General features: G+C 38.6%; 90 protein-coding genes, 1 pseudogene and 1 other annotated feature (1 of these 92 running past the window's edge). Of the genes and pseudogenes, 17 read left to right on the top strand and 74 right to left on the bottom strand.

Annotation, left to right across the window (positions count from 1 at the left end; genetic code table 11):
• From ACAN52_RS17530 to ACAN52_RS17500, 7 genes and pseudogenes are all read right to left on the bottom strand, one after another.
• On the bottom strand, positions 1–127 hold the 5' portion of the coding sequence (locus ACAN52_RS17530) for a CBO0543 family protein (protein WP_378956247.1). It extends 512 nt beyond the left edge of the window; only the first 127 of its 639 coding nucleotides appear in the window; it begins with the start codon at positions 125–127; the stop codon falls past the left edge of the window.
• A gap of 653 nt (positions 128–780) precedes the next feature.
• Positions 781–1,593, bottom strand: coding sequence for a nitroreductase family protein (locus tag ACAN52_RS17525; RefSeq protein ID WP_378956245.1), 813 nt, complete (start codon positions 1,591–1,593; stop codon positions 781–783).
• A 141-nt stretch (positions 1,594–1,734) separates the two neighbouring features.
• Complete coding sequence (locus ACAN52_RS17520) at positions 1,735–2,079, bottom strand: winged helix-turn-helix transcriptional regulator (protein ID WP_378956244.1); 345 nt, start codon at positions 2,077–2,079, stop codon at positions 1,735–1,737.
• A 99-nt stretch (positions 2,080–2,178) separates the two neighbouring features.
• Positions 2,179–2,373, bottom strand: coding sequence for a 4-oxalocrotonate tautomerase DmpI (gene dmpI, locus ACAN52_RS17515; protein WP_378956243.1), 195 nt, complete (start codon positions 2,371–2,373; stop codon positions 2,179–2,181).
• Positions 2,374–3,296: 923 nt separating this feature from the next.
• Positions 3,297–4,250 carry an alpha-hydroxy acid oxidase gene (locus ACAN52_RS17510; RefSeq protein ID WP_378956242.1) on the bottom strand — a complete coding sequence of 318 codons (954 nt, stop codon included), beginning with the start codon at positions 4,248–4,250 and terminating at the stop codon, positions 3,297–3,299.
• A gap of 212 nt (positions 4,251–4,462) precedes the next feature.
• Positions 4,463–4,867 (bottom strand): annotated as a pseudogene (locus ACAN52_RS17505) (transposase); the annotation flags it as partial.
• Between the two features lie 214 nt (positions 4,868–5,081).
• Positions 5,082–5,831, bottom strand: a complete 750-nt coding sequence (locus ACAN52_RS17500; RefSeq protein ID WP_378956241.1) for an SDR family NAD(P)-dependent oxidoreductase — start codon at positions 5,829–5,831, stop codon at positions 5,082–5,084.
• Between the two features lie 146 nt (positions 5,832–5,977).
• On the opposite strand from ACAN52_RS17500, the gene ACAN52_RS17495 reads away from it, so the two are divergent.
• Positions 5,978–6,355, top strand: a complete 378-nt coding sequence (locus tag ACAN52_RS17495; RefSeq protein ID WP_378956240.1) for a winged helix-turn-helix transcriptional regulator — start codon at positions 5,978–5,980, stop codon at positions 6,353–6,355.
• Between the two features lie 210 nt (positions 6,356–6,565).
• Positions 6,566–6,748 carry a hypothetical protein gene (locus ACAN52_RS17490; RefSeq protein ID WP_378956239.1) on the top strand — a complete coding sequence of 61 codons (183 nt, stop codon included), beginning with the start codon at positions 6,566–6,568 and terminating at the stop codon, positions 6,746–6,748.
• A gap of 118 nt (positions 6,749–6,866) precedes the next feature.
• On the opposite strand, the gene ACAN52_RS17485 is transcribed toward ACAN52_RS17490, so the two are convergent.
• The 8 genes from ACAN52_RS17485 to ACAN52_RS17450 all read right to left on the bottom strand — a co-directional run bounded on the left by ACAN52_RS17485 (position 6,867) and on the right by ACAN52_RS17450 (position 19,524).
• Positions 6,867–7,706, bottom strand: coding sequence for a site-2 protease family protein (locus tag ACAN52_RS17485; protein WP_378956238.1), 840 nt, complete (start codon positions 7,704–7,706; stop codon positions 6,867–6,869).
• Between the two features lie 142 nt (positions 7,707–7,848).
• On the bottom strand, positions 7,849–10,110 hold the full coding sequence (locus ACAN52_RS17480; protein ID WP_378956237.1) for a HelD family protein: 2,262 nt from the start codon (positions 10,108–10,110) through the stop codon (positions 7,849–7,851).
• Between the two features lie 282 nt (positions 10,111–10,392).
• Entirely contained in the window at positions 10,393–13,530 is a 3,138-nt protein-coding gene (locus ACAN52_RS17475) for an EAL domain-containing protein (protein ID WP_378956236.1), read from the bottom strand.
• Positions 13,531–13,617: 87 nt separating this feature from the next.
• Positions 13,618–14,052: a secondary thiamine-phosphate synthase enzyme YjbQ gene (locus tag ACAN52_RS17470; RefSeq protein ID WP_378956234.1), complete on the bottom strand. Its 435-nt coding sequence runs from the start codon at positions 14,050–14,052 to the stop codon at positions 13,618–13,620.
• Between the two features lie 40 nt (positions 14,053–14,092).
• Positions 14,093–15,301 carry a multidrug efflux MFS transporter gene (locus tag ACAN52_RS17465; RefSeq protein ID WP_378956233.1) on the bottom strand — a complete coding sequence of 403 codons (1,209 nt, stop codon included), beginning with the start codon at positions 15,299–15,301 and terminating at the stop codon, positions 14,093–14,095.
• 7 nt (positions 15,302–15,308) lie between these two features.
• Positions 15,309–16,652: a TldD/PmbA family protein gene (locus ACAN52_RS17460; RefSeq protein WP_378956232.1), complete on the bottom strand. Its 1,344-nt coding sequence runs from the start codon at positions 16,650–16,652 to the stop codon at positions 15,309–15,311.
• 2 nt (positions 16,653–16,654) lie between these two features.
• Positions 16,655–18,043 (bottom strand): TldD/PmbA family protein, encoded by a 1,389-nt coding sequence (locus tag ACAN52_RS17455; RefSeq protein ID WP_378956231.1) that lies wholly within the window; start codon positions 18,041–18,043, stop codon positions 16,655–16,657.
• Positions 18,044–18,267: 224 nt separating this feature from the next.
• Positions 18,268–19,524, bottom strand: a complete 1,257-nt coding sequence (locus tag ACAN52_RS17450; RefSeq protein WP_378956230.1) for an amino acid permease — start codon at positions 19,522–19,524, stop codon at positions 18,268–18,270.
• Positions 19,525–19,658: 134 nt separating this feature from the next.
• Here ACAN52_RS17450 and ACAN52_RS17445 point away from each other — a divergent pair, with 134 nt between their 5' ends.
• Positions 19,659–20,546 carry a LysR family transcriptional regulator gene (locus ACAN52_RS17445; protein ID WP_378956229.1) on the top strand — a complete coding sequence of 296 codons (888 nt, stop codon included), beginning with the start codon at positions 19,659–19,661 and terminating at the stop codon, positions 20,544–20,546.
• Between the two features lie 162 nt (positions 20,547–20,708).
• On the opposite strand, the gene ACAN52_RS17440 is transcribed toward ACAN52_RS17445, so the two are convergent.
• Complete coding sequence (locus tag ACAN52_RS17440; protein ID WP_378956227.1) at positions 20,709–22,157, bottom strand: MFS transporter; 1,449 nt, start codon at positions 22,155–22,157, stop codon at positions 20,709–20,711.
• Positions 22,158–22,175: 18 nt separating this feature from the next.
• Positions 22,176–22,928, bottom strand: coding sequence for an MBL fold metallo-hydrolase (locus ACAN52_RS17435; RefSeq protein WP_378956226.1), 753 nt, complete (start codon positions 22,926–22,928; stop codon positions 22,176–22,178).
• Positions 22,929–23,047: 119 nt separating this feature from the next.
• On the opposite strand from ACAN52_RS17435, the gene ACAN52_RS17430 reads away from it, so the two are divergent.
• Together ACAN52_RS17430 and ACAN52_RS17425 are read left to right on the top strand one after the other, a co-directional pair.
• A complete protein-coding gene (locus ACAN52_RS17430) occupies positions 23,048–23,461 on the top strand; it encodes an Lrp/AsnC family transcriptional regulator (protein WP_378956224.1) in 414 nt (137 codons plus the stop codon).
• 195 nt (positions 23,462–23,656) lie between these two features.
• Entirely contained in the window at positions 23,657–24,364 is a 708-nt protein-coding gene (locus tag ACAN52_RS17425) for an N-acetylmuramoyl-L-alanine amidase (RefSeq protein WP_378956223.1), read from the top strand.
• 117 nt (positions 24,365–24,481) lie between these two features.
• On the opposite strand, the gene ACAN52_RS17420 is transcribed toward ACAN52_RS17425, so the two are convergent.
• Together ACAN52_RS17420 and ACAN52_RS17415 are read right to left on the bottom strand one after the other, a co-directional pair.
• Positions 24,482–25,156, bottom strand: a complete 675-nt coding sequence (locus tag ACAN52_RS17420) for a flagellar brake protein (protein ID WP_378956222.1) — start codon at positions 25,154–25,156, stop codon at positions 24,482–24,484.
• A 123-nt stretch (positions 25,157–25,279) separates the two neighbouring features.
• A complete protein-coding gene (locus ACAN52_RS17415; RefSeq protein WP_378956221.1) occupies positions 25,280–26,389 on the bottom strand; it encodes a phosphotriesterase in 1,110 nt (369 codons plus the stop codon).
• A 149-nt stretch (positions 26,390–26,538) separates the two neighbouring features.
• Between ACAN52_RS17415 and ACAN52_RS17410 the strand changes: the two genes are divergently transcribed.
• Positions 26,539–28,281, top strand: a complete 1,743-nt coding sequence (locus ACAN52_RS17410) for a diguanylate cyclase domain-containing protein (RefSeq protein ID WP_378956220.1) — start codon at positions 26,539–26,541, stop codon at positions 28,279–28,281.
• A 112-nt stretch (positions 28,282–28,393) separates the two neighbouring features.
• Here ACAN52_RS17410 and ACAN52_RS17405 read toward each other — a convergent pair whose 3' ends face one another.
• From ACAN52_RS17405 to ACAN52_RS17315, 19 genes are all read right to left on the bottom strand, one after another.
• Positions 28,394–29,527 carry an amidohydrolase gene (locus tag ACAN52_RS17405; RefSeq protein WP_378956219.1) on the bottom strand — a complete coding sequence of 378 codons (1,134 nt, stop codon included), beginning with the start codon at positions 29,525–29,527 and terminating at the stop codon, positions 28,394–28,396.
• Between the two features lie 45 nt (positions 29,528–29,572).
• Entirely contained in the window at positions 29,573–30,526 is a 954-nt protein-coding gene (locus ACAN52_RS17400) for an LD-carboxypeptidase (RefSeq protein ID WP_378956218.1), read from the bottom strand.
• Positions 30,527–30,585: 59 nt separating this feature from the next.
• Positions 30,586–32,187 (bottom strand): peptide ABC transporter substrate-binding protein, encoded by a 1,602-nt coding sequence (locus tag ACAN52_RS17395; protein WP_378956217.1) that lies wholly within the window; start codon positions 32,185–32,187, stop codon positions 30,586–30,588.
• Positions 32,177–32,977 (bottom strand): serine hydrolase, encoded by an 801-nt coding sequence (locus ACAN52_RS17390; protein WP_378956216.1) that lies wholly within the window; start codon positions 32,975–32,977, stop codon positions 32,177–32,179. Before ACAN52_RS17390 ends, ACAN52_RS17395 begins: the two co-directional genes overlap by 11 nt.
• Positions 32,978–33,010: 33 nt before the next feature.
• Positions 33,011–33,991 (bottom strand): ABC transporter ATP-binding protein, encoded by a 981-nt coding sequence (locus ACAN52_RS17385; protein ID WP_378956257.1) that lies wholly within the window; start codon positions 33,989–33,991, stop codon positions 33,011–33,013.
• Complete coding sequence (locus ACAN52_RS17380) at positions 33,991–34,995, bottom strand: ABC transporter ATP-binding protein (RefSeq protein WP_378956215.1); 1,005 nt, start codon at positions 34,993–34,995, stop codon at positions 33,991–33,993. Before ACAN52_RS17380 ends, ACAN52_RS17385 begins: the two co-directional genes overlap by 1 nt.
• 9 nt (positions 34,996–35,004) lie before the next feature.
• Positions 35,005–35,916, bottom strand: coding sequence for an ABC transporter permease (locus tag ACAN52_RS17375; RefSeq protein WP_378956214.1), 912 nt, complete (start codon positions 35,914–35,916; stop codon positions 35,005–35,007).
• A 3-nt stretch (positions 35,917–35,919) separates the two neighbouring features.
• Positions 35,920–36,852 carry an ABC transporter permease gene (locus tag ACAN52_RS17370; RefSeq protein WP_378956213.1) on the bottom strand — a complete coding sequence of 311 codons (933 nt, stop codon included), beginning with the start codon at positions 36,850–36,852 and terminating at the stop codon, positions 35,920–35,922.
• Positions 36,853–37,073: 221 nt separating this feature from the next.
• On the bottom strand, positions 37,074–38,330 hold the full coding sequence (locus ACAN52_RS17365; protein WP_378956212.1) for an HD domain-containing phosphohydrolase: 1,257 nt from the start codon (positions 38,328–38,330) through the stop codon (positions 37,074–37,076).
• A 214-nt stretch (positions 38,331–38,544) separates the two neighbouring features.
• Positions 38,545–39,879 (bottom strand): class II D-tagatose-bisphosphate aldolase, non-catalytic subunit, encoded by a 1,335-nt coding sequence (locus tag ACAN52_RS17360; protein WP_378956211.1) that lies wholly within the window; start codon positions 39,877–39,879, stop codon positions 38,545–38,547.
• A 118-nt stretch (positions 39,880–39,997) separates the two neighbouring features.
• On the bottom strand, positions 39,998–40,963 hold the full coding sequence (locus tag ACAN52_RS17355) for an ABC transporter permease (RefSeq protein WP_378956210.1): 966 nt from the start codon (positions 40,961–40,963) through the stop codon (positions 39,998–40,000).
• Between the two features lie 16 nt (positions 40,964–40,979).
• Positions 40,980–42,488 carry a sugar ABC transporter ATP-binding protein gene (locus ACAN52_RS17350; protein WP_378956209.1) on the bottom strand — a complete coding sequence of 503 codons (1,509 nt, stop codon included), beginning with the start codon at positions 42,486–42,488 and terminating at the stop codon, positions 40,980–40,982.
• An 89-nt stretch (positions 42,489–42,577) separates the two neighbouring features.
• The gene (locus tag ACAN52_RS17345; RefSeq protein ID WP_378956207.1) at positions 42,578–43,528 is read right to left on the bottom strand and encodes a substrate-binding domain-containing protein; all 951 of its coding nucleotides are present in this window, start codon (positions 43,526–43,528) and stop codon (positions 42,578–42,580) included.
• A gap of 128 nt (positions 43,529–43,656) precedes the next feature.
• Entirely contained in the window at positions 43,657–44,598 is a 942-nt protein-coding gene (locus ACAN52_RS17340) for a sugar kinase (RefSeq protein WP_378956206.1), read from the bottom strand.
• A 51-nt stretch (positions 44,599–44,649) separates the two neighbouring features.
• Positions 44,650–45,507 carry a ketose-bisphosphate aldolase gene (locus tag ACAN52_RS17335; RefSeq protein WP_378956205.1) on the bottom strand — a complete coding sequence of 286 codons (858 nt, stop codon included), beginning with the start codon at positions 45,505–45,507 and terminating at the stop codon, positions 44,650–44,652.
• Between the two features lie 20 nt (positions 45,508–45,527).
• Positions 45,528–46,907, bottom strand: coding sequence for a PTS fructose transporter subunit IIC (locus tag ACAN52_RS17330; RefSeq protein ID WP_378956204.1), 1,380 nt, complete (start codon positions 46,905–46,907; stop codon positions 45,528–45,530).
• Position 46,908: 1 nt separating this feature from the next.
• Positions 46,909–47,826 carry a 1-phosphofructokinase gene (pfkB, locus tag ACAN52_RS17325; protein WP_378956203.1) on the bottom strand — a complete coding sequence of 306 codons (918 nt, stop codon included), beginning with the start codon at positions 47,824–47,826 and terminating at the stop codon, positions 46,909–46,911.
• A gap of 170 nt (positions 47,827–47,996) precedes the next feature.
• Positions 47,997–48,734 (bottom strand): MurR/RpiR family transcriptional regulator, encoded by a 738-nt coding sequence (locus ACAN52_RS17320; protein WP_378956202.1) that lies wholly within the window; start codon positions 48,732–48,734, stop codon positions 47,997–47,999.
• Between the two features lie 300 nt (positions 48,735–49,034).
• Positions 49,035–50,513: a YdiU family protein gene (locus tag ACAN52_RS17315; protein ID WP_378956201.1), complete on the bottom strand. Its 1,479-nt coding sequence runs from the start codon at positions 50,511–50,513 to the stop codon at positions 49,035–49,037.
• A gap of 292 nt (positions 50,514–50,805) precedes the next feature.
• On the opposite strand from ACAN52_RS17315, the gene ACAN52_RS17310 reads away from it, so the two are divergent.
• From ACAN52_RS17310 to ACAN52_RS17295, 4 genes are all read left to right on the top strand, one after another.
• On the top strand, positions 50,806–53,787 hold the full coding sequence (locus ACAN52_RS17310) for an ATP-binding protein (protein WP_378956200.1): 2,982 nt from the start codon (positions 50,806–50,808) through the stop codon (positions 53,785–53,787).
• Positions 53,780–54,541, top strand: a complete 762-nt coding sequence (locus ACAN52_RS17305) for a LytR/AlgR family response regulator transcription factor (protein ID WP_378956199.1) — start codon at positions 53,780–53,782, stop codon at positions 54,539–54,541. The genes ACAN52_RS17310 and ACAN52_RS17305 overlap by 8 nt, the downstream gene beginning before the upstream one ends.
• Positions 54,542–54,801: 260 nt before the next feature.
• On the top strand, positions 54,802–56,025 hold the full coding sequence (locus ACAN52_RS17300) for an amidohydrolase family protein (RefSeq protein ID WP_378956198.1): 1,224 nt from the start codon (positions 54,802–54,804) through the stop codon (positions 56,023–56,025).
• A 57-nt stretch (positions 56,026–56,082) separates the two neighbouring features.
• Positions 56,083–57,363: an MFS transporter gene (locus ACAN52_RS17295; RefSeq protein ID WP_378956197.1), complete on the top strand. Its 1,281-nt coding sequence runs from the start codon at positions 56,083–56,085 to the stop codon at positions 57,361–57,363.
• A gap of 102 nt (positions 57,364–57,465) precedes the next feature.
• Here ACAN52_RS17295 and ACAN52_RS17290 read toward each other — a convergent pair whose 3' ends face one another.
• From ACAN52_RS17290 to ACAN52_RS17250, 9 genes are all read right to left on the bottom strand, one after another.
• The gene (locus ACAN52_RS17290; RefSeq protein WP_378956196.1) at positions 57,466–57,969 is read right to left on the bottom strand and encodes a DUF456 domain-containing protein; all 504 of its coding nucleotides are present in this window, start codon (positions 57,967–57,969) and stop codon (positions 57,466–57,468) included.
• A gap of 54 nt (positions 57,970–58,023) precedes the next feature.
• Positions 58,024–58,392, bottom strand: coding sequence for a response regulator (locus ACAN52_RS17285; RefSeq protein WP_378956195.1), 369 nt, complete (start codon positions 58,390–58,392; stop codon positions 58,024–58,026).
• Positions 58,393–58,398: 6 nt separating this feature from the next.
• A complete protein-coding gene (locus ACAN52_RS17280) occupies positions 58,399–60,069 on the bottom strand; it encodes a diguanylate cyclase (RefSeq protein ID WP_378956194.1) in 1,671 nt (556 codons plus the stop codon).
• Between the two features lie 27 nt (positions 60,070–60,096).
• A complete protein-coding gene (locus ACAN52_RS17275; protein ID WP_378956193.1) occupies positions 60,097–62,322 on the bottom strand; it encodes a response regulator in 2,226 nt (741 codons plus the stop codon).
• Positions 62,323–62,352: 30 nt separating this feature from the next.
• Complete coding sequence (locus ACAN52_RS17270; protein WP_378956192.1) at positions 62,353–63,888, bottom strand: CheR family methyltransferase; 1,536 nt, start codon at positions 63,886–63,888, stop codon at positions 62,353–62,355.
• Positions 63,885–64,919: a chemotaxis-specific protein-glutamate methyltransferase CheB gene (gene cheB / locus ACAN52_RS17265; RefSeq protein WP_378956190.1), complete on the bottom strand. Its 1,035-nt coding sequence runs from the start codon at positions 64,917–64,919 to the stop codon at positions 63,885–63,887. Before cheB ends, ACAN52_RS17270 begins: the two co-directional genes overlap by 4 nt.
• A 58-nt stretch (positions 64,920–64,977) precedes the next feature.
• Positions 64,978–66,924 carry a methyl-accepting chemotaxis protein gene (locus ACAN52_RS17260; RefSeq protein ID WP_378956189.1) on the bottom strand — a complete coding sequence of 649 codons (1,947 nt, stop codon included), beginning with the start codon at positions 66,922–66,924 and terminating at the stop codon, positions 64,978–64,980.
• A gap of 73 nt (positions 66,925–66,997) precedes the next feature.
• The gene (locus ACAN52_RS17255) at positions 66,998–67,381 is read right to left on the bottom strand and encodes a hypothetical protein (protein WP_378956188.1); all 384 of its coding nucleotides are present in this window, start codon (positions 67,379–67,381) and stop codon (positions 66,998–67,000) included.
• Between the two features lie 14 nt (positions 67,382–67,395).
• Positions 67,396–67,908, bottom strand: a complete 513-nt coding sequence (locus tag ACAN52_RS17250) for a chemotaxis protein CheW (RefSeq protein ID WP_378956256.1) — start codon at positions 67,906–67,908, stop codon at positions 67,396–67,398.
• Between the two features lie 348 nt (positions 67,909–68,256).
• Positions 68,257–68,493: a binding site (T-box leader), on the top strand.
• A gap of 76 nt (positions 68,494–68,569) precedes the next feature.
• Here ACAN52_RS17250 and ACAN52_RS17245 point away from each other — a divergent pair.
• A complete protein-coding gene (locus tag ACAN52_RS17245) occupies positions 68,570–69,721 on the top strand; it encodes a hypothetical protein (RefSeq protein ID WP_378956187.1) in 1,152 nt (383 codons plus the stop codon).
• 75 nt (positions 69,722–69,796) lie between these two features.
• Here the strand turns inward: ACAN52_RS17245 and ACAN52_RS17240 are convergent, their stop codons facing one another.
• The 4 genes from ACAN52_RS17240 to ACAN52_RS17225 form a co-directional block, all read right to left on the bottom strand.
• Positions 69,797–72,868 carry an ATP-binding protein gene (locus ACAN52_RS17240; protein ID WP_378956186.1) on the bottom strand — a complete coding sequence of 1,024 codons (3,072 nt, stop codon included), beginning with the start codon at positions 72,866–72,868 and terminating at the stop codon, positions 69,797–69,799.
• Positions 72,869–73,190: 322 nt separating this feature from the next.
• A complete protein-coding gene (locus ACAN52_RS17235) occupies positions 73,191–73,541 on the bottom strand; it encodes a hypothetical protein (protein ID WP_378956185.1) in 351 nt (116 codons plus the stop codon).
• Positions 73,542–73,617: 76 nt separating this feature from the next.
• Entirely contained in the window at positions 73,618–74,433 is an 816-nt protein-coding gene (locus ACAN52_RS17230) for a nitroreductase family protein (RefSeq protein ID WP_378956184.1), read from the bottom strand.
• A gap of 329 nt (positions 74,434–74,762) precedes the next feature.
• Complete coding sequence (locus tag ACAN52_RS17225) at positions 74,763–75,581, bottom strand: helix-turn-helix domain-containing protein (protein ID WP_378956183.1); 819 nt, start codon at positions 75,579–75,581, stop codon at positions 74,763–74,765.
• Positions 75,582–75,770: 189 nt separating this feature from the next.
• Between ACAN52_RS17225 and ACAN52_RS17220 the strand changes: the two genes are divergently transcribed.
• On the top strand, positions 75,771–76,985 hold the full coding sequence (locus ACAN52_RS17220) for an MFS transporter (RefSeq protein ID WP_378956182.1): 1,215 nt from the start codon (positions 75,771–75,773) through the stop codon (positions 76,983–76,985).
• Positions 76,986–77,127: 142 nt separating this feature from the next.
• Positions 77,128–77,922 (top strand): nitroreductase family protein, encoded by a 795-nt coding sequence (locus ACAN52_RS17215; protein WP_378956180.1) that lies wholly within the window; start codon positions 77,128–77,130, stop codon positions 77,920–77,922.
• Positions 77,923–77,953: 31 nt separating this feature from the next.
• Here the strand turns inward: ACAN52_RS17215 and ACAN52_RS17210 are convergent, their stop codons facing one another.
• The 5 genes from ACAN52_RS17210 to ACAN52_RS17190 all read right to left on the bottom strand — a co-directional run bounded on the left by ACAN52_RS17210 (position 77,954) and on the right by ACAN52_RS17190 (position 83,476).
• Positions 77,954–79,378 (bottom strand): MFS transporter, encoded by a 1,425-nt coding sequence (locus ACAN52_RS17210; protein WP_378956179.1) that lies wholly within the window; start codon positions 79,376–79,378, stop codon positions 77,954–77,956.
• Between the two features lie 293 nt (positions 79,379–79,671).
• A complete protein-coding gene (locus ACAN52_RS17205) occupies positions 79,672–80,082 on the bottom strand; it encodes a cupin domain-containing protein (protein WP_378956178.1) in 411 nt (136 codons plus the stop codon).
• Between the two features lie 30 nt (positions 80,083–80,112).
• Positions 80,113–80,940, bottom strand: coding sequence for a phosphoenolpyruvate hydrolase family protein (locus ACAN52_RS17200; protein ID WP_378956177.1), 828 nt, complete (start codon positions 80,938–80,940; stop codon positions 80,113–80,115).
• Between the two features lie 2 nt (positions 80,941–80,942).
• Positions 80,943–82,169 (bottom strand): Tm-1-like ATP-binding domain-containing protein, encoded by a 1,227-nt coding sequence (locus ACAN52_RS17195; protein WP_378956176.1) that lies wholly within the window; start codon positions 82,167–82,169, stop codon positions 80,943–80,945.
• A 95-nt stretch (positions 82,170–82,264) separates the two neighbouring features.
• The gene (locus tag ACAN52_RS17190; protein WP_378956175.1) at positions 82,265–83,476 is read right to left on the bottom strand and encodes a phosphoenolpyruvate hydrolase family protein; all 1,212 of its coding nucleotides are present in this window, start codon (positions 83,474–83,476) and stop codon (positions 82,265–82,267) included.
• 443 nt (positions 83,477–83,919) lie between these two features.
• On the opposite strand from ACAN52_RS17190, the gene ACAN52_RS17185 reads away from it, so the two are divergent.
• Positions 83,920–85,803 carry a PAS domain-containing protein gene (locus tag ACAN52_RS17185; protein WP_378956174.1) on the top strand — a complete coding sequence of 628 codons (1,884 nt, stop codon included), beginning with the start codon at positions 83,920–83,922 and terminating at the stop codon, positions 85,801–85,803.
• Positions 85,804–85,940: 137 nt separating this feature from the next.
• Here the strand turns inward: ACAN52_RS17185 and ACAN52_RS17180 are convergent, their stop codons facing one another.
• The 12 genes from ACAN52_RS17180 to ACAN52_RS17125 form a co-directional block, all read right to left on the bottom strand.
• On the bottom strand, positions 85,941–89,030 hold the full coding sequence (locus ACAN52_RS17180; protein ID WP_378956173.1) for an efflux RND transporter permease subunit: 3,090 nt from the start codon (positions 89,028–89,030) through the stop codon (positions 85,941–85,943).
• Between the two features lie 11 nt (positions 89,031–89,041).
• Positions 89,042–90,139 (bottom strand): efflux RND transporter periplasmic adaptor subunit, encoded by a 1,098-nt coding sequence (locus ACAN52_RS17175; RefSeq protein WP_378956172.1) that lies wholly within the window; start codon positions 90,137–90,139, stop codon positions 89,042–89,044.
• 99 nt (positions 90,140–90,238) lie between these two features.
• Positions 90,239–90,835, bottom strand: coding sequence for a TetR/AcrR family transcriptional regulator (locus ACAN52_RS17170; RefSeq protein WP_378956171.1), 597 nt, complete (start codon positions 90,833–90,835; stop codon positions 90,239–90,241).
• Positions 90,836–91,035: 200 nt separating this feature from the next.
• Positions 91,036–92,694 carry a dihydroxy-acid dehydratase gene (gene ilvD, locus ACAN52_RS17165; RefSeq protein ID WP_378956170.1) on the bottom strand — a complete coding sequence of 553 codons (1,659 nt, stop codon included), beginning with the start codon at positions 92,692–92,694 and terminating at the stop codon, positions 91,036–91,038.
• A 155-nt stretch (positions 92,695–92,849) separates the two neighbouring features.
• A complete protein-coding gene (locus ACAN52_RS17160) occupies positions 92,850–93,500 on the bottom strand; it encodes a bifunctional 2-keto-4-hydroxyglutarate aldolase/2-keto-3-deoxy-6-phosphogluconate aldolase (RefSeq protein WP_378956169.1) in 651 nt (216 codons plus the stop codon).
• Positions 93,501–93,545: 45 nt separating this feature from the next.
• Complete coding sequence (locus ACAN52_RS17155; protein ID WP_378956168.1) at positions 93,546–94,496, bottom strand: phosphoglycerate dehydrogenase; 951 nt, start codon at positions 94,494–94,496, stop codon at positions 93,546–93,548.
• Between the two features lie 14 nt (positions 94,497–94,510).
• Entirely contained in the window at positions 94,511–96,046 is a 1,536-nt protein-coding gene (locus ACAN52_RS17150) for a gluconokinase (protein WP_378956167.1), read from the bottom strand.
• 81 nt (positions 96,047–96,127) lie between these two features.
• Positions 96,128–96,940 (bottom strand): Cof-type HAD-IIB family hydrolase, encoded by an 813-nt coding sequence (locus tag ACAN52_RS17145; RefSeq protein WP_378956166.1) that lies wholly within the window; start codon positions 96,938–96,940, stop codon positions 96,128–96,130.
• A gap of 174 nt (positions 96,941–97,114) precedes the next feature.
• Positions 97,115–98,146 carry a 2-hydroxyacid dehydrogenase gene (locus tag ACAN52_RS17140; protein WP_378956164.1) on the bottom strand — a complete coding sequence of 344 codons (1,032 nt, stop codon included), beginning with the start codon at positions 98,144–98,146 and terminating at the stop codon, positions 97,115–97,117.
• Positions 98,147–98,149: 3 nt separating this feature from the next.
• Positions 98,150–99,664: an L-fuculokinase gene (locus ACAN52_RS17135; protein WP_378956163.1), complete on the bottom strand. Its 1,515-nt coding sequence runs from the start codon at positions 99,662–99,664 to the stop codon at positions 98,150–98,152.
• Positions 99,665–99,700: 36 nt separating this feature from the next.
• A complete protein-coding gene (locus ACAN52_RS17130) occupies positions 99,701–100,795 on the bottom strand; it encodes a zinc-dependent dehydrogenase (RefSeq protein WP_378956162.1) in 1,095 nt (364 codons plus the stop codon).
• A gap of 148 nt (positions 100,796–100,943) precedes the next feature.
• Positions 100,944–102,275, bottom strand: coding sequence for a GntP family permease (locus tag ACAN52_RS17125; protein WP_378956161.1), 1,332 nt, complete (start codon positions 102,273–102,275; stop codon positions 100,944–100,946).
• Between the two features lie 595 nt (positions 102,276–102,870).
• Between ACAN52_RS17125 and ACAN52_RS17120 the strand changes: the two genes are divergently transcribed.
• Positions 102,871–103,734, top strand: coding sequence for a MurR/RpiR family transcriptional regulator (locus ACAN52_RS17120; RefSeq protein WP_378956160.1), 864 nt, complete (start codon positions 102,871–102,873; stop codon positions 103,732–103,734).
• Positions 103,735–104,163: 429 nt separating this feature from the next.
• Here ACAN52_RS17120 and ACAN52_RS17115 read toward each other — a convergent pair whose 3' ends face one another.
• Together ACAN52_RS17115 and ACAN52_RS17110 are read right to left on the bottom strand one after the other, a co-directional pair.
• Positions 104,164–105,261 (bottom strand): iron-containing alcohol dehydrogenase family protein, encoded by a 1,098-nt coding sequence (locus ACAN52_RS17115; protein ID WP_378956159.1) that lies wholly within the window; start codon positions 105,259–105,261, stop codon positions 104,164–104,166.
• Positions 105,262–105,831: 570 nt separating this feature from the next.
• Positions 105,832–106,176 carry a winged helix-turn-helix transcriptional regulator gene (locus ACAN52_RS17110; protein ID WP_378956158.1) on the bottom strand — a complete coding sequence of 115 codons (345 nt, stop codon included), beginning with the start codon at positions 106,174–106,176 and terminating at the stop codon, positions 105,832–105,834.
• Between the two features lie 232 nt (positions 106,177–106,408).
• On the opposite strand from ACAN52_RS17110, the gene ACAN52_RS17105 reads away from it, so the two are divergent.
• Complete coding sequence (locus tag ACAN52_RS17105) at positions 106,409–107,290, top strand: MBL fold metallo-hydrolase (RefSeq protein ID WP_378956157.1); 882 nt, start codon at positions 106,409–106,411, stop codon at positions 107,288–107,290.
• Between the two features lie 147 nt (positions 107,291–107,437).
• Complete coding sequence (locus tag ACAN52_RS17100) at positions 107,438–107,863, top strand: hypothetical protein (RefSeq protein WP_378956258.1); 426 nt, start codon at positions 107,438–107,440, stop codon at positions 107,861–107,863.
• Between the two features lie 4 nt (positions 107,864–107,867).
• Here the strand turns inward: ACAN52_RS17100 and ACAN52_RS17095 are convergent, their stop codons facing one another.
• The 4 genes from ACAN52_RS17095 to ACAN52_RS17080 all read right to left on the bottom strand — a co-directional run bounded on the left by ACAN52_RS17095 (position 107,868) and on the right by ACAN52_RS17080 (position 114,636).
• Entirely contained in the window at positions 107,868–108,428 is a 561-nt protein-coding gene (locus tag ACAN52_RS17095; protein WP_378956156.1) for a flavodoxin family protein, read from the bottom strand.
• A gap of 28 nt (positions 108,429–108,456) precedes the next feature.
• Positions 108,457–109,446: an NADH:flavin oxidoreductase gene (locus ACAN52_RS17090; protein ID WP_378956155.1), complete on the bottom strand. Its 990-nt coding sequence runs from the start codon at positions 109,444–109,446 to the stop codon at positions 108,457–108,459.
• A 276-nt stretch (positions 109,447–109,722) separates the two neighbouring features.
• Entirely contained in the window at positions 109,723–111,435 is a 1,713-nt protein-coding gene (locus tag ACAN52_RS17085; RefSeq protein ID WP_378956154.1) for a methyl-accepting chemotaxis protein, read from the bottom strand.
• Positions 111,436–111,654: 219 nt separating this feature from the next.
• Complete coding sequence (locus ACAN52_RS17080; protein WP_378956153.1) at positions 111,655–114,636, bottom strand: ATP-binding protein; 2,982 nt, start codon at positions 114,634–114,636, stop codon at positions 111,655–111,657.
• Positions 114,637–115,343: the final 707 nt, after the last annotated feature.

Below are 115,343 nucleotides of genomic sequence, written 5' to 3'. Positions count from 1 at the left end.
ATAAAACCAATAAGAAGATGAGTGACCCCCACCAGCGACTTGAAAAAAGTTCTTCCGTAATATAGCGGTTCCATGTTATATTCCAAATTTGCAGTTGCAGTTGATGAAACAGTTCATTGCTACTCATAATGCACCTCCAGAAATAATATGAGCGACCCAACTCAATGACAAGAATGGGACATCTCATATACGATAGTATATGTAATTCGTTAACAAAAAAATCCTAGTCCCCCTGCATTCAAAGCGATTAATATAGAACTTCTTTAGTTTTTTTATCAAGAGTGAATGCTCAACTTAGAAGCGCGGGGACGTTCTTTGTACTTCTTCCTCACTCACGCCTTAAAATATTACTTTGATTAATTCCTATTACCCTGCAATCTACCATTTTATTACTCCATCTATCCCTTTATTGTTTTTTCAACGTTTTAAATAGAAAGCAAAATGAGCGTTCCTTTGCTTTGTATGGGCTCGTTTAATCACAAATAAATTTAATTATAACTACCCAAAACCAAGTTCATTATTAAAAATAAAAGACCACTTCTCATCCGCAAGAATGCAGATAAATAGCGGTCTCTATCACTTCAATTTTTTGTAAAAAATCGAATTTAGATGGTGGAGGCGATCTGTGACCTTGCAAATCCACCCTTTTAGCAAACGTGACTGAGTCACTGAACCGTCACTTGACTCATTTCTAAATATTTGGTTTAAAAAAGTCGCTACTAACGTTTAACAAGTTTAGTAGCGACTTTGCTCTTCCTGCCATCTATAAGAATTAGTCGGTTAACGCCAAGTTACTTTCAACGGAGACCTATCTACCAATCGTTTATAACTGTATTTAGGATAACCAACCATAATCCCGCCGGTGACTATTAACTCTTCCGGAATGTCCAATACTTTAAGCAACGGCTGATAGTCAGATCTGGCACACGCCTCGACAAGGCCTGCCCAACACGTTCCTAATGCAAGACTTGGTGCAAACAATTCGGCATACGCAAGAGAAAAATGGGTGTTATCACGCCCACGCGTAAAACTTTTCTCGGCCAGTGCCAGGATAAAGCACGGTGTATTCCGCAAAATAACATCTTGCCCGGTTTTATGATAGTGTTCCACCAAACCGGCAAAATGAGCTGCCGATGGTTCCCGTAGGGCGATTGCTTTATCCATCCAGGCTACCGTGGCTTGGGTAATAGCCTGTAGCGTATCTTTATTATCTATAACCAAGTACTGCACACCTTGTGTATTATTTCCGGTAGGTGCTAACCTGGCAATATCCAGCAGCTTTAGAATTTTGCTTTTTGGAACGGCCTCTTCTTTATACAACCGAATAGAGCGTCTGCCCCGAAGAAAGCTTTCCGCCGTCTCAGCGTTCAACACCGGAGTCTTATCTAACAAAACTTGACTGGTAAGCGGCGCGTGAGCATGATCCAATGCCGCTTGGGGACAGATAGCAACACAGTGACCGCAGGTGATACAGGCAACCCCGGCATCAACCGGAATCCCTTCCTCAGTTATTCTTATATAATTCTTCGGGCAAACCTCGGCACAAATTCCGCAGCCAATACATTTTTTCCGATCCACAGTAAGCAAACTCATTCTAATCCTTCCTTTCCACTTTTTCAATTTCAAACTAATCGTACTACAAAAATATTTTTTCGGTTATTCTTTTTTATTTGCTGAGAACAACGGATTTTCTAGGCTCCATGTCACATGTAAGCTAGATACACTATTTCCTTATTACACGTGTTTTGTAAAGTTGAAGACCTCTTTTGACCAGACCCATGACCACTCCCCAAATGGGCGCAACAACTCCATCAGTTCTTCTCCCCGTTGGGTCAATTGGTAACCATCATTAGTGCGCTCTATAATGTCGACTTCTCTCAGCTCCTTGATACGGGTGTTTAATATTGAAGGGGAGATTGACTCGCACCGTTCCTGAAGTTCTCTGAAGGTAGAAGAGCCAGTCTGTAAATTCCAAATGATACCTAGTGCCCAATTCCTACCTAAAAGATCAAAAAGAGCCATAATTGGGACTCCCGATTGGGATCCTCGAACGGGTTTACCTGGACATGGAATTGACATATTAACTCCTCCTTGAAGTATCTCTCAATATAAATTATAAATTCTATGAAATACCCCTCGTCCGTAAAAGAAGAACGAGGGGGCTTAGGTATATTTATCTTACTTGTTAGCTAATTTTTCAATCAACGTCTGTCCGCCGATACCAATACTATCAGGCTCATACTCCTCAATAAAGACAGTGAAAGCGCTTGCTGGAGAATTGGTAACCTCAACTGCTGCAGCAGTTAATTTCTCAATTAATTCCTTTTTCTTTTCTGCCTGAGTTTTTTTCATTTTTATCGTAATTACTGGCATAACCGCACCTCCTTCCAATATGTATATTTCAGCATGCTGCTACTGATATTATAGCATGCTACTTTTTTTGTAGCAATATTTTTTTGTATTTTAAGGGATAATGACGTAAAATGCAGCATGCAACAAAAAAAGAGAGGGAATTAACAAACGGTATTGACACCGATTTAACCGCCCTCAAAAAGTAGCGTAATCACAGTAAGTAGAAATCCCTCTAGTCGTTTCGTTAATTAATTCTAGTCTCCTTTTATTTACATTACTACGTTATTATCTATTTGATTCATTACTTCAACAACTTCCGGTTTTAGCTGGTGAAGCCACCCGAAACCTTTTAAAACCACACAATGCAAAAAAGCCACGAAATTCGTGGCTTCATAAGTATTCGGAATTTAGATGGTGGAGGCGAGCCGTACCGAATCGTATGTACAACCTCTATTGAATCATACCGCCATAAAGTCTAATGGTCTTGGCTAACCCTGCCTAATAATTGATTAATCCTTTATTGTGAAGACGATTCGCTACCTCAAAAAACTAACTTTCTAATATGAATGATTAGAGAACAGGTAGACTTGCGTCTCTCGGTGAACCATTACTACTACATTGATCGTGCTATCGATTGCCGAACCCCTTGCTTTACTAATCACGTTTATGAATGTCAAAAACATCTGCCATCTAAATGATGGTCTAAAACGTAAACAAGCACTATTTGAACAAAACAAAATATAGTCCACTAACACCTTTAACTCTATAAAGCCGTCACCAAATTAAAACTAGAATCCTGAAATATACATTAGGATTCTAGTTTTTTAGACAATTGTTGAGTTCTATAGACTGCTAAGCTCCTTGGTCGCTCCTTCTCGTGTTATTTTAATATCAATATATGGCATTATCCATCCCTCCGTCTTTTATATCATCCAAACTGTTTTCTAATACCAAATAAGCTTAGAATCAATCTGTTGTAAATTTAAACTCCCTGTTAAGTTCATAACTCTTCGTAGCTCTTCATTCGTACCTGTGATTATTTTTTCTGCACCTTCAGCCGCTCCAACTGCCAGTCCTGCCATTGCTGTTCTGCCGATCAATACACCACTAGCCCCTAGAGCTAATGCCTTAAAAACATCTGTTCCTCTGCTTATCCCACTATCAACGAAAATAGGGATTTTCCCATCAATCACTTTAGCAATGCTTGGTAATATTTTTAGCGGCGGTACTGCATAGTCTAAGGTTGATCCTCCATGGTGAGATACTACAATGGCCGCTGCCCCAACTTCCAGAGCTTTTCTTGCATCCTGTTCACTTAGAACACCTTTCAAGACAAAAGGTAGCTTTGTGGTTTGTACAAAGCTCTTAATTTCAGCAAGAGTTTTAGGTCCCATCAAATCGGAACGTAATACACTATCCCCTATTTTGCCACCAAAGAAAAAGATAATATCCATACCCACTGCAAATGCACCATACTTTTCAGCTTCTGCAATTTTGTCCAATATCAATTCATTATCTTTATAGGGCTTAATTATTTTTATTGTTTTAGCTCCCGTTTCAATAATCGCCTTAAGTTCTTCCCCTTGTCCTATACCTACCCACATAACAGCTCCGGCTTTCTTAGCTCCTTTAGCTAATTCCACCATGGGATTAGGGCAAATTGCCCCTAAACTCGATAAAGGAGCCGTCATCACAGGTGTATCAAATTTTTGCCCGAAAAGTGTCATTTCTGTAGATGCTAATACCGCATCGATCATCCTTGTTTCAATGGTTAGGGAATCTAAATAATCCCGAGTTATCTTGAGTACACTACCAGTTTCGACTCCTGTGCTTAGAAAATTACTTAAACCTAACTCTCTTAATTTTTCATTGCCCTCTGTTAATAATTTACCGATCATAAAAATTCCCCCTCATATGTATTTCCGCCACATGTAGGTTTCAAGTGAAACCTACATGGCTCATTCTCATTGAAATTATCTTAAAAATTGCGTAGGACATGACAGAAAACGGATAGTCGTCTTCAGTATATTCTTTATTATAAAGTGGGCTAATACAAGGGATAGAATCTATTTCACCACGGATAAGTTGGCCTTTACATGAGTGGCATCACTTTTATTATGCCTTTTTCGACACATTGGCGTACGACTTCCGTAATGATATCGTCAACGCTAGTATCTTTAAGTCGTTGTGTTCTAAATTTAGCAAGTAAACTAGCATCAGGCAAGTCTTCATCTGGATTTATACCAACAAACCACATATATGCAAAATTTAATGAGGTTTGCTCTATTACCTTTATATCGGATAAATTATATAAATATTGCAATATGAGAAGCTTTGCCATCATTTCAGGTTCCTTTGCTGGGCGTCCAAAATGCTTACTGTAAGAACCCTCAAGCATCTTGTTTATAAAACTAAAATCTACTACTTGATTGATGCTTTTAAGTATATGGTCGTCAGGGATTTTATCATATAGAATCGAATATAAACTCAATTGTTTCGATTTTGATTTAAGCATGCTAAATCCCCACTTTCTTGGTATAAACAATACCCTCATTATGTCAAATATGGAGTATTTTGCTATGCTTTGACTTTTTCAGCGGTCTCAACCTGTCCCCTCGTCCCTTTTGCAGTTCATCCTCAACGGGTTCTATCTTCAGTAAGTATTTCGGACTTGCCTTAACGGCATCTAACGCTGCCAGCTTCTTGCTGCAGCAGAAGCTGGACGTTCACTAAAGCTGAGAAAGACCGCCATCTACGAAGAGATCCATTCCGGTGCAAAAGCTGCTTTCATCTGAAGCAAGAAAATAGGCGGCGGCGGCAATTTCATCAGCTCGACCTAGTCTTCCAAGCGGTGTGATATTGGCCATCATAACGCGAGCTGCATCTGCTTCCTCTTTAGATTTAAATTGGCCGTCGATGATAGGCGTTTCAGTAGTACCTGGGCTTAAAGTATTGACACGGATCTGACGTGTTTTAAGCTCTGCCGCCCATGCTCGCGCAAACGATCTAACGGCTGCCTTGCTGCCGATATAAACACTTGATCCAGGTAATCCTCTTATACTGAGGCAAGTACCAAGTAAGACAATTGATGAACCGTCCGCTAAGAGTGGTAACGATTTCTGAACCGTAAAAAAGGTTCCCCGTGTATTAATATCAAAAATCCTGTTGTAACTTTCAGCCGTCACATCTTGCAAAAATCTATTCTCAACGATCCCTGCGTTAGCGACTAGCACATCTAGTCTTCCAGCTTTTTGCGCAATCACTTTAAAAAGTGAATCGAGATCAGCAAGATTGCTCACATCGCCTTGCACGCAAGTTATGTTTTCACCCAGTATTTGCTTAGCTTTTTCTAGCTCGGCAATTCGGCGTCCAGTGATAAAAACTTTCGCTCCTTCATCTACAAATCTTTTCGCGATGGCAAAACCGATTCCGGAGCTGCCTCCGGTGACTAGTGCGATTTTTCCTTTAAAATTACTCATAACTGATGATTCTCCTCCATTGCAATTTCTCTTTTGTTTCTTGATTGACTTTATGGTATTATTATATTGTAAAATCAGTTTAATACAAGTACGCAGATTATAATGATAAGGTATGAAAAACAATACCATGTTAAAGGAGACTATGTATGAGCAAGAAGGTTATGGATGAAACATATGCCGTAGGAAATCTACTTTGCCCGATTCGCCATTCTATAGATATTATCGGCGGTAAGTGGAAGCTGCCAATAATCTGTGTGCTCACTAGCGGACTGCCGACAAGGTACAGCACTATCAAGCGCAGACTGACGGGTATCACAAATATGATGCTGGCGCAGTCACTAAAAGAATTGGAATCATATGGTATTGTTCATCGCCAGCAGTACAATGAAGTTCCACCCAGAGTTGAATATACGTTAACTGACAAGGGTAAAAGCATTATTCCACCTTTGATGAAATTGGGCGAATGGGGAGGAAGTCATATGCAAGAGGATAAATTCTGTGTTACCTGCAAATCAATGAAATAGGAGTCTGCTCACTGGCCAGAAGCTTAACCCTTGATATTACGGATTTAAACCGATAAGCATCTGATGCTGGTACTTCACCGCACAAAAAATTGCAGAAGCTGCGGTCAGTGCATCTAATTTGTTTCCATCAGCTGAACAACCTAATTAAAGATGAATAAAATAAATCACAACTTACGCACAAAGCTATGATTGTCACATGGAAATACTTTGATGGCACAAAAAACAACCATTTGTCCTTCATTAGACAAATGGTTGTTTGCTACATTCCTATTATCAAAAAAACAGGCTAAACATGGTGGAGGCGAGAAATTCATTCAATACAATAAAAAAGCCTTGCTCTTCGCCCATAAAGGCAGAAGAATCAAGGCTTTCACTATTTTCAAGTTTTTGTAAAAAAATCCAGATTTACATGGTGGAGGCGAGGATCACCGAACTCCTGTCCGAGAAAGTTAATATCACTTGTCATCGTTATGCCCCAATCCTCCTAACTATCCTAGCACCAATAATTTCCTCATCCCCTATTCAACATCTCATGCAAGGTATAAGTATAATAAGCTGACAGGGCAAATAGTGTAAAATAGGAAACACCCATTTTAAACCTAAATCCAAGATCTGTATCATAATAAGGATTATCGCGGTCTTTCCATACTTCCCAGGCTTTTTTAGTTGCGAGTATGCAAATTAAAATGCCAATAGGATTGAAGTAGTACAGGGAAAAGAAGATCATGACAGGGATACCGATGATCCAAAGTTTTAGCGATATAGCTGTTACGATTCGTCCTCCATCCAATGGGTGGGCTGGAATCAGATTAAATACGGTCAGTAAAAAACCAAAATAAGCTAAAGCAAGGAGTAATCCAGAACCAAGCAGTTCTCCAAAGATAAGGCAAAGGAAGGCACCGAAGGCACCGAACACTGGGCCAGCAATACCAACGATAGATTCGGTCTTGGCATCCTTTGGTTCTTGTTTCATCTGGATGATTGCGCCGATGAAAGGAATAAACATAGGGAGACTTGTGTCGATCCCTAGGCGCCGCGAAGCAGTCAAATGCCCCATTTCATGAATAAATAACAAGAGTACAATCCCTACTGCATATTTCCAGCCATACATATAGGTATATACGATAATCATGAGCAGCATTGACAAACCTGTAGTAAGGAATTTGCCAAATTTAAGGAAGATAAAAATCCCTTTAAAGATTGCCCAGACTTTTCCTGCTTTTAAAAGAAGGAAGAGTCCACCAAAACTAGTGAGCCAGGCCCATTTACTTTTCTTTTTTTCAGGAGGTTCTGGTTCCAATATCGATTCTTTTTTTATTAAATCAAAATCATGATCTTTATGCTCATCCATGATGCAGTAAACTCCTTCCACTATATAAGTTGATTTAAACATTATATATGATAATCGTCAAGAATGGGATATCCTATACCCCATTCTTGACAGAACGGCACTATCCATAAATTTTCTTTAATGCATTATAGATAGCAGCTACTTAGCAATCACAACTCGGTACGATCTGGTATAATTCCTCTCCCATCTCTTTTAAGAAAGGTGAAGGATTTCCATAGTAAAAAAGACTCAGATGATGTAAGGTTCGTGTGCAAATAGTATAAAGGATATGACGTTCTTCCTCATGACGGTAGTTGATGGCATCTGCATTGATCACTAGCACAGCATCAAATTCTAGACCTTTGGCTAGGTAGGAAGGAATAACAACGATACCTTGATGGAAGGCGTCATCTTCATCAATGACAAGATTTAGATCAATATGGGATTTGAGATCAGAAAATATTTTCGTAGATTGATAAGTATTCTTACAAATGATTGCAATTGAGCGCCAACCTTCAGCTAGAATTTCATGGATACGATGAACAAGGGTTGGGATCATATCTTGCATCTTTTCAAGGTGAGTGACGGACGGTAATGCTCCTGAACGGTTGATCGATTGTACTTCTGAGCGACAAGAGAGGATTGCTTGACAAAAAGCCTGAATTTCTTTTGTCGAGCGATAACTCCGTGTCAGACGAAAAGCAACAGATTTTTCCGTACCGATTACTTCACTCATATCTTGGAAACTTGCTGTCTTCAAGCATGGGTGTACGGCTTGAGCAGGGTCTCCCACGACTGTCCATGTGGAATTAGGGAAAAGTATGACAAGTATTTTAAACTGAAGTTTTGTATAATCTTGGGCTTCATCAATAATCAAATGCTTAATATCCCGATTGACGGGGAAACCTTGTAACACTCCTTGAAAATAGATAAAGTTAGGAATATCTTCATATGGCAGGATGCCGTTATTTAAGAAAGTCAGAGTTTGTTTCTGCAGATTTCTCCATTCTTTTGGAAAAACCGTCTTGCAGGCTGAACGTTCAAAGAGCCAGTTCCCTCTAAATAAACGTCGATACTCTGCTAAGGGACTTATTCTTGTCAGTTTATCAATTTTTTCATTGAAAGCACTAAACATTTCTCGCGCAGCTATTCGGGCCAGTGCTTTAATCGTATTTTCATCGACTTCTTCAGCACGTGCAATGATCTCGGCTTCTTTTTCTTTACGCGCAGCATGAAAAAAAGGACGCATTCTAATTTCGATTAAGGTTTTTATTTTTTCTAGGCGAATGGTTACGGGCATACTAGAAAAATTATCTAAGTAATATTGTCGCCATTCTTCTTTACTAAAGATCGTTTGGCCATTAAATGTAATCTCTGGATAATCGTCAATGAGTCGTGTTTGCATCCAATCTAAATGCTCTTGCATAATCTGTTCAAATTGTCCTGATGATTTAAAACGGATATTGTCTGCACGCAGGGCTTGTTCTTGGCCATTCTTATTAGATAGTACGGTTTCTAGGTGAAAGGTTCGTGTTTCAAGTTTTATTGGTAATTGAGTTATGGACTCTGAGACACAGTCATGAAAGGTCTTCTGTAATACATTTTCCTCTCCCATCTCTGGTAGAACATTGGAAATATAATCACTAAATAAATGATTAGGTGACAGAATGAGAACATTCTTTTCATTCAAGATCTCCCGATCCCGATAGAGTAGGAAAGCAATACGGTGCAGGGCTACGGATGTTTTACCACTACCCGCTGGTCCTTCTACAAACAGTGCTCGGTGGTTTGTATCACGAATAATTTGATTTTGCTCTCGTTGAATACTATTGACGATGGTGTGCATTTTATCATCGACACTTTTGCCCAGTATTTCTTGCAAAACTTCATCATCAATTTTAAGATCCGCATTAAACATATAGTGCATGGACCCATTGGCAATTTTGTATTGACGTTTTAAGGTGATTTTGCCGCTGATGGTTCCCACTGAACACTGATAAGAGGCTGCTCCTAGGCCACAATCATAAAACATGCTGGATATAGGGGCTCGCCAATCATAGATGATGAATTCTCCCGTTTCCTCATCCATTAATGTGGCAATACCAATGTATATTTGTTCTTCTGGATAAGTTAAACCACCTTCTTCTTCGATAAAGTCAATTCGTCCGAAATAAGGTGAGTGTAGCATTTTTCTTAGTTTGAGAGGAGTGCTGTGAGTCATACTTGAAAGTGCCCGTTGACGGTTGGCAGTTTCGACGAGTTGTGCTTCATCGCTGCCGCAATTATCCCAATAATTGAGTAAGGTATCCTTTAGTTCAGACTGTTTGACGACACAATCTTGTTCACTGAGGGCAAGTTGTTTTTTTATTTGCTCAAGGGTTACTTCTAACCTTGTGATTTCTGTTTGTCTTTCTTGGTCCTTCATTTTGGCCTCCATTGATCGAAAAATTTAATAGAATAAAAATTACATTGATTTGATAGACCTAGAAAGGTCATAATTAGGATTGTATCACAATACTGTTACTATAGCTATTGTGCTCAAAATCTGAAATTTTTTATGAAAAAAATCACAAGTATCTGAATAAGGATTTATTTGCATAAAAAAGACTTGATTTAGGGACTTAGCTTCTCTACGCTCCCCTTTTAAAAGCTGGGAGCCATAGAGAGACTAAGTCCCTTAGATAAAGGGGATAGTCTAACCCTATTTTTATTTTTTAGTTTTAAAGGCTATCGCCTCGTCAGCAGGTAAGGGGCGACTGAAAATATATCCTTGAATCCGATCACAGTTCAGTGTTTTTAGTAGATTGAATTGCTCTACGGTTTCCACGCCTTCAGCCACAATATGTAAGTCTAAATTATGCCCCATCTGAATAATCGATCCCACCAACTGTAATTGGGTCTGATCGACGCATATGTGATCAATAAAGCTCTTATCAATTTTCAAAATTTTCACAGGTAAGTTTTTTAAATAGGTTAAAGAGGAATAACCCGTTCCAAAATCATCTAAAGCCAACCTTATGCCAAAGTCACGTAGTTGTTCCAAATAGGAAAGGCTTTCATCAACTCTTTCAATTAAAATACTTTCCGTAACTTCCAGCTCCAGTTGTTCAGGTGAAATTCCTGCTGTGGCAATACTAGTATAAACATGCTCGACAAAGTCAGTCGCTAATAATTGTTTTGTGGAGATGTTTACTGCTACCTTTACATTCCCACGCCCCAGATCCTCTAGGCGACGGGCAAATCGGCAAGCTTCTTCGAGCACCCATTTTCCAATTGGTTGGATGAGGCCGCTATGCTCAGCTAAAGGTATAAACTGTAAAGGTGAAATATTGCCATACTCTGCGCTCTGCCAGCGCAATAAAGCTTCAAAACCCACGATTTCAAGACCGTGTACATCTAGCTGAGGTTGGTAATGGAGGTATAATTCTTTACGTTCTAAAGCCCGTCTTAGCCCGTTGGTCCATACCATCTTGTGATAAGCTTCCTCCATTAGCGATGGTTCATAAAATTTCCAGCGATTGCGCCCGGCCTCTTTAGCTGCATACATGGCACTATCCGCTTTTTTCAAAATATCTTCTACATTGTCGGCATCACTAGGGTAAAGTGCGACACCAATACTAGCAGACATATGAAAAGATTGTCCCATGACTTCATAGTCCTGACTTAGGGCTTCAAGAATATTATCGGCGACTTCGGCAGCATGTTTTCGATTTTTATCCCCTGAGACAATTACAATGAATTCATCGCCTCCCTGTCTTGCTACAAAGGCATTTTCACCAACAGCAGCAACGATATGCTGACCGGCAGAAATAATAACACGATCACCGCTGAAATGCCCAAAATTATCATTAATTGTCTTGAGATCATCAAGATCAATAAATAAAACAATCCCTTTGCCTTTACCAGCCCGCGCTTTAGTTAATTCTTTTTCCAACTCCAAATTAAGATTAGCCCTATTGGGTAGTCCGGTAAGTGCATCGTGAAAAGCCCTTTCTCTAATTTGTTCTTGGATATGCAATCTCTCGATCGCTACAGCGGCAAGATCACCAAATTGGCGCATAATCTCTACATCGTCTGTATTAACATAATGTATTTGTTCTTGCCAGCTAGCTACTAAAACTCCCTGCACCTGCCCACCATACTTTAAGGGTATCATAATGATACTCGTCATAGGATCAATAATCGGTTCCTGCATTCGTTGTGGAAATGTCTGATAGTTTTCGACATACAACATCTCACCTGTTTCATAGACTTGTTTTTGCATTCCACCTTCATTGGATGTAAAGTGCTGTATACGTTGTTCATGGAGTCCTGCTCCTTGTTGAATAGTAAACCCCTTGTCTGTAGATTCATACAAACTGATATAGCCATCTGGGGCTTTTACTAATTTTAAAGCACTATTTAAAATTGAATTCAAGAGTCCAGGCATATTGTCGACAGGACCTGTTAAAAGGCTTGTCGAGGCTCTGTATTGCTTTTCTCTGAGTAATAGCTGCTCTTGAGTTTGCTGACGATATGTTATTTCCTCCTGTAACTGTTGATTCATAGTACTTAAAGTTTCATTGATCGCCTGTATCTCTTCATTCATCGCAGTAAGTTCTTCATTGGACGTATAGAGTTCCTGAGTTCTCTCTTCTACCTTATATTCAAGTTTTTCATTAACCTGCCTTAAAGCGACTTCTGCTTTCTTACGCTCAGAGGCTTCTTCTTCTAAAGCTTTATTTTTTTCTGTCATTTCTCCCATCATCGTGAGTAAGTTTGCCGTCATCTGATTAAAATTTCGAGTCAAACTCCCAATCTCATCACTAGACTGAGGCACAAGAGAACTTGCAACCAAATTACCTTCACTAATCTCCCAGGCATAAGCCGCAAGGTCTTGTAATGGCTGAGTCAATCTTTGAGCGGCGAACCAAATGACAAGTCCTACCACACTGATAATAAGGAGCGTAATCATAGTTAACCATTTAGCCATCCGTGTCGCCGGGGCAAAAAACTCTTCTTCAGGTATAACCGTTGCCACCGACCAGCCAGCAAAAGGAACTGAAGAATAAAAAGCAATTTTTTTCTGTCCGTTATAGATATAACTTTTAATCCCAGATCCACCTGACATCATCAATAAACCTAATTCCGCTGTGGAGGAGTCAGGAAGATCGTTGATTTTTTTTTGCATGATATAACTTGGGTCAGGATGATAAACAAAGGTCCCATCTTGTGATAAAAGAATACCATAACCGTTTTGACCCGCCTTAAGACTTTGTGCAATTTTTTGCACATAGTCCAGGGAAATTCCTGCTCCAATCAGTCCTTGTGGAATGCCATTATCATCGATAATCGGCGCAACTGCAAAAATCGTGGGTGCTCCCGAAGTCCGAGACATTAGAGGTGGCGTCAGCTGTGTTCTTCCATCTGACATAATCGATTTAAAATAATCACGATTGCTAATATTCCCTTCAAAAAGCGAATAACCGTTAAGATTTTCTTGAACTGTATGATAGATTCCCTCACGATTGGCAGCATAAATATCACGAAAAATATCAGGATATTTTTGATGCAATGCCTTATTGCGACTCAGATTTAATTGATCAATTTGGTCAAAACCACTATTAATGGTCTTTGCTGCTGGTGTAGACGCAATGGTCTCCGGTTCCATGACGAGCGTTCTGCACCAAGTATCAATACCTTCCGCGGCTTTGTCTGTTGTTGCCAACATACTAGTGGTCAACTCTTGGCGAATGACCTGCTCAATATACCAATGAGCACCAAATCCCAAAGTTAGCAGCCCCACCACCAGTATCGGCATGACCCATAATAGCAATTTATTACGATAAGAGTAATTTTTAAACATGTTGTACCCATCCCCTCAAAATCACCAGGTTAAACTACAGTTATTAGATATCATTTGTAACTTTACCATGAGGATCTATGTGGAGAATTAGATTATATTAACACATATTTTGCGTCGGCGTGGGCCATCAAATTCACAGAAAAAAATGCCCTGCCAAACTCCTAGATATAAACTTTTGTTCAATATAGGGACGCTAACAGATGACCCGATCATAGAAGCTTTTACATGAGCGCGAGAATTTCCTTCACCATGTTTGTAAGTCAGTTTTGGCACCATACAATCCAGTGCTGCTAACATATCCTCTATCACATCGGGATCAGCATTTTCATTGATTGTGACTCCTGCTGTCGTATGGGGTATAAAGATATGACATAGACTGCTCTCTTCTTGACTTTGTCCCAATATTTCTACTACCTGATCTGTGATATTGATGAAACCCTCACAAGGAGTGTTGATGGTAAATTCTTTTATCATAGTTGCTAAAACCTCACCATTAGTTATTTTGTTTTGCTCTTTTATCATTTAATATCCACAAAGTTAAAAAAATGGCTTTATATAAAAATTATCCGTTCTTTAATTGACCGCCAGTTAAATTTTCTTTAAATATGGTGTAATAAACCCAAATTGCATTGATCAATAGTAATGCTCCTGTAAAAAGAAAGACAGACTGGATGCCCAAAGTACCTGCCATTTGTCCACCTAATATCGAGCCGAAAAACATACCTAAAAATTGGGCTGATTGATTATAACCAAAAGCTTGACCTGTAATAGAATCACAGGTACTTCGTTTGACTAGACTATTAATGGAAGGCAATAAGCCTGCCGTTGCCAATCCTAGCATAAAACGAAGTATTCCTAGTTGCAGGGGATTTTCAACAAAAGCTTGAGGGACGAAAAGTAGCCCTGCAACAATCAATGCTGCCAATAATACTTTTTGTGGTCCAATTCGATCGGATATTTTTCCTAGTTTAGGAGCAGCCATAATACTGGCAAAGCCTGAAGCAGCAAAAACTGCACCTGAAATTAGGGCAATATGAGTGTTATCTGATGATAAGTGAGTAATATAAACTGTTATAATAGGCTGTATTGACATAAGGGCTAGTTGCATAACGAGAGTTGTAATGAATAAACAAACGGATACTTTAGGATTGGGAAGGCATTTCCATACTTCACGAAAGCTAAGGCTAGTTTGTTTTCGTGAAGTTTTTTCTTCTTTAACAAACAGAAAAGAGACGATGAATGCAATGAAACACATCGCTCCAATTGCCATAAAATTCTCCCGAAATCCAATGACTTCGGCTAAATATCCTCCGAATAAAGGACCGAGTAAGGTTCCTCCAACTTGGCCGCTAAACAGTACACCAAGTGCCCAACCTGCTTCTCCTGTTGGTGATTCAGAGGCCACTAAGGTTACTACTGCTGATTGAAAGCCTGACATAGCGCCCTGCAGTATACGTAGAGCTGTCAATTGATACACATTGTTTACAAAACCCATGCAAGTCATAATGATTGATAACCACAAACTCGCACGTAAGATCATGGACTTTCGTCCATATTTATCGGCAAATTTACCCCAAATTGGCGAAAAAATAGCAAGACTGATAAAATTACTGCCAAACACGATACCTGACCATTTGGCAATGGACGCTGTATCATGAATGCCAAGATGATCAATATAAAGGGGCAATATGGGAGCCATTTGGCTCATTCCTACGGATACAATGAATACCCCAAACCAACAGGCGTAAAGATTTTTTTTCCAAATTTCCATCGTACCTCTAATTTCCTGCGATCGTCAATGATCTCACTTTAATTGATGGCGATGACACAGTGCTTTTAATTTGCAAATCATTTGCAATGTCTTCAATCTGATATAAGAGTTCATATAAATTACCTGATACCGTTATTTGATTAATAGGACGCCCCTGTTTGCCATTTTCAATGAGAAAACCAATGGCAGACAAGGAAAAATCTCCTGAAACAGTATTAATACCGGCATTGGTACCCTGTAATTCTACAATTAAAATGCCCTGATCTGTTTTTTCAATCAGGTCAGCCAAGGAGATTTGACCTGGCTTTAGATAAACGTTATGCGGTCCTACAGAAACCACTCCACTATATCCGCTTTTAGCAGCATGTCCCGTAGACTCAGCACCCGCTTTTTTGGCGGTTTTTCGATTATGCATAAAGTTAAGCAAAGTTCCGTCTTTAATCAATGCAAGTTTCTTTGTTGGATAACCTTCTGCATCAAAGGCTGCCCCACCAGGAGTATCTTCTTGCCAAGGATCATCGATCAATGTAATATGATCCCCAGCTATTTTTTCACCTAACTTTCCTTGTAAGCGTGAAAAGCCTTTTTCTACGACTTCGCCTGAAAAAATAGAAATAAAGGAATTGATAAGCTCCGTGGCAGTATCATACCGAAAGATAATTGGATAATTTCCCGTTGCGATGGAATCAGCACCTAATTTTGCAACAGCTTCCTGCGCAGCGGTTTCAGCAACTTTTTTGACATTAAGATCAGCGAAATTTTTCAAGGTAAAATCATATTCCCCACCTGTGGTCGTTTGTTTTCCATCACTTGCCATGAGATAAATTCCTGCCGATAGATTAGTGTATGTTGACTGACAATGTAGTCCTTTGGTATTGGCAATGATGGTTTCACCTTCAGATTTTGCAACGCTGGATTGAATTACTTTTTTTACAAGAGCATTGGCGGCAAGGGCTGTATTTTCCATTTCAAAAGCCGCTGCAATGAGGTCTTTTGGTGGAAATTTAGCAATGGATTCTGAGTATCGAGTAAGACTTTCATAATGATCAGCACCTGAGAATAATTCTTCCTGATCATCTAGCTCAATGACCTTAGCATTTTCCATTGCTTCCGTCACCAAGAGATCAATAGACTCTTCATCAAATTTTTCTGTAAAGGAATAACCCATTTTATTATGGTAAAGACCTCGAAAAGAGATACCGCCTTGTTCCGTAATGACATAATTTTTGACTTCCTGATCAACCACCTTGACTGAGGTAGACTTAGTGGAAGAATAAAATATCTCCATTTCGCTAAAGTCACGTTCTTTTCCTTTTGCAAATAATTTTTTTTGAAATTCTTGTATATCCAATTTTATTCCTCCTTTCTTCCGCCGACTGTAAGATCGGCGACTCTTAGCATGGGTTGACCGACGGTCACAGGAACGGTACCACTCATTGATCCACACATACCAATTTCATGTTTTAGATTATTTCCAACCATATCGATTTTCTTTAAGGTATCCATGCCATTGCCAATCAAAGTAGCCCCTTTAATTGCTTCGGCGATTTTTCCGTTACGAATGACATAACCTTCTCGTACATTAAAATTATAATCACCTGTCGCTGTATTCACTGAGCCACCACCCATATATTTAGCATAAATGCCAAATTCCGTGCTGGCGATGATCTCTTCTGGAGTGGACTTTCCTGCATCAATATAGGTATTATTCATTCGAGAGGTAGGAGCATAACGGTAAGATTCCCGGCGGCTGGAGCCTGTAGGAGCCATTCCCATTTTGCGGCCACCCAGTTTATCGATCAGATAACCTTTGAGTATTCCATTTTCAATTAAGAGGTTTCGCTGAGTCGGCATTCCCTCATCATCAATATTCAAAGAACCCCAGCTATTGGTCATTGTCCCATCATCATAGGCTGTGACAAGGGGCGATGCTACTTGTTGTTCTAACTGATCTGAAAATACAGAGGTTTTATAGGCAACACTTGTTGCTTCTAGACCATGACCGCACGCTTCATGAAAGAGAACTCCACCAAATCCATTATCAATGACAACAGGAAACTTGCCGGATGGAGCAAACTTAGCATCGAGTATGGTTTTGGCACTGCGAGCTGCTTCACGAGCATAGGTTTCAATATTGAGTTCATTCATGTATTCCAATCCGCCAAAATAACCCGGTCCGACAAAGCCCGTTTCTTTTTCGTTAGCCCTTGTTGCCATAGCACTAATTGCCATGCGGTTTCGACTGCGAATATCTTCAACGTAAACGCCCTCACTATTGGCGATTAATACATTTTGGACAGAGTCAGCAAAAACAAGATTGGTCTGAGTAATGACTGGATCATATCCTATGGCCGCTTCATGAGCTCTACGCATCCAATTGATTTTTTGTTTTTTGCTGATGCTGCTTGGCATGATTTTGATTTCATGGGCATTTTTTATGATACTTTTGCGTAAATCCATAATGATGTCTTCTTTTTGCCCTATGATTGCTTGTGCCGCACTGCGTGCAACTTTGATCAGATTATCTTCAGTCACGTCATTCGTATAGGCATAGATGGAAAAATGACCTTTGAAAATACGAATGCCAAGGCCAAAATCTCGTCCTGAGATTGCTTTTTCAATCATTCCACCAATCATTGTTAATGAATTACTCGTTTTGTCTTCTAAAAAAAGTTCTGCAAAATCGCCACCTGTCTCCACGGCAGCCGTAAGTACTTTTTCGATTGTTCTTTGTGATAACAAATTATCATTCCTCTTCTCTTATTTCTAACTACTGAATTAAATTCAGTTTTTTACTTATAAAATATATGGTTATTATATCCTATTTCAGAATAACCCATCTGTATACTTCGCTATTTCATCATGAAATCCCCTTTTCTTTTATAAAGTCTGTTTTAAAAAAATAAATCTCCTGAAAAAGCTCTCATTTAGAGTTTTTTCAGGAGATTTTATTGTTCAAATGGTGATCATTTTCTTTTTATAGATTGAGCAAACCATCCGAGTCCACCTAAAATAAAAGGATAGAGCCCAATCCATCCAGTGAAGGAATAAATTGCGATACACATGATCAGGGCCAGCACTACAAAATAGTGCCCAAATCCTTCTCTGGTTAATAATTTTAATGCTGCTGCCATGCCAATAATATATAGGGCAATAAAAATTGTACCAGGAAATTGGATTAAGAGTCCGATCTCTAAATTAAGCCATTCACTCATGATTAATACGGTGACCACAATCGGTAATAAGACCAGTAGTACACGATGTGGAGTTTGAAACTTCTCATGTAAAGAGTTAAAATACTCAGGAAAATCACCCTGACGAGCCTGGGCATAAACCAGACGAGAAAAACCAGCCATATAAGTATGAATTGTACCATAACAAGTAAGAAACCCTAATATCCCAGTGATAGCGCCAGCCCAGTGACCCCACCCTCTGCCAATCATACCAGCGAGAGCCGTTGCATTGGCAGGTCCAAGATAGGCATCAGTGCCGATCGTGGCAAAGACAACGGAAAGATACATAATATTAATAATCACAATCGATACACCTAAGCTTAAAGGAATGTCACGAACCGGATTTTCAAATTCTTCAGCCAAATGTACAACCATTTCCCAGCCGACAAAAGCCCAAAATAACATGGCCATGGACACCCCAATTGGTACGATCCCATGAGGGGCAAAAGGAAAAAAAGCTTTTTCTTCAATATAAGGTAATGCGGAAAATACGGCTGCCAATAATACGGCTGCCACTACACCAATGACTGCAACCTGCACTTTTCCTGATAATTGAATTCCGCGGTAATTAAAGAAGATTGCAATCAATAACATCCCTAAAGCCACCAATAAAACTTGGCGTGAACTTAAGTCAAATAAGGCGCTCAAATAATTGGCTCCAATTAATGCACAAACGGGGGCACCTACAGGCACTGTGCCTAAAAATAATGTGCCAGTGATCGCTCCCGCCCTATCACCAAAAGCTCTTCGTGCATAGGCGGCAATACCACCTGCATCAGGATATCGAGACGCTAGCTGCCCCAATGTCATCGCAAGTGGTATAGATAGCAATCCCATAAGCAGCCAACTCACTAAGGCTGCAGGACCAGCCAACTGGGCCGTTGCAACAGGTAAAATAAGCACCCCTGATCCAAGTACTGCCCCAATCGTAAGAGCCGCTCCTTGCACCCAAGAAATTGATGCTTTCAAATTAGTTTTTGTTCCACTCATAGTAATCATTCCTCCAATCGATAACAGATCTCGACATTTCTTAAGAGGCATCGTATCATGGTAGATATATATCTGTAAAATTGACAGTTTAGATATGTTGGATCAATAAAACTGATAGGAGAGGTATTTTTGATATGGAATTTCGTCAATTACAAGCTTTTTGTACTGTTGCTAATACCTTAAGCTTTACGCGCGCTGCTAATATGTTAGGCTACGCTCAGTCTAGCATTACCAATCAAATACAGCTTCTAGAGAACGAATTGGATACAAAACTCTTTGAACGTTTAGGAAAATCCATCGCATTAACGACTGAAGGGGAATGTTTTTTAACCTATGCAAAACAAATTCTACATCTTTCATTAGAGGGCAAAGAAGCTGTCTCCGGCTCTACCAGCCCCAAAGGTTCTATTACTATTGGAGCCCCAGAATCCTTATGCGTTCTTCGTTTACCCCTGTTATTACAAGAATACCGAAAACGTTATCCTCATGTAAAAATATCACTTAAGACGGGTACTTGCAGTGAATTTGATTACTGGCTGCGAACCCATCTCATTGATATTGCTTTCTTCTTACAACCAGAGGCTTCTCACCCTGAACTAATTACTCATACTCTATTTCGCGACCCAATGGTGATTGCAGCTAGTGCTGATCACCCTCTCATCACCAAAGGCAGCATTCAACCGACAGATTTGCATGGAGAAACTTTAATTTTAAGTGAAAGCGGCTGCAGTTATCGAGTCATTTTAGAAAATATGTTAGCTACCGCTGGTGTATATCCGGCTTCCATTTTAGAATTCAGCAGCGTCAGTGCTATGAAACAATGTGCCATCAGTGGCCTTGGCATCACGCTATTGCCACAGCTTGCTGTAACTGCAGAAATTGCAACAGGTCAATTAGTCAATCTCAATTGGGTAGGACCTGATTTTAATATCTCGGCTCAAGTTGCTTATCATAAAGATAAATGGTTATCCCCTGCTCTGGCGGCTTTTTTCAAATTAACCACAGAAATATTAAAATCATAAAGAAAACTTGACTTCGGTCAAGCCTCAGCGCAGACCAAAGCTTTAGTTGCCCTTACTTGTAATCGAGAAAGTGTTATACTTTCTGATTACGTAAAATAACCTCCTGCATAATTCCACATGGTGAATTCTTGCAGGAGGTTTTATCGAAGAGTTGTATCACTATTATTTTGTAGGCAACAGATCCTCACTGGTAATCTTTTTACTAATCAGTGCATAACTGATTGCGCCAATCAAACAGAGTACCCCACTAACGACAAATACATAATCAAAGGAATTCGTTAGTTTTAATATATATCCTGTTCCAATGGGCGCTAATGTTGCGCCGATAAAGCTAGCAAAATTTTGGATACCGCCAAAAGTCCCCACTGCTTCAGATGGAGTTAAGTCACCGACTAAGGCCCATAAAACGCCCACTCGCAGTGCACCAGCAAATAGACTGATGGTTATTAATACCATGGCCCAAGTCGTATCCTGAATATAGTTGACTGGAATGACTGCAACTGCTGCTAAGATGCACCCTCCCACAGTAGGGACTAAACGTGCACGAATCACATTCATGCCTCTTTTTATTAGATAATCAGATATCCATCCACCAATTGGTACTGCGATAACGCCTGCAATAAATGGAATAGCCGCTACCCAACCAGCCTGGGTCAAACTCATACCTCTATGGGTTGTTAAATAAGTCGGTAACCATGTGAAATATAACCAAAAAACATAAGAACTACCGATGTTGCCAATATTAAACCACCATGATGTGGGATGATTGAATAAAGCCCAGAAATTCACTTTTGCTTTATCTTCTGTTTGAACCAATTGTGTTGCTTTATCATTCATATCTTCTTTGTAATACTTTATCCATAAAAATGCAATCACAAAACCAGTCACACCTAGAGTAATGAACATACCTCTCCAGCCCATCCAAATAAGTAGGAAGGTCAGTAAGGGCGGTGCAAAACCATTTGCAATTTTTGGTCCTAAATTAATAATCGAAGACGCCATTCCTCTCTCTTCTGGTCGAAAATACTGCTGGGTAATCTGCCCGCCAATGATAAAAAATGGTGCCTCGGCAATTCCTAGTATCATTCTGGTTATATACATTGACATGAATCCTTGGACAAATCCTCCAGCGATTGTAGCTAGGGACCAGATAACAATTCCCCACATAAAAATCTTCTTGGTACCAAATTTATCAACAAGCCAACCTGCTGGTAAATTCGCTAATGCATAAGGCCACATAAAGGCAGATAATAGTAACCCCATTTGAACTGGATCAAGACCAAATTCTTGACCAATTGTGGTATTTGCAATGCTCAGATTAACACGATCTAAATAATTAATGACTGATCCTAGTAACATAACAATAACGATTGTCCATCGGTAATCCAGCATCTTACGGTAATTTGCAACTGCTGCTATCATTTTTCTCTCCCTTACATTCAATAATTGTTTTTTAGTTCTTTTAAAACTTTCATGATAGTATTTTTTAACTCTAAAAATACTATCATAACCGTCTTTTCGATTTCCTGCAACTAAGTCTAGATATTTGACACAAAATAAACCAGTCGCCTCTTCAATCATGCGACTGGTTATAGATAGATTACTCATCATTTTATATTCTGCTGAGTTTCACAAAAATATTGAAGTTTCTCCATCCATTGGGATGAGTACATGATCCATGAGTCCTTCTTCTTTTAGATGATTACGTAAATCCGCTCTAGATACAAGGCAATGATTAATGGCTTCCATGTGTACAGCAATAATTTTAGATGTTGAAGCTGCTTGGCAAACTGCTGCAACATCTTCTGCTGTCATTGTAATGGGATCACCAATATTAAAGCGGGCTCCTCCTGCATTGACGACAATGATATTTGGTTGATATGTGTTTATTATTTTTGTTATTTCCTGGAAATAAATAGTGTCTCCAGCAATATATAAAGAGGGTTCTCCTTTGCTTTCTAAGACATAGCCTGAAACAGGAGCCATTTGTGTGGCAATCTCTCCTGTCCCATGTTGTCCAGCAGTACGATGTATGGTGATTCCTTCCCAAAAAAATTCATCCATAATCGGATGTATCCTTAAGAAACCTAATTTTTTTAACTTTTCCTCATCTTCTGGCTGGCACAAGATCTCTATGTTCCGAGGAAGCTGCTCGGCTGCCGCATCATCAAAGTGATCACGATGAGTATGAGTCAGTAATACCCCATCAATATCTTGCCAATCCAATTGAAGAGTCAGCTCAACAAGAGGGTTACGCTGGCTATTTGGAGAATTAACAATGGGTGGCATGACTCCAGCTTCTCCTAACATTGGGTCAACTAATAACTTTTTCCCATTTATTGAAACAAGTAATGTAGCATGACGTAGAAGTTGCACTTCCATTTACAATCACGTCCTTTTGTTATGTTCTGAGTTTATTTTACCATTTGATCTGGCAAAAACCCATTGTGCCATGTAAGAAGATAGAGATTATTTCTTACATCATGAAAGGAATGAATAACATGATTGACCATACGGATCAACAAATTTTAAAATGCCTGCAACAAGATTCCCGTATGCAGTGGCAAGAAATTGGTAAAATCGTTCATTTAACTGGCCAAGCTGTCGCCACGCGCATTCGTCGCATGCAAGACGATGGAATCATTGAAGCTTTTACCATTACTCTTAATTATGAAAAATTATGTAAGCCTATCTCGGCTTTTATTACAGTCTTTATGAACTCATCTAATCATACACCTTTTCGCATATTTATAGAAAACCACAGTGCAGTAGTAGAAGCCCATCGAATCAGTGGTGAGGGTTGTTACTGGTTAAAAATCACTATTGCTGACCAGAAGGAATTGAGTGAATTTCTAGATGGCATATTGCTTTACGGTAATTATCGAGTTAATCTATCAATTGATAAAATAAAGTAAAGGATTGACTAAGAATATCCATGTAGTTTCCTTCTTTCATTTTATATAGGATCAGATTTTAAGTTCTTATTAGTGATTTTCAAAATTTTATAGTAGGTGAATCCTATGGTAAATATTACGTTTGTTATCGTTCCCTTATATGAAGTATAATTTGAGTAGCACCTAGGAAACTATAAAATGAACAAGGATGACTGCATGAAGAAACAATTTTCTCTTACTTTTATCACTCTATTATTGTTATTAATGAGTCCAATATCGGCAACAGTCAATGCTGCCTCTTATGCTATCCCTACCCAAAATCAAGATAGTAGTAAACTTCTAGGATCTCAAAAAAGTTCACTAAAAGGCAAAGTCATTGTTATTGATCCTGGTCATGGCGGTAGTGATACTGGAGCCATCGGTCCTAGTCATATTGCTGAAAAAAACGTAACTCTCACCATAGCCCGTGATCTTCGAAACTTATTGTCTGATGGCGGTGCCAAGGTGATCTTAACTCGGACGTCTGATCAAGATGTTGCTTATGATGGAGCCACAGATATTGATGAACTGCAAGCTCGCGTTGATATCGCGAATCAGGCTAATGCAGATTTATTTATCAGTATTCATGCTGACGCCTTTGCTAATGATGTAAATGGTACAGCCACATATTTTTATCCAGGTAGTAGCGATTCTCTTGCTCGTTTTGTACAAGGAAGTATGATTGGCCAAATGAAGTTGTATGATCGAGGCGTTTTACCTAATGACTATTACGTTCTTAAATATACAAACATGCCATCCATCTTGACAGAAGTTGCGTTTATTTCCAATCCTAAGGAAGAAAAGTTACTTGCGAGCTCTAGTTTTGACAGAAAAGTTGCCCTTGGTATTTTTAATGGAATTAAGAAATATTTCCTTGCCCAATAATAGGTTTTACGTAGCAAAAATAGGAATTGTGATTAGAAAAACGAAGAGGCTGTGGTAAAACTCATGAGTGAGTTATCCATAACCTCTTCGTTTTTCTGTAAATGATCCCTTTATTAATTAACGTAAACTTTTACCAAATAATTGTTTGTCTTTCTGGCGTCTATGAACTTCCTTTTGAAAAATGTATTTGGTGATTTCTTCTTGCTTTTCTTCTGGAAATTCAATGAATTTTATCGCTGTAGTGATCATACCTCGAGGTGTTTTAGGAAATATGACACGGACAATTTCACCTTTGGCCTCAATTGCAATTTCATCAGTAAGGGGCAACAAAATATGAATATCTGAATCCTCAGGCAGTGGCTCCTCTAGAACAACCTGAACCCCACCAGCGCTAAGATCTTTCGTAAAGGTCGTAATTATTTTCTTTTTTTCATCCATAAATTCAATCTTTACATCTAAAGCGATTGACAACCTTACATGTTCACGCCGTTGTACTCTTCTCATATTCATCGGCAAAGAAATTTCCCAAAGATCCTCACCGCAGCTATCTTTGAAACTGATCAGCTCACACTCAAAAAAATACGAGCATCCTTCAGCAGCAATGCGTGCATTTAATATAGTGCCGATCTCAGTTTGCAGAGAGTGACAATAACTCCCCTTCATAAAGGGAGGCGTTATGAGGATCGACCCTTCACTAATTCCTTCAATACGGCTCAGATAGATACTATTTTCTTCAGTTTCTGGATTTTTTTCGAGAATATCAATATCACGTGCTAGCCTTAGAAAATCCATGGACTTAATTCTCCTTTATGACCACTGTAAAAAGCAGCTAACATTTCTATTATCACTATAGCAAATATCTCCTTAATTTTGAAACATTTTTTACTATATTGGCATAATTTGTGCAATAAAATTTTAAAATGCTAAAATACGTGCTGGATTTTCCACAACAATCTTGTGAATGTCTCTATCCGATACTCCGCATTGCTCTAATGCTGGGACAATAAAGTCAATTAAACGACTATAGCCATCCCCTCCACCATGTCGAGTTGCCAACTTGGTAAATATATCATTGCCAATGACCAATTGGTCTGCATATCCATCTTTGATCAATGTCATAATTCCTGATAAAGAATACCAATCAGGATAATGAGCAATTCCTAGTGGTTCATTGTCTGCTTCAAACCCCATAGGCGTAAAAGAAAGAATAAATCCTTTGGCAAGTAATTCTCTATGGAAACTAATATCAAAAGGTACATGTCCAGGATTGTTCACAAGTTCTTTAATTGATAAAAATCCCATTAGAAATTGAATATGACATAAAATTGTCTTTTCTGGAATGCATCCACCTCTTAAAAGAGGTGGTAGTACATGCTGCCTTACCTCATCTGCTGTAACATCTGTACCCAGATGAACTTGCAGGGAAATACCAGTTTCACTAGAGACCAAAGCAGCGGCTTGCAAATAACTATCAAGTTGCTCTGTAGGCACCTCATAGGCTGCCTTGATATGACCAGGTAAAATCCCTGTATCACCTATGCCTTGTGCAATTTCTCGCTTCAAAAAATTCCTAAACTCTTCAAAGGTCATGGTATGATACTGAAGAGGCCAGGTATCTTCAGCGTAGAGACCTGTAGAAGCGATAATATTGACTCCAGTGGCCTCGGAAATTCGTCGTAGAACGATCAAATCATCAGATGAACTTCGGATACCAGGTGCACTCACCTCAAGAAGGGAGTTGCCTCCTCGGGCTTTAAAATCGGCAAGTTCAGCGGTCATGACAAGTTCATCATCGAGTTTCATATTATCGAGAGATAAAAGAATATTATGACGCAAGTTTGAACGATTTTCTAAGGTTAACTGATCTTCTGCTTTTATAGTATGACGGCATGGAAGGAAGCTCTTTTTCCTAACGCGACTCCGAAACATAGAACAGTCTGAGAACACATGTTCATGCATTGAAGTAAAACCCAATTGAAGTGGTGAAATAGGTCCACAAACAGTCATGATTTTTTGTGACATCATATCTCTCCATTCTCTTACTTATCACTATTTTCTCATCCTATCATATGCCTATAGAATGATGATGGGAACATTATAAAATTATCTTCTTTTTTAGTTTTTTTTCTATATAATATATGATATAGAAAAAATTCCAAACGAAAGGTACTTCCATGACTAATTCAGAAAGAAACTTTAGCCTAATTAATGTAACTGCGACTCCACTTCAGCGCAGAATGGCTTTGATTACAGCAATTTTAATCACTGCTGTTTCACTCATTACGTTACCTTTTGCTAATAAAGCTTCGATTGTGATTCCTTCTTTTTTACCAATCTTTACTGGAATTGTTTTTTCTTTTGACTTGATTACTTCTTATTTACTATTTGCCCAGTTTCGCGTGACATGCTCGTTGCCAATTGTTATCTTATCTGGAACCTATCTTTACTCTAGTTTAACAGCCTTTCTTTTTCTCGTCACATTCCCTGGAACTTTTTCCGATACAGGTTTGTTTGGAGCAAATACGCAAACGGCTACCTGGTTGTGGGTTTTTTGGCATGGAGGATTCCCCATTGGGATATTATGTCATTTGCTAATGAGTAATGCCAAAGTAAAATTTTTGCTCACTCGAAAACATGTTTCTTTTTTATCTCTATTAATCATCCTATTGATCGTAACAGCTACGATCTTGATTATCATCTTTACAACAAAATATACTCACTTATTGCCAACAATTATTGAACAGGGAAATTATTTTGCATTGACTACATCAGGTATAGGTCCTTTGATTTGTCTTTTGAACTTAGGAACTGGTCTTTATTTACTTTATTATACTCGTTGCCGATCCATTCTCCATTTATGGCTTGGAGTAGCTATACTTGCTTCTTTACTTGATTCTACCAATACGCTTTTATCCATAAGCCGTTACACATTTGGCTGGTATGTTGCACGGATTAATAGTCTCTTTTCGTCCACAGTCGTATTAGGTGCCCTCATGTATGAAGTGAATTCACTGTATATTACAATTTCTCAGCGTGAAGATTTCTTTCGTGCGATTTTCGAACGGGCAGGTATTGGTATGTCCATCACGGATCTAAAAGGTAATCATCTGCGCAGCAATCGAATACTGCAAAAATTCCTTGGATACACTGAAAAAGAATTTGAATCTCTAACCCTCAATGACATTACACAATCTGAAGAATGCATAGCTGAAGCCCCTTTACTTAACCAACTCATCAATGGCGAGCAAGATACTTATCAGCTTGAAAAACGCTACATTTGTAAAGATGGTCAAGAAGTATGGGGGCGCCTTACAGCTTCCTTGGTAACGGATCTAGATGGTGAATCATCCTATGTAATTCGCATGGTCGAAGACATCACACAACGTAAAGAAGCTGAAAGAATGATTAATTATCTGGCATTTCATGATCCATTGACTAATTTACCCAATATGCGAATGTTTAGGGAAAAGCTGAAAGAAGCGTTACGATGGCTTTCTCAAAATGATGGAATGTTTGCTGTATATTTTATAGACTTAGATGGTTTTAAATCTATAAACGATAATTTTGGTCACGATGTAGGAGATTTATTGTTACAGGCTGTTGCGATGCGCCTTAATTCTTGCGTTCGTAAAGGTGATGTGGTCGCTAGAATGGGCGGTGATGAATTTACAATTCTCTTACCTTCTATTGACAATAAACAAGAAGCAATCACGATCGCTGAGCGAATCGTAACCACCTTACGTGAACCTGTTATTCTTCAAGGATATACAATCGAAGTGACAACAAGCGTTGGACTTTCCTTTGCTCCTGATGATGGTATGGACGGTGAAATACTCATGAAAAAAGCCGATACAGCTATGTATCTGGCTAAAGAAAGCGGAAAAAATAACTATCGATCAACACAATATATAAGCTGAGGGGAAAGGGACTATATTTCATATATGAAACATAGTCCCTTTCCCTATTGTTTTTCTATGAACGCCAAAAAGCCTGTTGCATCATTCTATTATTCGTTAATAATGCGGAGTACTACACACCAAGTAGATCAATTGCCGTCATTGCCATCGCTTTAGCACCTACGAGCAGTCGTTCTTGGGCATAGTCAGATCCTGCAGCAAGAGCAAACTCTGTTGTATGTGCTACGATGTCCTTACCAATACGAAGATCAGGATGGAGCGTTGGCGCTATGTGGCTGACATTGCCGACATCCGTAGATCCGCCTGCATCATTTGATTCAAGAACAGTCACTGGTTCACCTAATAGAGCCATATTTTCTTTGTATAATTCCATCAGCTCTGGATCATTGATTAATTCTTGGAACAACGGTTCATAATGTACAGTTTCTACAGTCGTTCCAGTACTTAAGGCTACTCCTTCTGCTAGTCGCTTTACGGCTGGAATGACTGTATTTTCTAAATAAGAAGATGATAAGGCTCGTATGGTAAATTTCCCTTCAGCGTGATCCGTTACAACATTTGGTGCAATTCCGCCTTTAGTAATAATTCCTGCTAAGATAGTCTCTTGGGTAAAGGTCTGGCGCAAAGTCCTGATTCCTTGATAAAACATAACAAGAGCATCAAGAGCATTAATACCTTTATCTGTTTTACTGGCTACATGAGCAGCCTGACCACGGAAAGTTACCTTCAAAGGATGAGTTGCATAAGAACTTCCCCCTATTGAGTTATCATCAGAAGGATGGACGATCAATGCCGCTCTTAACCCATCAAAAACTCCATCTGCTGCCATGGTGACTTTGGCCCCGCTCGTCTCTTCTGCAGGGCAACCAATCAAATAGGAAGTAGCTCGTTCACCAACAACCGCAGCAAATGCTACTGCAGCACCAAAGCTCATAGCGGCAATCAAATTATGACCACAAGCGTGACCGAGTTCTGGTAAGGCATCATATTCAGCTAAAAAAGCAATATTAGGTCCAGCATTTCCTTTACTTGCGATAAAGGCTGTTTCATAGCCACTAATGTTCTGTTTTACTGTAAAACCATGCTCTTTAATCCTGGCGTGCAAAAGCTCAGAAGCTTGGTATTCTTCTCTTCCGAGTTCTGGATTTTGATGTAAGGTTAAGCTAATTTGTTTTAATTCAGGAGCCATCTGATCCACTATACCAATAATTTTTTCTTTTAATGCTTGCTTATCCATATGATTCATAACTACCTTCCCACCTCATTTATCCAAATCATTCATCGATCAAATTCAATCGATTGTAGCACTTTCAGTGATTTCCAGACCACCTACATCCCTTTCGCTGCTGAGTCGTGCCATGGTTCCTAGTGGTAGTGTGGCTTTTTCTGTTGTGTGCCCAAAATACAAATTATAAAGAACTGGTTTATTGAGTTTTCCTAAACGATCTCTTAAGACTTCTTCGAGGGTAAAGCTAGGAGGATCATCTTCATCACAATCGCTGCATACAGCAACTACGATTCCAGCTGCATCTTGTAGTTTGCCAGCTAAGGATAATTGGGTCAACATGCGATCGATGCGATAAGGAGCTTCACCCACTTCTTCAATACAGAGAATTTTTCCACGCGTATCGATTTCATAGGGAGTGCCCAGTGTGGACACAATCAAACTGAGATTTCCTCCTGTTAGGTATCCTTGGGCTTTTCCTGGCACAATAAATTCAGGAGGAAGGTATAGAGGTGGATTAATCACAGATCCCAAAGGGCTAGAAGTCATCAAAGTGCGAGAAAAATAATCCCACGTATAATCAGATAGAACTTTTCCCATATCCGATGCTACCATAGGTCCATGAAAGGTAACAAGACCTGTACGTTGGCCAATACTCGTATGTAAGGCTGTAATATCACTATAGCCAACAAATACCTTCGGATGGGATTGAATAATTTCATAATCTAGTAGCTCTAAAAGTCGCATGGTTCCATAACCACCACGGAGACAAAAAATTCCGTCAATCTGCGGTGAGGCAAACATGGCATTAATATCTGCAGCCCGATCTGCATCTGATCCAGCGAGATAACCTAAGGTTTCCTCTACTGTCCTACCAAGCTCAATTCGAAAGCCTTGTTCTTCTAACCACTTCACACCTGCCATAGATAATTCTATATTTCCAGGGCTAGCAGGAGCGATGATACCAATAGTATCTCCTGGATAGAGTTTCCTGGGTTTTACCTGAGAAATAGAGTGCATACAATCGTCTCCTTATAAAATCCATTAAAAAGATATGCGCAGTATAAACTGCGCATTCTTTATTTTTCTATATAGGCTGCCTTAAAGTCGGCAAGGCCAAGAACTGACCAAAAGTAACCTTTTACATAGGGATTGGCTACAAAAGGCTGGGTTGTATAGTAGATGGGAATGATGACAGCATCATCAAATAGAATTTTTTCTCCATCGTGCATGGCTTTCATGCGAACTTTTTGATCATTCGTCTCTTGAGCCTGTTCGACTAAATGGTTATAGGCTGGATTGTTATATTTGGCATCATTGCTTGAGTCTTTAAAGACATCCATAAAAGTCATAGGATCAGCATAATCACCGATCCATGAGGCCCTTGCAATTTGAAAGTCGCCTTGAGAACGGGATTCTAAGAATACTTTAGATTCTTGATTGGTTAAGGTAACTGTCACTCCTAGATTTTGCTTCCACATTTCTTGAATGGCTTCGGCAATGGATTTATGCATTTCGCTGGTATTAAGTAAAATAGTAATGGGTGGTAAGCCTTTTCCGTCAGGATAACCAGCTTCAGCTAACATTTTTTTTGCAAGTGCTGCATCTTCCACTGCATAATTACCGCCTTCTTCTCGAAAATCCTTACCTGTGGCAGGATTAATAAGGCCAGGTGCTACCCACCCATAGGCAGGTTTTTTACCACCTTTAATAACATTTTTCACCAAGGCTTCACGAGTAATTGCCAGTGCAAAAGCTTTGCGGACTTTAGGATTATCAAAAGGAGCTTTTTGCGTGTTAAATACATAATAATAAGCGCCTAAGTAAGGGGCAATCTTCAATAATCCAGCTTGGTTCAGCCGATCTTGCTCGACCACAGGAGGTTCCACCATCATATCCACTTGATTATTTTCTACCAATGCTAATCGAGTGGTCTGAGAATCACTGATTGGCCACTCCATTTTGCTGAGTTTAACAGCTCCTGCATCCCAATATTGATCATTTTTTATAAAATCAATTTTTCCGTTATGAGTCCAATTGCTGATCTTAAAAGGACCATTGCCAATTAAGGTCTTTACATCAATCGCCCACAGATCCCCACCTGTAGTAAGGATCTTTTGGTTCACAGGATAAAAGGCATGGAAAGCAACGAGACCTAAAAAATACGCTGTCGGTTTTTCTAAAGTAACTTCTAATGTTTGATCATTCAAAGCCCTAACTCCGACTTGATCTGCCTCGACTTCTTTTTCATTGTAAGCTTGAGCATTTTTAATAGGAAATAACATATAGGCATTCTCTGAAGCAATTTCAGGATCTAAGGCTCGCTTCCAGGCAAAAACAAAATCGTGGGCAGTGACCGGTTCGCCATTAGACCACTTGGCATTAGTGCGTAAATGAAATACATAAATTAGCCCATCAGGAGACACTTCCCATTTTTCCGCTACACCTGGTCCTGGCTGATCCTTAGCATCAAGTCTTGTCAATCCTTCAAAAATCTGCAATTCAACAAGGGATTCAGGAATAGCTGTTGATTTAGCTGGATCCAAAGTAGATGGTTCAGCCTCTAAGATATAGCGAAGATTTTGTTCATTGCCACCACTGCTGGATTTTTTGCAACCTGCCCCTAAGGCGGTGAACATGACCATTACCACGAGTAAGGCAACTATTTTTTTAGCTGACATGATCACTTCTCCCTATGATCAATTGCTCATAGATGATTTTTCCAAGGCTAGCAACTAGCTGTAGCCCTTGATAGTTTTCTTTTAAGTCTGCAGTCAAAATGCAAATTAAATAAGAACCATGGGGTAAAAATAGAATACCTCCATCATGTTCGACTCCATCTAAGGTGCCTGTTTTATGAGCTAGTATTGTAGTTTCTGGTAGGTAAAAGGGCAGTTTATCTCGAACTTGCTGTCGTTTCAATATATCGATCATCAGTTCTCCATATTCCTGAGGCAAATGTAATTTTTTCTCAATAATTTCAAATAAAAGAATGAGATCAGCTGCGCAGATTTCATTTTCTTTACCTGATTGAGCTGCCTCAAAATCCATCATTTGGCGACGAAGGACTGTTGATTTTAATCCAAGCTTGACCATTGTTGTATTGACAGCATCCATACCGATGAGATCAATGAGTCGATTAGTCGCCGTATTATCACTGAGAATAATCATCAAAGTGACAAGTTCTCTAATCGTCATGGTAATATTCGGACGCAGTTCTTGAAGAATGCCTGCACCACCTACCCACTGACTACTTTCAATCGTGAGAAAGTCATCCAGGTGAATCATACCAGCGGCAGCTTGCCGCATGATTTCATACATAATGGGAACTTTAATCATACTAGCTGCAGGAAATATCATATTCGGATTGAGTTCTAATCGTTCCTGAGTCGATTGATCTACAATGATGAGCCCCCAACGTCCAGTATAAGTCCCTAATAAGGCTTCGATTTTTTGTCTTAATAACTCCATATCTATACTCCATTTCTTAGTATTGGTCTTATATTACACCTTATGTAGCAAATGACAAGCTACCATATGATTTGTTCCTACATTCTTCAAAGTTGGTTGCTGCTCGCTACAGATCGGCATCACGTGGGAGCAACGAGTACGAAAAGTACATCCTGAGGGCGGATTGATGGGGTTTGGTACGTCGCCCGCCAAATGAATAGGAGTTCTTTTGGCCTCTATGATTGGATCAGGAATGGGGATGGCAGATAAAAGTGCTTGGGTATAAGGATGCTGAGGTTGACGATATAGTTCATTAGTTGCTCCGATTTCAACAATTTTCCCAAGATACATCACTGCAACACGTGTACTGATATGTTTTACCATCGCTAAATCATGAGCAATGAATAAATACGTCAATCCAAGCTTATCTTGGAGACTTTTCAGTAAATTAACCACTTGTGCTTGAATGGAAACATCTAAGGCAGAAATGGGTTCATCACAAATGATAAAACTAGGATTAATGGCGAGTGCACGGGCGATTCCAATGCGTTGCCGCTGACCACCGCTAAATTCATGAGGAAAACGATTGGCATGTTCTGGATTTAATCCCACCATCTGCAGTAATTTGACAATACGTTCCCTACGCTCAGCTTTCCCAGTCACTAGATGATGAATATCCAAAGGCTCACTGATAATATCCCCTACCATCATTCGTGGATTCAAAGAAGCATAAGGGTCCTGAAAAATCATTTGCATCCCTTGACGTAACCGTTTTTCTTTATCAGGTCGATCAATGATTTCACCGTTAAATAAGATTTCGCCAGCAGTTGGTTTATAGAGATGGATAATACTTCTTCCCGTCGTAGATTTTCCGCAACCACTTTCGCCAACAAGTCCTAAGGTTTCTCCTTTACGTATAGTAAAACTTACATCATCTACCGCTTTTAGATGGGCAATAGGGCGACCAAAGAAATCAGTGCGAGCTGTAAAATATTTTTTCAAATGGCGAACTTCTAAAATCGGATCTTGCTCCATCACTCTTTCACCTCTCTCGTAGGTTTTGGTGCATCAGCATGTTGTAACCAGCACTTTACACTGTGCCCTGGACTTACTTCCGTCGTCTCAGGATACTGTTTTGTACAAATGGTCATAGCATAGGAACAGCGAGGATGAAAAGGGCAGCCTATTGCAGGATGCAAAAGATCAGGCGGCTGACCTTCAATGCCAATGAGCTCTTGTTGCTCGACATCCATGCGAGGGACGGATTGCAAAAGACCCCAAGTATAGGGATGCTGGGGCTCATGGAAAATTTCCTCTGCCGTTCCCACTTCAGCAATTTTGCCAGCATACATGACAATGACCCGACTGCAAAGAGTAGCAATAACGCCTAGATCATGAGAAATTAAAATAATGGCCGTATTTAATTTGCTTTGTAAGTCTTTCATTAAATTAAGAATCTGGGCTTGAATGGTTACATCAAGAGCTGTCGTTGGCTCATCGGCAATGAGTAATTTAGGATGACAAGATAAGGCCATGGCAATCATCGCCCGCTGTCTCATACCACCACTAAATTGATGAGGATATTCTTTGATACGCTCTTTTGGTGACGGGATGCCGACCAAACGAAGCATCTCAGCGGCCTGTGTATAAGCTTCCTTTTTACTGATCTGTTGATGCAATTGTAATGACTCAGCAATCTGCATCCCGATGGTCAATACTGGATTGAGGGATGTCATTGGATCTTGAAAAATCATACCGATTTCATTACCACGAATTTTTGCCATTTCAGATTCAGATTTTTGCAGTAGATCTACACCTTCAAACAATATTTTCCCGGTCTGATATTTACCAGGCGGAGTGGGAATCAACTGCATGATGGAATGAGCTGTTACGCTTTTACCACAACCCGATTCTCCGACAATGCCAATGATTTCTCCAGGAAAAACCTGAAAGCTTATTTGTTCAATGGCCTTTATTGGACCAGCATAAGTAGCAAAGGATACGGACAATTTTTGTACATCTAATAAAGGTTTTATCATGTTACCTCCTCAGCGCCGTGCGCGGGGATCAAGAGCATCTCGTAAACCATCCCCAAGAAAAATAAAAGCGAGCATTGTGATACTGATGGCCATAGCTGGAAAAAATAACTGATAAGGGTACGAGCGTAAACTCGTTACTCCTTCAGACGATAATACTCCCCAACTTGCCATAGGAGCCGCTACACCAAGGCCAATGAAACTAAGGAATGCTTCAGTAAAAATGGCTTCAGGAATGGCAAGGGTCATCGTAATCATAATAGGTCCCATGCAATTGGGAATCAAATGACGAATCAGAATGTGCCAGTGACTGGCACCAAGAGTTCGAGCTGCTAGTACATATTCTTGCTCTTTTAAACTTAAAATCTGGCCACGGACAATGCGAGCCATACCTAGCCAATAGGCAATCCCTAAAGCGATAAAAATATTAGTCAGTCCTGGTTTTAAAACAACCATTAACAGTATGACATATAGTAACATGGGAATACCATATAAAATATCAACAATATTCATCATCATTCGGTCAATTCGACCGCCTAGCAAACCAGCAATACCACCATAGATCACTCCAATGATAAGATTGATTAAGCTGGCGACGATGCCAATGGATAAAGAAATCCGAGCACCATAGAGAACACGGATAAACAAATCCCGCCCTAAATTATCAGTGCCAAACCAATGTTCTTTACTTGGTGATTGATTGGCCTGCAAAAGATTCTGATCAGAGTAAGAAAGCTGAGACATCCACGGGCCGAATATGGCAATACAAATGATAAATAGAGCTGTATATAAACCAATCATTGCTAATTTATTTTCTTTTAAACGTCGCCAAGCATCTTGTCCATAGGTTGTCATAGGACGTTCCTTTGATTTTATACGATCCGTACGTATGAGGGGAGCAAATGATTCTTTATTTAATTCCATCCTTTAGCCCCCTTGCTTTTCATTCAATTTGATACGAGGATCGAGATGTGGATAAATGAGATCCACAATTAAATTCAGACCAATGACGAGCAAACTATAAAAAATAGTCACACCAAGAATCACTGTATAATCACGATTATAAATACTCGTCACAAAATGTCGTCCTAAACCTGGAATCGCAAAAATAGTTTCAATAATAAAACTTCCCGTTAATATACCCGCTGCCATCGGTCCAATGTAAGTGACTATGGGGATTAAAGCATTTCGCAAGGCATGACGATAAAGGATCAATCGTTGCGGCAGTCCTTTAGCTCGTGCTGTCTTTATATAATCTTGAGTTAAAATATCGAGCATACTTGAACGAGTCAGGCGCACAATAAAGGCTGTCGGCTGAGCAGCTAAAGCCACAGCGGGTAAAATCATATATTGAACATCTCCCCACATGCCTGCTGGTAATAAGGAAAGTTTAACAGCAAATACATAGACCAGTATTGTAGCAATGACAAAACTCGGTACGGATACACCAATTGTAGCAAATAACATGGTCAGATAGTCTTGCCATTTATTCTGGCGCAAAGCAGCAAGGATACCTCCAGGGATTCCAATTAAAATAGAAATGCCAATGCTGACCAGACCCAATTGTAAAGAGACAGGAAAGCTTTCCTTAATCATATCGTTCACTTTGCGACCTTCATATTTAAAGGATGGACCCAAATCAAAATGAGCTAAATTCCCCAAGTAGTCCACATATTGTTTCCATAGAGGATCATTTAGCCGATAGTGTTCTTCAATATTTTTTAATACGGACAAAGGAATTTTCTTTTCGCTACTAAAAGGTCCGCCCGGAATGGCATGCATGAGCAAAAACGTAATGGTAATGATCGTCAATAAAACCATCAATGAACTGGTCATGCGCTTTACTACATAACTTAACAAATCGAATGCTCTCCTCTCTAACGCAGATAGAGGAGTATACTTGATGTATACCCCTCTATCCACCAGTTTATCAGTTTCTCTTTGAAGTATAACTCTTCTTCCTAGTATATCTTCCTACTATGGGTCATTATTCTATAAAATATTGTGAAATCCTCCTAAAAAAAGAAAACATAACCTTGCCGTAGGGCGGGATTATGTTTCTTAGCTCAATGATGTCTAAATCACGTTAATAATCCTTTGTATTTCAATAAACATTCTGCTTCAGCTCGTATACGTGATGTTTTAATTTCATGATAATTTTCTTTCAATACTGAAACGATTTCCGCATCAAGGCCACCGCTAGTAACAAGATTTTCCATAATACTAATTATTTTTTTATCAGTCATCCCTTTTCGGTAAGGTCGATCTTCGCTAATCGCTGTAAATACATCAGCGACAGCCATCACTCTTGATCCTAAAGATAATTCATCTCCCCTTAAGTGAAAAGGATAACCACCCCCATCAATTCGTTCATGATGGAAGGAAGCCCAACTATTGATCACTTGCAGATCACTAATCGGTTGTAAAATATGATAACCATAATAAGTATGTCTGCGCATGATGTTCCATTCTTGTGGAGTTAACGCCCCTTCTTTTTCCAGGATTGTTACTGGGATGGCAACCTTACCTAAGTCATGCAAATTTCCCGCAATTCGCATCATAAAAAGTTCTTTCTTAGAGAAGTAAAGAAATCTAGAAATGGCTTCTGCACTTGCAGCAACACCAGAAGAATGGGTTGCTGTAAAAGGACTTCTAAAGTCAATGACTTTGGCAAAAAGACTAGTTAAATTTAAAATTTCATTTGAATTCAAAATTAGAATATCACTCGCAAGAAGACGATGTAAATGAGAAGAAGTGAGATTTGAGGCCAAGTCCAACCAAAAAAACTCTTTTTCACTCAATTTCTTAAAAGACTCAACAAGTTCTGGATGGAACATCATCCCTTTTTTAGATTCAATCGATGAAACAATGGATGGAACTTGTGAAAAAATTTCTTTCTTTATATCAAGTAATGTCGCAATACGATCCGCAATATGAAGAATATGACTTTCAAATGGAACGATATGACCATCTTGCTCTTGACCATATCCATCCTGCCAATACGTGTGATGAAAGCGGACAATATTGGCAATTTTAGCAAAGGGCTCAAATAAATGCAAGAGACGATAACCTGTCTCACAATGCTTACCAGAGTCTACAACTTCAAAATCTAAGAGATCAATTCGCTCTAACAGTGACATAGCCCCTATATCATGTAGCGCTCCAGCTAAAAGTATTTCTTTTCTGATGTTCATTGATAGCCCAACTTCGCTAGCAATCCAAAAGGCAATATATGCAACTTGTTTATGGTGGTTAGCAGTGGCTGGATCAATTAAGTCCATTGTTGAGGATAGAGATGATGCTAAATCAAAAACAGGGATTTGCAGTTCCTTAATCATAGAATTACCCCCTTTCTAAAATATAGAATATGTATAATGTAATTAATCCTAAAAATCGACAAAGAAAAAGTAAAAACGCTATAACATAACAAAGTTTTACAACATTTTGTCATGTTATAGCGTTTCTACGTAATCCAATAATATCCTTTAAAGTTAGACAAGAATAATAAAAACATTTCAAGTAAACTCGTCCAGCAATGGTTTTAACTCAAAGCTACTGTTTTTTTTCAACGGAAGTTGCCGAGACAGCATAGATATAATCATCTATACTATTTATGATTCTGTCTTTTAACAGGCTTTCGGGAGTCCTTTTTAGCATATTATTTCTTATTTTATTATATTGAATAGGCATAAATTGATTAATCAAAGCTAAAGGAATTTCTACTGATTTTAAGTTTTTCATTAGTAAATCTATTGAGAATTTGACTTCAGAAACAGGGAAATAATACCTACACCGATCAGAAAAACTGTATTTTCTAGCATATCTGATTTTAGCTGGATTTCCATGGTAATGGTTTATCCAATTCTGAGGATTTCGAGCCATAACAGAATCTAAGACTTCCATAAAGTTTGATTGTTCTACTTCAGGGCTAAACCTAAATAATTCAGCCTCCATATTACTTAATGCGAAAAGACCTTCCCGCATAGCAAAGGTTAATGCGGGACCAACTTTCAAAATGGCAATTCCATCTTCGACCATTTCTTTCAAGCACTTAGGTGTTTGATAGTCCGTTGAATGTCCTTCAAAGACAATTCCAGGATATTTTTTTAGCGCATTTGAAAGTTCTTTCGCGCCCTCACGATTATATTCGTGAATTGTCTCATCCCCGAACTCAACTCCTGGCTGTACGACGACTGCAATCACATTATCCCATGCAGAAGAAAGATCGTACTTCAAAAAAGCTTGCTTAAAGGCATCGATTGTATTAACAAAGTCGGATACTTTTGTAACTTGTATACGTTCATCCTCATCTTGGCTTCCACCTGGAATTGGCACTTCGCTCCCCACAATATAAACAGGTCTTACTGCAGTAGGATTAAATGCCCTTAGCTCTATAAAAGCCTCCTCTGCTTTCTTACAAAGAATCGCACCGCGTTCCGCAATGATGCTGGTACTAAGCTGACAATCTGCGCAATCATCCCCAAGATGCATACTGGTATCTATATGAATCTTGGTAAATCCAGCAAAAACATACTGCTTTATTAGCTCTAGGGATTTATCCATTGCTAGATATTCTGGTTCATGTTTCCAGGTTAATGGTCCAAGATGGTCTCCTCCAAGAATAATCTTTTCCAATGGGAAATTTATTTTTTTAGCAATTAAATAGACAAAATCTCTAAAATCAGTTGGCTTCATGCCAGTATATCCACCAAATTGATTCACCTGATTAGCAGTCGCTTCAATCAAAACATACATTTTATCAATGAGTGCTCTTTCCATAACCGCTTCAATTACATATTCATTAGCACTACATGCTGAATAAATACCTTCTGGTATACCATTTTTCTGTTTATCCACCAAATCTTTTAGAGGATGGTTACTATTCATAGGATCACTCCTCACATAAACTTATTTATATAACAACCTATAGTAAATAAGACTTGACTGCAGTGTCCTTGCATCAAGTCTTTGTTGTTAGTTGCTACTACTCCTGTTTAAACTTCATCTATTTTTTTACAGCATGTATTTGATCAAAACCAACTGCAAGCAGGATAATGAGTCCCATTGTTATAGTCTGCCAATAAGAAGAAACTTGCATAAGGCTTAGGCCATTATTTATGACTCCAATTGTCAGTAATCCTAATACAGTGTTAAAAATGTTACCTTTACCGCCGTTCATACTTGTTCCCCCCATTACAACCGCTGCAATCGCAACGAGTTCATAACCACTTGCAGCAGCTGGCTGTCCTGTAGCGAGCCTTGATGCAAGACAAACTCCGCCCAAAGCGGATAAAACACCGCTGATCATATAAACTGACATTTTTACTTTGTTTACATTGATTCCACTCAATCTTGCCACATCTTCACTACTACCTACGGCAAAAATATATCGCCCAAAAGATGTTTTATCAAGCACAACATGTGACAAGTACATAATGATGATCATAACAAGGACAATGACTGGTACAATATCAGCAATGTAACCTTGCCCAATCCAGCCAAAAGATGCAGGTAAATCAAAAATTGGTTTACTTTGTGTATAAACAAAAGCGAACCCTCTTGCGATACTCAGCATGCCCATTGTTGCAATAAAGGGAGTAATATTAAATTTTGTTATTGCCAAACCATTAATACCGCCAACGATACAACCAACTACAATGCTGACGACCAAACTTATAAATATACTTGTTATAAAAGATGCCTCTGGCATCATTTTTATGATTGCCGTGGCAACGATGCCTGCAAGGGCTGCCACTGATCCTACAGATACATCAATTCCCCCTGATATGATGACAAAAGTCATACCTGTAGCTAAAAGTGCATTGATCGCAATTTGGATCATTACATTGACTAAATTTTGCGGAAGTAGAAAATTCGGAGTCATTATGGATATCACGATACATAAACCTAGAAAAACAACAACTAAACTATTATCTTTTATCCTATTTACAATTTGATTTTTTGTATCCATAGCGATTACCACTTCCTTAGTTATTTTTTACTTGCCCTGTACTGGCCAGCAGCATAATATTTTCCTCTGTCGCTTCCCCTCGATTTAGTATACCTTTTGCAATCCCCTCACGCATAACTAAAATTCTATCAGAGATTCCAATGACTTCAGGCAATTCTGATGAAACCATAATTACACTTCCGCCTTGTTTGGTAAATTCATTGATCAGATGATAGATTTCAGATTTTGCATTTACATCAATGCCTCGGGTTGGTTCATCAAGTAATAAAATTTTTGTATCGGCAGCTAGCCATTTTGCTATAATCACTTTCTGCTGATTACCACCACTTAAATTTTTAGTTACAGTATCAGGTGAAGGTGTTTTTATTCTTAATTTTTCAATAAATAAATTCGCTGTTTTATTTTCCCATTGTCTATTCAAAAAACCATGATTAGACTGAATATATAGATTGGGCAGTGCTATATTTTTCTTTACTGATTGTGTTAATAGCAACCCCTGATGTCGTCTATCCTCTGGTACCAATGCTAAATGATGATTAATTGCATCTCGCGGAGTATTAAATTGAACTTCCTTATGATGAAGAATGATTTTACCGCTGTCCGGTTTATCGGCACCAAATATCCCCAGTAAAACTTCTGTTCTCCCTGCTCCTACTAGACCTGCTATTCCAAGTATCTCTCCCTCGTGTAACTCAAAAGAGATGTCTTTGTACTTAGAAAACTTAGTAAATCCTTCTATTTTTAAAACAACGTTATCAGTAAATTGATTTTCTTTATGATTGAAATAATGATCAATTTCTCTGCCTACCATTAACGATACCAATTCATTTTCCGTTGTATCTTTAATATCTACAGTCTTAATATAACGCCCATCTCTGAGAATCGTAGCTTTATTACCAAGTTCCATTATTTCATTCAAATGATGTGATACATATACGATGCCAATGTTATTGGCTTTGAGTTTTCTTATAATTTCAAATAGTGCCTCTACCTCTCGTTCTGATAAGGATGATGTAGGCTCATCCATAATCACTAAGGAAGATTCATAAGAAATTGCTCGAGCGATTTCAACCATTTGTTGTTGGGCTGTACTTAACTCACCAGCAATGGCACTGGGATTAATATCAATCCCGATTGTTTCAAAAAGTTCTTTTGTTTTTTGATGCATCTGTCTTTTATCTAAAAACAATCGATTTATGACTGGCTCACGTCCTAAAAAGACATTTTCGGCCACTGTAAGATCCGGAATTATGCTTAATTCTTGATGTATAATGCTAATGCCCGCATCGATCGCTTGCTTAGTATTTAGGAAATTAACAGGATTACCATTTATATTAATACTTCCTGCATCTCGCATATAAACACCTGTGAGTATTTTTAAAAGAGTGGATTTTCCTGCTCCGTTTTCACCGACTAATGCATGAAGCTCACCGCGATAGAAATCAATATTGATGTTATCTAAAGCCTTTACACCAGGAAATGTTTTTGAAAGACCTCGAATTTCTACTAATACATCGCTTCTCATTATGAATCTCCTTCATTTTGAGTATATATAAATGGGTAAGCGAGAGATAATCTCTCGCTCTTCACCGTTAGAATAAATACAAACAAGAGTTATTTCAAATTACTTGCATCGATTATAAATGGGGCAATTAGTTTTTTAGCATCAACTGGCTTACCATCAAGTTTATCTTTAATGCTATCGACAACTGCTTTTCCGATTTCATCAGGATTCTGAGCTATATCTGCTATCCAAAGATCATTCTTTTTAATTTCTGCAATGCCTTCTGGATTTCCATCAAAACCTACTATTTTAACCTTTTTACCCGCAGCTCTGATCGCTGATAATGCACCTACGGCAAAAGGATCACCTACGGCAAATATTGCATCTAAGTCGGGATTTTTCAGTAACATATCTTGTGTCACATTTGCAGCTTTTTCTGCACTTCCTGAGCTATTCTGGACATCGACGATTTGAATACCAGGGAATTTAGCAATGGCTTCTTTAAAACCTTCTTCTCGATTTACACAACTTTCCACTTCAGAATAAGTTACGATAGCGACTTTACCTTTCCCATTTAATATTTTTTCGCCCATATATTGACCAGCAATTCTTCCGCCTTCTTTATTATCAGTTGCAATGTGTGAAACTACGTCACCTTTTGCACTTACATCAAAGGTAAATAGAGGAATATTCGCCTTTTTGGCAAGAGCAATACCAGGTTCAATTCCCGATGATGAAGCTGGTGCTAGCGCAATGGCATCGACTTTTTGCGTAATAAAATCTTGTAGCTGGGACATTTGCTTATTACTATCCTGGCCGCCGTCCATAATAATAACATCCAGGCCTTTGACTTTTGCTTCTGCTTTAATTGCTTCTTCAATTTTATTGAAAAAGACATGTTCTTTCGTTAATAAACTTACACCTATTTTCTTTTTAAGAGTTTCTTGGTCGGTCTTTGGAGCGGAAGATTGTTCACTTTTACCACACCCGGATAGTACTGTTAAGGATGTGATCATCAAGGCTCCTGCTAGTAGTAAACTTAATTTTTTCCGTACTTTCATTTTGACTTCTCCCCTTTTTCATACTTTTTACTCTATTTTAAATCTGACTTTCCTTTGTTCAGTCCACTGAACCGAATACCGTTTCAAAGGAATAAGCAGATTTTAAAATATCCGCAGTTGGTTAAAAATTACAGTTTATTACCTTTCATAAAATCCACAATTTCTCGATAAGTAGAGGTTCCTTCCATTGGGCCTTTTTTAGTTACTGCTCGTGCTCCGGCCGCAGTGGCAAATTGTTGAGCGTCCTTTACATCCATTCCTTTTTCCAAACAAGCTATAAATGCACCATCAAAACAATCTCCAGCACCTGTGGGATCGACTTCATCTACTTGATAAGCCTTGCAGTCAATTATCTCCTTTTGAGTATATAAAGTACTTCCTGCACTGCCTTTTTTAACAAGTACAATCTCAACTCCGCCTTTTATCAAATATTGTGCAGCTTCTATCTCATTACCTATACCTGTAAGCAGCTGCAATTCATCACCACTTGGTAGAAAAATATTGCATTTTTCTACAATGTAGTAAATGGCATCCTTTATCTTTTCATTATTGAGTATTTCTTTTCGAGCATTAGGGTCAAAGGATATCCGAACGCCTTTTTGTTGTGCAATCTCAACGCCTTTTAAAATAGCCTGCCTACTATTTTCATTAAACAAAGAACAACCCATTATATGTAAAAATTTACAATCATGAAAATATTCTTCTTTGATATGTTCTATTGCTAAATGTCCTGCTGCAGAATGAGGCATATGATAGATGAAGCTCCTACCACCGTCTTCGTTATAAGTAACAAATGCAACGCCAGTAGTAAATTCACTATGCACCTTTATCGAATTAGTATCGACGCCGTCTGACGTTAATCTGTCAATGTTTAACTTACCAAAATCATCCTGTCCGACACTTGCTATAATTTTGCAGTCCGTTCCTAATCGTGCTACCTGATCAATAAATATTGCAGGAGCTCCACTTGGGAATGGTCCTACAAACTCTCCTTGCACATTAAATTTCTGTCCATGATGTTTAGCCATGATTTCCACTAAGATTTCACCGATTGTAAGTACGCAAGACATGTCTTCAGACTCCTTCACTTCAAATTAATAGAAACTTTAAGTCATCTAAATTTAACTGATGATCCACGACTTATCAGTCGACATACAAGCAGCAATCTTAGCTTTAACCACCTCTTTCATAGCCAGCCGGCAAGGTTTAAACATTTTTCGGATATCATAAACCCCAGGATTTTCTTTTAAAAATCTTTGTAAAGCATCCAAATTAGCCAATTTGAGCTCTGTATCGAAATTCACTTTAGTGATACCTGAATGGACAGCCTTTGTCACCATATCCAAGGGTACGCCTGATGAACCATGTAAAACGAGTGGAACTGGTAACAATGCTCGTATTTCTTTAATTCGAGTAAAATCAATTTTCACTTCACCCTTATATACACCATGAGCTGTCCCTACTGCAATTGCCAAGGAATCACACATAGTTTCCCTTTGAAAATTAACAGCATCCTTTACTTCAGTATAGATTTCCTTGTCAGAGACCAAATCATCTTCTTTGCCGCCAATAATTCCGATCTCAGCTTCAACATAGATATCTAATGGGCGAGCTACTTTCACAATTTCCTTGACTTTCGATACATTCTCGGAAAAGGTATCTTGAGATGCATCAATCATAACCGAAGTCCATCCGAGTCTTATGGCCTTTAAACAGTATTCATACTTTTGTCCATGATCCAAGTGTAAAACAACAGGAATATTTGCTCGGTGGGCTGCGCCTAATCCGATATCAGCTAGGTATTCAGCTCCAGCATAATCAATGGCTCCCTGCGATGTCTGAATAATAACTGGTGAATTCATTTCTTCTGCACCTTGAATAATAGCCTGCAAATTTTCCATATTAGCAAAATTAAATGCTGGGATAGCATATCCATTTTCATAAGCATGCTGCATAATCTCTTTTCCTGATATAAGCATTAGACTCATCCTTTCCTTAGTTAGACTCTTTGACTCATCGCTTTTCTATAAAATCCATATATAATAGCACCGATTAATGATCCAGATAATATAGCACCAACCCAAACTAACGGGCTGCTAACAATCGGTAATATCAAGAATCCTCCATGCGGCGCCGGAACTTGGATTTTTAAAAGAAATGTAATCGTTGCTGAAATAGCAGAAGCAACCATGAGTATAGGGATAACCCGTAATGGATCCTTTGCAGCAAATGGAATGGCACCTTCAGTAATATGAGTAAAGCCCAAAACATAGTTAACTACACCAGCTGCCACTTCTTCATCCGTAAAATACTTTTTAAACATCGTTGTGGCAAGGGCAATAACGAGGGGAGGAGTAATACAAGCTGCTGATACCCCAGCCATAAAATAATAATTACCTTGTGCCAGCAACATTGTCCCTGTTACATAAGCTGCCTTATTTACAGGTCCGCCAAAATCGAAAGCACACATAGCCCCCACTACGATACCTAGTAATATTGGATTTGAATCTTGTAAAGAACCTAACCAACCCATCATTCCCGCATTGATAGCACCAACAGGCTTTCCAAGTAAGATCATGATTGAACCAATAACAAATACGCCCACCAACGGCATAATAAAAATAGATTTTAATCCTTCAAACTGCCTTGGTAATCCAGCTAGAGCTCCTTTGAGCCACAGCATCAAATAGCCTGCCATGAAACCAGCAATAATTCCTCCAAGAAAGCCAGCTCCAGTTACATTCGCCAGTAACCCACCGACAAAGCCTGCTACCAGCCCAGGTCTGCCACCAATTGATGAGGCAATAAAGGCTGTAAAAACAGGTACCATGACTGAGAAGGCCTGACCGCCGATTTTCATCAGCATTGCTGCAAATTCATTGTACTGATCTGATTTGGGATCTGCTGAAAAAATACCCCATAAAAAAGATAATGCGATAAGTACCCCGCCTGCTACAACAAAAGGCAACATATTGGAAACACCGCTCATGAGATGTTTATACATTTGTCGACCAATTGACTCTTGTTCTATGACCGAATCAATAGCTGCCTTAACCGTCCCCTGACGAATCGGAACGGTTTGTCCCAATATTTTATTTATTAATTCTGTTGATTTATGAATACCATCCTGTACAGATACGGAAAGAACAGGTTTTCCATTAAAACGATCAGGTCCAACATCTTTGTCGGCAGCAATAATGACACCAATGGCTTCTTGAATATCTTGTTCTGTCAATGGATTTTCCACACCAATGGCTCCATTTGTCTCTACCTTTATCTCTATGCCAAGCTCTTTAGCTGCTTTTATCAGAGATTCTTCAGCCATATAAGTATGAGCAATACCCGTGGGACAAGCAGTTACGGCTACAATTTTTTTCATGCTATATAACCTCCCTAACTTTTAGTTCTTTCATATATTCACTCACCTTTTCTAATGAACCAATACCTTCTACCTCAGCCACATTTGCACCAGTAGCTGAAGCTTTTTTCAGAGCATTTTCCAAACTATGACCAAATAGCCATTCACTTAGAAAAGAACCCAATGCTGAATCGCCTGCACAAGCTGAACTAAAAAGTTTTATTTTAGGTGCAGTGCAAAAATATATTGTCGAACCATTAAAAAAGTACAACCCTTTCTCACCTAATGTTAATAACACATTGCGAGCACCGAGTTGTTTAAGTTCAAATAATGCCTGCTTTACATCAGATTCATTATTGATTTCAATGCCAAAAATTTCTTTAATTTCTTCATCATTAGGTTTGATCAGTAAGGGTTTATAAGAAAGAAGTTTTTTCAACCTTTGTGCACTAATATCCAAAATAATTTCTATGGAATGCTCATTACAGATTTTTAAAATTTCATCATAATAAGATTCATCAATCCCGGGCGGCAAACTGCCGCTAATGATCAAATAAGTGCAATCTTTTAACTCTCTGATTAACGTTAACATCTTCTCTTGCCGCTCTTCATGAACAAAAGATCCTTTATTTACAAATTTAAATTCATTAACCCCATCATTGATAAAAGTATTAATACGAGTTGTTTCATTCAGCCAGATAGGTTCTACTTCTAACCCAGCATTTGATAGAGCCTCCACAATATATTTTCCTGTGAATCCACCAAAAAAGCCTAGTGCTTTTGAAGTGACACCGTAATGCTTAAGTACCAGAGAGACATTAATTCCTTTTCCATTAGGAAAAATTTGTGTACTCTCAGTTCGGTTTACAATTGATGGTTGAATTTCTTGACTTTTAATATTTAAATCAATTGCTGGATTCGTTGTTAAGGTATAAATCATTTTTTCATCACCTCCTACCACCTCCATGTCTATTCTTTTTTCCATTATATACTAAATATTTCGAATTTTGTTTTCTACTTTTGGAAGAATTTCCATATCATAAAAAAGAAGACTCATATAAACCTAACAGGTTATATGAATCTTCTTTTTTATATTTATCTAATAAAATTTTATAATGCTAAATAGTCTATCAGTATGCGAGAAATAACGTTTAGTGGCATCCTAGAAGTAACTTCAAATTTTTTAATCGATACATAATTAGACTTGTAGCCTTTTAAATATACTGTTGAGAGACTTCTTAAAGGTGTATCGTCTGTACAACAGCAAGATATGACTTTTGCACCCATTGACACTGCATTCTCTGCAGAATTGATTAACTCAGCAGTCTTCCCGTAAAGAGAAAATATAACCAATAGTTCATTCTTTTTTACATCGCAGGTTATTTTCTCCATAACATTTGGATCTGAAATTTGAAATGCATTATAGCCCAATAATTGTAATTTGAAAGAAAATTCTTGGGCTACCAATTCTGTCAACCCTCTCGCTAATATATAGATTCTCTTAGCTTTTTGAATTAACTCAATTGCATTTAATATATTATCAATTGTTAACTGCTCGACAGTATTTGTTGCTTCCCGGAGGGACTTCTCTAAAATCTCATTGACTTGACCCGATCCTGAAACTTCATTATTTTTTTTCGATAAGATATAACGCAATTCAGCAAAGCCGCCAATACCGCATTTTTTTATGGTTCGTGAAACAGTTGCTGGTGAAGAAAAAGTCCCTTCAGCCAAATCTACAATCGACATATTAGCTATTTTATCAGCATTCATATTAATATAATTTACAACCTGCTTTTCCGTAGCAGTTAATCGTTCATAGATGGTGTGATCAACTTTAATAATCAATATTTTCACTCACTTTCAGTCCGCATATCTCCTGCAATATCAAATTCCTTATCTATTAGTTTAACTCCTCTCTTTATGAAATGTAATCACTCAAATAAATCTAAGACACCCTATATTCTTTAGACCTGCTGACTATAGTACTTTCTATTTTGCATTATACTCTTTAAATATTGATTTTTTTGTCGAATCTTGTTTATGCCTATTTTTCCTCATAGTTAACTTAGGGCAACCTGTGAATAAAAAAACGGCAAAAAAGGCCTCACGGCATAAAATCCGTAAAGCCTTTAAATACTCCCTATATCAAGTACCGCAAAAGGTTCGGTAAGGATGGGCTGATCGTGCAGGTGGCGTGGAGTAATCAGTCTGTTCGGGGGAATGGGCGTAGGGGTTTGAAAGAACATTCAAAAGATGCTTCATCACGCTGTAGTCTCCTTGCTTCACTGCTGCATCCAGTGCGGCTTCTACCCGATGGTTGCGAGGGATTAGTGCGGGATTAGAGCTTTTCATCAACTGTTGGGAAGAGGCTTTCGCTTCTTGCTGCCTATCTAGTCTCGCCTGCCACAGTTCATACCACTGCGCAAATTCTGTGCTACAAAATAGGGCATTATCCGACTGTGTATCAAAAGTTAATGCGCGGAAGGTATTAGTATAGTCAGCATGGTACTTATGCATCATGCTGAGGAGGCTTTCAATAAGAGATTCATCCTGCATGTCTTCATTAAATAGTCCTAATTTTTTTCTCATGCCCGTGAGCCAGTGATAGTGATACAACTCAGTAAATTTTGAAATTTCATCCTGAGCTAGTTTGATAGCCTGATCCTGATTGGCGTCCAGCAACGGCAATAGGGTTTCAGCAAATCGCGCGAGATTCCACCCAGCAATATGGGGCTGATTGCCATAGGCATAACGACCATGCATATCAATAGAACTGAATACTGTTGTCGGATCATAGGCATCCATGAAAGCGCAAGGACCATAATCAATCGTTTCTCCACTAAGGGCCATATTATCTGTGTTCATCACCCCGTGAATAAAGCCAACCAATTGCCATTGGGCAATCAACACGGCCTGACGCTTGATCACTTCCTGAAGTAGGAAAAGATAAGGGGTTGTACCTGCTTCAGCCTCAGAAAAATGCCGTTGTACTGTATAATCAGCTAGGACTCGGAGATCATCAACACTGCCCCAGTTTGAAACGTATTGAAAGGTTCCGACACGCAAATGACTGGCAGCCACGCGGGTCAAAATTGCACCAGGCTGGTCAGTTTCACGCATGATCGACTCACCCGTTGTCACCACTGCTAGACTGCGAGTGGTAGCAATGCCAAGGGCACGCATTGCTTCGCTGATGATATATTCACGCAGCATCGGCCCAAGTGCCGCGCGACCATCACCGCGGCGAGAGTATGGCGTTCTACCTGAGCCCTTGAGCTGAATATCAACCCGTTCACCTAGAGGAGTGATCTGCTCGCCAAGCAGCAGGGCCCGCCCATCCCCTAATAAGGTGAAATTCCCGAATTGGTGTCCTGCATAAGCTTGAGCAAGAGGTAAAGCACCTTCAGGAATCTGATTGCCAGCAAGCACCGCTATGCCCTCTTTGCTTTGCAGCGCCTGGACATCCAGCCCCAGGGATGCTGCTAACGAATCATTGAGAATGATCAACTTTGGTGAGCGCACAGGAATTGGGTTTTGGTTGGTAAAAAATGTTTTCGGCAGACGGGCATAACTATTATCTAAGTTCCATCCTGTTTCTATGATTGCTTTTCCCGTTGTCATCATATCTCCCTTTCTCCTTTTTGTATCCTAGATTTTTCTTTTACATCAAGCAAAAATCCTAGATATTCTATGAATTTTTAGCGATCTACTTCCCATATCAATACAAGGCAACTTTTATCTTATTATACCCTTATTGTTATAAAAATTCTCTGGGGAATTTTTATAATTACAATTTTTCGTCAGAGGTCTTACTAACCTCCCGATTGTCCCCGCTCTGACTGTTGCTATCGAAGAAGGAAATTTGCAAATATAAAGAGAATTCTCTCATTAATAAGTCTAATCATAGGAGAAAACAATGAGAAATTTTTATATTAGATCTAAATTTGCAATGATAACCTTAGCAATTATAATGTTTAGCTTATTATTGCTAACCATAGTGACTTACTGGCAATTCAATCAAGTCATTGAAACAGAACTCATTGATACCATGTCTGTCCGCACAAGGGAATCGGCTAATCATATTAACACTTGGCTAGCAGGACAACTTGGAGAAGTGCGTGAAACTGTAAATAGCCCGATGATTGATCGTGTTTTAAGTGTAAATCCACAGCTTGATCTAACTCGAGATGACGAGTCTATTAAATTAATTGATGAACTGAATCTAGCGCGATGGAAATATGTTGCTTCAGCGTATCCGAATCAGTATGCAGCATTACATATTATCAGTTATTTAGAACCTAATGCGTGGGACAATCCAGAAAAATTGGCCACGCTTACAGCTAGGTACTATAACGTAAAAGATGGAACGTGTAAAACCGATCTTTGGGCCAAAGCAGTTGCAGATGAAGCTAGAGAACGATATTCAAAAACAGCAGGAGCATATGATGCGATATTTAAACCAGCCTATTCTCAGGCCTATGGCAGAAATATGGTACTTATGCTGGCTTGGCGAAAAGATAATCAAGGAAGAGTGTTAGCTGGTGCGGCGGCCAGCCTAACAATTGAGACAATCCAACAAATAGCTCAGCATGCAAACTATGGAAAAAAAGGCTACGAAGTTCTATTAGCACAAGATGGTACTTTTGTTACCCATCCCAACCTCTCATGGGCTATGACAGAAAAGACTTCTTCCGTTTCCGATGAAAATATGCAGAAACTTGGAGGACTTATTACAAGCGGTCAATCAGGTGTATTTCGCTATATTGAAAAAGGAGAGAAAAAAATTGCATTTTATAATCCTATCCCAGTAGCGGGATGGACATTGGTCAGTGTTGTTGACGAAAATGAGTTATTCGTACCAGCGAATAAATTACTTGTTCTCATGGTTGCAATCATCGCCATTATTATGATATTTACCTTGATGGCAGTTTATATTGTATCGTTAATTGTAAATCTCAAACGAAGTCATGCAGATCGAGAAGAGTTAAAAACTCGTAATATAGAATTAAATGGCACCAAAGAGAGACTCCGGCTTCAAAATATAGAATTGGAAATAGCGCAAAAACATTTATTAAACTTAGACCAAATGAAAGATGAATTTTTAGCAAAGGTATCTCATGAATTGAAAACACCATTACATGGAATCATTGGTTTAGCAGAATGTACGAGGGATGCATTGCTGAGTCTCTCTGATATAGAATCAAAAAATAACTTTGAGTTAATCATCAAAAGCGGCGCACGCTTAGCAAATCTAGTGGATGAAATTGCTACTTTTTCTACTTTGAAAAACAATCAAGTACGTTTAAATAAAGTACCGATTTGCCTTCACGATGTTGTACAAATGATAATAACATTAGAAAAATTTTCAGTGAATCATAACGTAGAATTAAAAAATCTCGTTTCCTTAGACCTCCCCCCTATTTATGCTGATAGTGAAAAACTAATGCAAATTCTTCACAACCTTATACGAAATGCTATCAAGTTTACTGATGCTGGACTTGTATCCGTATCGGCTCATTTACAGGCAGATCATATCGTAATCTCTGTAAATGATACTGGAATTGGTATACCCGAGTCGCGACTCAACTTAATTTTTAATCCCTTTGAGCAAGGTGATTCCCAAAATGGAAAACGTTATGGCGGTTTGGGATTAGGTCTTGCCATATCAAAAAGTTTACTAGAATTACATAATAGCGTGCTTTCTGTCGTTTCAAAACCAGGCGAGGGATCTTGCTTCAGTTTTTCCTTGCCACAATGGCATGGTGATCACCACACTGAAAAAAACATGTCCATGAATGTCTTACTTCCTAGCCAAATTCAAAGTATAGTACCAACATTGATAAATGAGTACAATCAAACAGAATATCCTAAAGAACAACAACCCGGGACTAAAAAAATATTGATCGTTGATGATGAAGAGGTAAATCTTGCTGTAGCAAAAAGTTGTTTCTATGGAATGAATTGCAGAGTGGTTTGCGTAAAAAGCGGCGAAGCAGCATTGACGGAAATTATGAAAAATGACTATCATTTAGTCTTACTTGATATGATGATGCCAGGACTCAATGGTATAGAAGTATGTCGAGAAATTAGAAAACATTTTTCTGAGAACACCTTGCCCATCATTATGATAACAGTTCGTAATCGACCTGAAGATATTGAACTTTCTTTTATGGCAAAAGCCAATGATTATATAGCAAAACCCTTTCACAAAAAAGAATTACTCGCCAGAGTGCAGGCACAATTGCGGTCACAGGAAGTATATGAAACTGAACACAGAATCTATCAAGCAGAGATTTCTGCGCTGCAGTCCCAGATTCAACCTCATTTTCTCTACAACACTTTAAATACGATTATTGCATTATGTCGGATGAATCCGATTAAAGCTGCAGAATTATTAGAAGAACTAAGCAATTACCTACAAAATAAGTTTCGCTTTAACAGTATGGATCTTATACCATTAGAACAAGAACTAGATTTGATTAAATCTTATCTAGCGATTGAGCAAGTCCGATTTGGAAAACGGTTACATATCATTTTTGGTATTGAGACGAACTCTAACCCTCTCATTCCCCCGCTGATTCTTCAGCCTTTAGTAGAAAATGCTGTAAAGCATGGTGTCTACCCGAAAAGAGAAGGCGGAACTATACAGATTTTGATTAAGAACGATGGGCAAGATACTCTGATCGTCGTGACTGATGATGGGGTTGGTATGACATCGGATAAAGTAGAGTATTTATTAAATGGTAAGAAGGCGCAAGAAATAGGGATTGGGCTGGAAAACATTCATAAAAGGCTGCAAAAGCATTATGGATATGGACTTGATATTCAAAGCGATATCAATAAAGGAACAACAATCACCGTAAAAATTCCAACTACAAGAGGTGAAGAGATTGATTAATACTATTTTAATTGACGATGAAGAAATAGCGGTAACCCAATTAGAGTATCTTTTAGAACAATATCCAGAAATCCATGTGATAGCGACATTTACCGATCCGGTAACGGCGCTGGAAAAGATTCACTTGTATCAACCAGATTTAATATTTTTGGACATTAAGATGCCTGAAATTAGCGGACTCGTTGTTGCTGACGAATTGTCAAAAATTCTGCCAGAAACATATGTGGTGTTCGTAACAGCCTATGATCAGTATGCACTGAATGCATTTGATTATAATGCTATTGATTATATTCTAAAACCTGTTTCTCTTAAAAGAATTGATAGAACCATTCAAAAGGTCCTTACTAATTTTAGCAGTGGGAAATTTAAAAATACCTTGCCATCTAAGCTTTCAAAACTAACAAAAATCTATAGTAACGGATTTAATCGGATCATTGGAGTCGAAGAAGCAGGAAAAATCATTCTATTAAATCCATCTGATGTGATCATGTTTACTCCTCGGGGTCATGGCGCAACAATTCATACACAACAAAAAATTTATAAGACGAAACAATCAATGAATTATTGGGAAGAACGGTTAACTGAATTTAATTTTTTCCGCTGTCATAAAAGCTATTTAGTAAACTTTGATAAACTAGAAAAGATTCTTCCTATGTTCAATAATACATACTTACTAAAGTTTTTTGATTATCCAACTGAAATTCCCGTAAGCAGAAATAAAGCAAAAGAACTTAGCCAAATCTTGGGCCTATAATTAGGTCCAAGATTTTTTACGCAATCAGAAAGTATAATACTTTCTAGGATTACAAGTAAGAGCGACTAAGACTTCTACCTGCGTCTGAGGACTTGGCACAAGCCAAGTCTTTTCTTAATTGCTAAATATAACTGATAATTTCAAATTTTAACATTAAACTGCAAATTGGTGGCAGGAAAATAAATCATTGCAGTATACTGTGACCAAAAGGAGGCCTTGTAGTTAAGAATGATTTATTTTAAAAGAGAGAGGGATTATTTATGTCAAAAATAATAAAATGTGGAAAACTATTCTGTGCAGTTGATGAAATCGTACAAGAAAATGCAGTCATCATTATTGACGATACCAAAATAACTTCAGTGCAAAATGCTGAGAACTTCATACCTAATACAGATGACGAAATCATTGATCTTTCGGATAAATTTGTCCTGCCTGGCTTGATTGACACCCATGTACATCTCGGTTTTGGTGGTAAAACGTCCCTTGTTGAGGTAAGTGAACAACCAGAGATTGTTGCCATAAAAGGAATGAAAAATGCTCAATTGGATCTTTGGGCTGGTTTTACCACGGTTCGTGATGAGGGATATCCTACGATAACAGGTTGTGCTAACATACGTGATGCAATCAATACAGGGGTATTTCCTGGACCGCGCATTTTCACCAGTGGTATGTATATTACACAAACAGGTGGACATCTTGATTTTCGTTATCCTGGCGAAACATTGGGATTTAATACCTTTAAGTCGGGTAATGTTGCAAACGGGCCTGAAGAAGTTCGCGCCGCTGCACGTTTGATGCTAAAGTATGGTGCAGACCAGATTAAAGTAGTGGTTACTGGCGGTGTTCTGAGTCCTGGTAATGAGCCTGGAGAACAAAATATGAGCATCGAGGAAATCAGAGCAGCCGTTGATGTAGCCCAAATGCATGCTAAGATCACCTCTGCCCATGCCCATGGTACAGCAGGCATCAAGGCAGCGGCTCTAGCAGGTGTATCCGTCATTGAACATTGTACATTAGTTGACGAGGAAACCATACAGATTATGGTAGAAAAAAACATTTCTATTGTTCCTACGTTTATTGTTTTAAAGGTTATTGCGGAAAAAGGTACTGCCGCAGGCATTCCTGATTTTGCTGTTAGAAAGGCAATTGCTTTGGTTGGTTCACATCTTTCCAACATAAAACAAGCATATGATGCAGGCGTGCGAATTGTATTTGGTACTGATTGTGGAACACCCTTAACTCCCCATGGTACACAGGCCCGTGAATTTGAGTTAATGGTACAAGCCGGTATTTCGCATACAGATACCCTACTCAGTGCTACCCGCTATGCCGCTGAATTGCTCCGTTGGGATGACAAAATTGGAACTATCGCTCCCGGAAAATTTGCTGATATTGTAGCAGTTGATAAGAACCCATTCGATGATATTTCGATTCTTAAGAATGTTTCTTTTATTATGAAGGATGGAAATGTCTATAAAATGTAAAGTATCCAATATGAGAAATTTGATGATGCTACAAATAATTGATTGGAGAAGAATATAATGAATACTAAAAAAATATTTTATGGCTGGTGGATCGTCGCTGGTGGCGTTATGATTATGGCCATGTTACATCCACTCATAACGACTTGTTGGGGTCTATTCGTAAAACCTGTTACCACTGATATGGGATTTACTAGAAGTGCCTTTGGCATATGCAGCACCATTATTTCTGGAGTAACCGTGTTCTTATCACCTTATTTAGGCAAATGGTTAGCGCAAAAGAATACTCGGCTCATTCACAGCCTCTGCGTAATCGGCCTAGCAGCTTCCTTCGCGAGCTTTGCCTTAGCACAAAATATTACTCATTTTTATATCAGCGCTTTCTTTATGGGGGCATTTTCCTGCGGTGCAGTCGCTTTACCAATTTCGATTGTTATTACCAATTGGTTTGTCAAAAAAAGAGGTTTAGCGATTAGTATCGCCCTTGCAGGTAGCGGATTTGGTGGTGCGATTATAAGTCCGATCATGGCTAATATTATTCTAAACTATGGCTGGAGAACGTCGTATCTTGTCTTTGCTGGCGCTATGCTATTTATTGCTTTACCTATGGTTTTTGTTATGAAAAAATGCCCTGAAGATATGGGTCTTAAAGCATATGGAGCAGATCAAGTCACTACTTTAGCTCAAAAAACCACAGTTGCTAAAATTGGACTTAACATCACTCTTGAAGAATTAAAACGCCATAACTTTTTCTGGATTTACTTATTTGGTATGTTTTGCCTGTGTTTTGTAGGTTTTGGCTCCCTAAGCCAGCTTGCTGCTTTCCTTGCTGATGTGCATGGAACAGCCTTTGCCGCAGGAATCCTTTCCTTTTTCTTGATTACCGTAACCCTCGGCAAGATCTCTCTCGGTTGGGTTTATGATAAATTCGATACCAAAATTGGAACTAGCTACATATGTATAGTCTTTGCTCTTTCTATTGCTTGCATGTTGTTTCCAGAATCCAAGCCCCTTATGTATGTCATGGCTTTTCTCTACGGACTAGGTATTTGCACCGGAACAGTTTGCCCGCCAGTCATCACTGCCGCGATGTTTGGTCCAAAGCACTACGGCGAGATTTATGGTTACGTCAATCGCTGTGTCTATTTAGGTGCCTCCTTGTCTGTTCCTGCAATCGCAGTAATTTATGATAAAACAGGATCTTATCAGATGGCATGGCTTCTTTGTATTGCATTAATTATACTATCTCTTATGGCTCTGCTTTATAGCGATATAAAGTGCCGATCATTAACAGCTCAGCGAATAACAATTGAGAACTCCATTACACAAACAATAAGTTAATCAAGTATGTAATATAAATACAACATGTTAAGCGTTCCCCAATCGCAGGATATAACTACGAATAGGGAACGCTTTTCGTATAGAAAATATAGTATTTTAAATTCACCACTTTATTTGAGAAAGTAGAGTTATTGACATCCCCACTGCGGTCATTAGTTTGAGAATCATACCAAATACTTGTCCTTTTACAACACTCATTGCCACTCGTTTAGCCTGTTCTTTATTTTTTTCTTTCGTATATTCTGCCAGGGCAGTAGCGGCAAATGCCCCTAATAAGGCCCCTACTATTGAACCGATAATGGGGACAACAAAAGTTCCTCCGATACCTCCTAGCACAGTACCCAAAAATGCTGCCACTATACTGCGTTTAGAGGCCTTTTCTTTTTTTGCACCCATCACCCCAGCCACGAAGTCAATGCATTCACTCATAATAAACACAACAATAACAATACCTAAAATAATATGATTGATATGCTCAAAATGGTCATAATAACTATACGCCAGTCCCGTCAACACAATCAGGATATTCCCAGGTAGACCAATCAGGGTCATGATGACTCCGCTCAAGATCAGTAAGCTAAATAATACATTGATGAGCAATTCCATACCTTTCATCCTTCATAGACTTTTTCCTATACATTCGATTTTGTAGTCATTATTCTAATTAAAATCAAATTGACTTAAAACATCTAAAATTTCTGTATCAAAAGTTTCACTTTTGATAATACATGCCTTTGCCCCTTGAGTTAAAGCACTTTGAATGATCTCTTGATTACTCTCACCCGTTAAGATGATAAAGGACATATCAGGCAGCGTTTCATGAACTTGTTCCATTAACTCCAAACCTGTAATATCTGGCATATTCATATCAGAAATGACTGCATTAAAGGTATTATCATTACCGAGTTTACTGAGTGCCGCAAAACCATTTTCAGCACCCACTACCTCATACTCTGCAGCTTCAAGGACTAAGGCGATCATCTCTCTGATTAATTCATCATCTTCAACTACCAAAAGCTTCTTTCCCATTTTCTGTCACTCCATTCTCTCATTTTTTGCGATACAAATTTGGTTCCTGCCCGCTTCTTTTGCATCATACATTGCCATGTCTGCAGCTTTATAAAAGCTAATTTCATCGATATATCCAGGCATTTGTGCAATTCCACAACTGAATGTAGAACAAAAAGAACAGTCCTGTGTTTGATGGCTTATACGTTCAAAACTCCGGCGCACGTCTTCAATGACTCTATATCCAAACTCTATCGATGTATCTGGTAAAATTACAGCAAACTCTTCGCCCCCCATGCGCCCAATAATATCGGTTCTGCGCAATCGTTGCTTCAATAAGCGAGCTAATACAACAATGACCATATCACCTGTAACATGACCATAAGTGTCATTTACTCTTTTAAAGTGATCCAAATCTAATACAGCTAAAGTAAGAGGACTATTATTACGCATCGATCGCAAAAATTCTTGCTCAATATGACCTTTCATCACAGTATGAGTATATAAGCCGCTCAGACCGTCACATTCCATGAAAGAGCGCAACATACGCATCCTTTCGGCACGTATCCGTACAGATGAAATAAAATGTTTAGGTTCTACAGGTTTTGTTAAGAAATCATCTCCACCAGTTCCCATTGCCTGGAGCTGTACTTCTAGTTGTGTCTCTCCAGACAAAAAAACAATTGGGATACTAAAATAGGCTGGGACCTGCCGAATGACTTTTGCCAAATTATGACCATCGCAACCGGGCATCGTTAGGTCAAGTAGAATCAAGTCGAATGTATATTTACTAAGGCTTTCTAATATCGTTAAGGGGTTATTCACGATGCATGACCGCATTCCATGCTGCTCTAAAAGTACAGAATGATATTCTGCCAATACTTCATCGTCATCGACAATTAAAATCCGGTAAGGCTCATGTTCCACTTTATTAATTAAGTTCTCTAATTTATCGATTAAATCTGAAACCCGTACTGGTTTTAAGAAATAGGCATCACTTCCAGCTTTTACCGCTTCCAAACGTGAAATAATGTCATTTCTTTGTGAAATAAAAACTACTGGGATGTGATGATCAAGAGTGACTCTCCACCGGCTGATTGCTTTAGCTCCTGCTATATCGCCTTCTGGGAAAACCATATCCATAATAATGGCTGCAGGTGTTACGTGCAGCAATGCCTGTTCCATTTCTTTTAAATGATGAAACGTCATGACATCATACCCAAAGCACTCTAATTCTAGTGTCATGTTAGTGGCTAATTGCACATCATCTTCCACTATAAAAATAATTCGTTTTCCTCGCTGCTGATCACTAGGACTTTCAGCAGAAGTATTTTCCACTGAAAATTCTATGTGTTTCTGAACTTGCTGATATTTACAAAGCTGTTTCATATTTTGCAGACAAATATTGATCTCCTGCTCAATCATTTTAGAGATCTTTCCATCTTCTATTGTGGATTTTAAAAATTCCTCTCCTTTGCGCGCTACCTCACTTAGATGACGATAACCAAAAGAAGCGGTCGATCCTGCTAATGTGTGAAAAGATCGGATGAGATTATGTATATGAGTTTGATAGTCATCTGAAATTAGGAAAACTCGCCATTCATCTTCAATCCCGCCAACCTTACCCGACAGTTCCCGAGCATAAGTAGCGCGGAGAATTTTCATCCGCTCACTAACTGATTTTTTTACTTCTGTCATACAACATCTTCCTTATAATTATCTAAACTATCCTATCAAGTTCTGGACGGTCTCAATCAGATTGTTTTGGTCAAAAGACCCTTTTACGATATAGGCATTAGCCCCTAGCTGAATACCACGCCTTTTATCTTCATCACGCGCACGGGATGTAACAATGATAATGGGTACTTCCCGATAGCGTTCATCTTGGCGTAAACGCATTGTAAGGCTAAAGCCATCAAGATGCGGCATTTCCACATCAGTAATAATGGCATCATACATACGTTGGTTAATTTTCTCCAGTGCTGCCATTCCATTATCTGCTAGATCAACACTGTAACCATAGGCTTCGAGAATACTTTTTTCAAGTTCACTAGTATTAATCGAATCATCGACAACCAGTATCTTTTTCTGTTTCTTTTCCTGAGCCGTTGTCATAATTGATACTGGATCTGGGCGAACTTCACGAGCTGTTTTAATTAATGATCCGATATTTAGTACGCTAACGATAGCGTTGTTACTATCGATTATAACGCCGGATGCCAATCGAAGTTCCTTCAAACTAATTGGCAAGGGTTTGATCACCATATCCGCTTCATCTAAAATAGCATCTACAATCAGACCAAGCTTCTCAATTCCAGAATAAACGATAACAATTAACATTTCCTTTTGCTGATGTGATGCGGCACCTGGACATCTCAGTAAGCTTTGTAATTCTTCGACAGGAATAATTTGTTCACGCAAACGCACAGCACGTTTATTGATCACGTTAACAATCTCAACTGATTGTATCGATAAAACTTCTTGAATAAATTGTACGGGCAGAGCAAATCTATGATTTCCTGCAGAAACCAAAAGCATACGCGACAATGCTAATGTAACTGGAACTTTTAAGAAAAAGGTCGTCCCTTTTCCTGTACGAGTATTAATTTGAATCGAACCTTTGAGATGATCAACAATACTTTTTCGTACAACATCCATTCCTACACCACGTCCAGATAGATCTGTAATAATTGGACTTGTACTGAAACCAGGCATAAAGATTAGTTCCATCACTTCTCGTTCGGTCATTTTAGTAATCGTTGTTTCCGATACGACCTGCCGCTTCAAGGCAATTTCTTTTATTTTATCTAGTGAAATTCCTGCTCCATCATCTTGCAGAATGATGGATACTCCACCCGAATCATAATAAGCCCTTAAGTAAATTGTACCATGTTTATTTTTTCCCACGAGTGTACGCACATCGGGCGTTTCAATCCCATGGTCGATTGCATTGCGAATCATATGAAGCAGAGAGTCACCAATCTGGTCGATCATTTTTCGGTCTAATTCAGTGTCTCCTCCATCAATCTTTAAGTCAACTTCCTTTCCTGTCTCTCTAGCCAGGTCACGTACAGACCGATGAAAAACATCAAAAATCGTTGACAGTGGGACCATCCTCATCTTTAGAGAATGCTCTTGCAGTTCACTGGTCAAATGATCTTCCCTGGCCGTATCATCTCTTAATGACCCCTGAAGTTGTATCAATTGATTATGCAAAGCAAGGGTACCAAGGGCGAGTTCCTTGCAGTCCTCCGTATCAGCTTCATTGATCATCTTTAATAAATTCATGTTTTGCGCCGATAATCGGACAATATCACTTAGCTCTACAATACGTTGTCTTTTTCGGTAATTCTGCCCAATCATTTCGCCCATAAGTTTGATTAAATCATCTAATTTATCGCCGCGAATACGTACAATATCGCTGATAGAAGCAGTTTCACTTTTAGCATTTTTTTCATCCTTATTGTTGTCGGTTCCTGATAACGACCTGTTATCAGGAAGTGTTTCTGATCTTACAACCATGAGTTCTGTATCTGCAGTTTCCGTTGCTATTTCAGGTTCTTTATTCACACTCACAGCCAATTCAAGTTTTTCACAAATGGAAGGGAGTACATCTATCAAAGGTTTGCTGGCTGCAACTTCGGCTACTAAAGCACGAATGGCGTCAACTCCTTCTAAGAGGAGATCAGACAATTCTTTCGAAAAAGATAACTTATCTTTACGCAGATCATCCAATACATCTTCCATGCGATGGGCTACTTCTGCAATGGGACCTAGTTTAAGCATCTTGGCTGTTCCTTTGATTGTATGAGCGCTCCGAAATATGGTGTCAATCGTCGCTGACAAATTCGACTCTGACTCCAAAGATAATAACCCTGATTCTAACTGGCTACAATGCTCCGAAGCTTCTTCTGCAAACTTAACTAGAAATTTCGATATATTTAATGCCATACAAATTCTCCTACCCCTCTCCAAAACAAATCAAACATGCTTAATAGTTTCATCCAGTTTTTTCAAATGGTGCTGACAAAGCTGGATAAACTGGTCAGTTTGAAAAGCAATAGGGAAAAAGGTTAAACCATGTTTTTCAATCGTACCCTGGCTGAGAATTTTTTCCGTAATTTCATATTCACGCCGTGCAAGTAACATTTCTTGCCGTGACTGAAATATCTCTGCCATATAAAAGTGAGCTAGCCAACAATCCGATTGCAGATAAACCGCCTCTTTGAAACGACGTAATGCCTCATGGGCCTGTCCTTCCATGCGCGCCGCCATACCTAACAATAAGTATGCTTCTAGACAAAAAGAATCCAATGACAATACCTTCAAACAAATGTCCATAGCCAAACCCGCCTTTTGCTGATTGAGCAGAATACTTGCTTGTAAACAATAGCCTTTACTAAATGAAGGATCGGCCATAATTATTTCTTCTAATACTATCAATGCTTTCTCATATTGTTTAGCCTGAGCCATTTCTAATGCATGATCAAATTTGTGTAAATGGTGAGCTGTGGTATTGGCTACTCCGAAAGAATATTTTTTCGGAGGTGCTTCACTCATTTGGCCAGTAGTTTTGTTGACATGATTTCGTTGGGAAATCGCGGGGGGTGATAAGGATCTGCGTCCTGTACTGGACATTGGCGGAATCTTATGCTGCTCATTAGTGTGCATAGAGCTTTGTTTTTTGTAATAAAAAGCTGAATTGGTATTCACTACATTTAATGAGTTGGTATTGTAATTAAGCATTTCCGTTGAACTAACGAACAGTAAGCCATCAGCGTTTAAAAGTTCAGCTAAACGGCTAAAAAGTTCTTGTTGCCATTCCTTAGAAAAATAAATAGACACATTGCGATAAAAAATAATATCCATTTTTTCCATTGAAGCTGGATAGATAGGTGTACATAAATTGACGACTGCAAATTCAACTTTTTCCCGCACAACGTCATTGATGCGAAACTTCCCGCCTGCTGCTGACTCAAAATAGCGTAAACGAAGGTCCTCAGGGCATGCACGAAAAGAGTATGGACCAAAAACACCGCTTCGGGCCTTCTCAACAGCAGAAACATCAACATCAACACCAAGTACGTGAAAATCCCATTCCTGTCCAGCGCCTGGGATTTGAAGCAGAGTCATAGCAAGGGAATAGACTTCTTCACCCGTTGAACAACCAGCACTCAATAAACGGAAAATAGGCTTCTTTCCATGGGAAAGTGTTAATCTTCTCTTTAAATGTTTAGATAATACATCTAGATGAGCTGATTCTCGAAAAAAATAGGTTTCATTAACTGTAAGTAGACCAATCAGCAGTAGAAATTCTTCTTCCTGGGACTTTATCAATGTCAAATATTCGGTTGTATTTTCCATATGGAGAGCCATCATACGTTTCTTGATTGCTTCTCTAATATCATGATTACGTTCTTCTCGAAACACCATTCCATATTGTGTGCTAATTATGTAACGGAAAGGTTCAATATCGAGATTGTTCAACCTTTTTGTTGTCATATCTTCTATCATCATCGTGCCACCCTAATCAGTTTTTCTGCAATGTGTTCTGCTGCTAAAATATAGTCAGCAGTACCATTCTCAGCAACAAGCCTGGGCATATTATATACAGCGCAAGACTCCTTGTCCTGAGCGATTGTCATGCCACCGGCGGCTTTAATTTTTTGTATCCCTTTCACTCCATCATCACCCATACCAGTCAAAATAATACCAATGGCCGCCCTATCATAAATTTCTGCTGCAGAACACAATAATGTATCGCAAGACGGATGATAGATCTGATGAGATAAAATAGGTAGCAACTCAATAATTCCTGTTTTTGTAAGAAACATATTGTATTCTGGAGGTGCAATCAAAACTTCGCCGGATTTAGGTACAGCCCCTGAGAAAGCAATCTGTACTTTGAGGGATGTTTTCTGATTCAGCCAGTCTGCAAATCCTACGGCAAATCCTGCAGTAATATGTTGTGCTACAACAATAGGCAGAGGAAAATCTGCTGTGAGACGAGAAAAAATTTTTTCCAAAACCTTCGGACCACCTAAGGAGGAAGCAATTGCTACAATTTTACGGCCATGAGCACTGTTGATTGTTTTTCCCCTTTCACTCATCATTCCCTGTCCAATGGACGTTTTTCCAGTGATATGCCGAATGACTTGTACTCTGGCAAGAATTTTAATTTTACGAATAAATTGAGAGCAATCCACCTCATCAAAAACAGGTTTCTCGATCACTTCCAATGCTCCTCTGCTGATTGCTTCATAGGCTAACCGAGCATCTGAACGTGATGTAACAACTAAAATGGGAGTTGGACACTCCCTCATAATCACTTCAATCGCATCTAATCCCCCCATTACAGGCATCTCAATGTCCATTGTAATTAAGTCCGGGCGTAAAACCTTAGCAAGTCTAATACCTTCGACTCCATTCATTGCGGTACCGATAACTTTTATTCTTGGATCAGATGATAAAATTCCGATCATAATTTCACTCACTAATGGGCTATCTTCAACGACTAAAACTCGCACACTGTTTTTTTCACTACTCATCAGATCACTCCAAACACACTATTTTCGAGCAACTATTTCCTTCTGCTTTCGTAAAAAATTATAGTTTGAAAATTTCAATCAGCCGTTTCAGTTCTTCTGCCAATGTAGCGAGGTCCTTACTTACACGATTTGTTTGTTGTATCATTTCAGAGTTTTCTTTTGTTCCATCTTGAATCTGTCGCAAAGCTTCTACTACCTGTTCACTAGCAGTTTGCTGCTGCTGTATAGAAAGGGATATTTGGTGAACAGCATCTGTTGTCTGTTCAGCTGTATCTTGAATTTCATGCATAATGGAAACAGTCCGGCGAGAATAGTCGAAACCTTCCTGAATTCCTTTGGCGTTTTTCTCCGAAGTAATGACCTGTCGATTCACCGCTTTCATAATTTCATTCGTTCTTGTCTCAATTTCCTTGACGGACTCCATTACACTATCAGCTAAATGACGAATTTCTACGGCTACAACCCCAAATCGTTTTCCAGCTTCACCAGCGCTCGCGGCTTCCAACGCTGCGTTAAAGGCAATCAGGCGAGTTTGATTGGCGATGTTATTAATAATCTCCATCACCTTATTAATTTCTTGGGATTTTTCGCCGAGTGCTTCGATTTCTTGAATACTTCTTTGATTGTCTCGGTTGATTTCATTCATTTTATCCATCAATGCTTCTACGTCAGCAACCCCTTGCCGACTTCGTTCTAAAGTTTCATCAGCAATCGTAGCCACGCCCTGACTGTGAGCAGAAATTTGAAAACTAGAAGAAGCAAATTCTTCCATGGTGGCAGAAATTTCCGTGACTGAACTAGAAAGTTCTAAAGAAAAACTAACCTGTTGCTCCACTGTTTCGGCGGTATTACCTGCATAGGCATTTACCTTGTCAGTCTCATTGGCAACTTTACTGATTGTCTGATGGAGCTGCTGCAAAAGACTATTAATCCATCTTGCTACATCGCCGATTTCATCCATACTGACTAAGCGAACACGCCACGTTAAATCATTGTTAAACTTTACTCCAGTAAGAATTTCAGCGATGGTTTCTTTTAGCGAGAAATAAAATGCGATTATGAGATAAGCCGTAATCACTAATACAATCAACACGATTGCAAAAATATTGAAGTTATGAGAATTCGCATCATTTATTCTCTTGGCGAGCAAAGTATCCAATTGTTGCAAATATAACCGGTATGCAGCAGCATTTTTATCATTGGCTATTTTTACGCGGTTAATGATTAATTGCTGCTTTCCAACACTATTATCATCAATAACTTTTAGTAAATCCATCGTAGCCGTTTCAGACTCGTTGAATACTTGTATTCCATTTGTTAAAGTGGTATTTGTATCAGAAGCTTTCTTGATTCCTATCTTAGTAGCATCAAAAGTCGACCGAATAGCGCCTTCAACTATAGCTGTTTTAATTTGATCATCAACTGTCCTTTGAGATTTTGATAAACTGTCCATTGCTATGGATGAAAGTTGATTGCTCTTGCTAATGATATTTGGATACTTAAAATTAACTGCATCCATAATATAATAACTATCCATGTCAGGATCAAGTACAAGGTTTGAACTATCCCCCACAACAGCAATGAGTTCTAATGTTTTATTGATCGCGGCTTCACGCGCAAGCCCATCGCTACTTGAAATATTTTTTTGTAATAACGGTTTCAATTCATTCCAAACTGGGGTTGTATTTAATTCCATACCTAAGTTTGCATCATTTTTTTCGATCACTCGTATTTGTTGCTCAATCTTTGATCCAGATACATCATTTATCACTTTACCTGATAACTCAATTAATACTTCAGATAAAGGAACCATATATTGAACGCCTTTACGTTCTTGACTTGCAAAATCTGTGACTTTTTTCATCTCTACATGCAAGAAATAACTCTGCACACAAATTGCAATTAACATAATTGTAACTAAAACTAATATTTTTTGAAAAAACTTGAGTTTTTGAAGAAACTTAGCTCCTGGAGAAAAAATTACTGTTTTCCAATTGACGCTCATTTTTATTCCACCCAACATTATTTTTTATTAATTAATGACAATCCTGATTAAAAAATACCAGACCGATATTGCATTACATGCAGGGCTGGCAAAAAAAACTGTTTTTATAAAAATCAAAAAGAAGGATCATACCTTGTTTGCACGGGACTATGCCCCATACACCACTGGAATGGGCTGCGTGTGCCATTAAAACCGGAACAGGGCGAATTTCTTTACTCCCTATGCAAATCATATCTTCTGGTTCATTAATTAGCACAGGAGGATAAGTTACTCGCTTTTTTACCATAAGCATTTTAGGGGTCACATAGATTGTAGATTTGCCACCAACTAATTCATGAAATTTGAGTACTTTCTGCTCAGGATCATAGTTTTGCAAGCAAGCAACCTGATCTGCATCAATTCCATAGCAAGTTTCATCCATTCTAAAAACAAGTAATTGCAGTTCTCTTTGTCTCATAATACTATCCTTCTTCAAACGACCACCTGATCAACTATACGACTAACTGATAAAATACTCACTACTTTGCCATTAGATTCCAATTGATTCATAATCAATTGGCTCAATTTAATATCTAAGTTTATCATTGGTTGGTTAAGAGTTGAAACAGGTACATCTAAAACATCAATAATCGAATCTACCAATATTGCATTGCTTTGCTCATTTGCCTGAGCCATAATAAAAAATCCTTGTTTTTTTCGTGTATCGGCAAATCCTAAAACCTGCCTTAAATCAATCACAGCTTCTATATCACCGCGGATATTGATCACGCCAGGAATAAATTCTGTTGCACCAGGAATCCAAGTAATTCCATCTGCTGGTAATATTTCACGTACTTCTGTACCTAAAAAAGCAAATACATGATGATCAAGAGAAAAAATAACCAACTTGACTTGTTTTTCATCGACTTCGATTATTTTTTCTGCCAGCTCCCAATTTTTAATTTCATCAAGTATAGAGTCGCTTTTTAGCAATTCTTCCGTCATCAATTTCTCACTTCCAATCTACTTCATCAACTAATAATATGAAGAACTTTTATCTATACATTCAATGCACTGAATTTCTTTTCCTGCACTATTGAGCATTTAGCATAAAATTAAATTAAGCAAGACTAGCAGTTTATTAAATAATTCGTAATGTTTTCATCCTTCTTTTATTGGGTAGTCATAATTTATCACTTTATTTCAATGTCTTTTACAAAAAGACATTGAAATTATTTTTTTACTACCAACTTATAAAACTTTATTATTATGTTGACAAAACCTTAGTAAGTATACTAATATAATAATTACTTCGTCCTGCAGGCGTGTAATGTTTACAAAAATTTAAATGGATTAAAAATAATGATTGGGAAAAAGCAACTATTCTTCTGTCTCAGAGAACCGGTGGTTGGTGAAAACCGGTACAGATATTCTTTGCGAAACTCGCCCATGAATTCTTTTGCTGAATGTAAGAATTAAACTTATTTAAGTGAAAGCGTGCATCCACGTTATAGGATATCAGCCATTACGTTAGTATGGTTGAATTAAGAGCCTAATGTAGGGTGGTACCGCGATATTGTCGCCCCTATTGACGTGTATGTCAATAGGGGCTTTTCTATGTCCTAAAATCCCCATTGCTAAAAATAATAAAAAAAGGATGATAATTATGGGAAATCAAAAATCTGGTTCAATAGGAACAGCATTTGCCATGGCAGCTGTGTGGTTTGCAACTCATAGTGGCGGAGGCTTTGCTACAGGCAACCAAGAAGTTAACTATTTTGTAAAATATGGGTGGTATTCACTTTTCCTCCCATTGGTTGCCATGATTCTTTTAGGATGGGGTCATCGTAATGCCCTTGTCTTAGCTAAAGACTATAAGACCTATGACTATAAAAGCTTCTGTGATGCCCTTTTTCATCCTTATGAAAAATATTTCTCCATGGTCTTTGAATTTGGCTTTATCATGTTGATTATTTGTGGCGTAAGTACTTCGATTGCAGGTTCAGGCGCCTTATTAAAGAGTTCTTTGGATATTCCATATGGAATAGGTATAGTAGCTGTAGGAATTGTGTTACTGTTATTGACTATATTTGGCAGTGAGTTAATTGTTAAAGTCTTAAATCTTAAAACTTATTTTATAATCATTACCCTTCTGATTCTCTGCGTACTAGGTATTCAAATGGGTGCTTTTAATTTTCAACGTGTTTTGGCTACTCATGAAACTTTTGGCACCAGTTGGGGAGATGCGGTTTGGCATATGCTCATCTACATTGGCTTTCAAGCTTTTACGGTGCTACCTATTATTTCCGTCTCACATCACATTAAAACGACTAAAGATTGTAATCGGTTTATGCTATTTGGTACGATTCTAAACGGCGCATTTTTGGCAATTATTTGTATCATGCTATTAGGTTTTTCCCCAGAAGTTCTTAACCAGACATTACCGGTATACTTTGTTACGACAAAACTTGCCTTGCCTTGGCTGAAAATCTTATATAGTGTTATTTTATTTGTGGCATTGCTCGGTACGGCAATTTCTTTGATATTTTCTACAGTCGCTCGCTTCGAACCTGTGTTGATTAAAAAAGATATTTTAAAAAGCTTGAGAACCCGTAGAATCGCTATTTCTCTTATTACCATTGTATTATGCACAGGTATCTCTGTATTTGGTTTAACCAACATCGTTGTCAAGGGATATGGTTCCGTTGGTTATATTGGCCTATTCTTTGTTTTGCTTCCAGAAATTATTGTCGGTACAATAAAAATCAGAAAAAACGCTAAGCTGCGGAGAGAACAGACACTTGATAAAGCTGTTTAAACTGAACTATTTTAAAATCTAAAAAACTCATGTAGGAATTCTCATTAGAATCCTTACATGAGTTTTTTGTTGGTTCTACTTTATTAGATACTTATTAATAACTTCCATCAATTCATTTAGGTTGATTGGTTTTGAAATATAAGCATCCATCCCCGCTTCTAAGCACTTTTCTCGATCACCTTTTAATGCATAGGCCGTCATTGCAATAATTGGCGTATGAAAATTCATCTTTTTTTCTTTTGATCTAATGAGAGCTGTTGCAGAATAACCATCCAAATAAGGCATATTGATATCCATCAAAATCACATCAATTTTTTCCTGTTCAAATACATCGATGGCTTCCCTCCCATTTTCTACTGCAATAACCTTAAAGGCATTTTTCTCTAATATGATCGTTACTATGTTTCTACTGACTGGATCATCTTCAGCAAGAAGTATGGTTTTTAGCTCTGATTTTTTATACTGAATAAGTTCGTGATGGGCAATCTCTTGCTTGGGCATTTCTAATTTATTATGAATCCCAAATACGGCTGTAAAAAAGAAACGACTTCCGATCCCTTCTTTACTTTCTACTCCAATCTCTCCGTGCATAAGTTCAATCAATTTTTTTGAAATGGCTAATCCAAGTCCTGTTCCACCAAATTGTTTAGTATGAGAGTCGTCAATTTGACTGAATCTTTTAAACAACTTCTCAAGCTTATCATCAGAAATTCCAATTCCCGTATCCGTTACCACAAACATTAATTTCACTTTATCTCTATACTTTTCCTCAATATCAATGTCAATCACAATTTTGCCTTGAGATGTAAACTTAACTCCGTTACCTACTAAATTCGAAAGTACTTGTCGTAATCGAACCGAATCGCCAAAAATAGTACGGGGTATTTCTTTATTAATGTTTAATTTAATGTGTAACCCCTTTTGTTTTGCTGCAATCGTAAATAAATCAATTACTTCATTCGTTGTTTCCCAAATATCAAAGCTAGCCTCTTCCAACTCGATTTTACCTGCTTCAATTTTTGAGTAATCCAGAATGTCATTTAAGACTCGAAGTAATGCCATTGTTGATGATTTTACAATGTTTAGATATTCACGTTGCTGTTCTTGTAAATTCGTCATGAGAGTTATATCCGTCATCCCAATAATTCCATTCATCGGTGTTCTGATTTCATGGGACATATTGGCAAGGAATGTACTCTTTGCAACATTGGCCTTTTCTGCCTCTTCTTTGGCTTTTATTAAAGATTTTTCAATTCTCTTACGTTCAGATATATCCAAAAAAATGATAATCCCTGCTTTTATGTCCCCCTCTTCATCTTTTATTGGTGCAGCATTAGCCCAGATTGAAAGACTTTGACCATTTTCGCGTAATATGATAAATTCATCACTATAAGTTTCGCCATAACGGATTGCTCTTACCAGTGGAACTTCATGATCTTCAAATGCAGTTCCATTCTCGTGAAATATATTCCAATTCATCAAATAATTATTAACACCCGTATTAAAATATTCTTTAGAGTGGTTCGTAATTAATTGACCTGCTTTGTTTAGATATCGCACTTTTCCATCTGGAGCATCAGCAACCACTATACCAGCTTGGCAATTATCTAATGCAGCCTGCAATATGGCTTGCGTTTCCTGTAATGATTGCTCTGCCGCCTTTCGCTCCATTATTTCTTCTTCTAGTGCCACATTCATATCCATAAGTTCGCCATTTAGTTTGTTAAGTGACTCCTGAGAGGCCTGTCGTTCTATGATTTCATCTTCTAGCGTCGCGTTGATTTCTTGCAATTTCTGTTCCATTCGTTTGCGTTTTGTGATATCACGGACGATGGATATCGACCCGATGATCTTGCCATCATAATCCTTCACGGGACTAGCACTAACCTCACGACTACGCCATTCTCCCGTTGCAGGAGTCTTAACTAGTTCCACCTCATCACGAACGATTTCTCCTTGTAGTGCGCGAAATGACGGTGCTTCTTCTACCGAACGAGGAATCCCATCTCCATGCAGAACCTCAAAGTTAGAAGTAGGGTTACTGCCAAATTTCTGAATGACCGCTGGATTTACTAAGGTTAATTGCTTATTTGCGTCAAAGATCCATACTTCATCGCTAATGCTGGTGATAAGTGCAGATAGACGGTCTTTCTCTAGCTGAACAGCTGCCATTAATCTTCTAGTTTTTTCATTTCGACTAATGAGCAGTCCGCACACGATTAAAATGAATAAGCTGGTCAATGATGTCCCAAAGATATATCCTTGTTTACGTTGTTTATAATCAGCAAGGACTACTTCCATTGATTTTCCAACGGAGACGATAAGAGGATAATCGGGCATAATACGATAAGCCCCTAGACGAGTAATATTGTCCAAAGGATTCAATGATATATATATGCCATCAGGACGACCAGACTGAATTATGTGCCAAAATTCAGTAGATCTCACGTCCTGACCAGCTTCTGAATTATTACCAGATTGACGAGCCCGAATGAACCCATCGGGGCCAATTAGAGAAATCCGTTGATCCTGGCCAAGGTCTACATGATCGTAGTATGAAAGGAAAAAGCTTACTTTTAAACCGATATAGACAATACCTCCAAAAGATCCGTCCGGTTTATTGATTCGGCGTGTCAAAGGAATTGTAGCACTTCGATCAATTTTGCTGATGATCGGCTTGCCAATTTCAAGCTTATTGTGATCAGTAGCTCGATGTACTAAGAAAAATTCCCGATCCGAAGAGTTTATCCCAATAGCATTCTTATCAGGACTGCTGATCACAAATCCCTGCTCGTTTAAGAGAGCGACTCGATTGCGGCTTGGATCTTGTGCCACACTATCCTCGAAAGCAACAAAAAGCGGACTGAATATACCTTCTCGTTCATAGGTTAATTTTAAATTGAGTAGATCCTTATCCCCATCATTAATAATTCTTCGCACGTATTCTTCATAGGCTTTAGCCAAATTCATGGTTATCTCTGAAGATTCTTCAACCGTCCTGTCATAATCATAGTTGATCTGCTGGCGAGTAAATAGCCCGATTCCACTGATTAATAAAATACCTATCAAGATAATAAACCACGAATAGGCAGATAACCGACGCTCTTTATTATTTTCAGTTAAGTCCCAAAAGATAAATGTATTCAAAATGCATTTCCCCTTTGCAGTTCAAAATTCCGAAAATCCTATTATATATAAATTGATTTATCAAAATAGCTTTTAAACTCGTACAAAAAAAGACATTCTTAATTTTTAATATTTTCTATTACTTCTGTTAAAGCTAAAATAATCCTTTTATTTTATTTAATTTGTCGAAATTACTTTTTTAATAGAAAAACCGGTTGAGATGGATATCGATCCACCTCAACCGGCCTCTTTCTTTATCTATTAATTTAACATTCTACCGCTAGCGTCAATGGGCTGCCAGACTATCAGACATTAGTAGCGATCTTAAGTATGAAAGTATACTTTACCTCTTATACCACGGTTTAAACTTCTTAATTTTCTCTAATAAACCCTCAGTCTTGCCATCAAAAGTAATCGCTCGATCGTCAATAATAACGACTGCTGGCGGTTTCTCATCAGTGATGTTATCTACTTTTATATTATATTTCTGTAGCCATGCAGTGATAGCTTCAATTCCTCCTGGTTGATAACACCTAGAAGAAACAACAACGACTCGGTAATGTTTACGTATTTCAATGATTGCGTCTTTAATGCCAGGCACCGGAGAGTCGGGAATTACGTTTGCGCCTTGCCAACCACTCGTATAGCTATTAATAACCCCATCAAAATCAAATATTACCGTTTGCTTCCCCATTCATATCCCTCCTTAAAATATAAGTATTCCCTTATATTTTGTTACAATACGGAAGAGAAAAAGGGATAAAAGTTGATTATTGCCAAATTATCTGTAATGGTTTTCGATCAACTAGTCTTTTGTATGTATATTTGGGGTAGCCTACCATCAATCCGCCAGTGACGGTCATGTCCGTTGGTAGTTTCAACAGATCCAGCAAAGGCTGATAGCCAGATAAGGCACAGGCTTCAAAAAAACCAGCCCAGCATGTTCCTAGTTCAATAGTCGGTGCATAAAGTTCAGCATAAGCTAGAGAAAAATGGGTATTGTCCCGACCACGGGGTAAAAAGTTCTTTGGTGCTATCGCTATGATTAGACAGGGCGCACCTCTCAAAATAACATCTTGATCCGTTTTACGATACTTACTTACGACCCCCGTAAAGTATGGTGTCATGGGCGAAGTATTTTTGATCAAGTCTTCCATCCAATCAATCGTGGCAGCTGTGATGGCTTTTAATGTATCAGGATTTTCAATGATATAATAGGCTAACCCCTGTGAATTACCACCAGTTGGCGCCATTCGGGCAATATTTAAGAGTTGCATGATTTTTTCTTTCGGTACGGCTACAGGTTTATAACGGCGGATCGATCGACGAGCACGAAGAAAAGTGGCAGCGATTTTCTCATCCAGCACAGGCATCTTTTCTATGGACACTTGATTGGACAAAGGTGCTTTTAGATTATTCAATGCCTCTCGTGGACAGACCGCTACACAGTGTCCACAAGCAATACAGTGATTCCCTGTGTCTTCTGGTCCATGCTTACCCATATGGATAACATCTGTAGGACAGACATCAGCACAATAACTGCAACGGATACATCGTTCTTGGTCAACTTGAATAATGGAATCCATAATTATAATTCCTTCTTTCTATCATTTTTCACCAAATCTTCGGCACTACTCATCTTATGTATTCGTAAAAACATACGCAAGATTAGACACCTTTAGTAGTTAGTATATTGATTTGTTGTTGAAAGATGCAGTAGTTAGCAATAGACCGAATTTTAGTTTGTAATTTACTATATCATAAAAGTAAAGCTCGTAGTAGAGTCTTCACCGCTTTAAATTATCTGAGAAATTATGCATATGGTTATTTATCCTATGACAAATTAACTTCTATTAGAAAAAAGGTAAATGAGTAACCCTACGTATGGAGTTAATCATTTACCTTTTCTTTTCGTTTATAGTAACATAAGTTGCTGTAATTTATCTTTTGTATGATCATCTACAGGTAGTTGAATCGTGATATATGCACCCTCTATTTCTGTAGATTTAAAGCAAATGTAACTTAAGTATAAGTTTCCTACTATGGGATGATGTAAAAGTTTTTGACCTTCTGGTGTTCCCATAATACCTTGATCATTCCACCATTTATTGAAGATGGAATTTTCTCGATTGAGTTCATTGATAATCTCATTTATTTGATGATCATGTTCATAATAGCTATAATTTGCTCTTAATTGTTCAACACGTAATTTAGAATGTCCTTCCCAATTATCTAATAGTTCCTTTAAATAATCATCATTAAAAGTTCTCCAAACAGAATTTCTTTCTTTCTCATTCATTTCTTCATAATTGCCATAAACTTTTAAAGTTGCTTTATTCCATCCAATCATTGTCAATTTGCTATCGGTAACATAAGCGATATTCGGATTTTGATTATCTAAAAATTGTTGTAATGTCTTAGAAATTGTCATGGTAGTAACGTCTTCCACAGGTAATTTTTTATCAGACAAATTAAACAAATATCTTTTTTCTTCACTATTTAATTGTAATATTCTACTCAAAGAAAGTAACACATCGACTGAAGGATTAACATTTTGTCCTTGTTCAATGCGCACATACCAGTCAATACTTACTCCTGCCAAATCAGCAACTTCTTCTCTTTTTAGTCCTTCCACTCTTCTTTTTTTATCTAATTTGAGTCCAAATTGTTCTGGCCTTAATGTAGATCTTTTCTTTTTCAAAAATGCTCCGAGTTCTTTATTTTTAGGTATCATCGTGATCCCCCTTTATTTATGTTTATAGTTAGATAGTAATAATGATGTTTGCAATTTATAAGGGGATTCTACAAATGAATCATATACGATAAACATAGCATTATTTATCATATGATGACCACGGTTCTATTTAAAATGACATTTTAATTATACACTATCATCATAACGTAAAGAAAGGAAGATGTATCAATGAATAAGGATTCAAATAGCAAAAATTTTTCAAAAAAAATGTTAGTGGTGTTGACATTTATATGTACAATTGTCATCGCTAACCTATATTATGACCAAGTGTTACTTACCAATATTTCTAAAGATTTTTTTATACCTATTTCATCATCGGGTATACTTCTAACAGCCATACAGCTAGGTTACACAGTAGGATTATTATTTATTGTACCATTAGGAGATAGGTATAGTCGAAGATTACTCATCATTTTAAGTATTGCCTGTTCAGCAGTGTTATTGTTTTTGATGACTTTAGCATCAACATTCAATTTAATGGTCATTATGGGATTTTTAATGGGTCTTTCCAGTGTTACGGCGCAACTTATCATTCCATTTGTTTCATCAAGTATTTCAGCAGAAAAACGCGGTGTCATCGTCGGCCACTTGCTAACCGGCGTATTCCTAGGAGTCCTATTAGGTAGAGTGCTGGGCGGAGTGATTGGTGAATTATTAGGTTGGAGAGCTGTCCATGAAATTGCAGCAATCGTCTTATTGTTTTTGGCAGTCTATTTATTCTATACGCTTCCAAATGATACTATAAAAAAAGAAACCTCATATAAAAATATTATCTTATCACTAGCTCCATTATTAAAAAAAGAGAAAGTTTTAAAGGAAACAATAGTGTTTGGGGGTACTGCATTTTGTGCGTTTAATATCTTTTGGGTTTCATTATCTTTGATTTTAGAAAATTCCCCCTATAACTATGGTAGTGCCATGGTTGGAATCTTCGGATTTGTAGGTATTGCAGGTGCATTAGCTGCTGGATTTACAGGTAAATTAACAAATAGTAAAAAAGTAGGTTTATGGAATGTTCTTGCTTTGACGATCATGTTTATATCTTTCGTAGTTTTAGGTATTGGATGGGATTATTTTTCAATTCTTATTTTTGTAACATTTACTTTAGATGTTGGTTCAAGAATGAATATGTCACTAAACCAAGGACGGATTTATAAACTTAATCCACAAAATCATAGTCGATTAAATTCACTTTATATGGTTGGGTATTACTTGGGAGGATCACTTGGATCTTATATAGGCACCTATGTCTATCATCCATTTGGGGTGCGAGGAATTATGATTGTAAGCTCTATTGTACTTTTAATCGCATATATCTATTATTTAATGACTAATGGATTTTCAAATCAAGAAAACTGCAATAAAACACTAAATGCATCATAAAAATAAGGATATTAGTAAGTTAAGTATATGATAATTTATCCTATGATAAATTATCTTCTATTTAAAAAAATGATTTAATTATATACTAACCTCATAAGAATATATTTCTATCAAAATTACTATGAACTAAAGGAGAATCACTATGAATTTAACAAGCGTAAATAAAGAAAAATGTATTAGATGTGGATTTTGTGTAAATGTGTGTCCAGAACAGGTATTCATACTTGGAGAGGATGGTCCAGAAGAAGTTTGTCCTGAGAACTGTCTTGCCTGTGGTCATTGTGTAGCTGTTTGTCCAAAGGAAGCTATGGACAACATAAAAACACCATTAGCCAATCAGGTCAGCGCAAAAAAATTCCCTAAATTAAGTCCTGAGGAGGCAGGAAATTTTCTTCGTTCAAGACGTTCCATTCGCTCTTATAAAGAAACTCCTGTTTCACGAGAAAAATTAATCGATCTTGTTAATATTGCCCATTTTTCTCCATCTGGGCATAATTTACAAGGCATATCCTATAGTATCATCGACGATAGGAAACTACTTGATCAAGCAGTTAAACTTGTTGCGGAAGAATTTGAAAAGGATAATTTATTAAGCGAATTTATTAAACCTTACCGTGAGAAAGGAATTGACACTATTTTACGCGGAGCACCTTGTCTTATCCTAGCAACTGCTGATATCAATTTCCTACGAGGAAGGGAAAATTCTATTTTTTCATTAACGTATTTGGAATTATATGCACCAACACTTGGATTGGGTTCATGCTGGGCTGGAGTATTTGAAAGAATTGCATGTAGGGATAATTCTCCATTACTTACATTATTTAATATTCCTAAAGATAAGAAAATTACAGGTGCTGTTATGGTAGGGTATCCCAAATATACGTATCCAAGACTAGTGGACAGAAATCCCTTAGAATTTACTTTTGTGGATAGATAATAGTTATAGCTGCATAGTCCCTCTCACCTACTTACTTATTTTTTGCAGATTTAATGTGGACACGTCTGCTAAATGATAAAAGGGCACCTATAGCTGCGAAAGACGCACCAATACCCAATGCCGTATGATATCCCGTAAGAAAGGCATTAGCTTTCTGCTCTAGAGTGGGTGAATAAATTCCTGCTAAAAGCCCAGCCTGCTTCCACTGGAGGATAGAAACAGATATGGCAACTCCACAGACTTGTCCAACACTTCTCACTAAAGAATTGATGCCTCCAGCTGTTCCCAATTTGACAGGCGGTACTGAACTCATCACGCTATTATTGTTAGGCGATTGAAATAAACCATTACCTAAACCTAGGATAGCTTGTCCTGCTGCAACTTCCCACAATGCAGAAGCAGTATGAAGCATGGCAATCCAAATCAGTCCTAACATGATTGCCGTAAGACCGATTGTGCTTAATAAGGCTGGATTTACACGCTCTGATAAATAACCGCTGATTGGCGCAACAATAATTAGCACAATAGGAAATGGTGTTATTAACAGACCAATTTGAGAAGGACTTAAGTTTAGAATACTGCTTAGATAAAAAGGAAGTAACATCGTATTAGAAAATACAGCCATATAAGATAACAAGCCTGTTATATTCCCTGATAGAAAAGCCCAATTATTAAACAAACCTAAATCAATCATTGGAAAAGGCTCGTGTTTTTCATGATAAATAAATACACTAAAAGATAGAAGGGAAACAATAGCTAAGGTTATCACTGTAATCGTAAACCAGCCCCATTCTTCACCGTGACTTACAACTAATAAAAAAGAGGTCATGCCAAGCGTAAATAATATAGCACCTAAGTAGTCAAATTTTTCACCCTGGCGGCGTTCATCTTTGACTAAAATGAAATAGCTTGCCAAGAAACCCACGATACCGATAGGAATATTAACAAAGAATATCGATTCCCACCCAAAGGTATCTACTAAAAACCCACCAATACTAGGTCCTGTCATTGACCCAAGGGCCACAATCATCCCAACTAACCCAAGTGCTCTGCCTCTTTCTGGTCCAGGAAAGGCCGCCGAGATAATGGCAGGAGCATTAGCCATTATCATTGCTGCTCCTACCCCCTGCGCAATCCTTGCTATTATAAGTAAACCAATATGTCCCGATACCCCACAAAAAATAGAACCTAATGTAAAAGCAAGTAAGCCAGTATTATAGACGAGACGTCGACTGAGCATATCCCCCAATCGACCAAATAGAGGCAGCAAACAACAAATGGATAACAAGTATGCCGATACAACCCATTGAACAAGAGACAAGCTTACGTTAAGGTTTCCAGCAATTTTGGGAAGTGCAACATTGACAATACTAGAATCAAGAGTTGCCATAAAAGTACCTACTGAAGTTACACTAAAAATCAGCCATGGATAAAAGGACTTTTTCTGTAGCGTCATATATCGAAATCTCTCCTCTAATTGTGGCTATTAGGCCACGTATTACAACTTTTTCAAATTCGACAGATCATCACTGTAGACTATAGGATCATTGTCAAAGTACTTTTTTATTAGGTTTCCATTTTAGTATTAATTCCCTTGATCACTATAAATTATTATAGGCATCATATTATAAAAGCACGACCTCCATATCATCAAGTAAATTTATAATCCCTCTGCCTATAAAGGGCTTATTAGGCCAACATAAAATACACATAGCCGCTCCCTTACGGAGCGGCTATGTGTATTCCTTACTATTTTATAGGTAACTTCCCGGGCGGTAATACAGTACAATCTGGAAAAGTGGCAAACTCTTTCTCAGGGCCAGGAGGGCTATAGATGGCTAAAAGCTTTAACTGTTCCCACCCTGTATTATAGGTTTCATGAAAAACTCCAGGCGGGATATGTACTAACATACCGGGAACAAGGGGCTGCTTCTCATCTTCAACAGATTGTTCTCCTTCCCCAGAAATACAATATAAAATTTCTTCAACACCAGGATGATTATGGGATGAATGCCCCTTTCCGCTTTCTAAGATAACTACCCCTGCACTAAATCTGACGGCATCTGTTATTCTAGGTTCACTCATCCATTTTAAGTTTCCCCAATCAAACATCTGAGTCTCAACTTCCTCAGGTCGAACAATTCGTTTACCTTTTGTCATAAAGATATTCCTCCCTCCAAATTAAGTAATTTAAACATTTATATTTTTAAAGGCTTCTGCTTGTTGCTTTATTCCAACTTCTGTAGCAAATCTTTCAATGCTTGAAGCTCCGAAGAAACCTGCAACCCCTTTCGTTTTATAAAGTACATAATGAGCATCTTCAGGTTCAGCAATGGGACCACCATGACAAATGACTAATATATCAGGATTTACAGATTTTCCTGCATCACATATTCCTTGCACTTTCTTTACACAATCATCTAAGGTTAACGCTGTTTTAGCCCCAATCGTCCCCTTCGTTGTTAAGCCCATATGCGCAACTAAAATATCAGCTCCAGCTTTGGCCATTTTTATTGCTTGTTCTTCATCAAACACATAAGGTGTTGTCAGTAAATCAAGTTCATGTGCTTTTCTTATCATATCTACTTCTAAATCATATCCCATGCCAGTTTCTTCAAGATTAGCTCTAAATACGCCATCGATTAATCCGACGGTTGGAAAATTCTGAACGCCTGAAAACCCTGCATCCTTTAATTGTTTTAGAAAAACCTCCATTAACCTAAAGGGATCTGTGCCGCAGACACCTGCAAGAACAGGAGTATGTTTGACGACAGGCAGTACTTCTGAGCCCATATCTACAACGATTTGATTTGCATCTCCATAGGAAAGTAACCCTGCTAAGGAGCCGCGGCCAGCCATTCTGTATCGGCCAGAATTATAAATAATAATGAGATCTACTCCGCCTGCTTCGCCGCTTTTTGCCGAAATTCCGGTTCCTGCTCCTGCTCCCAAAATAATTTTACCACTTGCAACCTCTGCCCTGAGTTTTGCTAATATCGCGCTACGAGTAATTGCCATTTTCAAACGACCTCCTTGTTATTATTTTTCATAAGTTCAACTAATTTTTGAGCGGCTGCGATGGCGAACTTCTGATCATTAATATCGCAATCCATTTCGATCAACTCGACCACTTCTCTATCAATCTGTTCTCTTAATGTAGAAAAAAGCATTTCATCTTCATCGGCACCATAAAATGGTTGACCCTTAACATCAATCATAGAAACACCCCTTAATGGTAGCATAAGCACTGTAGCAGATTTCGATCTATTTAGTTTTTCTGATAATATCAAGCCTAGTTGTCGATTTTCTTCTATATTCGTACGCATTAAGGTTACTGTTGGATTATGTTTGTATAAATTTCTACCTTGAAATTCTTTAGGAACGGATTCAATGCCAGCAAAATTAACCATATCTAAGGCTCCTGTTGATACAACTTGGGGAATCTTACAACGTCCTGCCGCCTCGAGTCTATGCGGACCTGCATTTAAAACACCGCCTACCAATTCATCACACCATTCAGTCGTTGTAAGATCTAAAACACCGTCAAAGAAACCAGATTCTATAAGAGTTTCCATGGTTTTTCCACCAGTACCTGTGGCGTGGAAGATAATAACTTCGAATCCTTCCTTTTCTAAATATTCTCGCACATAATTAATACACGGGGTCGTTACACCAAACATTGTTGCAGCAATTAGTGGTTTTTTCTCAATCTTATGCGTGTATTCAAACTTCACCATACCCACGATTGCAAAGGCTGCATTGATAAAGATTTTGTTTGAGATCGAATTAATGCCCGCGACATCTACGATAGAGGGATACATAATGACGTCGCTGGTTCCAACATATTGTGCAGTATTACCTGAAGCTACGGTGGAGACCATTATCTTGGGCACACCGATAGGTAAAGCCCGCATTGCCGGGGTAACAATTGCCGTACCACCGGTGCCGCCAAACGAGATGATACCATCAAATTTCCCCTCAGCATATAATTGAGGGACAAGGTTCTTCATTCCTTTCGCAAGTATTTCAGTCGCTAACGATCGATCCTTCTGTGCTGCAATTTCTTTAATGTCTGCTCCAGCGGCCTTGGCAACGTCTTCATTGGAAACATCAGGAACAAACAGAGGTTCAAAGACACCACAATGGATCGTGAAGGTATTTACACCTAATCCTTGGATGATTTCTCTCACATAAGCATACTCTGTTCCTTTTGAGTCAAAAGTACCTACAATTGCAATTGTTTTCAATGTGATAACCTCCTCATTAAAGAAAAATATTCGGAATAACAAGTATGTCTCTCTTACTAAAAGAATACTGTTTATTCCGAATATTGTACATGTATCTAGATATGATATTTATGTCCTTTTGTATCATTGACATAGTCACGAGGCGAATGACCTGTTTGTTTTTTAAAGGCTTTGCTAAAATGAGCGTAATCATTGTAACCGATTAAAGAGGCAATCTCAGATAACGCTATTTTTTTACTCTTCATAATCTCCATAGCCTTATTGATTCTATATCTGCTTACGTATTCAGGAAAAGTACACCCCACTTCTTTCTTAAACAAAACACTTAAATAAGTTCTAGAGATATGAGATTCGATTGCTAAATCGCTAAAGGAAATCTTGGTCATATAATTTTGCGCCACATATTCTTTTACAAAGGTAATGTAATCATAATACTCTGTGATTCCCACCAGCATTTTAGTCAGCAAATCGTCTTTTTCGATCTGCCCAGTCATTTTAAATTCACGAGTAATGTTGGTTATGGCTATCTCCGACGGAATTCGTTCAAAAGAAGACCCGCCCAAATAGCCCATTGCATCCGTATTATCATACATATACTTAACATCGAGGGGAGAATTGATCGGGCCGCCGTAGATCATCTTTATCACTCCGGACTTCATTTCATCGCATACATTAAAGATCCCTTTTGCCACTTTTGTTGCAGCCTCAAGAGAAAGTGTCTTTTTTGCACCGAGTATTCCTCCTTTAGTAACCCCTAAATGAGCACAAATAACATCGGCACCAGCAGTAATCATTTTCTTAGCTTGTAGTTCGTCAAAAACAAAAGCAATTGAAAATATGCCTTTCCGATTGGCGATTCTAATGGCTTCAACTTCATGATCATAAGATAGCCCCTCTTCTTCGAGAGCTTCTCTAAACTGTCCATCAATCATTCCAACAGATGGATAATTATTGATCCCTGAGAACCCCTTTGCACGTATTTCCTCAATATATCTTTCTAAATCGATGGTCGGATCAGTAGCACAAAGTCCAAAGACGACAGGAATATTTTTCACAATTGGAATGATCTCTCTTGATCCGAATTCCATGACAAGTTGATTACAATTAGCAAAGGGTAACAGACCTGCAATAGAACCGAGCCCCATTTGTCTGAATCGACCAGAGTTTAGTACTAATATGAGATCTGCCCCTCCTTTAGCAGCATATTTAGCAGAAAGCCCTGCACCAACTGCCACACCAATAACATGTTCTTTTTCTTTAATCTGAGCTCTTAATCTATCTAGTATTTGTTTCCGCTCAAAAGCCATCCTAGGCACATCCTTCTAACAAAATAACGACAACAAAACAGGTATTATATTTCAGATTTTCTAAGCACGCATTTGCGACAATCATGTTAACCTTACTACTTTATATTCGTCATGGTAACAACAAAACTCCTGCTGAATACTTGTATAAATTTGGCAGGCTATTACTAAAGGAAGATAAGCCTCTCACCGATCTCTAAGTAGCCATCAGGTAGGATTAGCAGTCCTTGTGCTCGTAATGGAAGTAAATTATATGCTGAAATAAAAGAATGTCAACATGAAGTGACAAATGATAAAATCCAACTGCCATTTGCAGGAAAAGATTGTATAATATCGAATTGTATCAATAATTACCAAATCACTTTTTTAGATCGCTTAATGAAAAAAGATAATGAGACTTTTATAGATGGTGAAAGTATCACTATCTTTGAATGGAAGGTGAGAAATTGTCAGAGATAATTGAGGACTATATCATGAATCTCAAGGTGGCGGACAAGCAACTGGAACAAATAATCAATCTTCGGCAAGAAGTAGATAGAGATTATCAAATCGAACTGCCATTTACATTTATCTTAGACAAAAATTATCGTTTTCTTTACACGAACATCGCTTACCGTTTATTATGGGGGATGGAACCCGAGTCATTGATCAGTAAGAATAGCTTGCAATTAGGATTTGATACTGAGCAATTTACCCATATAAAAACCATTCTCGACAGCGTGTTTGATAAAGGTAAAACCCTTAAATTTATTAAGTACATCGATCTCCCCAATCGTGGAAAAAGAGCCTTTGAAACTGTAGTAACCCCTTTATATAATAATCTGAATGAAATAGAGGCCGTTATTTCTACAGCAATGGACATTACCGAAAGACTAATAATTGAAGAGGAAAAAGGAAAACAGAAACAACTTTATGAAAATTTAGTCGAAAATTCCCCCGATATAATCGCTCGTCATGACAGGAATCATCGTTATTTGTTTGTCAACTCTGCCCTAGAACGCATCACAGGAATTGCACCCTCTGAATTGATTGGAAAAACATTTGATAACATCGGTTTTCCAGAAGAAATCTGGCGATTGTGGTCTGATCGATGTGAAGAAGTCTTTGAAACAGGCAAGATCGTTACATTCGATACTGAATTTTTGTCACCGAAGGGTGTCATTAAACTTGAAACTATTTTAATACCCGAGCGTGACAAAAAATATAATATCGAAACGATTCTGGCTATATGCCGTTTAGGTCCTAGACAATTAAAGCACGCTATGACCGAATTAGAACAAGCGATTAAGAAGCTTCGAAAAGAAAAGCAGGATTTTGCAACTATAATTGACAACATCCCTATGATAATCAGCCGTTTCGATAAAGATCTTCGACATATTTATGTTAGCCCAGCGTCAGAAACCCTTTGTGGAGTAAAAGCCGAATTGTGCTTGGGAAAAACCTGGCATGAAATGGGAATGGCTGAGACAGTATACTTACCCTTTCAAAAATTTTACGAAGAGGTATTTAGCACTGGTCTTACTGCGGAATTTGAAACTAAATTTCCTAATGCCCTAGGCGAAATGGCATATTTTCAAACTTTAGTTATACCGGAGATGGATGACCTTGGTCAGGTCCAAACAGTTTTGTCGATCTCGCAGGATATCACAGAAAAAAAGAGAGCAGAAGCGGAAATGTCAAGACTGGATAGATTGAACCTCATCGGTGAAATGGCTGCCAGCATTGGCCATGAAGTCCGTAATCCATTGACTACAGTACGCGGATACCTTCAGTATTTTCAGAAGAAAAAAGATACGATCGAATACCGTGAACAATTCAAAATCATGATTGATGAATTAGACAGATCTAATCTCATAATCAGCGAATTTTTATCCTTAGCCAAAAACAAGGCTGTTGAATTTAAACTCTACAACTTAAATACCATTATAAGCACGCTTTTCCTACTTATACAGGCTGATGGATTTCGTTTTGGACACAACGTACAAATTGAAATGGGTAATGTTCCCGATATTAACTTGGATGAGAAAGAAGTTCGACAACTACTCCTCAACCTGACGCGAAACGCCTTTGAAGCTATGAAATTTGGAGGGGTACTTACAATCCAATCTTACGTCGATGGGAGTAATGTAATGCTGGCTGTCAGTGATACTGGCGGAGGAATACCACCGAGAATTCTTGATAAAATAGGAACACCCTTCTTAACGACAAAGGAAGACGGTGTCGGACTAGGACTAGCAGTCTGTTACCGAATTGCCCATCGCCACGGTGCAAAAATTGATGTCAAAACTTCTTCGCAAGGCACGATCTTCTTGATTGCCTTTCAAATATAAATTTGAAATTTTCATTATATTCCATTGAATAATTGGACCTTCATAACCTGTCCCAGTGATTCTTTCCTCTCTTATAGTGTGTTCTGACTAAAAAATGAGGCAGTATTTATACTGCCTCATTTGCATTTTATATCCCACTATTCGCTTTCCACCTTATTAAATGAATAATTTTCAGTCTCCTTATTTACTTTTCTTTTTCTGAGATCATCAAGCAAGGTATATACAACTGGGACAACTACTAATGTTAAAATAGTTGAAGTAATTAGCCCGCCAATAATCGCATGAGCCATAGGAGCCCGGGATTCGGCTCCTGGTCCTATTCCTAAGGCTAATGGAAGCATCCCAAAGATCATAGCTGTTGTTGTCATGATAATTGGACGCATTCGGACAACAGCTGCTTCAACCAATGCTTGATTGCGTTCGATACCTTGTTCCATGCGCTGTTTAGCAAAGTCAATGAGCAAAATGGCATTCTTAGTTACAAGACCCATAAGCATAATAATCCCAATTAGAGACATCATACTGAGCATACTATGGGCAAGGAGTAGTCCAAGGATTGCTCCAATAATCGCCAGAGGTAATGCTAACATGATGGCAAATGGATCAATATAACTTTCAAATTGAGCGGCCAGTACAAAGAAGATGAACATAACTGCCATTGCCAGCGCCATCAAAATCCCTTTAAAAGCATCAGCCATTTGTTGTGATTGACCAGTGGCTAAAAATTTATATCCTTCCGGAAGCTTCACTTCGGCTAATTTTTTGTTGAGTACTGTATTGAAATCACCAAGGGAAGCTCCACTTAGGTTTGCTGAAATGGTGATTTGTTCCTGCCGATCATAACGTTTGATTTGTGTGGGACTTGTTGCATATACCATCTTAGTTACCTGTGATAAGGGAACCATAACTGGTTGTCCATTTTTATCTCGATTAGAGCTTGCAGCATAAATATTATTTACATCTGATAAGCTCTTACGGTCACCAGGTGCTAAGATCAGACGCACATCATAAGAATCATTGTCATCTCGATACTGTGTTACAATGGTTCCGTTAAACATGGTTTGCAAGGTACTGGCAAGATTTGAAGTGGACACGCCAAGATCAGAAGCCTTATCTCTGTTAACTACAATTTGCGCATCAGGTTTCCCAGCTTCATAGCTTGAAGAAACATCAATTGCGCCAGGCGTACTCATCACAATTTGCTCTACCTGTTCAGCAATTTCAGCTAACGTATCCAAAGATGTTCCTTGAATCACAAGCGATATTGGCTTACCGCCTGACATACCTGATTTTTTGGAAACACTGACCTCTACCCCAGCAATCCCGCCTAATTTTTCGCGTAGCATTGTCGCAATTTGATTGTCGGTGATCTTACGTTCACTTTTAGGTGTTAACTTTGTCAAAATATTAATATTGTTTATATCCGCAGAACTATAGGTCAACGTAACTTCTGGTATCGTGCGGATAATTTGGGACATGTTATCAGCAATTTCGCCGACAGCTTGCGGACTCTTACCAGCATCGACAGTAGCCGATACTGTAATCTCTCCAGCATCAGAATCAGGAACAAAGGTCGAACCGAGAAAGGGTACTAGTAGTAAACTACCTACAAATAACGCAGCTGACAGAACCATTACTTTCTTGCGATGTTCTAAGGAACGTTTTAGAAATTCTCCGTAACGTCCTGTCCAATATTCAAATTTTTCATTCCATTTTTCCCACGTTTTGCCTAACTTACTCTTAGAGTCCTGATGACTGCCGGTTAAATATTTTGCCGACAGCATAGGAGTCAGTGTAAAAGCAACAAATAATGAAACCAAAACACTGACTGCCACCGTAATACCAAATTGTTTGAAAAACTGTCCTACAATACCTGTCATCATACCCACTGGCAAAAATACGGCTACCAATGTAAGAGTTGTAGCGGTAACAGCCAAACCGATTTCCTCTGTCCCTTCGGAAGCAGCTTTATTTTTTTCTTTCCCCATCTCAAGATGACGCACTATATTCTCGATAACAACAATCGCGTCATCAATTAAAAGTCCTACTGCTAGGGATAAGGCTAATAATGACATGGTATTAAGTGTATAATTTAATATTTTCATAGCTAAAAAGGAAGTAATAATCGAGGTCGGAATGGCAATAGCTGCGATCATTGTACTACGCCAATTCCCAAGAAATAAGAATACAATGGCAACCGCCAAAAAACCACCTAGAACCAAATTAAATAATACGTCATGGATGGAATCATTAATATTTTGGGAATTATCACGTACCATAATAAGTTCCACACCGGAAGGCAAATCTTTTTTGATATTTTGCAATTCTTTCTTTGCATTTTCAACAACTTGCACTGTGTTACTGCCCGATTGTTTCATAATATCAAGACCGATAGCTGTTCTATCATTCAGTCTTGTTACAGAAGTTACATCTTTTGTTGTATCCTCAACTTCAGCAATATTATTTACGTAGAGTTGTACTCCATTCCTCTGAGCGATGGGAATAGTAAGCAACTCATTCGGCGAGGAAATATTACCTATGGATCGTAAACTAGTTTCACGTTTGCCGTCAGTTACCTTACCGCCTGGAGTGTCCATATTTTCACTGCGTATACTGGCCAGCACTTCAGAAACGGTCAAATTATAGGCAGCAATTTTGTTACTATCCATATTGATTTTTATTTCGCGATCCACCCCGCCCTGAACATTGACCGCCGCTACTCCGTTAATTGCTTCTAGTCTCTTTACAACGATATCATTAGCGATAATGGTTAACTCTCGTGGGCTGAGGTTACCTGTCACTGCAATAGAAGCAACGGCTGTATCAGATGGGTCAAACCTCGAGACAATTGGAAGATCTGCGTCATCAGGCAAGACACCTTGCATTCTGCCTACTTTATCACGGACATCTTGTGCAGCAGTTGCTGCTGACGTTTCAATAGTGAACTGGATAACTGTCGTGGATACCCCTTCTTTTACAGTAGATGTTACATGATCAATCCCTGGAACAACACTGACTGTTTCTTCAACTTTTTGGGTGATCTTCGATTCAACTTGTTCTGGTGATGCACCAGGATAATTGACAGTAACGGCTACAACTGGAATTTCAACATTCGGATATTCATCCACATTTAAGGATACATAACTAAATAATCCTAAAACGACCAGGGCTAGAATTGTCACTGTGGCGAATACTGGGCGTTTTAAGCTAATCTCTGTCAATATCATGGCTCTCTCCCCTATTCTACTATTCTAACTACATCGCCGTCTTTAAGCTGGCTGACATTGCTAACAGCTACCTTACTACCTGACGGTAAGCCTGATTTAATTTGAATAACTTCACCTGTAGTATTACCAATCTCCACTTGGTGACGTACCGCCTTATCATTCTCCACAGTAAACACATAGTAGATCCCCTGTTTTTGAATGACCGCCCCTTGAGGAACTGTCAAAATCTGTATAGCATCACCTGTGGCTAGCTGTACTTTACTAAACATGCCAGCTTTTAAGGCACCATCTGTATTATCAATTTTGATCTTAGTACGGAACATACGATTGGTCGTACCAGCCTCAGGATTGATTAGATCAACAATTCCCTCAAATTTTTTGTTATCATAGGTATCAACTGTCACATCGGCTTTCTGGCCAACTTTAACCAAAGACAAATCCTTTTGCTCAATATTAATAACCGCATATACCTGGCTAATATCCTGAACAGCCATGAGCGGTGTACCAGGAGAAACAACCTGACCAACAGTTGCTGTTACGTTAGCAACCACACCATCCACCGGCGCTGCAATGATACCATAACCATACTGTTCTTTAGCATTACTCTGACTAGTCGTTGCACTTGATAAATCGGCCTCTGCAATTCTTTTCTTTGCCTCAGCATTATCTAGAGTTTGCTGAGATATGGCTCCTTGGCTATATAGAGTTTGATAACGTTGATAGTCACTCATTGCCAAGTCATAATTGACCTGAGCTTTAGTTACGGCATCCTGTGCGTTGCGTACAGAATTTCCTAGCTCTGCACTTTCTAATCTCGCTAAGGGATCACCAGCATTCACGTGCTGCCCTTCTTGTACCATGACTTGTTCAATACGTCCCGCCAGCTTTGTACTGACAATGGCCGATGTTTTTCCTTCAATTGATCCATTCAACATTAAATTAGGTACTGTATTTACAAGCTGCGCTTCTGTAGCTTTTATGCTTACCCCAGAATTAGTAGTCGACACCGTAGCCTTTCCATTTGAAAATGCACCGCTTCGAAATACTAAAAATAGTCCAATAAATATCACAACTGGAATAGTCCAATACTTTACCTTGAAACCTTTCATTATATAACCCTCCTCGTCAAAATTACGGCAGTTTAATTTAAGTAAATCATCTTGCTAAACATACCTACCAGTCGGTATGTTTAGGTTAAAGGAATATAATTACTCCTTTAAAGTATTGCTCCCAATAAGTTGCCAGAGACTGTCGATGATCTGTTTATGCATCACAGGGGTATTTAGGTGATTACCCAAAATATTCAGTCCGCTAGAAATGGACAGTATAATCATAGCCAATATATGAGCATCTAAGTCCTGTCTAATTTCTCCTGCATTTTGTGCGTTCTCTAATTTTTCCTTTATCTTCTCTTTTAATTCTAATTGACCATGGTCAATCCGATCTTGAATTTCTGGAAAATTATGCATGATTTCTAAGGCAAGATTTGCATTGCTCGCTCGATAATCCCCGTCTTTAATATTAAGTAAACGTCTAATGTATACTTCCTGTTCTCCGCCCAACATAAATTCTAGAATACCTCGAAAACTATTTTCCTTACTAAATAATTCGGCATATTTTATTTCAAAATGATCAAATAAATAATCAATAACTGAATGGAATAACTCTTCCTTGCTTTTAAAATAATGGTATATTCCACCCTTAGTAATTCCTATCTCATTTGCTACATCAACAAGAGATACGTTCCTGTATCCACGTAATAAAAATAGTCGCAAAGCAGCTATCATTATATTATCTTTGGTCATATGAAAATTCATCTCCTTTAAATACATACCTACCAGTCGGTATGTATTTATTATTACAAACTATTGAATGGTTGTCAATAATAATCGATTAAATTACAAGCACAATTGATATTTTTTTATAATACAAACCTCCTACCGAATTTATGTAAAAATTTGGTAGGAGGTTTGTATTACAAAATCTGAATGTCATTTTTTTATGATTATCTACGCCGAATGGCTCCTGTTGAGGCCGATGTTGCGTGGCTTCGATACAATTTCAAGAAAGAACTGTCCGTTTCTTGCCCAACATTGAATTGAAATTTTTCTCGGCGAGTTGATAATTCTTCCTCTGTGACATGCCAATGAATCTTTCTTTTTATTATATCAATTGAGATACTATCACCATTCTCAACTAAGGCTATAGGACCTCCTTCCGCAGCTTCGGGCGAAAGATAACCTACGGATAGACCCGCTGATGCACCAGAGAAACGGCCATCCGTGACCACAGCAATCCGACTAAACTTCATAGCAAGTTGTTCGCTAATTCGATGCATTTCCCTCATCCCCGGTCCACCGATTGGACCTTCATAACGAATGACAATGACATCCCCTTCTTGTATCTGATCATCGGTCTCCATAGCCGCCATACATTCATCTTGTCCATTAAATACCCTAGCCAGCCCTCTATACATTTTCAGTTCTTCCGGTACAGCAGAAGTTTTTACTACAGCCCCTTCTGGTGCTAAATTGCCCTCCAATACAGCTAGACCACTTTCTAATGAAAATGGTTGTGCAAACGGGCGAATGATCTTTCCATCGGCATTTTTTGCTCCCACCAATCGTTCACCCAATGTCTCACCTGTCACCATAGCTAGATCATTGTGCAAAATGGGTTGCAATTCATTCATCACTGCTAATACTCCGCCAACATGATATAAATCAGCCATTGTATACTCTAAGCTGCTTGGCGCGATACGGACAATAAGAGGCGTGACTCTACTAATACGATCAAAATCACGAAAAGTGACCGATGATCCGCACTCATGGGCAATCGCTGGTATATGGAGTACACTATTGAGAGAGCCTCCCATGGCTAATATGACAGAAATGGCATTTTCAAAAGCTTCTGGCACTAAAATATCTTTGGGACAAACTCCTTTTTCGACTAGTTCAATGATCGTTTTACCTGTTCGCTCAGCCAGTTCCTTACGTTCCTGACTCATAGCTGGGATACTTGCCGAACCAGGGAGGGTCATCCCTAATGCTTCAGCTACTACACACATAGTATTAGCTGTTCCAAGCAAGGGACAAATACCAGGTGTCGGATAATACTCCATTACCCTATCAAATAATTCTTCCTCAGTAACCTCGTCATGCAAAAAACTCTGACGAACTTTTTTAGATTCCCCTGGAGTTATTTTATTAATCATGGGTCCACCAGTAACCATGATCCCAGGAATATTAAGCCGCGCTGCTGCCATGAGCATACCAGGCACAATTTTATCACAAGAAGCAATCATGACCATTCCATCAAAAATTCCATGACCACGAATCACTGCTTCCACTGAATCAGCGATCAAATCGCGACTTGGAAGTACATATTTCATTCCTTCATGGGCATGGGCTATTCCGTCACAAATGGCAATGGTATTAAATTCTAGTGGCAATCCACCAGCCGCTATAATTCCTTTTTTCACATATTCAGCTAATTCTCGTAAATGACAGTGACCGGGAACAATCTCATTCCATGAGTTAACCACTGCAATAATGGGGCGCTTTAGCTCCTTATAAGACGTACCGCACGATCCTAAATGTACCTTTGCCATAGCTCGTTGATAGTTAGGTAATTTATCCAACGCTTTTTCAGAAAACTTCTCCATATTAGTCCCTCTCATTTAAATTTTTATAAATCGATTCTTATCTAAAAAAAATCAAAGAGTCCTCCCAACACTATGTCAAGTCGGTACTCTTTGATCCTGATACCTAAGTCTAGGGACAGGCTCATAATGAGCCTGCCCTTCAAGACCTTGTCATTCTATTTCATCTCGCTTCTAGCTTTAGCAATCTCTGCCAAAAACTGCTTAGCTGTTTCTGTAATGGAAGCATAGTCTCCTGTCTTAGCGCCGGCAGTCAAGCTACCACCTGCACCAACAGCGACAACGCCCGCTTTTATCCATTGTCCTACATTCTCAACACTGACTCCGCCTGTCGGCATAATAGGAGCTTGTGGCAGAGGCCCTTTAATCGCTTTCACCATATTCGGTCCAAAGGCATCACCTGGGAATAACTTAACAATATCTGAACCAGCTTCCATACATTCGATCACTTCTTTAATGGACATAGCGCCAGCCATGATAGGCACCTGATAACGATTGCATAATTTTACAGTCTCTACATTTAAACAAGGAGAAACAACATATTGAGCACCACTTAAGATGGCAATACGAGCTGTTTCTGAATCAAGTACGGTACCAGCACCAATGATCAGTTCAGAAGGAGAATAAGCCTTCGCTAAATCTTCCATAACATGATGAGCCCCAGGTACAGTAAAGGTCATTTCGATGGCCTGCATACCACCAGCTAAGCAAGCTTCAGCAATACGTTTAGCCTGATCACCTGTTTCGGCTCGTACTACAGCAACCAAGCCGGATTTACAAATTCGATCTAAAATTTGAATCTTTTTCATATAAATACCCCTTTTCTTTATCTTACTTTTAATAACAAATTACCTTTATTGAATAGAATAAAGCGGTTTTTGATTGGATAATACCCGCAGAACTTCTTCTGCAGCCATCATAAGTGTTCGTTCTACAGATTCTGCCGTAAACCCTCCGCTATGAGGAGTCATAACTACATTGGGAAGTTTCCAAAAACGTTGGTCAGTAAAAGGCTCAGAAGAAAATGCGTCTAAACCAGCTCCGCCAAGTTGCCCACTCTGTAATGCATCAAATAGAGCATTCTCATCAATTAAATCCCCTCGCGCTGTATTAATGATGCAGGCACTTTTTTTCATGCGTGAAATAGCTTCAGCATTAATCATACCGCGAGTTTCTCCTGAAGAAGGCAAATGGAGAGAAATATAATCTGCTTCCTGATAGATTTGATCGACATCTACATAGCGTACTCCATATTTTTCTATTAACTCTTCTTTGGGATACAAATCATAAGCTAAGATATTCATACCAAAAGCAGCACAACGTTGAATCAAATGACTACCGATAGCACCCGTTCCCATCACTCCTATGGTCTTGCCGAATAGTTCAGAACCTGGAACACGTGTCCACTTCCCATCCCGAATGTTATCATCCATCAAATGAACTTTACGAGCCAAAGCAATGATGAAAGCAAAGGCCAACTCACAAACGGAAATACTGTTCGCTCCTGGGGTAACAGTAACTGTCACCCCATGCTTTTTTGTTGCTTCCAGATCAATATTATTATATCCAGCGCCATTGCGAGCAATCACTTTCAGGGAGGGAGCCCCAGTTTCAATGACAGCGCTGCTTATTTCATCCAAACCAGCAATCAAGGCATCTACGCCTTGCATCAAGGAACATAACTCCTTAGCCGTATATGGTTTCTCTGGTTTTTGTACCCGTAGCTCGTGTCCAGCCTGTTCCAGCAAGTCCTGAGCTTTTTTACAGCTGCTAAAAGAACGAGGTGTTGTTAAAATTACTGCCATCTCTCTTTTCCTCCTTACATTTCGTTGCGTTGAAAATCAGCAATCATCTTAAACTGTTCTTGTAAATTCCAATAAATCTGTTCATAGATGTTATAAAGTTTTTCATATGAAGCATGATTGCCCTCATTAGGACGGAATACTTTTTTGATGCCTACCATTTCAGCGGCTATATCAATGCTAGATACCATTCCTAATGTATAAAATCCTAAAATAGCGGCTCCAAAAGCGGCTCCTTCTTCTACATTGGGTACACAGATTTCCCGCCCCAATACATCGGATAAAATTTGCAGCCAAACTTCCGAGCGAGTGAAACTTCCACTAACACGAATTTCTTCGGCTTTTCCAGTAATATCTTCCAAAGAAAGTAAGACACTTTTCATGCGATAACAGATACCTTCTAGCACCGCGCGAATCATATGACGTTTGTCATGATTGAGAGTTAAGCCGAAAAATACGCCTCTAGCATCTGCATTCCAATAGGGGGCACGCTCACCAGTAAAAAACGGTAAGATGATGAGGCCATTGGAACCCGCAGGTACTTTTTCTGCATAGTTAGCTAATAAAGCATAAGAATCAAGGCCTAATTTTTCTGCCACCCTTTGTTCTGTTTCCGCAAATTTATCCTTAATCCAGCGGAAAGAAATCCCACCATTATTAATAGCGCCCCCTAACATCCAGCGCTCTTCTGCCAAGTTATAACACCAAGTTCTTCTCTTTTCATCCGTTTTAGGTTCATCCGCTGCCATTCTAATGGCGCCACTCGTTCCGATCGTTATATTAATTTGCCCTTTTTTTACCGCACCTACTCCAACGTTAGCTAACATTCCATCGCCGGCACCGATAATAACAGGTAAACCAGCGGGTAACCCTAGCCGCTGAGCCATTGTCTCCTCCAGAGGGTACTGGGTGGTCGTAGGCACTACTGTAGGCATTTGCTCTTTTGAAATTTCTAGTAATTTTAGAATTTCCTCATCCCATTCCAGGCTCTGTAGATTGTAGCATCCAGTTCCACTGGCAACAGACTTATCCACAACCCTCGTGCCCGTAAAACGATGGAAAACGAAATCCTTAATCGTACCAAAATAAGCAGTTTTGGCAAATAGTTCTGGCTTTTGTTGTTTAAACCAATAAATCTTAAGCAGTGAATACATTGGATGCATCGGGCAACCTGTACGATGATAGGAAGCAACTGTATCCAATTTTTCTTTAAATTCCTCAAGAAAAATTTGTCCACGGGTATCTGCCCATGTCATTAAACGACTTAAAGGTCGTCCATCTGCACCAATTGCCAAAAAGCTATGCAATACTGAGCTGAAGGCCACTCCTTTAACTTGCGAAGCCTCTTCTTTTAGCAACTTTACTGTTCTAGTTACAACAGCCTCTAGTGCCATCACAATTGTACCCGCATCCTGTTCCGCAACCCCTGACTGATCAGTAAACAGTGGGTATTCTTCCGTCTGAATGGCAGTAGCACTACCATCCAGGCGGTAAGCGACGGAACGAATACCAGTCGTACCAATATCAACACCAATCATAATTGATTGAGTCATTTTCACACCACCATTGTTATTGTATTTAAATCAGGTTTTATACTACTACTTGGTGTAATGTGCGCTCTTTTAGCAACACTCTCATACTTTATTTAATATATATTGCTGTATGGCAAACCCCACACCGCACTCCGTATTTTCTTTAGTTACGTAGACGGCCTGTTCCTTTAACTCTTCACAAGCATTTCCCATTGCGATGCCCAATCCTGCTGATTGTATCATGGCTAAATCACTACCTTCATTGCCAATAGCCATAACCTGTTCCAATGAAATATTAAAATGTTGGCAGAGACTCTTAAGGGCTGTTCCTTTGCTGACAGTATGCTCTACAATTTCCAGTCCTCGATCAGTATCACGGATCACTTTAAAATAATTAGACCAGTTCTTTAAAGTTTCCCGTGCTTCTTCAATTCGTGAAGGTTCATCAAATATTGCCAACCTGAGAAGGGACATCTCTAAAGCTCTTAATTGTTTTTTTCCTACAGCTGTATATGGAACGTTAAAAACTTTGGAATAACGTTGCGTTACTTCATCATCTTCCTGAACAAATAATCGATTTTTGCTATAGGCTTTAACATAGTAATCCTTTTCTTCAAACGCCATTACCATTTCCTTGAAAATGATTAAATCGATTGGTCTTTCCAGTAGAATTTCTCTTTCTTGCATATCGGATACATAAGATCCACTTAGAGAAATGAGCGGGATTTTGATCCCCAATTGTTGGGCATAAGGCAACATTGAGCACAAAGGACGTGCCGATGCTAATGTAACAAGCACACCTTTAGACATGATTGCTTGGATTGCTTTTACATCATCTTCATGAATCTGCTTATCTTCATTTAATAAAGTCCCATCTAAATCGAGTGCTACTAAACGGATATCTGAATATCTCATTTATCAAATCACCTCAACTAAAAAACTGTTCCATAATTTCGAGATGTACGTTCTTCTTACGTATTTTAACGTCACGTTAACTTAAGGACAAATAAACATAACGTTATAATAAGCAATATAAAAGGTACACCTCGATTTTTTTAAGCAGCTTCTGACTGATTAATAGTCTCTCTTTTAGTTTACAATCCAGCTCGAAGTTTCTTTATTATCAATTACACGTTTTAATTCACGTAGTAATAAGTAGGGCGTCATACGGAAAGTATCATTAGTGGCACCAGCTAGATGTGGTGTAAGAGTTACATTTTCCATGCTAAGCAAAGGATGATTTTCGGCAATTGGCTCTGTCCAGAATACATCTAGAGCTGCTCCGCCAATACGACGTTCTTGAAGAGCTTCAACCAGAGCGTTTTCATCAATTAAGCCTGCCCTGGCAGTATTGATAATATAAGCAGTAGGTTTCATCCACGAGAAAGCTTCCTTGCCAATAAGTCCAGTCGTCTCTGCACTCAGCCGTGCATGGATACTAACAAAATCAGATTCTTTACATAACTCTTCCAAAGAAACTTTTTTTGCCCCAAATTCTTGTAGTACTTCTTCGCTCACAAAGGGATCATAAACGACTATATTTACATTAAATGTTGATAATTTTTTTGCTACTAAACGAGCAATATAACCAAATCCAACTAACCCTATTGTCTTATCTTTCATATCACCCATAAATCCAGAGTTAGGGTATTTCTTTTTCCATTCTCCTTGTACGAGAGCAGCATGTCCACGAGCTAAATTACGCAGTTCACATAACATCAAAGCTACGGTAAAATCAGAAACAGCCTCAGCATTACGTCCCATGGTTTTCATCACTTTAGTACCATTGTCTGTAGCTGCCTTTACATCAGCATTCTCTGTTCCTGCCCGGCAAACTCCAATATAGGAAGCCTTACTGGAAGCAATGAGTTCTGCATTAATCGGCGTATGATGGGTAATCACCACATCAGCATCTTTAATTGCCTCATTTAATTCCACTGGTGGTTTACCAGCACTAGGTCCAAATTTTTCCACTTGACTGCGCAAGAACCAAAATTCTTCTTCACTAGCCGGTTTCCAGTCTACCCCATTCACATCTACGCTATCACCAAATACATCATGCACTGCTTTTCCCAGAGTTTCCGCTGATATCATTGGATCGCCTACAACTAAAAATTTCATAAATTAGTTCCTCCCAATTTGAGTTTCTTCAATTTTATAGTTTATATCTTTCACTGATGTATACAAATGCTTGTATACATTCTCATAAATTTTCCGGTATTCCAGATGCCTAGCCTCATCAGGTTCATAAATCAGTTCTGTGCGTTCAATTTGCTCAACAGCATCCGTTGCATTTTTGTAAATCCCTGCCCCAAGACCTGCAAGCATGGCTGCTCCTAGAGTAACAACTTCAGGAATATCCAGACAAATAATCCTTTTTCCTAATATATCCGCCTTCATTTGCATCCAAAAGGCTGATTTCGTTGCTCCGCCAGCGACGTGAATCGACTGCACCGCCTGTCCAGTCACTTTCTCCATCTCTTCAATAATTAAGGTAGCCTCAAAACAAAGTCCTTCTAGAATGGCTCTTGCCATGCAATCTCTAGTATGGAAGGTCGTTAATCCGAAGAAGGCACCCTTTGCTACAGGATCAGCGCCAGGGGTATATTTCCCCCTAAAGTGGGGTAACATAAAGAGTCCTTTAGATCCTAATGGAGCTTGCTCAGCTTCATTTAGCACCTTATCATAATTTTCTTTGGCGATTTCTTTACAGAACCATTCTAGAATGCAACCTGAAGAAATAACCTGTCCAGCTACATAATATTTATCATCAGCCACATAATTCACACAAGTAAAATTGGTGTCAATCGTACTTACATTAATCGCCGGCTGATCAACAACCATCAGAATTTGCTCACTGGTACCAATAGCACATAAAACATGTCCTTTGTCTACCGTACCACAGGCAAAGGCTCCACAGACATAATCCATACCACCAGTAAATACGGGTACACCTTCTGCTATCCCCGTACCCTTAGCTGCTGTAGGAGTAATATGTCCCACCAATCCTCCTGAAGGTTTAATCTCTGAACAAATTTCAAGTGGAATGCCTGCATGTTCTAAAATATCTTTATCCCAACACCGTTTTCTAAGATCAAGAGCCATAGTCCGACAGCCAACAGAAAGATCCACCGCTGCCTTACCAGTTAAACGATAAGCAATGTAATCCTGCATGGAAAGCCAATGTTTTACCCGTTTGAAGTCTTCGGGCATTTTGTCACGAATCCATTGCACTTTAGTGATTCCTGCCACAGGATTAGGGACAAAACCTGTTAACTCATAAGCTCGCTCAGCTCCAAAGGACTCATGCCACCATTTCGCAATGTCAGCAGTACGGGTATCAAACCAAGTAATCGATCGATGAATCCACTGATCATTTTCATCGAGCAGTACACTAGCTGCACCCATGCTAGCCACAGCAATGCCCACTACCTTCCCATCACTCAGTTCATTGATCACTTCTTGCAAGGCTTCCTGAGCTGCCTGCCAAATTTGATCAGGATCAAATTCAGCCCAGTTATTTTCAACATAGTAGGTTACAGTAGGACGGGAAGCGATCATATACAAAGCACCATTTTTAGTATAAGCTGCCGCTTTGCAATTGGTTGTTCCAATATCAATACCGATTAAATATTCCACTTATGTTCTTTCCTCTCTAAAGTTTGATGCAAAAAATTATTTAATGACGATTAACTCAGGGTGTTGTTGTATTTCTTCTTCTAACTCATCTATAAATGGACTTACACTAACGCGGAAACCACCACGAGCATCCACAACATCCATCCCTTGACGAATTTCTTTTAAGGATACCAAATGCGTTAGAAGTTGTTTAGCTGATACTTTACCACTACGAATCATTTCCAATGCTAGTGCATTATGGCGCGGTGCTGAAGAAAATGCTCCATAAACAGCAATTTGTCGATAATGTACATGATTAGCATCAAACTCAATGGTCGGCTGACTTTTCGGCAAACCTGCAAACAAACAAACTTTCCCCATCTTACTAGCCATGGCAATCCCTAAATTTTGCGCTTCTGCAGTCCCTGCTGTAATGATGACTACATTAGCACCCAAACCATTTGTTAGATCCATCACCGCTTGCACACCATCTGTTGAACTCAAATCAATATAAGCATCATAACCAAATTTTTCAGCTTCTTGCAGGCGTCTTGCACTGCGATTAATCAAAAATACTTTTCCGGCACCACGAGCTCGAGCGACTTCAGCATGCATACAACCAATAGGTCCAGCACCAATTACAGCCACCGAATCACCTAATTTAATATCCATAACCTCTTGAGCATTTAACACGCAGGCCAAAGGTTCAGCTAAAGAAGCTTCCAAATAAGTGACTTCATCAGGAATACGATTGATATTTCCTGCACGAATCGCACCAGCTGGCACTAACACATATTCAGCAAAACCACCGTTATAATGATGAGCAATGGTTTTGCGAGTGTAGCACATATTTTGCCAACCAGATAGGCAGTAGGAACAACTTCCGCAACCGATAGCTGGAGCCACAATGACCCGTTCTCCTACTTTATAGTTTGTAACATCTGCTGCAGCTTCTACGATTTCTCCAGCAATTTCATGTCCTAAAACAATCGGTGTTTGGATTGCCGCATGTCCATGTCTAAAAGTTCTCAAATCTCCGCCACAAATAGCACAAGCCTTTACTTTAATCAGTACAGTACCTGGCTCTACTTGTGGTTTTTGGATATCCTCAATTGTCATTTCGCCAATACCTTTATAAATTGCTGCTTCCATTATTTTTCGCTCCTTTTATTTTATGAATTTATTCAAACTTGTCTTTTTCTCACAATCGTAAAAAAAATTCAAGTTTCATTGTCATCCTTATATTCGACGTCCAACTATTATTTTAATAGCTGGACGTCTGCTACAAATAAACGCTCTATTATACGATTTGTGACAACAGAAGAATGAACACTAAAGCACTTACAGAGAGGATGGTTTCCAAAACAGTCCATGTTTTTAATGTTTGTGGTACAGTCATACCGAAATATTCTTTAACGATCCAGAAACCTGCATCATTTACATGGGAAGCTACGAGAGATCCTGATCCAACAGCCAAAACTAAAAGTTCCTTAGAAACACCAGGTAGATTGGCTACGATCGGTGCTACGATACCAGCTGCAGCCATCATTGAGACAGTTGCCGATCCTGTAGCTACACGAATCATCGCCGCAATAGTCCAGCCCATAACAATAGGGTTCACATTCATCGCTGAAGCCATTTTAGCAATTTCAGTACCAACGCCACTTTCTAACAGCACCTTATTAAAAGCACCGCCAGCACCGATAACCATTAGAATACCAGCCATTGCTGGCAGAGATTGATCACAGAACTTTGAGATTTGCTCCATCTTGAAATTACGGGCGAAACCAAAGGTAACAAACGCAAACAAGAGTGCAATTAAGAGGGACATAAACGGACTACCAAGGAATTTCAAAAATGAATACAGATAGGTTGTCTTACTCATGGTTAAGTCAGCAACAGTTCCCAACATCATTAAAATAACTGGCATCATGATTGTAAGAACGGTAATGCCAAAACCTGGCATGTCTTCATCTCTACGACCAGCTTTAACTTGATCAATAAAGACTTCTGGTACTGGTAAGTTTGGCATTCTTTTTGAGATAAATGATGCAAACATCGGTCCGGAGAGACACGCTGTCGGCAAACCAACAATTAAACTATAAAAAATTGTTTTACCAATATCTGCATGAAAAATATCGACGGCAGCCATTGCTGCTGGATGAGGAGGTACTAAACCGTGTACTGTTGATAAACCAGCCACGAGCGGCAAACCAACTTTAAGTAAGGAAATCCCAGTTTCTTTAGCAATCGTAAATACGAGTGGAATCAAAAGTACTAAACCAACTTGGAAAAAAACTGGAATACCAACAATAAAGGCCACAATCATCATTGCCCAATGAACCTTTTTTTCTCCAAAAGCACTAATCAGTGTCTTTGCAACTCGCTCTGCGCCACCTGATTCTTCTAACATTTTGCCAAGCATAGTCCCTAGACCTAATACTAAAGCAATAAAACCAAGAGTATTCCCCATACCAGCTTGAATCGCATCAACGATTTTGGTAAATGGCATTCCTGCCGCAACACCCATAAATACAGATACAATCATAAGAGTCACAAAAGGATTCATTTTAAATTTGGTAATCATGATTAAAAGTAAAAGTACCGAGATTACAGCAATTCCTAATAACATAAATAGATATACCTCCTTTTTTTTACTGACCTATTACAAACTCCTCATCACTTTGGCAATCGTTTATTTTCTCCCACCCCCTTTGACTACTGCATTTTTTAATTTCTTTGACTAAATTACGCTATAATTGAAAAAGTAAAATATTTACCATTATTTCACTTTATGTGTTTTTATGTGTTACTAACACCACATTTTTTTAGATAAATTACAGTAAAAAACTAATTATTTTTTCATTTTGCAATTTATTTTCATTTTGCTTTCATTTTGCAATTTATTTTCATTTTTATTATATATTCTGTTTATTAAAAAATCAATAGTTAATTTACGATATTTTTAAATATTTTCACAATTTCGCATTTTCGTTAATCATCTCTGTGCCTGCATTTTTAGTAAGATATGAAGATTCACAGATCCTCACTTTGAAAATGCTAAGCTGCGACCATCGATTGTTTTAGGGAGGACATTCAACATCTTGGAAAGTGAGAAGTTTTTTCAATATAAATTTTTCTTACAGAGAAAATTGTTTAACCTTGTTTATATGCATGATGCTTTGTTATACTAGTATTAATAATATCTAGGTTATAAGGGGGTTCGCATGACGACACGAGAAAATAAACAGAATGCCTGTTTAGTATTAATACATAATATGCTTCACACCTTAACTAAAACAGAAATCAAAGTGGCTGAGTATATCATATCTAATCCTGCTGAGGTCATGCATATGACCATTACCGAACTAGCTGAAACGACCGGTAGTGCTGAAGCTACGATTTCCCGTCTCTGTAAGAAGCTTAGTTTTGCAGGCTTCCAAAGCCTTAAAATCGCCTTGGCTAGCGACTTATACGAGCCGATGGAATCTGTATATAACGAAGTTAATCCTGATGATACCACCAATATCGCTGCCGGTAAAATTTTCCACAACATAAATGAAGCTCTGCAGGATACACTAAAAATATTGAATCCTGAATCTTTAGACCGCGCCGTCACCGCAATTCTCTCAGCGCGTCGTATTGAAGTCTACGGAACAGGTGGCTCAGCTCCTATAGCCCTAGATGTGGAACACCGTTTTTCCCGTTTTGGCACCCCAATCAGAGCTCATGCCGATCAGGACATGCAGGTCATTTCGGCATCACTATTGCATCCTGGTGATGTGGTCATAGCGATTTCTCATTCTGGCTCCAATCAAAGTATTTTAGAATCTGTTAAGATTGCTAAAGACAATGGTGCTACTGTAATTGCTATTACAAGCTACTTAAGATCGCCTCTTAGCCAGATTGCACATATTATATTAAATGGAATGGCCAAAGAAGTTAACCATCGGTCTGAAGCCATGTCCTCACGTTTAATTCATTTGGCCCTTATTGACGTTCTGTATGTAGGTGCCATGTTAAGGCAACCTGACCGCATCATATCCAACATGCAAAAAATCCGTGAAAATATTGCTAAAAGACGCTTTTAAACCCCAAACCCCTTAGGATAGTGCTGGCTTCATATCTTCACTATCCTAAGGGGTTCGTTCTTATTTATGATAACCTCCTATTTTTTACGGTATATGTGTTTTTTTTCACTTAATAACGTTTTCTGCAATTTTGTTCCTTTTTAATAACGATTATGAAACTTTTTTTCAAAAATATTATTCTATATTGTACCATTGCCTGTACGTCTCTTTAATATCCTTATTTAATTGAATATTGTTTTTTCGCAATTATCAATTTATAATGAATACTGAAATTAATTTTAATTAAAACACTTTAATATCAAAAACTTTCAGCATTCTTACTTGAAAAAGAGAAAATATTATACTTTCTGATTCCGATAAAAAAATCCTAAATAAATGCTAACAATCTAGCACTTATTTAGGATTAGATAGATCAGTTTTTAAATATCATTAGATTTTCATTTTTTGAAAGATTGAATCCGCTTTAATGATAGCCTTTTCTATCTTTTTAATTAATTTTTCTTCATTTTCCCGATCTAAACCGACGCGTTTTAAATCTACGCCTCTTGCAATCGCTGTAATTTTTTCGGGCAGATTATTACTGATTCCAAGCTGCTTAAGACTGACAGGAAGATCTAATTTATTAATCTGTGCCACAAGTTTTTCTACTTCTTCATCTGACTTATCTTCCAAAATCAGCTGGACAATCAGCCCAAATATCACCCTTTCACCATGAAGGCTATCACTTGCTTCCTGGATTTTTGTAAGGCTATGATCAATGGAATGAGCATGTACAAAATTTAAAACAAGTTTTCCATCCTTTGCACTCCCCACCAATCCGGCTAAGAAAATGATGACATCGATCATTTCTTTAACAGCTTTAGTAACATTTTTACTAGCCGCTTCTTCTATTGCTACCAGTCCATACTCATCAATCACATCCAGAATAAGCTGTGCCGATTGTAAAGAGGAGCGTAATGCAATATCTTCTGGTGTTTCTGCTAACTTTGGTGCATATTCATACCACTTTGCAATCGAGTCACCAATACCAGCTTTTAAATATTTAATCGGTGCATTGGCGATAATATCAGTATCTGCCAGTACAAGAACAGGACAATATTTCTGATGCAGAGCACCCTTAGCCGACCCATCTTCGTTGTAGACGGTAGATAAGGCTGACCATGCAGCACAAGTACTTGCAATGGTTGGTATTGTCACGACCTTAAGATCTAGGTTATCCCCTACGGCTTTTGCAAGGTCAAGGGCTTTTCCGCCACCGACCCCGATAATAACATCAGCCTTAACCTCTCGTCCATAATCTGCATATTCTTGAATTTCTTCCATTGTGACAAATCCCGTAAATTCTTTGACTAGAAAATTAACATGATAACTTTCTAAGCTTTTGAAGAGTTGCTCACCAACTACTGATAAAGCAGTTTTTCCACCTATAATCAGGGCATTATTACCATATGGGGTAATATGCAAACCTGCTGTTTTTATGATTCCCACTTCATTGAAGTAAGCATCAGGCGTCTTGATTAAAATCATTTTCTACACTCACCTTTGACATAGTTTAATTGTTTTCAATAGATTAATAAATCAATCACTGTATTCAACAATATACTTCTATTTCTCTTTTAATCGCTATTTTCCTTTTAATATCACTTATATTAATTTTTTATCGCTATTTTTTCTACTGTCTACCTGACAAGAAACATATTATTTACTAAAGATTGAGACCATTATCTAAAAATCTATATAGTTTTACTCATCACCTTACGTATTGTCCCACAAATGAAAAAAACCTTCCAATAAAAAAATCTGTTGAAAGTCTTACAGGGAACTCACCAGCAAAACGTACGCTAAGAAATTTCAAATGAGAAAAAGACATTATTCCTATACGTTAAGGAATAATGTCTTTTTTAATAAAGGGTGTGGGATCTTGTTGCTTAAATCAGTATAATGAACTGACTGTGGAAAGAACCACTTTTACTATATCATATAGGGGTACGGCAACGATTCGTGTAAAAAAAGAATAATATAAATTAACAACAACCATTTATTATACTCATTGCATATAGTTATTCTTTATATATTACGTTGCTAAACATAAATATCTTAATCACTTTTTTTGGTTTTAATATACTGTTTATATTCATTACCCCATTGAAAAATTTCTTCTAAAACAGGCAAAAATTTCATTCCAATTTCGGTCAATGAATATTCTACCTTTGGTGGAACTTCTGCATATACTTTCCTATTTATCAGCTGATAACTTTCTAAATTACGAAGTTCTTTTGTTAAAGTGGATTCTGTTACGTCTGGTGTCATGCGATTTAATTCTCCAAAGCGAAGAGTTCCTAAACTTAAATGATATAGTATTAAAAGAGTCCATTTTCCTCCAATCATTTTCTGCACTGTTGACATGGGACAATTTTCACGGTGATCTTTATCATCATTCATTTTTTCACTCCATACTATCATAAAAGATAGTATCCATTAAATATTACAGTACTTGATATAATTATTATAACCTTGTAAAATGTGCATGTAAATAAAATCTTAATAAAAACACATAATCTTGCTCTTTCAAACAACATAATTAAAGCGAGGTAAAAAATGTAAAAAATGTAAAAACGAGTTAATTTATTAGTAGTAATATTCAAATGTAATTTTTCGCAGAAAGGTGATAATCATGATTAACTCAACAGATTTTTTTAAGGTGCAAAAACTGGATGATGATTTATATGTCATTACTGAAGCTGGATTTGTGCATTTTTATCTTATACTAGGGCAGAAGAAAGCGGTCTTAATTGACGCTGGTTGTGGTTTCGAGGACATAAGGCCTATCATCAGAAGTATAACAGATCTACCGGTGATGCTGATATTGACCCATGGCGATCCTGACCACAGCTACGGAAGCCAATATTTTGGAGATGTATGGCTGTACCAGCCGGACTACGGTCAGATTATGGGTTTTGACACAAAGCATGAAAGGCAGTTCATGGCTGGATTGGGAGTAAATTTTCTGAAAGAAAATAACCCTAAAGCCATTGAACGTTTCGATAGCAACGCATTCGCTGAAAAGAGCCTGCTCCGAGTCCTGACGCCGCATTTTTTAAAGGATGGAGAATTGTTTGACTTGGGCGGAAAGACTTTGGAGGTAATATTTACGCCGGGGCATTCTTATGGGCATATCATGCTGCTGGATAGGGTAAAAAAGAGACTTTTTTCAGGAGATATGATTTGTGATTTCCCCATCATTTTCTTTTTCGAATCAGATAGAAACGGCCCGTTTTCTATGGCACTAGACAGCTGGAAAAAGATAAAACAATTAGAAAAGGATATCAATGATATTTATAGTGGACATGGACAGATCCCAATTACAATGGACTACGTTGACGCATACATCGAATGTTTCTCGGGAGAAATTCAGCAGAATTATTTAAAGGATAAACCGTTTTCTACACCTTTAGGGCGCGGGTACCAGCATATCTATAAAACCGTCAATATCCAATACTCCGATAAGAGACTAGAGGAATTTTTAGGACATAAAGTGGAACGGGTTGATCTGTAGTCAAACAGGAGATCTCTAAACTGCACCAATGAGAGTATAAACTCATTCGCAAGCGTCTTCACGGAAGAAAAAAATAAGTTTGAAACATCTTCCTTGCTGGCAGGAATAGGAATAAAACTATTTGAGTCGGAAAGGAAGATTTTCATGTTGCGCTTATACTGCTCCGTTGGCCACTATAAGCTAGGCTGCTTGATGGAAACTTATTTAGAAACGCAAATCTATGTACCGACGAGTAATTACGCATTTTCAGAGTCTACTTCACCAGGGCAAGGTCAGAGTTGGGTTATGATGACCAAGCTTCCTGAAGCGCAATCCCATACCCAGAGTGACAGCAAGAATCCGGCCGGCTGGAGAAATTATATCGAATCGAGGGCGTTTCCAGCGGCGATCACTGGCTTTTTCCTGGCATTTGTCTACGGCGGAATCCTTGCTTTCATTTCGACTTATGCCAAAAGTTTGGGAATTCTGGCTAGAGCCATCTTTTTAGGAAAAAAAGGCGAGCTACGGGAAGGTGCTTTGCAAGATCAACTACAAAGAGCCAGTATATTAAATATCATCATCAATTTTATCTAACTCTTTATTCAGCAAGCCACTCGCCCATTCTCTTAGATTCTGCCACCACTTCGGTTTGCGTGTAGAAATCTTCTGGCTTACGTGTTCCTCCAGCAACAAGGATTTTATAAGCGCCAAAACCAAGGAACGAAAGATTCTTACCCATATGTTCAAAATAGTGGTGGAACATGGACGTATCCGGCCTTCCCTGTGTTACCGCCAGCAGAATCTTCTTTTCAGGAGCTAAGTAACTGGAATAGTCGGGTTTCAAAAAAGGATATAAACGATCAATCACCTGTTTCAATTGTGCCGTCATCTGCCACATGTAGACTGGTGTTGCAAAGACGATACCACTGGCAGTATCAATCTCATCGTACAATTCTTGCATATCGTCCTGCAAGATGCAGCGATGTTCTTCTCCTTTACAGGCATAACAACTCTGGCAGCCTTTAATATTCATACCATTGAGGTAATAGGATTTAATCTCAGCCCCCCTCTCAGCTGCCGCCTCGCTGACTACTTCTGCCAGTGCAGAAGTAGTGCCTTGCTTACGAGGACTGCCATTAAGAATAACGATTTTTTTCATAATTATACCCCCACCTTTAAATAATATCTTAGCCAATCTTTTTGGCAGGACATTTTGTATGGTCAACAAACCATAAGCACTTCCTGGAAGAACCGCCACAGTTGCGGCATTGCTGAATCGGCTCATCTGCAAGAACCTTATTTGCCCAGTTTTCATCAGCATATATTCCCCTGCCGATTGCTGCAAAGTCTACATATTCATTTTCTATCAAGAATTTTGCCTGCTCGCCAGTAAAAATTTCTGACACGGCAATGACAGGAATCTTTACATGCTTTTTAATCTCACTGCCATTGAATGCTATCGTACTGCATTGAAAATCAGCTGGAATAATATTGGCAGGTTCATTCATACCAAAAGAGACATGAAGAAGATCAACCCCAGCTTCTTCAAAGGCCTTGGCAACGTCTATTGCCCCTGTCACATCAGGAATATTGCCTCCCATACGAACACAAACAATGAATTCTTCGCCAACGACTTGGCGAACCTGAGGCATTATTTCCGTTAGAAAGCGTATGCGATTTTTTAAGGTTCCACCATAGTTATCAGTTCTCTTATTAAAAGTGGAATCTAGAAATCTACATAACGTATATCCATGAGCAAAGTGATATTCAATGCCATCAAATCCTGCTTGTTTTGCTCTGGTTGCAGCTGCAATACAGTCTTCCTGCATCGTATGTATCTCTTCTATCGTTAATTCATTAATATCTATATCCCCGCAAGAGAGCTGCATCATTATAGCAGAACCATATCTATGACAATTTTGAGCAATTTTTTCCAACGGTTTCATCTGTTCATCACTCCAAACACCAATTTGTTTGGTCGCACCCACAACAGAAGTTGCTTGTATAATGATCAAGCCGGTACCACCTTTTGCTCTTTTGGTATAGTGCTCAACATACTGCTCACCATACATACCTCCATTATCACCTGTAAAAGTAAAACAAAACATAGGCGGCATAACAATTCTATTTTTTATTTTCTTCCCTCTAATGATAAATTCATCGGATAATTTACTCATTGGATCATACCTCATTTCTTATATTTTCACACAATAGATATACCCTATACTACAATACTATTCCAATAAATAACAAGTACGCACTTAAATGTATGATAGTACCTATTTATATACCAACTGTCATAGATGAGAACGAGCCATAATCGAGCAGCCGAGGCATCCGCTCCGAAATGAAGAAAGATGGCTTCACATCTACCTAGTGAAGCCACCTTTCTATTTGAGTTCCTCAAAATTCTTTGAATCAAAGAGTTTATTTACGCGGTATCTAGGAATTAATTATACCCGGAATTTGCTGACTGCACGTTGTAATTCTTGAGCCATTTGGGACAGAGCCTCACTCGAACTTGCAATCTCTTCCATTGATGCAGATTGTTCTTCAGTCGCTGCCGAGACTGTCTGGGTCTGACTTGCTATATTTTTGCCGATTGTATCAACTTCCCGTACCGAGGTCACAATTTGCTGGCTACCGCTGGCCATTTGCTGGATTGCTGCCGTAATGTCAGTCGCCTGATCCGACACTTGATTAATCAGCGTCACAATTTCTCCGAATGCTTGTCCTGCTGTATTTACAACTTCAGCTCCTAATTTGACTTCACGAGTGCCATCGCCCATAGCCATGACAGCCTTGTCTGTATCACTCTGAATCTCTCTAATCAGATTGGCAATTTGCTTAGCTGCATCATGGGATTGCTCTGCTAGTTTACGCACCTCATCTGCCACTACCGCAAAACCTCTGCCTTGCTCACCTGCACGAGCTGCTTCAATGGCCGCATTGAGCGCCAAGAGGTTAGTTTGCCCTGCAATACCAGATATGGTGTCTACAATTTGACCAATTTCCTTAGATTGTTCACCAAGTTTGCTTACCACTTTAGCGGAATTAGTCACTGTTTTTTCGATGTTCACCATTTGGTTGACGGCTATTTGAACCGCTTTACTGCCCTCTTTAGCCGCATTGGCTGTTTTATCAGATATACTCGCCATATTGGTGGTATTGGCAGCGACTTGCTGAATTCCTGTCGACATTTGTCCAATGACTGCAGAGGTTGCTCCCACAGCCTTTACCTGATTTTCGGCCCCTTGTGCCACTTCAGTAATTGAAGATGCTACCTGATTCGTTGCCTGTGCTGACTGCTCGGCACTGGCCGTTAATTCTTCTGAAGAAGCTGCCACTAGTTCAGCCGATTGGGATACCTGGCGTATGAGATTTCGCAAGTTGGTAGTCATTGTATTGAGGGCCATTCCTAACTGTCCAACTTCATCCAGAGATGTAATTTCTACTTGCTTAATCGCAAGATTACCATTGGCGACTTCTTGAATACGCCCAACCATTATGATTAGGGGATTAGTGATTCTGGCAGCTATAAACCATCCGAAAATGATTGCCAATATGGCAACGATGGCTGAAAGGATTGAGATCCAGCTGTACGCTGATTGGGCATCGCTTAGTGACTCTTTACCCAATTGTGCAGCCTCTTTATTATTGAATGTAATAAGCTCTGTGATGGTATCATTCGCTTTTGTCCAAATTGGATAAGCTTCGGCACTTCTCTTGTTAACCAGAGCAAGATCATTCGCCTTACCAGCTGCTATAATGCCTGGAAGTTTCTCCATATAAACGTCCCAGTCTTTAGAAAACTTCTCATAGATTTTACGTTCCTCTGGGCCACTAATCAGATCTTTCTCATAGATTTTACGATTCTTTTCTAAATCTTGAAGTAGTTGATTCAGTTCTGACTCAAGCTTAGCTTTTAGATTAACATCAGTTTCTACCGCAATAGCCGATGCTAAACGAGGTACATCAGACGTCGCACCATTCATCCACCCCATCATAGCTACACTTGGCAACCAGCTATCATTTATTTCTTTAGCGTTATCTCTCATACCTAATATTCGCAGAATGGCAAAACTACTTACTAGTGATGATAATATGACTACAACGAGAAAACTAACAACCAATTTTTTCTTAATACTTAAATTCTTAAAGTTCAACTACAACACGTCCTTCCGTTTTAGTTATGAACTAACTAGAATGAAATACCAGACACTTCTTTACTTCATCAAGTATGACATTTCCATAACACCCATGTTCTATAAATTCAATACTACATTTTTATGATTTTTTACAATTGTTGTTATATTTCGACAATTAAAATTTATCTCCTTCTTCTCCATCAAAAGAGTTCCCATGCAGTCCCTCAGTCTAACTCCTTAAAAATTGTCGTGGATTATTACTGCATTTGCATACTTTTCAATTATATCCATAGCCTGATTGATGTTAATTGGTTTAGTAATATAATCATCCATACCGACTTCCAAGCATTTCTCTCTATCCCCCTTTAGAGCATAAGCAGTCATCGCTATAATCGGTGTATGATCATTCATATATTTTTCTTTTGATCTAATGCTGACAGTTGCTGAATATCCATCTACATAAGGCATATTGATATCCATCAAGATGATATCAAATTTACTATTTTCAAAAGCATTAATGGCTTCAATTCCATTTTCTACCGCAATCACTTCGAACCCTCTTTGCTTTAACATGATCGTTACGATATCCCTACTTATTACATCATCTTCAGCAAGTAATATTTTTTTAGTTTTTTCGTTATTGCATCGAATGGAACCCTGTACAGTAATATCCTCTATAAGATCTTTCACTTTCTCTTCTGGAAGTTCAAATACAGCCGTAAAGAAGAAACTACTACCTAAATTTTCTTTACTTTCTACTCCAATCTCTCCATCCATGATTTCAATGATTTTTTTTGAAATAGCAAGTCCAAGTCCTGTTCCGCCAAATTTTTTGGTTGTCGAGCCATCGACCTGACTAAATCGTTTAAATAATTTGTCAAGTTTATCTTCAGGAATTCCAATCCCTGTATCCGTTACAATAAACTTTATTTTCACTTGCTTGTCATTTTGTTCCTCAACCTCTACATTGATAAGGACTTCACCTTGATATGTAAATTTAATTCCATTTCCAACTAAATTAGAGAGTATTTGACGCAATCTGACAGAATCACCGATAATATGATTTGGTACTTCCCTCTCAATCTTCAATGCAAGATTGAGTCCTTTTTTTCTTGCACCTATGTCAAATAAATCAATCACTTCGTTCATCGTCTTTTGAAGGTCAAAGGACTTCTTCTCCAATTCAATTTTACCAGCTTCAACTTTTGAATAATCCAATATATCGTTTAATACTCGCAGTAGTGAAATTGTGGATGACTTTACAATCGTTAAGTATTCTCTTTGGTCTTCTTTTAAATCTGTCATTAGAGTTAAATCTGTCATTCCAATAATTCCGTTCATTGGCGTACGTATTTCATGAGACATATTCGCAAGAAATTGGCTTTTTGCAAGATTTGCACTTTCAGCTCTTTCTAACGCTAACTTCATCTCTTGCTCTGCTTTTTTACGTCCGGCAATATCAATTCCAATCCCCGCAAAATAGATTTTCCCGTCTACTTCTAGAGGAACTGCTGTTAAGTAGGCAACCATTTTTGTACCATCTTTTCTTCGTAGGTCAGCCTCGGCCTCTGCAAATCCTTCCTTGAGGGCTTTTTGTACCATCTTATTAATATACTCTGTGGTTTCTTCGTCTCCCTTGTACCAAGCAAGGAAATCCATACCTAATAATTGATTTGCGCAATACCCTGTCATCTCTTCATGTCGCTTGTTCCATCGCACTAGCTTGCCTTGGTCATCATATAAATAAAGTATTCCAGGGACACTATTAAATAAAGCATCCGTCAATAATTTTTCAAGAGACAATGCTTCTTGCATCTCTCGTAATTTTTCAAACTGAGCTTTAAGTTCTTCTTCCATCGCTTTGCGCTCCGTGACATCACGTACGATAGATACAGACCCGATAATATTACCTTCACCATCTCGAACAGGGTTAGCAGTAATCTCTCTACTACGCCATTCTCCAGTTGTTGGAATTAAGACTAGTTGCTGCTCGTTGAGGATGACCTCTCCTTTCAGTGCCCTTAGCGGAGGCGCATCTTCCACCAGACGAGGACTCCCATCAGGGCATCGCACTTCCAAGTTAGAAAGCCTCTGCTCAATAGTCATCTCAGCCGAGTCGAGATGGAATCCCTGGTGAGCTGCTTGATTGGCAAAAATGAATGTCTTGTTTATATCAGCAAACCAAACCTCATCGCTCATACTATTGATTAGGGCTGATAATTGATCTTTCTCATGCTGGACAGCTGCCGCTAGCCTCCTGGTTTTTTCGTGTTTACTAATAAGCAGGCTGCAAAAAAATAGAATAAATAAACAGACTAGGGAAACTCCGAAAATATAATTTTTTTTGCGTTCTTCATAAGCAGCCATAGCTACTTGAGTCGATTTACCCACCGCGACTATTAACGGATACTCGGGTATAATGCGATAACTTGTTACACGGGTAACTTTATCCAAAATATTCGTCGACAAAAACGAGGCTTCTAAGTGACCATTTTGAACATTCTCCCAAAATTTGCTACCTCTATTATCTTGACCTGTCTCCAAATTGTCGCCAACACGACGGGCCCGATTGAAACCATCCTTGCCAATCAGGGATATCAATTGATTTTGGCCAAGGTCTATCTTCTTATAAAACTCAAGAAAATAGTTCGCTTTTAAACCTAGGAAGACAATGCCACCAAACGATCCATCTGGCTTATTGATACGACGAGTCATGGGAATAATGTTCTGTCCGGAACTGAGACCAATAACCGGCCTGCCGATAACTAAATCCTGGCTGTCAGTGACACGATGTATCTGAAAGTATTCTCGATCCGAGCGGTTCGCCCCAAGAACGTTCTGAATAAAGGATACAACGATGACACCCTGTTCATTGTAGATTGCCACGAGATTTCGGCTTGGATCTTCCATCAAATTTTCCGCATAAGTGGAAAATAATGGACTAGAAATACCATCTCGTTCATAGGCCTTTTGCAGATTAATCATATCCTTATCAGCCTCTGTGACAACCCGTCGCACATGTTCTTCAAAGGCTTTAGTTAAATTCATTGTTTCCTGTGACGTTTCTGCAAGCGTTCTATCATAATCATATTTAATTTCATTATATGCATGCAACCACAATCCACCAATCAGCAAGACGCCTAGTAAAATAATGAGGCACGAATAGTTGGATAGCCAATGTTGCTTGTTTTTTTGGGTCAGTTTAGAAAGTGTGAACATATTCAGAGAGCGCCTCCTTTTCTGATGACAATCTTTATGTACGTCTCAATTAAATTTGGGTGGAATTTTTTCATAAAATTTAAAATCACTCTATCTTTCAACAGACTATATCCAGAATCATACTGAGTTGTCATTATTCGATATATAAATTTCTTATTCAACTTTTCTCGACTAAATCCTTGTGAATTATTACCTTTTTTGTAAAAATAAAATAATCATTTCACTATAAATCATTTCACCACTTTAGCCGTATTGCCTTTATGCAACTCTCTGTTACTTTAGAATCTGCTAGCCTAGTTGTCGCAGTAAAAAAAGAAGAATCCAGTTCAGATGTTGTTAACTGGCTCTTCTCTTGATGTTTAGTTTATTATACAATTTCCAGTTGATGATGCCCTTAGTGCCAATGACTCAAACAGTCTGTTTAGTCCGCAAGCTCGTCTTAACGGCGTTTCAATTCTTCATAGATTATCTCAAACCCCTTGTTAATCGCAGCTTTATTGGTGCGCGCAATACTCGAGGACGATAGGGATGGCAGGCTGTGCGAAAACGCTAGAACGCTATTGACCACCGTAGTGGACGATAGAGTGGACGATAGGGACGGTCTGTAGTGCATCTAAAATAGTGGACACTGTCCCCACCCAAAATGTCTTTAAATTTTAGGGGAGTTGCTGTCTAAAAGTGATTGGAGATAAATCACGTAACCTTTT

The organism is Pelosinus sp. sgz500959 (genome assembly GCF_042610375.1).
Classification (GTDB): domain Bacteria; phylum Bacillota; class Negativicutes; order DSM-13327; family DSM-13327; genus CTSoil-075.
Note: the sequence above shows the minus strand (reverse complement) of the source record. Positions and strands in the feature narration are given on the sequence as shown.

Coding starts and splice junctions, on each gene's coding strand:
- ACAN52_RS17150 (WP_378956167.1), bottom strand. CDS start 96,046: ATGACTCAATCAATTATGATTGGTGTTGATATTGGTACGACTGGTATT.
- ACAN52_RS17235 (WP_378956185.1), bottom strand. CDS start 73,541: ATGGGGAAGCAAACGGTAATATTTGATTTTGATGGGGTTATTAATAGC.
- ACAN52_RS17255 (WP_378956188.1), bottom strand. CDS start 67,381: ATGAGACAAAGAGAACTGCAATTACTTGTTTTTAGAATGGATGAAACT.
- dmpI (WP_378956243.1), bottom strand. CDS start 2,373: ATGCCAGTAATTACGATAAAAATGAAAAAAACTCAGGCAGAAAAGAAA.
- ACAN52_RS17140 (WP_378956164.1), bottom strand. CDS start 98,146: ATGAAATTTTTAGTTGTAGGCGATCCAATGATATCAGCGGAAACTCTG.
- ACAN52_RS17300 (WP_378956198.1), top strand. CDS start 54,802: ATGTCAAAAATAATAAAATGTGGAAAACTATTCTGTGCAGTTGATGAA.
- ACAN52_RS17395 (WP_378956217.1), bottom strand. CDS start 32,187: ATGTCAGCTAAAAAAATAGTTGCCTTACTCGTGGTAATGGTCATGTTC.
- pfkB (WP_378956203.1), bottom strand. CDS start 47,826: ATGATTTATACCTTAACAACGAATCCAGCAATTGATTTAAATATTAAA.
- ACAN52_RS17230 (WP_378956184.1), bottom strand. CDS start 74,433: ATGGATTCCATTATTCAAGTTGACCAAGAACGATGTATCCGTTGCAGT.
- ACAN52_RS17270 (WP_378956192.1), bottom strand. CDS start 63,888: ATGATGATAGAAGATATGACAACAAAAAGGTTGAACAATCTCGATATT.
- ACAN52_RS17120 (WP_378956160.1), top strand. CDS start 102,871: ATGACGACACGAGAAAATAAACAGAATGCCTGTTTAGTATTAATACAT.
- ACAN52_RS17160 (WP_378956169.1), bottom strand. CDS start 93,500: ATGAAAAAGATTCAAATTTTAGATCGAATTTGTAAATCCGGCTTGGTT.
- ACAN52_RS17355 (WP_378956210.1), bottom strand. CDS start 40,963: ATGGATACAAAAAATCAAATTGTAAATAGGATAAAAGATAATAGTTTA.
- ilvD (WP_378956170.1), bottom strand. CDS start 92,694: ATGGAGAAGTTTTCTGAAAAAGCGTTGGATAAATTACCTAACTATCAA.
- ACAN52_RS17220 (WP_378956182.1), top strand. CDS start 75,771: ATGAATAAGGATTCAAATAGCAAAAATTTTTCAAAAAAAATGTTAGTG.
- ACAN52_RS17385 (WP_378956257.1), bottom strand. CDS start 33,991: ATGGAGCAAGATCCGATTTTAGAAGTTCGCCATTTGAAAAAATATTTT.
- ACAN52_RS17080 (WP_378956153.1), bottom strand. CDS start 114,636: ATGTTCACACTTTCTAAACTGACCCAAAAAAACAAGCAACATTGGCTA.
- ACAN52_RS17215 (WP_378956180.1), top strand. CDS start 77,128: ATGAATTTAACAAGCGTAAATAAAGAAAAATGTATTAGATGTGGATTT.
- ACAN52_RS17410 (WP_378956220.1), top strand. CDS start 26,539: ATGACTAATTCAGAAAGAAACTTTAGCCTAATTAATGTAACTGCGACT.
- ACAN52_RS17295 (WP_378956197.1), top strand. CDS start 56,083: ATGAATACTAAAAAAATATTTTATGGCTGGTGGATCGTCGCTGGTGGC.
- ACAN52_RS17375 (WP_378956214.1), bottom strand. CDS start 35,916: ATGGAATTAAATAAAGAATCATTTGCTCCCCTCATACGTACGGATCGT.
- ACAN52_RS17155 (WP_378956168.1), bottom strand. CDS start 94,496: ATGGCAGTAATTTTAACAACACCTCGTTCTTTTAGCAGCTGTAAAAAA.
- ACAN52_RS17425 (WP_378956223.1), top strand. CDS start 23,657: ATGAAGAAACAATTTTCTCTTACTTTTATCACTCTATTATTGTTATTA.
- ACAN52_RS17250 (WP_378956256.1), bottom strand. CDS start 67,908: ATGACGGAAGAATTGCTAAAAAGCGACTCTATACTTGATGAAATTAAA.
- ACAN52_RS17475 (WP_378956236.1), bottom strand. CDS start 13,530: ATGTTTAAAAATTACTCTTATCGTAATAAATTGCTATTATGGGTCATG.
- ACAN52_RS17500 (WP_378956241.1), bottom strand. CDS start 5,831: ATGAGTAATTTTAAAGGAAAAATCGCACTAGTCACCGGAGGCAGCTCC.
- ACAN52_RS17360 (WP_378956211.1), bottom strand. CDS start 39,879: ATGAATAGTAACCATCCTCTAAAAGATTTGGTGGATAAACAGAAAAAT.
- ACAN52_RS17095 (WP_378956156.1), bottom strand. CDS start 108,428: ATGAAAAAAATCGTTATTCTTAATGGCAGTCCTCGTAAGCAAGGCACT.
- ACAN52_RS17125 (WP_378956161.1), bottom strand. CDS start 102,275: ATGTTATTAGGAATTGCTGTAATCTCGGTACTTTTACTTTTAATCATG.
- ACAN52_RS17525 (WP_378956245.1), bottom strand. CDS start 1,593: ATGAGTTTGCTTACTGTGGATCGGAAAAAATGTATTGGCTGCGGAATT.
- ACAN52_RS17190 (WP_378956175.1), bottom strand. CDS start 83,476: ATGGCTTTTGAGCGGAAACAAATACTAGATAGATTAAGAGCTCAGATT.
- ACAN52_RS17110 (WP_378956158.1), bottom strand. CDS start 106,176: ATGAATGATGATAAAGATCACCGTGAAAATTGTCCCATGTCAACAGTG.
- ACAN52_RS17170 (WP_378956171.1), bottom strand. CDS start 90,835: ATGACCAAAGATAATATAATGATAGCTGCTTTGCGACTATTTTTATTA.
- ACAN52_RS17520 (WP_378956244.1), bottom strand. CDS start 2,079: ATGTCAATTCCATGTCCAGGTAAACCCGTTCGAGGATCCCAATCGGGA.
- ACAN52_RS17465 (WP_378956233.1), bottom strand. CDS start 15,301: ATGGAAATTTGGAAAAAAAATCTTTACGCCTGTTGGTTTGGGGTATTC.
- ACAN52_RS17485 (WP_378956238.1), bottom strand. CDS start 7,706: ATGGATGAGCATAAAGATCATGATTTTGATTTAATAAAAAAAGAATCG.
- ACAN52_RS17490 (WP_378956239.1), top strand. CDS start 6,566: ATGGCACAAAAAACAACCATTTGTCCTTCATTAGACAAATGGTTGTTT.
- ACAN52_RS17510 (WP_378956242.1), bottom strand. CDS start 4,250: ATGATCGGTAAATTATTAACAGAGGGCAATGAAAAATTAAGAGAGTTA.
- ACAN52_RS17470 (WP_378956234.1), bottom strand. CDS start 14,052: ATGATAAAAGAGCAAAACAAAATAACTAATGGTGAGGTTTTAGCAACT.
- ACAN52_RS17390 (WP_378956216.1), bottom strand. CDS start 32,977: ATGGAGTTATTAAGACAAAAAATCGAAGCCTTATTAGGGACTTATACT.
- ACAN52_RS17180 (WP_378956173.1), bottom strand. CDS start 89,030: ATGATATTGACAGAGATTAGCTTAAAACGCCCAGTATTCGCCACAGTG.
- ACAN52_RS17200 (WP_378956177.1), bottom strand. CDS start 80,940: ATGGCAATTACTCGTAGCGCGATATTAGCAAAACTCAGGGCAGAGGTT.
- ACAN52_RS17440 (WP_378956227.1), bottom strand. CDS start 22,157: ATGATGAGTAATCTATCTATAACCAGTCGCATGATTGAAGAGGCGACT.
- ACAN52_RS17445 (WP_378956229.1), top strand. CDS start 19,659: ATGGAATTTCGTCAATTACAAGCTTTTTGTACTGTTGCTAATACCTTA.
- ACAN52_RS17285 (WP_378956195.1), bottom strand. CDS start 58,392: ATGGGAAAGAAGCTTTTGGTAGTTGAAGATGATGAATTAATCAGAGAG.
- ACAN52_RS17365 (WP_378956212.1), bottom strand. CDS start 38,330: ATGATTAAGGAACTGCAAATCCCTGTTTTTGATTTAGCATCATCTCTA.
- ACAN52_RS17405 (WP_378956219.1), bottom strand. CDS start 29,527: ATGAATCATATGGATAAGCAAGCATTAAAAGAAAAAATTATTGGTATA.
- ACAN52_RS17130 (WP_378956162.1), bottom strand. CDS start 100,795: ATGGAAGCAGCAATTTATAAAGGTATTGGCGAAATGACAATTGAGGAT.
- ACAN52_RS17430 (WP_378956224.1), top strand. CDS start 23,048: ATGATTGACCATACGGATCAACAAATTTTAAAATGCCTGCAACAAGAT.
- ACAN52_RS17115 (WP_378956159.1), bottom strand. CDS start 105,261: ATGATTTTAATCAAGACGCCTGATGCTTACTTCAATGAAGTGGGAATC.
- ACAN52_RS17340 (WP_378956206.1), bottom strand. CDS start 44,598: ATGTCTTGCGTACTTACAATCGGTGAAATCTTAGTGGAAATCATGGCT.
- ACAN52_RS17090 (WP_378956155.1), bottom strand. CDS start 109,446: ATGAGTAAATTATCCGATGAATTTATCATTAGAGGGAAGAAAATAAAA.
- ACAN52_RS17145 (WP_378956166.1), bottom strand. CDS start 96,940: ATGAGATATTCAGATATCCGTTTAGTAGCACTCGATTTAGATGGGACT.
- ACAN52_RS17330 (WP_378956204.1), bottom strand. CDS start 46,907: ATGAAAAAAATTGTAGCCGTAACTGCTTGTCCCACGGGTATTGCTCAT.
- ACAN52_RS17380 (WP_378956215.1), bottom strand. CDS start 34,995: ATGATAAAACCTTTATTAGATGTACAAAAATTGTCCGTATCCTTTGCT.
- ACAN52_RS17495 (WP_378956240.1), top strand. CDS start 5,978: ATGAGCAAGAAGGTTATGGATGAAACATATGCCGTAGGAAATCTACTT.
- ACAN52_RS17345 (WP_378956207.1), bottom strand. CDS start 43,528: ATGAAAGTACGGAAAAAATTAAGTTTACTACTAGCAGGAGCCTTGATG.
- ACAN52_RS17315 (WP_378956201.1), bottom strand. CDS start 50,513: ATGATGACAACGGGAAAAGCAATCATAGAAACAGGATGGAACTTAGAT.
- ACAN52_RS17275 (WP_378956193.1), bottom strand. CDS start 62,322: ATGGCATTAAATATATCGAAATTTCTAGTTAAGTTTGCAGAAGAAGCT.
- ACAN52_RS17210 (WP_378956179.1), bottom strand. CDS start 79,378: ATGACGCTACAGAAAAAGTCCTTTTATCCATGGCTGATTTTTAGTGTA.
- ACAN52_RS17310 (WP_378956200.1), top strand. CDS start 50,806: ATGAGAAATTTTTATATTAGATCTAAATTTGCAATGATAACCTTAGCA.
- ACAN52_RS17450 (WP_378956230.1), bottom strand. CDS start 19,524: ATGAGTGGAACAAAAACTAATTTGAAAGCATCAATTTCTTGGGTGCAA.
- ACAN52_RS17290 (WP_378956196.1), bottom strand. CDS start 57,969: ATGGAATTGCTCATCAATGTATTATTTAGCTTACTGATCTTGAGCGGA.
- ACAN52_RS17335 (WP_378956205.1), bottom strand. CDS start 45,507: ATGCTTATATCAGGAAAAGAGATTATGCAGCATGCTTATGAAAATGGA.
- ACAN52_RS17415 (WP_378956221.1), bottom strand. CDS start 26,389: ATGATGTCACAAAAAATCATGACTGTTTGTGGACCTATTTCACCACTT.
- cheB (WP_378956190.1), bottom strand. CDS start 64,919: ATGAGTAGTGAAAAAAACAGTGTGCGAGTTTTAGTCGTTGAAGATAGC.
- ACAN52_RS17245 (WP_378956187.1), top strand. CDS start 68,570: ATGGGAAATCAAAAATCTGGTTCAATAGGAACAGCATTTGCCATGGCA.
- ACAN52_RS17175 (WP_378956172.1), bottom strand. CDS start 90,139: ATGAAAGGTTTCAAGGTAAAGTATTGGACTATTCCAGTTGTGATATTT.
- ACAN52_RS17400 (WP_378956218.1), bottom strand. CDS start 30,526: ATGCACTCTATTTCTCAGGTAAAACCCAGGAAACTCTATCCAGGAGAT.
- ACAN52_RS17260 (WP_378956189.1), bottom strand. CDS start 66,924: ATGAGCGTCAATTGGAAAACAGTAATTTTTTCTCCAGGAGCTAAGTTT.
- ACAN52_RS17435 (WP_378956226.1), bottom strand. CDS start 22,928: ATGGAAGTGCAACTTCTACGTCATGCTACATTACTTGTTTCAATAAAT.
- ACAN52_RS17205 (WP_378956178.1), bottom strand. CDS start 80,082: ATGACAAAAGGTAAACGAATTGTTCGACCTGAGGAAGTTGAGACTCAG.
- ACAN52_RS17420 (WP_378956222.1), bottom strand. CDS start 25,156: ATGGATTTTCTAAGGCTAGCACGTGATATTGATATTCTCGAAAAAAAT.
- ACAN52_RS17350 (WP_378956209.1), bottom strand. CDS start 42,488: ATGAGAAGCGATGTATTAGTAGAAATTCGAGGTCTTTCAAAAACATTT.
- ACAN52_RS17105 (WP_378956157.1), top strand. CDS start 106,409: ATGATTAACTCAACAGATTTTTTTAAGGTGCAAAAACTGGATGATGAT.
- ACAN52_RS17480 (WP_378956237.1), bottom strand. CDS start 10,110: ATGAAGGACCAAGAAAGACAAACAGAAATCACAAGGTTAGAAGTAACC.
- ACAN52_RS17225 (WP_378956183.1), bottom strand. CDS start 75,581: ATGATACCTAAAAATAAAGAACTCGGAGCATTTTTGAAAAAGAAAAGA.
- ACAN52_RS17280 (WP_378956194.1), bottom strand. CDS start 60,069: ATGACAGAAGTAAAAAAATCAGTTAGTGAGCGGATGAAAATTCTCCGC.